The 115,343-nt window shown below is 47.9% G+C and carries 114 protein-coding genes (1 of these 114 running past the window's edge); 95 read left to right on the top strand and 19 right to left on the bottom strand.

Annotated features, from left to right (window positions below):
- From ACTRXI_RS10555 to argS, 7 genes are all read left to right on the top strand, one after another.
- A protein-coding gene (locus tag ACTRXI_RS10555) for a sensor histidine kinase (RefSeq protein ID WP_474262377.1) crosses the window boundary here: on the top strand, positions 1-793 show its 3' portion. Its footprint begins 656 nt before the window's first position; the window shows 793 of its 1,449 coding nt (coding positions 657-1,449); its start codon lies off the left edge, out of view; the stop codon is at positions 791-793.
- Complete coding sequence (locus tag ACTRXI_RS10550) at positions 790-2,166, top strand: response regulator transcription factor (RefSeq protein WP_474262376.1); 1,377 nt, start codon at positions 790-792, stop codon at positions 2,164-2,166. The genes ACTRXI_RS10555 and ACTRXI_RS10550 overlap by 4 nt, the downstream gene beginning before the upstream one ends.
- 143 nt (positions 2,167-2,309) lie before the next feature.
- Positions 2,310-3,626 (top strand): ABC transporter substrate-binding protein, encoded by a 1,317-nt coding sequence (locus ACTRXI_RS10545; protein ID WP_474262375.1) that lies wholly within the window; start codon positions 2,310-2,312, stop codon positions 3,624-3,626.
- A gap of 90 nt (positions 3,627-3,716) precedes the next feature.
- Positions 3,717-4,661 carry a carbohydrate ABC transporter permease gene (locus tag ACTRXI_RS10540; RefSeq protein WP_474262428.1) on the top strand — a complete coding sequence of 315 codons (945 nt, stop codon included), beginning with the start codon at positions 3,717-3,719 and terminating at the stop codon, positions 4,659-4,661.
- The gene (locus ACTRXI_RS10535) at positions 4,661-5,479 is read left to right on the top strand and encodes a carbohydrate ABC transporter permease (RefSeq protein ID WP_474262374.1); all 819 of its coding nucleotides are present in this window, start codon (positions 4,661-4,663) and stop codon (positions 5,477-5,479) included. Before ACTRXI_RS10540 ends, ACTRXI_RS10535 begins: the two co-directional genes overlap by 1 nt.
- A 159-nt stretch (positions 5,480-5,638) precedes the next feature.
- Complete coding sequence (locus tag ACTRXI_RS10530) at positions 5,639-6,076, top strand: YwiB family protein (protein ID WP_474262373.1); 438 nt, start codon at positions 5,639-5,641, stop codon at positions 6,074-6,076.
- 4 nt (positions 6,077-6,080) lie between these two features.
- Positions 6,081-7,751 (top strand): arginine--tRNA ligase, encoded by a 1,671-nt coding sequence (argS, locus tag ACTRXI_RS10525; RefSeq protein ID WP_474262372.1) that lies wholly within the window; start codon positions 6,081-6,083, stop codon positions 7,749-7,751.
- A 41-nt stretch (positions 7,752-7,792) separates the two neighbouring features.
- Here argS and ACTRXI_RS10520 read toward each other — a convergent pair whose 3' ends face one another.
- Positions 7,793-9,253 (bottom strand): carbon starvation CstA family protein, encoded by a 1,461-nt coding sequence (locus ACTRXI_RS10520; protein ID WP_474262371.1) that lies wholly within the window; start codon positions 9,251-9,253, stop codon positions 7,793-7,795.
- A 182-nt stretch (positions 9,254-9,435) separates the two neighbouring features.
- Between ACTRXI_RS10520 and ACTRXI_RS10515 the strand changes: the two genes are divergently transcribed.
- Together ACTRXI_RS10515 and ACTRXI_RS10510 are read left to right on the top strand one after the other, a co-directional pair.
- Positions 9,436-9,921: an N-acetyltransferase family protein gene (locus tag ACTRXI_RS10515; RefSeq protein WP_474262370.1), complete on the top strand. Its 486-nt coding sequence runs from the start codon at positions 9,436-9,438 to the stop codon at positions 9,919-9,921.
- 133 nt (positions 9,922-10,054) lie between these two features.
- Positions 10,055-10,219, top strand: a complete 165-nt coding sequence (locus ACTRXI_RS10510; protein WP_474262369.1) for a hypothetical protein — start codon at positions 10,055-10,057, stop codon at positions 10,217-10,219.
- Between the two features lie 131 nt (positions 10,220-10,350).
- Here the strand turns inward: ACTRXI_RS10510 and ACTRXI_RS10505 are convergent, their stop codons facing one another.
- The gene (locus tag ACTRXI_RS10505; protein WP_022794603.1) at positions 10,351-10,542 is read right to left on the bottom strand and encodes a hypothetical protein; all 192 of its coding nucleotides are present in this window, start codon (positions 10,540-10,542) and stop codon (positions 10,351-10,353) included.
- Positions 10,543-10,735: 193 nt separating this feature from the next.
- On the opposite strand from ACTRXI_RS10505, the gene ACTRXI_RS10500 reads away from it, so the two are divergent.
- From ACTRXI_RS10500 to ACTRXI_RS10485, 4 genes are all read left to right on the top strand, one after another.
- The gene (locus ACTRXI_RS10500) at positions 10,736-11,011 is read left to right on the top strand and encodes a YhdT family protein (protein WP_474262368.1); all 276 of its coding nucleotides are present in this window, start codon (positions 10,736-10,738) and stop codon (positions 11,009-11,011) included.
- Positions 11,008-12,459 carry a sodium/pantothenate symporter gene (gene panF, locus ACTRXI_RS10495; RefSeq protein WP_474262367.1) on the top strand — a complete coding sequence of 484 codons (1,452 nt, stop codon included), beginning with the start codon at positions 11,008-11,010 and terminating at the stop codon, positions 12,457-12,459. The genes ACTRXI_RS10500 and panF overlap by 4 nt, the downstream gene beginning before the upstream one ends.
- A 161-nt stretch (positions 12,460-12,620) precedes the next feature.
- Positions 12,621-13,157, top strand: a complete 537-nt coding sequence (gene rpoE / locus ACTRXI_RS10490; RefSeq protein ID WP_474262366.1) for a DNA-directed RNA polymerase subunit delta — start codon at positions 12,621-12,623, stop codon at positions 13,155-13,157.
- Between the two features lie 251 nt (positions 13,158-13,408).
- Positions 13,409-15,010 (top strand): CTP synthase, encoded by a 1,602-nt coding sequence (locus ACTRXI_RS10485; protein WP_474262365.1) that lies wholly within the window; start codon positions 13,409-13,411, stop codon positions 15,008-15,010.
- Positions 15,011-15,073: 63 nt separating this feature from the next.
- On the opposite strand, the gene ACTRXI_RS10480 is transcribed toward ACTRXI_RS10485, so the two are convergent.
- On the bottom strand, positions 15,074-15,595 hold the full coding sequence (locus ACTRXI_RS10480; RefSeq protein WP_474262364.1) for a DUF2529 family protein: 522 nt from the start codon (positions 15,593-15,595) through the stop codon (positions 15,074-15,076).
- 114 nt (positions 15,596-15,709) lie between these two features.
- Here ACTRXI_RS10480 and ACTRXI_RS10475 point away from each other — a divergent pair, with 114 nt between their 5' ends.
- The 8 genes from ACTRXI_RS10475 to ACTRXI_RS10440 all read left to right on the top strand — a co-directional run bounded on the left by ACTRXI_RS10475 (position 15,710) and on the right by ACTRXI_RS10440 (position 23,127).
- A complete protein-coding gene (locus ACTRXI_RS10475) occupies positions 15,710-16,078 on the top strand; it encodes a response regulator (RefSeq protein ID WP_474262363.1) in 369 nt (122 codons plus the stop codon).
- A 248-nt stretch (positions 16,079-16,326) separates the two neighbouring features.
- The gene (fba, locus tag ACTRXI_RS10470; RefSeq protein ID WP_319632668.1) at positions 16,327-17,190 is read left to right on the top strand and encodes a class II fructose-1,6-bisphosphate aldolase; all 864 of its coding nucleotides are present in this window, start codon (positions 16,327-16,329) and stop codon (positions 17,188-17,190) included.
- Between the two features lie 142 nt (positions 17,191-17,332).
- Complete coding sequence (gene fsa / locus ACTRXI_RS10465; RefSeq protein WP_091613202.1) at positions 17,333-17,977, top strand: fructose-6-phosphate aldolase; 645 nt, start codon at positions 17,333-17,335, stop codon at positions 17,975-17,977.
- 250 nt (positions 17,978-18,227) lie between these two features.
- Positions 18,228-19,514 (top strand): UDP-N-acetylglucosamine 1-carboxyvinyltransferase, encoded by a 1,287-nt coding sequence (locus ACTRXI_RS10460; RefSeq protein ID WP_474262427.1) that lies wholly within the window; start codon positions 18,228-18,230, stop codon positions 19,512-19,514.
- 18 nt (positions 19,515-19,532) lie between these two features.
- Positions 19,533-20,504 carry a class II fructose-bisphosphatase gene (gene glpX / locus ACTRXI_RS10455; protein ID WP_322525559.1) on the top strand — a complete coding sequence of 324 codons (972 nt, stop codon included), beginning with the start codon at positions 19,533-19,535 and terminating at the stop codon, positions 20,502-20,504.
- Positions 20,505-20,849: 345 nt separating this feature from the next.
- Positions 20,850-22,127: a transcription termination factor Rho gene (gene rho, locus ACTRXI_RS10450; RefSeq protein ID WP_322525560.1), complete on the top strand. Its 1,278-nt coding sequence runs from the start codon at positions 20,850-20,852 to the stop codon at positions 22,125-22,127.
- A gap of 88 nt (positions 22,128-22,215) precedes the next feature.
- Entirely contained in the window at positions 22,216-22,458 is a 243-nt protein-coding gene (locus tag ACTRXI_RS10445) for a type B 50S ribosomal protein L31 (protein ID WP_022794589.1), read from the top strand.
- 90 nt (positions 22,459-22,548) lie between these two features.
- Positions 22,549-23,127, top strand: a complete 579-nt coding sequence (locus ACTRXI_RS10440; protein WP_474262362.1) for a thymidine kinase — start codon at positions 22,549-22,551, stop codon at positions 23,125-23,127.
- A 58-nt stretch (positions 23,128-23,185) separates the two neighbouring features.
- On the opposite strand, the gene ACTRXI_RS10435 is transcribed toward ACTRXI_RS10440, so the two are convergent.
- Positions 23,186-24,514, bottom strand: a complete 1,329-nt coding sequence (locus tag ACTRXI_RS10435; protein ID WP_474262361.1) for an FAD-dependent oxidoreductase — start codon at positions 24,512-24,514, stop codon at positions 23,186-23,188.
- A gap of 212 nt (positions 24,515-24,726) precedes the next feature.
- Between ACTRXI_RS10435 and prfA the strand changes: the two genes are divergently transcribed.
- The 24 genes from prfA (at position 24,727) to fabZ (ending at position 44,526) form a co-directional block, all read left to right on the top strand.
- Positions 24,727-25,800: a peptide chain release factor 1 gene (prfA, locus tag ACTRXI_RS10430; protein WP_322525642.1), complete on the top strand. Its 1,074-nt coding sequence runs from the start codon at positions 24,727-24,729 to the stop codon at positions 25,798-25,800.
- Positions 25,800-26,666, top strand: coding sequence for a peptide chain release factor N(5)-glutamine methyltransferase (prmC, locus tag ACTRXI_RS10425; RefSeq protein ID WP_474262360.1), 867 nt, complete (start codon positions 25,800-25,802; stop codon positions 26,664-26,666). The genes prfA and prmC overlap by 1 nt, the downstream gene beginning before the upstream one ends.
- 223 nt (positions 26,667-26,889) lie before the next feature.
- A complete protein-coding gene (locus tag ACTRXI_RS10420; protein WP_474262359.1) occupies positions 26,890-27,942 on the top strand; it encodes an L-threonylcarbamoyladenylate synthase in 1,053 nt (350 codons plus the stop codon).
- Positions 27,943-27,967: 25 nt separating this feature from the next.
- Positions 27,968-28,423 (top strand): low molecular weight protein arginine phosphatase, encoded by a 456-nt coding sequence (locus ACTRXI_RS10415; protein ID WP_474262358.1) that lies wholly within the window; start codon positions 27,968-27,970, stop codon positions 28,421-28,423.
- Between the two features lie 72 nt (positions 28,424-28,495).
- Positions 28,496-28,933: a ribose 5-phosphate isomerase B gene (rpiB, locus tag ACTRXI_RS10410; RefSeq protein ID WP_474262356.1), complete on the top strand. Its 438-nt coding sequence runs from the start codon at positions 28,496-28,498 to the stop codon at positions 28,931-28,933.
- Between the two features lie 24 nt (positions 28,934-28,957).
- Entirely contained in the window at positions 28,958-29,503 is a 546-nt protein-coding gene (locus ACTRXI_RS10405) for a TIGR01440 family protein (protein WP_474262355.1), read from the top strand.
- Between the two features lie 214 nt (positions 29,504-29,717).
- Complete coding sequence (gene glyA, locus ACTRXI_RS10400) at positions 29,718-30,977, top strand: serine hydroxymethyltransferase (protein WP_474262354.1); 1,260 nt, start codon at positions 29,718-29,720, stop codon at positions 30,975-30,977.
- A 158-nt stretch (positions 30,978-31,135) separates the two neighbouring features.
- On the top strand, positions 31,136-31,630 hold the full coding sequence (locus ACTRXI_RS10395; RefSeq protein ID WP_474262353.1) for a peroxiredoxin family protein: 495 nt from the start codon (positions 31,136-31,138) through the stop codon (positions 31,628-31,630).
- Positions 31,631-31,822: 192 nt separating this feature from the next.
- Positions 31,823-32,452, top strand: a complete 630-nt coding sequence (upp, locus tag ACTRXI_RS10390; RefSeq protein WP_474262352.1) for a uracil phosphoribosyltransferase — start codon at positions 31,823-31,825, stop codon at positions 32,450-32,452.
- 445 nt (positions 32,453-32,897) lie between these two features.
- Positions 32,898-33,266 (top strand): ATP synthase subunit I, encoded by a 369-nt coding sequence (locus tag ACTRXI_RS10385; protein WP_474262351.1) that lies wholly within the window; start codon positions 32,898-32,900, stop codon positions 33,264-33,266.
- Between the two features lie 58 nt (positions 33,267-33,324).
- A complete protein-coding gene (gene atpB, locus ACTRXI_RS10380) occupies positions 33,325-34,053 on the top strand; it encodes a F0F1 ATP synthase subunit A (protein ID WP_474262426.1) in 729 nt (242 codons plus the stop codon).
- Positions 34,054-34,122: 69 nt separating this feature from the next.
- Positions 34,123-34,335 (top strand): F0F1 ATP synthase subunit C, encoded by a 213-nt coding sequence (gene atpE / locus ACTRXI_RS10375; RefSeq protein WP_022794575.1) that lies wholly within the window; start codon positions 34,123-34,125, stop codon positions 34,333-34,335.
- Positions 34,336-34,425: 90 nt separating this feature from the next.
- Positions 34,426-34,917: a F0F1 ATP synthase subunit B gene (gene atpF, locus ACTRXI_RS10370; protein WP_474262350.1), complete on the top strand. Its 492-nt coding sequence runs from the start codon at positions 34,426-34,428 to the stop codon at positions 34,915-34,917.
- Entirely contained in the window at positions 34,914-35,462 is a 549-nt protein-coding gene (locus tag ACTRXI_RS10365) for a F0F1 ATP synthase subunit delta (protein ID WP_474262349.1), read from the top strand. The genes atpF and ACTRXI_RS10365 overlap by 4 nt, the downstream gene beginning before the upstream one ends.
- A 15-nt stretch (positions 35,463-35,477) precedes the next feature.
- On the top strand, positions 35,478-36,986 hold the full coding sequence (atpA, locus tag ACTRXI_RS10360; protein ID WP_474262348.1) for a F0F1 ATP synthase subunit alpha: 1,509 nt from the start codon (positions 35,478-35,480) through the stop codon (positions 36,984-36,986).
- A 40-nt stretch (positions 36,987-37,026) separates the two neighbouring features.
- On the top strand, positions 37,027-37,893 hold the full coding sequence (atpG, locus tag ACTRXI_RS10355; RefSeq protein WP_022794571.1) for an ATP synthase F1 subunit gamma: 867 nt from the start codon (positions 37,027-37,029) through the stop codon (positions 37,891-37,893).
- A 51-nt stretch (positions 37,894-37,944) separates the two neighbouring features.
- Positions 37,945-39,360: a F0F1 ATP synthase subunit beta gene (atpD, locus tag ACTRXI_RS10350; RefSeq protein WP_474262347.1), complete on the top strand. Its 1,416-nt coding sequence runs from the start codon at positions 37,945-37,947 to the stop codon at positions 39,358-39,360.
- 27 nt (positions 39,361-39,387) lie between these two features.
- Positions 39,388-39,792, top strand: a complete 405-nt coding sequence (locus ACTRXI_RS10345) for a F0F1 ATP synthase subunit epsilon (protein WP_462867445.1) — start codon at positions 39,388-39,390, stop codon at positions 39,790-39,792.
- A 297-nt stretch (positions 39,793-40,089) separates the two neighbouring features.
- Positions 40,090-40,377: a DUF1146 family protein gene (locus tag ACTRXI_RS10340; RefSeq protein WP_462867443.1), complete on the top strand. Its 288-nt coding sequence runs from the start codon at positions 40,090-40,092 to the stop codon at positions 40,375-40,377.
- Positions 40,378-40,599: 222 nt separating this feature from the next.
- Positions 40,600-41,901: a UDP-N-acetylglucosamine 1-carboxyvinyltransferase gene (murA, locus tag ACTRXI_RS10335; protein ID WP_474262346.1), complete on the top strand. Its 1,302-nt coding sequence runs from the start codon at positions 40,600-40,602 to the stop codon at positions 41,899-41,901.
- 235 nt (positions 41,902-42,136) lie between these two features.
- A complete protein-coding gene (locus ACTRXI_RS10330; protein ID WP_474262345.1) occupies positions 42,137-42,925 on the top strand; it encodes a flagellar hook-basal body protein in 789 nt (262 codons plus the stop codon).
- A gap of 43 nt (positions 42,926-42,968) precedes the next feature.
- Complete coding sequence (locus ACTRXI_RS10325) at positions 42,969-43,793, top strand: flagellar hook-basal body protein (RefSeq protein WP_474262344.1); 825 nt, start codon at positions 42,969-42,971, stop codon at positions 43,791-43,793.
- Positions 43,794-43,826: 33 nt separating this feature from the next.
- Complete coding sequence (locus ACTRXI_RS10320; protein WP_474262343.1) at positions 43,827-44,081, top strand: DNA-directed RNA polymerase subunit beta; 255 nt, start codon at positions 43,827-43,829, stop codon at positions 44,079-44,081.
- 22 nt (positions 44,082-44,103) lie between these two features.
- On the top strand, positions 44,104-44,526 hold the full coding sequence (fabZ, locus tag ACTRXI_RS10315; protein ID WP_027847263.1) for a 3-hydroxyacyl-ACP dehydratase FabZ: 423 nt from the start codon (positions 44,104-44,106) through the stop codon (positions 44,524-44,526).
- Between the two features lie 51 nt (positions 44,527-44,577).
- Here fabZ and ACTRXI_RS10310 read toward each other — a convergent pair whose 3' ends face one another.
- Positions 44,578-46,584 carry an acyltransferase family protein gene (locus tag ACTRXI_RS10310; RefSeq protein WP_474262342.1) on the bottom strand — a complete coding sequence of 669 codons (2,007 nt, stop codon included), beginning with the start codon at positions 46,582-46,584 and terminating at the stop codon, positions 44,578-44,580.
- A 450-nt stretch (positions 46,585-47,034) separates the two neighbouring features.
- On the opposite strand from ACTRXI_RS10310, the gene ACTRXI_RS10305 reads away from it, so the two are divergent.
- From ACTRXI_RS10305 to ACTRXI_RS10285, 5 genes are all read left to right on the top strand, one after another.
- Positions 47,035-49,029 (top strand): N-acetylmuramoyl-L-alanine amidase, encoded by a 1,995-nt coding sequence (locus tag ACTRXI_RS10305; RefSeq protein WP_474262341.1) that lies wholly within the window; start codon positions 47,035-47,037, stop codon positions 49,027-49,029.
- Positions 49,030-49,051: 22 nt separating this feature from the next.
- Positions 49,052-51,229, top strand: coding sequence for a S8 family serine peptidase (locus tag ACTRXI_RS10300; RefSeq protein ID WP_474262340.1), 2,178 nt, complete (start codon positions 49,052-49,054; stop codon positions 51,227-51,229).
- 19 nt (positions 51,230-51,248) lie between these two features.
- A complete protein-coding gene (locus ACTRXI_RS10295) occupies positions 51,249-53,504 on the top strand; it encodes a cell wall-binding repeat-containing protein (RefSeq protein WP_474262339.1) in 2,256 nt (751 codons plus the stop codon).
- 114 nt (positions 53,505-53,618) lie between these two features.
- The gene (locus ACTRXI_RS10290; protein ID WP_474262338.1) at positions 53,619-54,728 is read left to right on the top strand and encodes a glycosyltransferase family 4 protein; all 1,110 of its coding nucleotides are present in this window, start codon (positions 53,619-53,621) and stop codon (positions 54,726-54,728) included.
- 114 nt (positions 54,729-54,842) lie between these two features.
- Entirely contained in the window at positions 54,843-55,895 is a 1,053-nt protein-coding gene (locus ACTRXI_RS10285) for a glycosyltransferase family 4 protein (RefSeq protein WP_474262425.1), read from the top strand.
- A gap of 63 nt (positions 55,896-55,958) precedes the next feature.
- Here the strand turns inward: ACTRXI_RS10285 and ACTRXI_RS10280 are convergent, their stop codons facing one another.
- Entirely contained in the window at positions 55,959-57,062 is a 1,104-nt protein-coding gene (locus ACTRXI_RS10280; RefSeq protein WP_474262337.1) for an acyltransferase, read from the bottom strand.
- 80 nt (positions 57,063-57,142) lie between these two features.
- Here ACTRXI_RS10280 and murJ point away from each other — a divergent pair, with 80 nt between their 5' ends.
- From murJ to ACTRXI_RS10245, 7 genes are all read left to right on the top strand, one after another.
- The gene (gene murJ, locus ACTRXI_RS10275) at positions 57,143-58,729 is read left to right on the top strand and encodes a murein biosynthesis integral membrane protein MurJ (protein ID WP_474262336.1); all 1,587 of its coding nucleotides are present in this window, start codon (positions 57,143-57,145) and stop codon (positions 58,727-58,729) included.
- A 99-nt stretch (positions 58,730-58,828) separates the two neighbouring features.
- Entirely contained in the window at positions 58,829-59,662 is an 834-nt protein-coding gene (locus ACTRXI_RS10270) for a PIG-L deacetylase family protein (protein WP_474262335.1), read from the top strand.
- A 133-nt stretch (positions 59,663-59,795) separates the two neighbouring features.
- The gene (locus ACTRXI_RS10265; RefSeq protein WP_474262334.1) at positions 59,796-61,214 is read left to right on the top strand and encodes an O-antigen ligase family protein; all 1,419 of its coding nucleotides are present in this window, start codon (positions 59,796-59,798) and stop codon (positions 61,212-61,214) included.
- A gap of 2 nt (positions 61,215-61,216) precedes the next feature.
- Positions 61,217-61,681: a PssD/Cps14F family polysaccharide biosynthesis glycosyltransferase gene (gene pssD, locus ACTRXI_RS10260; RefSeq protein ID WP_474262333.1), complete on the top strand. Its 465-nt coding sequence runs from the start codon at positions 61,217-61,219 to the stop codon at positions 61,679-61,681.
- A gap of 5 nt (positions 61,682-61,686) precedes the next feature.
- Positions 61,687-62,172: a PssE/Cps14G family polysaccharide biosynthesis glycosyltransferase gene (gene pssE, locus ACTRXI_RS10255; protein ID WP_474262424.1), complete on the top strand. Its 486-nt coding sequence runs from the start codon at positions 61,687-61,689 to the stop codon at positions 62,170-62,172.
- Positions 62,162-63,148 (top strand): GNAT family N-acetyltransferase, encoded by a 987-nt coding sequence (locus ACTRXI_RS10250; protein ID WP_474262332.1) that lies wholly within the window; start codon positions 62,162-62,164, stop codon positions 63,146-63,148. Before pssE ends, ACTRXI_RS10250 begins: the two co-directional genes overlap by 11 nt.
- A 97-nt stretch (positions 63,149-63,245) precedes the next feature.
- The gene (locus ACTRXI_RS10245; protein ID WP_022793506.1) at positions 63,246-63,491 is read left to right on the top strand and encodes a GlsB/YeaQ/YmgE family stress response membrane protein; all 246 of its coding nucleotides are present in this window, start codon (positions 63,246-63,248) and stop codon (positions 63,489-63,491) included.
- 39 nt (positions 63,492-63,530) lie between these two features.
- Here ACTRXI_RS10245 and ACTRXI_RS10240 read toward each other — a convergent pair whose 3' ends face one another.
- The 3 genes from ACTRXI_RS10240 to ACTRXI_RS10230 form a co-directional block, all read right to left on the bottom strand.
- On the bottom strand, positions 63,531-64,388 hold the full coding sequence (locus ACTRXI_RS10240; protein ID WP_474262331.1) for an alpha/beta fold hydrolase: 858 nt from the start codon (positions 64,386-64,388) through the stop codon (positions 63,531-63,533).
- 140 nt (positions 64,389-64,528) lie between these two features.
- Positions 64,529-65,605 (bottom strand): branched-chain amino acid aminotransferase, encoded by a 1,077-nt coding sequence (locus ACTRXI_RS10235; protein ID WP_474262423.1) that lies wholly within the window; start codon positions 65,603-65,605, stop codon positions 64,529-64,531.
- 272 nt (positions 65,606-65,877) lie between these two features.
- Complete coding sequence (locus ACTRXI_RS10230; protein ID WP_474262330.1) at positions 65,878-66,375, bottom strand: sigma-70 family RNA polymerase sigma factor; 498 nt, start codon at positions 66,373-66,375, stop codon at positions 65,878-65,880.
- A gap of 258 nt (positions 66,376-66,633) precedes the next feature.
- Here ACTRXI_RS10230 and ACTRXI_RS10225 point away from each other — a divergent pair, with 258 nt between their 5' ends.
- The 12 genes from ACTRXI_RS10225 (at position 66,634) to ACTRXI_RS10170 (ending at position 77,408) form a co-directional block, all read left to right on the top strand.
- Positions 66,634-66,984, top strand: a complete 351-nt coding sequence (locus tag ACTRXI_RS10225; protein ID WP_474262328.1) for an ArsR/SmtB family transcription factor — start codon at positions 66,634-66,636, stop codon at positions 66,982-66,984.
- Positions 66,985-67,245: 261 nt separating this feature from the next.
- Positions 67,246-68,163 carry a thiamine pyrophosphate-dependent dehydrogenase E1 component subunit alpha gene (locus ACTRXI_RS10220; protein WP_474262422.1) on the top strand — a complete coding sequence of 306 codons (918 nt, stop codon included), beginning with the start codon at positions 67,246-67,248 and terminating at the stop codon, positions 68,161-68,163.
- Between the two features lie 21 nt (positions 68,164-68,184).
- Positions 68,185-69,210: an alpha-ketoacid dehydrogenase subunit beta gene (locus tag ACTRXI_RS10215; protein WP_474262327.1), complete on the top strand. Its 1,026-nt coding sequence runs from the start codon at positions 68,185-68,187 to the stop codon at positions 69,208-69,210.
- Positions 69,211-69,225: 15 nt separating this feature from the next.
- A complete protein-coding gene (locus ACTRXI_RS10210) occupies positions 69,226-70,527 on the top strand; it encodes a dihydrolipoamide acetyltransferase family protein (protein ID WP_474262326.1) in 1,302 nt (433 codons plus the stop codon).
- Between the two features lie 14 nt (positions 70,528-70,541).
- Positions 70,542-71,927 (top strand): dihydrolipoyl dehydrogenase, encoded by a 1,386-nt coding sequence (gene lpdA / locus ACTRXI_RS10205; protein WP_474262325.1) that lies wholly within the window; start codon positions 70,542-70,544, stop codon positions 71,925-71,927.
- Positions 71,928-72,009: 82 nt separating this feature from the next.
- Positions 72,010-72,951, top strand: coding sequence for a sugar-binding transcriptional regulator (locus ACTRXI_RS10200; protein ID WP_474262324.1), 942 nt, complete (start codon positions 72,010-72,012; stop codon positions 72,949-72,951).
- 223 nt (positions 72,952-73,174) lie between these two features.
- On the top strand, positions 73,175-73,597 hold the full coding sequence (locus tag ACTRXI_RS10195; RefSeq protein WP_474262323.1) for a transcriptional regulator GutM: 423 nt from the start codon (positions 73,175-73,177) through the stop codon (positions 73,595-73,597).
- Entirely contained in the window at positions 73,585-74,145 is a 561-nt protein-coding gene (gene srlA / locus ACTRXI_RS10190) for a PTS glucitol/sorbitol transporter subunit IIC (protein ID WP_474262322.1), read from the top strand. The genes ACTRXI_RS10195 and srlA overlap by 13 nt, the downstream gene beginning before the upstream one ends.
- 34 nt (positions 74,146-74,179) lie before the next feature.
- The gene (gene srlE / locus ACTRXI_RS10185) at positions 74,180-75,214 is read left to right on the top strand and encodes a PTS glucitol/sorbitol transporter subunit IIB (RefSeq protein WP_474262321.1); all 1,035 of its coding nucleotides are present in this window, start codon (positions 74,180-74,182) and stop codon (positions 75,212-75,214) included.
- A 63-nt stretch (positions 75,215-75,277) separates the two neighbouring features.
- The gene (locus ACTRXI_RS10180) at positions 75,278-75,646 is read left to right on the top strand and encodes a PTS glucitol/sorbitol transporter subunit IIA (RefSeq protein ID WP_474262421.1); all 369 of its coding nucleotides are present in this window, start codon (positions 75,278-75,280) and stop codon (positions 75,644-75,646) included.
- Positions 75,647-75,668: 22 nt separating this feature from the next.
- The gene (locus tag ACTRXI_RS10175; protein WP_474262320.1) at positions 75,669-76,961 is read left to right on the top strand and encodes an NAD(P)H-dependent oxidoreductase; all 1,293 of its coding nucleotides are present in this window, start codon (positions 75,669-75,671) and stop codon (positions 76,959-76,961) included.
- A gap of 99 nt (positions 76,962-77,060) precedes the next feature.
- The gene (locus ACTRXI_RS10170) at positions 77,061-77,408 is read left to right on the top strand and encodes a bh protein (protein WP_474262319.1); all 348 of its coding nucleotides are present in this window, start codon (positions 77,061-77,063) and stop codon (positions 77,406-77,408) included.
- A gap of 43 nt (positions 77,409-77,451) precedes the next feature.
- Here ACTRXI_RS10170 and ACTRXI_RS10165 read toward each other — a convergent pair whose 3' ends face one another.
- Positions 77,452-77,667 (bottom strand): hypothetical protein, encoded by a 216-nt coding sequence (locus ACTRXI_RS10165; protein ID WP_474262318.1) that lies wholly within the window; start codon positions 77,665-77,667, stop codon positions 77,452-77,454.
- Between the two features lie 301 nt (positions 77,668-77,968).
- Between ACTRXI_RS10165 and ACTRXI_RS10160 the strand changes: the two genes are divergently transcribed.
- Complete coding sequence (locus ACTRXI_RS10160) at positions 77,969-78,151, top strand: hypothetical protein (RefSeq protein WP_474262317.1); 183 nt, start codon at positions 77,969-77,971, stop codon at positions 78,149-78,151.
- Between the two features lie 46 nt (positions 78,152-78,197).
- Here the strand turns inward: ACTRXI_RS10160 and ACTRXI_RS10155 are convergent, their stop codons facing one another.
- Complete coding sequence (locus ACTRXI_RS10155; protein WP_474262316.1) at positions 78,198-78,560, bottom strand: VOC family protein; 363 nt, start codon at positions 78,558-78,560, stop codon at positions 78,198-78,200.
- 7 nt (positions 78,561-78,567) lie between these two features.
- Positions 78,568-79,752, bottom strand: coding sequence for an L-2-hydroxyglutarate oxidase (gene lhgO / locus ACTRXI_RS10150; protein ID WP_474262315.1), 1,185 nt, complete (start codon positions 79,750-79,752; stop codon positions 78,568-78,570).
- Positions 79,753-79,983: 231 nt separating this feature from the next.
- Here lhgO and ytvA point away from each other — a divergent pair, with 231 nt between their 5' ends.
- Positions 79,984-80,763 (top strand): YtvA family blue-light photoreceptor, encoded by a 780-nt coding sequence (ytvA, locus tag ACTRXI_RS10145; RefSeq protein ID WP_474262314.1) that lies wholly within the window; start codon positions 79,984-79,986, stop codon positions 80,761-80,763.
- A 40-nt stretch (positions 80,764-80,803) separates the two neighbouring features.
- On the opposite strand, the gene ACTRXI_RS10140 is transcribed toward ytvA, so the two are convergent.
- Positions 80,804-80,992, bottom strand: a complete 189-nt coding sequence (locus tag ACTRXI_RS10140; RefSeq protein WP_474262313.1) for a CsbD family protein — start codon at positions 80,990-80,992, stop codon at positions 80,804-80,806.
- Between the two features lie 105 nt (positions 80,993-81,097).
- On the opposite strand from ACTRXI_RS10140, the gene ACTRXI_RS10135 reads away from it, so the two are divergent.
- From ACTRXI_RS10135 to ACTRXI_RS10080, 12 genes are all read left to right on the top strand, one after another.
- The gene (locus tag ACTRXI_RS10135) at positions 81,098-82,075 is read left to right on the top strand and encodes a 2-hydroxyacid dehydrogenase (RefSeq protein ID WP_474262311.1); all 978 of its coding nucleotides are present in this window, start codon (positions 81,098-81,100) and stop codon (positions 82,073-82,075) included.
- A 548-nt stretch (positions 82,076-82,623) separates the two neighbouring features.
- On the top strand, positions 82,624-83,583 hold the full coding sequence (locus tag ACTRXI_RS10130; RefSeq protein WP_474262310.1) for a 2-hydroxyacid dehydrogenase: 960 nt from the start codon (positions 82,624-82,626) through the stop codon (positions 83,581-83,583).
- Between the two features lie 90 nt (positions 83,584-83,673).
- Entirely contained in the window at positions 83,674-84,879 is a 1,206-nt protein-coding gene (gene nagA / locus ACTRXI_RS10125; protein WP_474262309.1) for an N-acetylglucosamine-6-phosphate deacetylase, read from the top strand.
- Complete coding sequence (gene nagB, locus ACTRXI_RS10120; RefSeq protein WP_474262308.1) at positions 84,876-85,631, top strand: glucosamine-6-phosphate deaminase; 756 nt, start codon at positions 84,876-84,878, stop codon at positions 85,629-85,631. Before nagA ends, nagB begins: the two co-directional genes overlap by 4 nt.
- Positions 85,632-85,658: 27 nt before the next feature.
- The gene (locus ACTRXI_RS10115) at positions 85,659-86,381 is read left to right on the top strand and encodes a GntR family transcriptional regulator (protein ID WP_474262307.1); all 723 of its coding nucleotides are present in this window, start codon (positions 85,659-85,661) and stop codon (positions 86,379-86,381) included.
- 94 nt (positions 86,382-86,475) lie between these two features.
- A complete protein-coding gene (locus ACTRXI_RS10110) occupies positions 86,476-86,934 on the top strand; it encodes a flavin reductase family protein (protein ID WP_474262306.1) in 459 nt (152 codons plus the stop codon).
- A 109-nt stretch (positions 86,935-87,043) separates the two neighbouring features.
- Positions 87,044-88,825: a sigma-54-dependent Fis family transcriptional regulator gene (locus tag ACTRXI_RS10105; RefSeq protein WP_474262305.1), complete on the top strand. Its 1,782-nt coding sequence runs from the start codon at positions 87,044-87,046 to the stop codon at positions 88,823-88,825.
- A gap of 194 nt (positions 88,826-89,019) precedes the next feature.
- Positions 89,020-90,033 carry a thiamine pyrophosphate-dependent dehydrogenase E1 component subunit alpha gene (locus ACTRXI_RS10100; RefSeq protein ID WP_474262304.1) on the top strand — a complete coding sequence of 338 codons (1,014 nt, stop codon included), beginning with the start codon at positions 89,020-89,022 and terminating at the stop codon, positions 90,031-90,033.
- The gene (locus tag ACTRXI_RS10095; protein WP_474262303.1) at positions 90,033-91,067 is read left to right on the top strand and encodes an alpha-ketoacid dehydrogenase subunit beta; all 1,035 of its coding nucleotides are present in this window, start codon (positions 90,033-90,035) and stop codon (positions 91,065-91,067) included. Before ACTRXI_RS10100 ends, ACTRXI_RS10095 begins: the two co-directional genes overlap by 1 nt.
- Positions 91,068-91,084: 17 nt before the next feature.
- Positions 91,085-92,335, top strand: coding sequence for a dihydrolipoamide acetyltransferase family protein (locus ACTRXI_RS10090; RefSeq protein WP_474262302.1), 1,251 nt, complete (start codon positions 91,085-91,087; stop codon positions 92,333-92,335).
- 70 nt (positions 92,336-92,405) lie between these two features.
- Entirely contained in the window at positions 92,406-92,894 is a 489-nt protein-coding gene (locus tag ACTRXI_RS10085) for a VOC family protein (RefSeq protein ID WP_474262301.1), read from the top strand.
- 91 nt (positions 92,895-92,985) lie between these two features.
- Positions 92,986-94,350: an MATE family efflux transporter gene (locus tag ACTRXI_RS10080; RefSeq protein WP_474262300.1), complete on the top strand. Its 1,365-nt coding sequence runs from the start codon at positions 92,986-92,988 to the stop codon at positions 94,348-94,350.
- A gap of 12 nt (positions 94,351-94,362) precedes the next feature.
- On the opposite strand, the gene ACTRXI_RS10075 is transcribed toward ACTRXI_RS10080, so the two are convergent.
- Together ACTRXI_RS10075 and nagE are read right to left on the bottom strand one after the other, a co-directional pair.
- Positions 94,363-95,091 (bottom strand): SIS domain-containing protein, encoded by a 729-nt coding sequence (locus ACTRXI_RS10075; protein ID WP_474262299.1) that lies wholly within the window; start codon positions 95,089-95,091, stop codon positions 94,363-94,365.
- Between the two features lie 85 nt (positions 95,092-95,176).
- A complete protein-coding gene (nagE, locus tag ACTRXI_RS10070; protein WP_474262420.1) occupies positions 95,177-96,559 on the bottom strand; it encodes an N-acetylglucosamine-specific PTS transporter subunit IIBC in 1,383 nt (460 codons plus the stop codon).
- A gap of 250 nt (positions 96,560-96,809) precedes the next feature.
- Between nagE and ACTRXI_RS10065 the strand changes: the two genes are divergently transcribed.
- The 4 genes from ACTRXI_RS10065 to ACTRXI_RS10050 all read left to right on the top strand — a co-directional run bounded on the left by ACTRXI_RS10065 (position 96,810) and on the right by ACTRXI_RS10050 (position 100,951).
- The gene (locus ACTRXI_RS10065; RefSeq protein ID WP_474262419.1) at positions 96,810-97,616 is read left to right on the top strand and encodes a histidinol-phosphatase; all 807 of its coding nucleotides are present in this window, start codon (positions 96,810-96,812) and stop codon (positions 97,614-97,616) included.
- 348 nt (positions 97,617-97,964) lie between these two features.
- On the top strand, positions 97,965-98,606 hold the full coding sequence (locus ACTRXI_RS10060) for a hypothetical protein (protein WP_474262298.1): 642 nt from the start codon (positions 97,965-97,967) through the stop codon (positions 98,604-98,606).
- Positions 98,607-99,000: 394 nt separating this feature from the next.
- A complete protein-coding gene (locus tag ACTRXI_RS10055) occupies positions 99,001-99,969 on the top strand; it encodes a C40 family peptidase (protein ID WP_474262297.1) in 969 nt (322 codons plus the stop codon).
- 199 nt (positions 99,970-100,168) lie between these two features.
- The gene (locus tag ACTRXI_RS10050; protein WP_474262296.1) at positions 100,169-100,951 is read left to right on the top strand and encodes a CpsB/CapC family capsule biosynthesis tyrosine phosphatase; all 783 of its coding nucleotides are present in this window, start codon (positions 100,169-100,171) and stop codon (positions 100,949-100,951) included.
- Between the two features lie 34 nt (positions 100,952-100,985).
- Here ACTRXI_RS10050 and ACTRXI_RS10045 read toward each other — a convergent pair whose 3' ends face one another.
- From ACTRXI_RS10045 to ACTRXI_RS10030, 4 genes are all read right to left on the bottom strand, one after another.
- On the bottom strand, positions 100,986-101,918 hold the full coding sequence (locus tag ACTRXI_RS10045; RefSeq protein ID WP_474262295.1) for an LCP family glycopolymer transferase: 933 nt from the start codon (positions 101,916-101,918) through the stop codon (positions 100,986-100,988).
- Positions 101,919-102,091: 173 nt separating this feature from the next.
- Positions 102,092-102,457, bottom strand: a complete 366-nt coding sequence (locus ACTRXI_RS10040) for a hypothetical protein (RefSeq protein WP_474262294.1) — start codon at positions 102,455-102,457, stop codon at positions 102,092-102,094.
- Entirely contained in the window at positions 102,441-102,992 is a 552-nt protein-coding gene (locus ACTRXI_RS10035) for an acyl-CoA thioesterase (RefSeq protein WP_474262293.1), read from the bottom strand. Before ACTRXI_RS10035 ends, ACTRXI_RS10040 begins: the two co-directional genes overlap by 17 nt.
- A gap of 99 nt (positions 102,993-103,091) precedes the next feature.
- Entirely contained in the window at positions 103,092-103,988 is an 897-nt protein-coding gene (locus ACTRXI_RS10030) for a LysR family transcriptional regulator (protein WP_474262292.1), read from the bottom strand.
- A 134-nt stretch (positions 103,989-104,122) separates the two neighbouring features.
- Between ACTRXI_RS10030 and ACTRXI_RS10025 the strand changes: the two genes are divergently transcribed.
- From ACTRXI_RS10025 to ACTRXI_RS09990, 8 genes are all read left to right on the top strand, one after another.
- A complete protein-coding gene (locus ACTRXI_RS10025; RefSeq protein ID WP_474262291.1) occupies positions 104,123-105,292 on the top strand; it encodes an ROK family transcriptional regulator in 1,170 nt (389 codons plus the stop codon).
- Positions 105,293-105,380: 88 nt separating this feature from the next.
- Positions 105,381-106,685 (top strand): extracellular solute-binding protein, encoded by a 1,305-nt coding sequence (locus ACTRXI_RS10020; protein WP_474262290.1) that lies wholly within the window; start codon positions 105,381-105,383, stop codon positions 106,683-106,685.
- Entirely contained in the window at positions 106,682-107,617 is a 936-nt protein-coding gene (locus ACTRXI_RS10015; RefSeq protein ID WP_474262289.1) for a carbohydrate ABC transporter permease, read from the top strand. The genes ACTRXI_RS10020 and ACTRXI_RS10015 overlap by 4 nt, the downstream gene beginning before the upstream one ends.
- Positions 107,618-108,463: a carbohydrate ABC transporter permease gene (locus ACTRXI_RS10010; protein ID WP_474262288.1), complete on the top strand. Its 846-nt coding sequence runs from the start codon at positions 107,618-107,620 to the stop codon at positions 108,461-108,463.
- Positions 108,464-108,493: 30 nt separating this feature from the next.
- On the top strand, positions 108,494-111,601 hold the full coding sequence (locus tag ACTRXI_RS10005) for an alpha-mannosidase (protein ID WP_474262287.1): 3,108 nt from the start codon (positions 108,494-108,496) through the stop codon (positions 111,599-111,601).
- A gap of 146 nt (positions 111,602-111,747) precedes the next feature.
- Positions 111,748-112,515, top strand: a complete 768-nt coding sequence (locus ACTRXI_RS10000) for a tyrosine-protein phosphatase (RefSeq protein ID WP_474262286.1) — start codon at positions 111,748-111,750, stop codon at positions 112,513-112,515.
- Positions 112,516-112,583: 68 nt separating this feature from the next.
- The gene (gene cysQ / locus ACTRXI_RS09995) at positions 112,584-113,390 is read left to right on the top strand and encodes a 3'(2'),5'-bisphosphate nucleotidase CysQ (protein WP_474262285.1); all 807 of its coding nucleotides are present in this window, start codon (positions 112,584-112,586) and stop codon (positions 113,388-113,390) included.
- Positions 113,391-113,489: 99 nt separating this feature from the next.
- Positions 113,490-115,271, top strand: coding sequence for an SLC13 family permease (locus ACTRXI_RS09990; protein ID WP_474262284.1), 1,782 nt, complete (start codon positions 113,490-113,492; stop codon positions 115,269-115,271).
- The last annotated feature ends 72 nt before the right edge of the window (positions 115,272-115,343 follow it).

Here is a 115,343-nt window from a genome sequence, read left to right as displayed (position 1 = left end):
CTTTCAGGGGGAGCCTCTTCGTATCCGCTCCGGAGACGAACTGGAGCTTCTCGGCCGTACGTTCAACCGTATGCGGACAGACATTCATACGTATGTCGGTGAAATGGAAAAAAAGGCAGAAATGGATCAGCTCATGAAGCAGCTGGAGCTGAAGCATCTGCAGAACCAAATTAATCCGCACTTTTTATTCAATACCCTGAACACGATTTCAAAAATGGCTTATTTGGAAGATGCGGAGGAAACGTCGGAATTGATAGAGTCTGTTTCTTCCCTGCTGCGCTACAGCCTTGGAAATATCGAAAAAGAAGTAACACTCCGGGATGAGCTGGAAGTGATCCGGAGCTACTTTCATATACAGGAAACGAGGTTCCGGAACCGCTTGTCTACACATATTGAAATTGAAACAGATGAGCTTGATGTCCCGATACCGAGATTGACGCTGCAGCCGGTAATCGAGAATGCCTTTATTCACGGAGTGGAAGGAATGGAGGAAAATGCTGAAGTACGTGTGCAGGTGCGTCTGGAGAACAGTCAGATCGTCGTCCGGGTGATGGATAACGGTAAAGGAATGAACGAGCGGCAGCGCCAGCAGCTTCTTGGTGCGGGGGAAGAGCAGGAAGCGCACGTTGGTCATTCCACCGGCCTGGGGATGCAGAACGTACGCAGGCGACTGGAATTATTCTTTCAGGCCGAGCAGCTTGTGGATGTGGAATCCGTGCCGGCACGAGGCACCACGGTAAAGGTTTGTATGCCGGTCAAAGAATGGCAGAAAGCAGGGGGGCAGGCAGGATGATACGACTTTTGATGGCAGAGGATGAATGGCTTGAACGTAAAGCGATGAAAAAGCTGATAGCGGCGCATTTACCGGAAATCACAGTAATCGGGGAGGCAGAGAACGGGCTCGACGCAGTGGAGCAGGCTATCGAAAGTAAGCCGGACATTGTGCTGATGGATATTAAAATGCCGGGATGTAACGGCCTCGAAGCCATACAGCACATTCAGAAGGCGGCAGCCGGTATCCATTTTATTATGGTTACTGCCTATGATTCCTTCGACTATGCCCGGGAGGCGCTCGGTCTGGGCGTAAAGGAGTATTTGCTAAAGCCGGGCAAAAAGGAAGAGACTATTCAAACACTCATACGTGTGCAGGCGGCAGTGAACCGAAGCAGGCTAGAGCAGAAGCAATACAGAAGCAGAATGCAAAAGCTCCTTTTCCAAAGCGTCTGTCACGGAGAAGCGTACGAAAACCATGCCGATCTTCTTACAGAAGCAGTGCCGGGCTGCTCATACGGTTTTGCAGCAGTCATGCGGGAGGAGGAAATGCCGGAGGATATAGAAGAAAGAATAGCCCAGTGGACCAATGATTCTTTTCTTACAGACCGTCAGCCGGGCGGCTGGTTTCGGACTTTTTTCTTCCATGCGGGCAAAAACAGGGGATCTGAAGAGATCGAACGCCTGCGCCGCCGCATACATTTTGAACTCGGGGAAAAAGCAGCGATAGGGGTTTCTGAAAAGGAATACGACATGAAACAGCTTTTTCAGGCTTATGTGGAAGCACTGTCCAGTCTTGAAAAAGATCAGTACGCGCTTCCGGAACAGAGCAGCGAGTGGGTCTCCTCCATTGTGAATGCACTGCGGACCGGGGAAGAAAAAGCTGCCGTCTATTATTGGAGCGAATGGTGGAACACCCAGCCCCAAAAATCATCCAGGAGACATTTGTGGCTTCAGCTTGAAGAACTGGCTAAGGAAATGGGCGGTACGCTCGAGGAGAACATGCCGTCGGATGCTGCGGAATGGAAGCGTCTCCTTCATATTGTGGGAGCATACCGGGGGCTCCATTTTCGGGAGCATCACCAGATTGAAAAAGTAAAAGCCTACGTTAAAAATCACTATGCCAAGCCGCTCCAGCTTGAAGATATGGCAGGATATGTGCAGTGGAGCCCTGCATATTTTTCCCACCAGTTTAAAGAAGTAACCGGAGTGTCATTTGTTGATTACGTCACGCGTGTAAGGATGCAGGAAGCAAAACGGATGCTTCAGGACCGCGAACGGCCGTTAAAGGAAATCAGCATCAGTATCGGGTACAAAGACCCTAACTATTTCAGCCGTGTCTTTAAAAAGCAGGTGGGGTGCTCTCCAAAACAATATCAGCAAGGCAAAAAGTAATAGGATAAAGTAACCTAAAAATAATGCAGACAATCAAAAGATTGTATAGAAAATACTTCCATACAATCGCAGGAACCTAACTTATAATCAAAATTGTAAGCGTTATCATAAAATCATATTTATTCCTGCGAGGGGGAGGGTTCATGTTGAAAAAGAGTGTTGGTCTGGTAGGAAGTTCATTGCTGCTGTTCGGTTTGGCAGCCTGTGGGGGAGGCGGTTCGGATTCCGGCTCCGGTTCGGAAAATGAGGGCAGCTCCGGAGGCTCGGGGGAAGGTGGAAGCGACGCCGAAGTAGAAATCTTCAGCTGGTGGACAGGCGCTGGCGAGGAAGACGGCCTGATGGCTTTAATCGATATGTTTGAAGAGGAAAATCCTGATATTTCGGTGGAAAACGCCGCTGTAGCCGGCGGTGCCGGTACAAATGCTAAAGCAGTGCTCGCCACAAGAATGCAGGGTGACGATCCGCCATCCACGTTCCAGGTGCACGGCGGAGCTGAGCTGAATGACAGCTGGGTGGCAGCAGACAAAATGGAGCCGCTCAATGATTTTTACGAAGAGGAAGAGCTGAATGACAAGTTTCCGGAAGAGCTAGTGGATATGGTCAGCTCGGATGGCGATATCTACTCCGTACCGGTCAATATTCACCGCGGCAACGTCATGTTTTACAACATGGAAGTGTTTGAAGAAAACGAAATCGAACCGCCAAGTGATATCGACGAATTTTTTGAAGTCGCAGAAGAGCTTGAAGCTGCAGGAGTGACGCCGCTTGCAATGGGTGATAAAGAATCCTGGCCGGCTACACAAATTTACGAAAACCTGCTGCTTGCCAACCTCGGTCCGGAAGACTACGAAGCTCTTTGGGAAGGGGAAGTCGGCTTTGATGATGAGCGCGTAGCAACAGCCACTGAACAGTTTGGGAAAATGCTTGAATATGTAAACGAAGATCACGCTTCGAGAAACTGGCAGGACTCAGCGCAGATGGTTGCAGACGGGGAAGCTGCCATGATTAACATGGGTGACTGGGCGAAAGGCTATTTTGTAAACGACCTTGGCCTGGAAGTGAATGAAGGCTTCGGCTACACGCCGTTCCCTGGAACATCGGAAGAATTCATGGTCATCACTGATACTTTCGGTCTGCCAAAAGGGGTGGAAAATCCGGAACAGGTTAAAGAATTCCTGAGCGTCCTCGGTTCGAAGGAAGGACAGGACGCCTTCAACCCGTTAAAAGGATCGATCCCGGCACGTGTGGACGCGGATGAGTCCAAATACGACGAATATGGCCAGGATACGATGGAAGACTTCCAGGAGACATCGCTCACGCCAAGTCTTGCGCACGGTTCAGCTGCCTCTGAAGGCTTCGTGACGAAAGCGAACCAGGCCGTAAATATCTTTGTTACTCAGGGCGATGAAGAGAAATTGATGGAATCGATGCAGACAGCACTTGATGAAGAACAACAATAGAATGAATTAACAGAAAGAAGCCCCGTGCCGGTGAAAGCGGTGCCGGGCTTCTTTTGTTCAAAGGAGGGATGGAAGATGGCCGACGAAGTAATGGACAAAACAGCAGCAAAAGACCGGGTGAAACGTAAAAAAGCAGTCAGGGACCGCTGGTGGGCCGTGGCGTTTATCGCTCCCTCGTTTTTACTGGTCGCTGTATTTGTATACGGATTTATCGGGTGGACAGGGTACGTCTCGCTCAGCAACTGGAACAGCCTGACACCGGACTTTTCTTTTGCCGGGTTCGCAAACTATATATACCTGTTCCAGGACTTCCGTTTTCAGGCGGATTTAAGGAACACTCTGTTTTTTACACTTTTATTTATCGGGTTTGTGATTGTAAGCGGCCTCGGCCTGGCGGTGCTTATCGACCAGAAGTTAAAAGCCGAAACGCTTTTTCGCAATATTTTTCTTTTTCCAATGGCGCTTTCCTTTGTCGTGACGGGGGTCGTCTGGCAGTGGCTTTTGAACCCGTCCACCGGCTACAATACATTTTTGGCATTCTTTGGTATCGAACCGCTCTGGTATACCGACACGAATATTCTGGGCGGCTTTCAGTGGGGGAGTATTGAATTCGGTCTTCCTGTTGCTATTATCGCGCTTGTCATAGCGGCCGTCTGGCAGATGACCGGCTTTTCCCTGGCGATGTACCTGGCCGGTCTGCGGGGCATTCCGGAAGAGCTCCGGGAAGCTGCCCGGGTCGACGGGGCGTCAGAGTGGAAGGTATACATGAAGGTAGTCATTCCGCTGCTTCTGCCAATTACAGTAAGTGTTGTTATTATCATGGCGCACATTTCGCTGAAAATATTTGACCTTGTTTACGCGATGACCGGCTCGGGGGCGAATTTCGTAACTGACGTTCCGGGCGTATATATGTTTGAAACCACATTCCGTGCCAATTACTATGCAAACGGGGCAGCCATCGCCATGGTAATGCTCATTCTGGTCGCTGTATTCATCGTACCGTACTTACTCGCCAATCGAAGGAGGGAAGGCTGATGGCCATTCGATTAACGCCGGTGTTCAAATACGCACTCGCCATTTTTATGTCGCTTTTGTTTTTATCACCGATCTACGTCATCGTAGTAACCAGCCTGAAGCCGCTCGATGAAGTGAGTCTCGCTACGATGTGGGCGTTTCCGACAGCGATCGACTTTTCAAGCTACGCGGAAGCCTTCGCTGCCCTGGCTCCGAACCTGGCGAACAGCTTTTATCTGGTTATTCCGGCAACGATTTTATCCGCGCTGCTCGGGGCGATGAACGGATATGTGCTGTCCAAATGGAAATTCAAAGGCTCGGAAATTCTTTTTACCGTGCTGCTGTTCGGGATGTTTATTCCGTATCAGAGCATCCTCATTCCGCTCATCCAATTTCTCAGGAGTATTGAATTGTACAACTCGATTCCGGGGCTGATTCTCACCCACGTCGTGTACGGTCTGCCGATTACGACCCTGATGTTTAGAAACTTTTATGCCAACATCCCCGATACAATGATTGAAGCAGCGAAAATTGACGGCGCGGGTTTTCTGCAGATATTCCGGCGCGTCATTATTCCGCTATCCATTACGGGATTTGTCGTCGTAGCCATCTGGCAGTTTACGAACATCTGGAATGAATTTTTGTTTGCGGTAACGATCACAAACGCAGACAGCCAGCCGGTTATGGTGGCGCTGCAGAATTTATCCGGCAGCCAGATCGTGCAGTGGAACGTGCAGATGGCCGGTGCCATGCTTGCCGCCCTGCCGACGCTTATAGTCTATATTGTGCTTGGAAGATACTTTGTCCGCGGTCTGCTTGCCGGCTCGGTTAAAGGGTGATCAAAGCTTCTCTGCTCCGGCAGGGAAGCTTTTTTGTCTGCAGGCTTTTCAAATGATCAATTTTCCCTTCTCAATGCGTGAAGTCGTGTTAAAATAAGACAGTGATTAACCGGAACGTTAAAAGCGAGTATGTGCAGGCATAGAGAAAGGTGGCTCATCGTGGCAGACACAGCAAAGACCCCGGTAAAAGTCGCTATGACAACCAATATGCAGCAGGAAGATGAACGTGAAACCATCCAGCTGAACGCAGATGGCGAAATGTACGAAAAGCAGGAATGGACATATGTCCGGTTCAAAGAAGAGCTCGAGGGCATAGGAAAGGTACAGACCACGCTGAAAATCGGAAATGCAGAGGTGATGGTACTCCGAAGCGGGGCCGTGGCCATGCGTCAGGTATACGCGTACGGCGAGCGTACCGAAGGCACCTACGACATGGGCTACGGCCGGCTTCATACAGAAGCGGTAACAGACCATCTGGCTGTGACAAAGGCCAACCTCGGCTGGGTGATGCATATTGATTTTCATTACCGGCTGGTACTGCAGGGGACGCCGGTAGGGCGTTACGAAATTTCGATCGTTATTGAGGAGGACGCATAAGCATATGAATATAATGGATCAGGTGAAAGAGCAGTTAAAAACAGAAATTGCGGCGGCAATTGAAGCGGCTGGACTTGCCCGGGGGGAGGAAGTCCCGGAGATTGTGCTTGAAACCCCGAAGGAAAAAAGCCACGGCGACTTTGCCTCGAACGCGGCGATGAAGCTCGCAAGCGTGGCAAAAAAAGCACCTCGGGCGATCGCCGAAGACATCGTGAACCACTTAAACACAAACAAAGCCTCCGTCAAAGAGATTGAAATTGCGGGGCCCGGCTTTATTAACTTTTTTATGGATAACCGTTATTTGATTGATGTGATTCCGGAAGTGCTTGATCAGGGGGCAGAGTATGGCCGCTCTGATGTTGGAAAGCAGAAAAAGGTTCAGGTGGAGTTTGTATCGGCGAATCCGACCGGCAATCTGCATCTCGGTCATGCCCGCGGCGCGGCCGTTGGGGACTCGCTCTGCAACATTCTGGACTTTGCCGGCTACGACGTGACGCGTGAATATTACATTAACGATGCCGGCAATCAGATCGTAAACCTGGCAAGATCGGTCGAAAGCCGGTACTTTGAAGCCCTCGGCATGGAGATGGAAATGCCTGAAGGAGGCTATCAGGGAGCAGACGTGCGCCAGTTCGGCGAAGAGCTTGCAAGCGAACAGGGAGACCGGTTCGTCCACGTCGAGGAAGAGGAAAGGCTCGAGTTTTTCCGCGAGTACGGCCTGAAGCGTGAAATCGAAAAGCTGAAGCAGGATCTTGAGCAGTTCAGAGTCCGTTTTGATGTGTGGTATTCGGAAACCTCTCTTTATACAAACGGCAATGTTGAAGAAACGCTGCAATACCTGCACGACCAGGGAGAAACATACGAAGAAGAAGGGGCGGTATGGTTCCGTTCGAGCCGTTACGGGGACGATAAAGACCGTGTACTTGTGAAAAACGATGGTACCTACACCTATCTGCTGCCGGATATTTCGTATCACCGGGACAAATTCGGCCGCGGCTTTGAAAAAGTTATCAATATCTGGGGAGCAGACCACCACGGCTATATTCCGCGTATGGAAGCAGCGGTACAGGCGCTCGGCCATGATAAAGAACAGCTCGAAACGCAGATCATTCAGATGGTGAACCTGTTTGAAAACGGCGAGCGTGTAAAAATGAGCAAACGGACCGGGAAGGCAGTAACCCTCCGGGATCTAATGGACGAAGTCGGCATTGACGCCACACGGTATTTCTTTGCGATGCGGAGTCCGGACACTCACATGGACTTTGACCTGAGCCTGGCTAAATCAGAGTCCAATGAAAATCCGGTATACTACGTGCAGTACGCTCATGCACGACTTTGCAGCATTTTCCGTCAGGCGGAGGAGCGCGGCATTACTTTTGATCCGAAAGCCGATTTGACGCCGATCCACAGTGAAAAAGAAATGGACGTGCTGAAAAAAATCGGGGAATTCCCGGAAGAAGTGGCGATTGCAGCGGACAAATATGCTCCGCATCGCATGACCACCTATCTTCATGAACTGGCCTCTGCGTTTCATAGCTTTTACAACGCAGACCGCGTGATGGACGCGGAGGATGAGCCGAAAACCCAGGCAAGGCTCGTACTGGCGAAGGCAGTCCAGACGACAGTTCAGAACGGTCTCGACCTTATCGGCGTGAACGCGCCGGAAACGATGTAATAACGACGAAGGCACCGCCCGAAATGGGAGGTGCCTTTTTGTTATGCTTTCGCGGGAGCTTTTTCATATGCGGATTCGATCTGTTCGTCGACTGGAAACCTGGTTCCCACGTAAGCTCGGGCCCGTTTAACAAACAGGGCGATAACAATCAGTGTTCCGACAGCTGCAATAATATAACTCAATTCCATCGGAAGTCCGAAGCCGATCGGCGCGTTCAAAATGTAGGTGAACGTTGCCATGGTCATGAACGTGGCTGGAATCGAAGCGACCCAGTGGTTTTTCCCGGCAAGCACGAGATACATGGCACCGACCCACAGGGCGATCATGGCGGTGGACTGATTGGCCCAGGAAAAGTAACGCCATAAAATGGTGAAGTCCATGTTCGTTAAAGCAAACGAAGCGACAAACAATGGAACGGCAATCCAAAGCCGGTTCGGCATTTTCTTTTGATTTATCCGGAAGTAGTCCGCAATGATCATCCGGGCGCTTCTAAACGAAGTATCCCCGGACGTGATTGGAAGAACAATAACCCCAATGACTGCGAGCGTACCGCCGACAGCACCAAGCATCGTCATGGAAACTTCACTAACCACAGCTCCGGGACCGCCGGCAGCGATGATTTCATTTAGGGAAACGCCGTTAAAAATGCTCATGGCAGCAGCGGCCCAGATCATGGCGATAATGCCTTCAGCGATCATCATGCCGTAGAAAATTTTTCTTCCGCTGCCTTCGCTCTGGGTGGTGCGGGAGATAATTGGTGTCTGGGTGGCATGAAAGCCGGAGATAGCCCCGCAGGAAATAGTTAAAAACAACAGCGGGAAAATAGGCGCCTGATCCGGGTGCATGTTTTGGAAAGAAAGCTCCGGAATCGGCTGTCCCTGAACGATAAGTCCTCCCCCGATACCGACAGCGCTGAGCAGAAGGAGCGCTCCGAGAATCGGATAAATCTTGCCGATGATCTTATCGACCGGAAGAAGCGTTGCGAGAGTATAATAGGCGAAAATAACGGTAATAATAGCGGCAAGGCCGATTCCTGCTGGAAGAATACCGCTCAGCAGCTCCGCAGGAGCAGTGACGAAAACGGTTCCAACTAATAATAAAAGAAGCACTGAAAACCCGTTTACAATATGTTTCATCGACTTGCCGAGAAATTTGCCGGCAAGCTGAGGAAGGTGGGCGCCACCGTTCCGGATGGAAATCATTCCGGTTAAGTAATCGTGCACCGCTCCGGCAAATATAGCGCCGAACACGATCCATAAAAAAGCAACTGGGCCGTAAAGAGCGCCCATAATCGGACCGAAGATCGGGCCGACGCCTGCAATGTTCAGCAGCTGAATCATAGAATTCCGCTTTGTCCCCATAGGAAGGTAGTCCACGTTATCCTGTTTAGTGAAGGCAGGAGTCGCCCGTTTTTCATTTGTAGTGAATAATTTTTCAATAAAAGCGCCGTATGTAAAATAACCGATAACCAGTAATGCTACTGCGATGATAAAAGTAATCATGATGTCGTCCTCCTGGTAAATTTGAATACGCTTACAGATTAGTTATACAATTGGAAATCATAAACGTCAAGCAGAAAATGAAGCAGGTCCGCGCGGTTTTTATTGCAGATAGGAAGGGTAAATAATGGTAGATCGAGAAGAATAACAGGAAGACATGCTACCATGCAGAAGGAGGAAACGATATGGCCGTAGTTATCCGTTCGATGGAGTATAAAGACTTGGACCGAATCCGTGAAGTAGCAAGAGACTGCTGGTATGACGCCTATGAGGGCATTATTCCGCTGCCGGCCCAGGAGATGTATTTAAGTCAGGCCTACAACGATGAGATGTTAATGCGCCGAATATCCAAGCATACCTCCAAAGTAGCTGAAGTGGACGGGAAAGTCGTGGGATTTTCTGATTTAGGACCGATCGACGATAAGCGAAGCTGTAAAATGTCTGCTATGTACCTGCTTCCTGAATATCAAAGCCAGGGGATTGGAAAACAGCTGTTTGACGAAACGCTGATGGAAGAGCCGAATGCTAAAAAGATCCGCGTCTATATAGAGGAAAAAAATACACGCGGTCAGAAATTTTATGAAAAACAGGGATTCGAGAAAAAGGAAAAGCTTCAGGGGGAATTCGGCGGCTATCAGATTCCGATGCTGATTATGGAGAAAGATATGTAAAAGAAAAGCGGAGGAAGCCTGACCAGCGATGCGTACCCTGGAAGAGCTTTGGAAAATTGGCTTTTTCACTTTGACAAAGGTCTGAAGGGATGCGACATCGTTGGCTTCCGGAGCTGGACAGAGAAAAACGCGATTGGCGAATAGAGGAAACAGTAACACCCGGGTTAAAGGAAGTTCGACTAAGAGCGCTACGTCCTGTAGCAACGTCGAACTGACCCGAAAAGCGGAGGGCGTTGGTCACCAGACCGAACGGCTCGTCGGTTTCAGTCGGCTTGAAACGAAGTCGCAAACGATCTGAAATCACGAATGGATTGGGCTGGTAACGCATGGAGCTAGACATGGCCTGTCTCCCGGGTCTGCGCTTTTATAAAATAAAAAAGCTGCTCCTCTTTTGTGAGGAAGCAGCTTTGCACTTGATAGATGATTATTTTAATGGGTTACTTCATTTTTTAATAGAACGATGCGGTGGTAAGGAAATTCTTCTTCTTTTCCCACAATTGGATAATCACTGAATTCTACAATAACCGTGCGTTCAAATTCAGAAATAACTTTCATTTCATATCCTTCATAATGAACGACTTCTCCAGGTTCGAATTGGTCAAATTGTTTTTCGCCAGCCATTTACATCAACACCTTTTGACTTTATTAAATTACATTACCCTTTTTTATAATGATTAAACATCACTTGAAAGTACAGGCATAATACGTATATTCTCGTGAAACAGGAACGATTTGTCAATATAGTTGCAGCAGACTTGTAAATCAGCTAAACTAATTGAAGTTTTTGAAGGAACGAAATAAATGGAGGATGATCATGAGCCTGGAAGAAAAAGAGAGAAAGCTGCAGCAGCTCACAGCCAGGGAAGCGCTTCTTGGTGTTGCTATTGCTGTGGGCCATTTTATTTGGTGGTTTGGTTTTGCATATGGGCTTGGGGGCAGAGACCCTCAGGATTATCAATACATACTGGGTATGCCTGACTGGCTTTTTTACAGCTGCGTACTCGGACCGGTGCTTTTACTCGTTACTCTTTGGTTTGTCGTAAAGTTCGTCCTCCGCGATATTCCTCTTGATCAGGAGGAAGACCGATGAATATAGAAGTGATTGTACCATTAGTCGTTTTTTTACTTTTTACGTTTGCGATCGGTATCTGGTCGGCTAAAAAAAGGTCGGGTGCCGCTTCTTTTCTTCATGACTACTATTTAGGAAGCCGTGAGCTTGGAGGACTGGTGCTGGCCATGACAATGGTTGCGACGTACGGCAGTGCGAGCAGCTTCGTTGGAGGCCCCGGCATTGCATACGACCGCGGGCTTGGCTGGGTGCTGTTATCCATGTCGCAGGTGGTTACCGGCTATTTCACGCTGATGATCCTCGGGAAGCGGTTTGCCGTCATGGCCCGCCGGTACCGGGCTGTCACACTGGTGGATTTTCTCCGTTCCCGCTACAATAACGGGCTGGTTGTCATTCTGGGAGCATTCAGCATTGTAATCTTTTTATTTTCCGCTATGGCCGCCCAGTGGGTAGGTGGAGCGAGACTGATCGAATCGGTCACCGGCATGAGCTATCAGGCGTCCCTGTTTCTGTTTGCAGCAGCGGTGCTGTTTTATGTAATCATCGGAGGCTTCCGGGCAGTGGTGGTGACAGATGCGGTACAGGGCATTATTATGGTCGTCGGTACGCTGATCATTTTTACCGCTACACTGATAGCCGGAGGCGGCATGAACAATATCATGACCTCCCTGTATCAGGAAAACCCAAACCTCGTTACACCGTTTGGCGCAGATGGGGATTTAACCGCCCTCTATGTATCGTCATTCTGGATTTTAGTCGGTGTGGGAGTGGTCGGACTGCCCCAGGTGGCAGTACGGGCGATGTCATATAAAAGCTCGGCTGCTATGCACCGTGCGCTTCTTATCGGAACGGCAGTGGTTGCTTTTATGATGTTTGGGATGCATATGGCCGGTGTGATGGGCCGCGTCGTCGTCCCGGGCATTGAAGTTGCCGATACCGTTATGCCGGAGCTGACGATGAGCGTTCTCCCCGGATGGCTGGCCGGTATCGTGCTGGCAGCACCCATGGCGGCTATCATGAGCACCGTGGATTCTCTGCTTCTGATGATCAGCTCCTCAGTAGTCAAAGACGTATACATTAACTATATCAGGCCGGACGCTTCGGAAAACAGAATACGCCTGCTGAGTCTGATTGTTACAGCAGCAGTCGGCATTATCGTGGTAGCTATTTCGTGGAGCCCGCCGGAGTTTTTAATCTGGCTGAATCTGTTTGCCTTTGGAGGGCTGGAAGCCGCGTTTATCTGGCCAATCGTTTTAGGGCTGTATTGGAAAAAGGCAAATGGATGGGGAGCGCTTGCAGCGATGATTACCGGTATCGCGTCGTACATGATTATTTCGATCTGGCTCCCGGGGTGGCTCGGTATGCACGAAGTAGCCATGCCTGTTCTATTTTCACTTGCCGCGTTTGTACTCGTGTCTCTTGTTACAAGCCGGCAGCAGAACGAATGGAGGCCCCTGGAAAACAATTAGACAGGTGGCCGGTAAATTCTATCAGTAAGAATTGAATAATAATTATGGAATTTTCCTTCGAAATATGTTTATAATTTTAGGTATGAATTTTCGTAGCGATGAAGCGATTAATATAAAGCAATCAGCATAAGGGCATGTTCGTGAAAAGGAGCGATGAAGCTGTGAAAATAAACGAGTTGAGCGAAGAAAAGGTAAGGGAAATGTCTTCGATGGAGCTGGCGTATATGATCCTCGAAGAAGAGGGCGGAGCATCAGGCTATACGAGAGTTATGGACCGTCTGACGGAATTAAAAGGGTACACAGAAGAGGAAAGAAAAAGCCGGATGATCAAATTGTTTACATCCATGAATCTGGATGGACGGTTTGTGCATCTGGGCGAAAACCACTGGGGTCTTCGCGGATGGTATCCTCTCGATCAGTCAGATGAAGAACTGAGCCATACAGTACAGGGTTCCGATGAGCTTGCTGAAGAGATTGATCCGGAGGAAGAAACGTATGACGACGACCTTGTGGATATCTCTGATGACCTGGACGCCATCTCTAAAAAAGACGATGCCGATGAAGACACGTTTGATGATAACGATCTTGAAGGCTTTGAGCCGGGTAACTCGGGACCAGGCTTCGACGAAGATGAAGAAGATGAGGAAGAAGACAGTGGAAGCGACAATACAGAGGAAAGTGAAGAGGAGAACCGGTAATTTTATCTTGGTGAAATCTTGACTTTCGAAACTCGTATAGGTACAATCATTTTTGGGCTGTGACGTAAAGGTGAAAATGATACCTATATAAGCATGAACGACAAACAAAAGTGTGCCCCCTCCATATGGTGGCAGGGCGCCACTTTTGTTTTTTTTATGAACAAAGAAAAGCGAAGGAAGCCTGTTCAGCGGTATGGGCCCTGGAAGAACTATTTTAAAGAACATTTATATAAAGAGAGGCAGATAGGTATATGGCGAGTAAATATATTTTCGTTACTGGCGGCGTTGTATCTTCGTTAGGTAAAGGCATTACAGCAGCTTCCCTCGGAAGACTGCTTAAAAACAGAGGACTTAGTGTTACTATCCAAAAGTTTGACCCATATATCAACGTGGACCCGGGAACGATGAGCCCGTATCAGCACGGGGAAGTTTTCGTTACAGACGACGGAGCGGAAACAGACCTGGATCTCGGACACTATGAACGCTTTATCGATATCAACCTCAGCAAAAACAGCAATGTTACGACCGGAAAAGTATACTCCTCCGTTATTCGCAAAGAACGGCGCGGCGACTATCTCGGCGGCACCGTACAGGTTATTCCGCACGTCACAAATGAAATCAAGGAACGGGTGTACCGTGCAGGAAGAGAAACAGGAGCCGATGTAGTAATTACAGAAATCGGCGGTACGGTCGGCGATATTGAAAGCCTGCCGTTTCTTGAAGCCATTCGTCAGATCAAAAGCGATGTCGGACGCGACAACGTAATGTACGTACACTGTACGTTAATTCCATACTTATCTGCAGCAGGAGAAATGAAATCCAAACCGACGCAGCACAGCGTCAAAGAGCTGCGCGGCATCGGAATACAGCCGAACGTCATTGTACTCCGGACAGAAAAGCCGGTACCAGAAAACATGAAGGAAAAAATTGCTTCGTTCTGCGACGTTCCTTCGGAGTCGGTCATTGAAGCAGGGGATGCAGAAGTGTTGTACCAGATCCCGCTTGAACTGCAGCGCCAGCATATGGATCAAATCGTCTGCGATCACCTGAAGCTGACAGCGCCACCGGCAGAAATGACGGAATGGACAGCGCTCGTCGACCGGGTGAAAAACTTAAGCAAAACGGTACGTATTGCCCTGGTGGGAAAATATGTAGCGCTTCCGGATGCGTATCTTTCAGTAGCAGAGTCGCTGAAGCACGCCGGCTATCACTTTGATGCAGACATCGAAATCGACTGGGTGCAGTCGGAGGATCTGGATAAAAATAATGTAGCGGAGCGTCTGAAGAATGCCGATGGCATTCTCGTGCCTGGAGGATTCGGCGACCGGGGTATCCAGGGTAAGATTGAAGCGATCACCTATGCACGTGAACAGAAAATTCCGTTTCTCGGAATTTGTCTTGGCATGCAGCTTGCAAGCGTGGAATTTGCAAGAAACGTGGCGGGCATAGAAGATGCGGGCTCGGCAGAATTTCATCCCGACGCCAAAAACGCAGTAATCGATCTGCTTCCGGAGCAGAAGGATGTAGAAGATCTTGGCGGAACGCTCCGGCTCGGTCTTTACCCTTGTAAGCTAAAAGAAGGCTCCCGGGCAAAGGAAGCTTACGATGAGGCAGAGATCGTCTATGAACGTCACCGCCACCGCTATGAATTCAGCAATGCGTACAGAGAGCAGCTCGAAAACCACGGATTTATTTTCAGCGGCACGAGCCCGGACGGACGTCTGGCAGAAATTATTGAAGTAGCAGACCATCCTTACTTTGTTGCTTCGCAGTTTCACCCGGAATTTGTTTCCCGTCCGACCCGCCCGCAGCCTTTATTCCGCGAATTTATCCGTTACTCCGCAGGGGAATAAATAAAAGTAAGCCTGGATGGTGTCTACGCCATCCAGGCTTCTTTTGTGCAGAATACTTCTGCTTTATTCGAGTTCATCCGATAATTCTTTAATATATAAATATAAAAGCTGACCGGCGAAGAAAGCCGATAAAGCAAATGGGTCCCCGTAGCGCTCTCCCTTTTCATCCGGAATGACCGGTTCGGCCGAGGGGGCTGTAATATGGCAGTTTAACGGCCCAAGCAGTTCATTTATCCGGGCGTCGTCCTGCGTGTAAATAATTAAAGGTGTTTCGCTGTTTTGGCATGTCTGGATAAACGAAAGCATCTCCTCGTGTTCGTCGGGGTGAATGATTAAAAGCAAACGGTCGACCTCGGACAGGGCTTCGGTCTCGGGAGAAGGTATAATGGCCGTTGTTCCTTCCGGGGCGTCCGGTTGAGCAGCAAGCGCCAGGGCAATGGAATGAGCGGACGGAGATCCCGCGACCCATAGCCTGCCCAGTCCCCTGACAGCCTGGACAGCCAGACGCGCTGCGTCTTCAAACTCTTCCTCCTGGTCCATGATGCTTTGAAATTTACCCTGAAGCTGGGTGGAAAAAATTTTCATGAAAATCCTCTTTTCTGCTGTGAAATTAATGGATGGCTGAAACATACGTGGTCATAAATCTCATAGTAATATATACTGCAGGGAGAAGAAAGTAGAGAAGGAGGAATTCATGCAATGGAACGGGTGTTAATTGTAGATGATCAAATGGGAATCCGGCTTCTCTTAAAAGAGGTACTCGAAGAAGAGGGGTACACCGTCAAAGAAGCACATAACGGCGAGCTTGCTTTACATATGGTGGAAGAATGGACGCCGGAAATTTTTATCATCGATATGAAACTCCCGGGGATCGACGGGCTTACCCTGCTTAAAGAGCTTCAAAGCGCCTCCCGCCTCGAAGACGCCTATGTGATTATAATGACTGCCTTTGGTGAAAAGGAACAGGTGGAAGCGGCCAGACAGAACGGAGCGGATTACTATATCGCCAAGCCGTTTGACATTGAAAACTTAAAGAGCGTCATCGGCAAACTTTCGCAAGAAGGGTGACAACTGGCCTCGATATGCTATAATGAAAAAAGAATTTGAGTAAGATCTACATAGCATAGTCGGTCTGTTTTCAAGCGGAAGTATCTGACAGTGAAGACGCCCTGATCATATTATTATTACGCTTTAATACACACTACCCGATGCAGCCTGAATAAAAGCTGCAGATGCTTTCGTGCGCTTAAATATATTTACTATGTATGGAAGCTGCTCAAACATTTTGCTTGAAACGAAGAGGGAGGATATTTTTTATGCCATTGGTATCAATGACGGAAATGCTGAAAACAGCACAAAAAAATCAGTATGCCGTAGGACAATTCAACTTGAACAACATGGAATTCACCCAGGCCATTCTTCAGGCGGCTGAAGAAGAAAAATCTCCAGTAATCTGCGGTGTTTCTGAAGGCGCAGCCCGTTACATGGGTGGCTTCGAAACAGTCGTTACTCTGGTAAAAGCGTTGATGAAAGAATACAACGTAACAGTACCTGTAGCCATTCATCTCGACCACGGTTCGAGCTTTGAAAACTGCATGAAGGCAATGAAAGCAGGGTTTACTTCTGTAATGATCGACGGATCCCACCATCCGCTTGAATACAACATTGAAATGACTAAGCGCGTTGTAGACGCTGCACACGCGATCGGCGTATCTGTAGAAGCTGAGCTCGGCCGTGTAGGCGGACAGGAAGACGACCTGGTCGTTTCTGAAGCGGAAGAAGCTTACGCTATTCCTGCAGAATGTAAAGAGCTTGTAGAGCAGACTGGTGTTGACTGCTTTGCAGCAGCGCTTGGTTCTGTGCACGGTCCATACAAAGGCGAGCCGAACCTCAGCTTTACCCGTATGGAAGAAATCCAGCAGCTCGTGGACGTTCCGTTCGTTCTGCACGGCGGTACAGGCATTCCAACAGAAGACGTGAAAAAAGCGATCCGTTACGGTCACGCAAAAGTGAACGTAAACACGGAAAGCCAGATGTCTTCTGCGGCGAAAGTACGAGAAGTGCTGGCAGAGCAGCCGAACCAGTATGATCCTCGTAAATACCTCGGCCCGGCACGCGATGCCGTCAAAGAAACAGTGAAGTTCAAAATGCAGGAATTTGGTTCTTCCAACCAGGCGTAATTAATGAGTATGAAGCGAAGAAAAGGGGGCCGTTACCGGGCCGCCTCTTTCTCCGCCTTACTTTCTTCTTCTCATAGTAAAATGATTTGCAAGCGTTTGCTTGAACTGGATAAAGAGTACTAAATAATAGGAGGGAACATGCATGAAGTTTTTTGTAGATACAGCGAATGTTGATGAAATCAGAGAGGCGAATGACCTCGGGATTCTCGCCGGCGTCACCACGAATCCAAGTCTCGTCGCCAAAGAAGGCGTCGACTTTCATGAACGGTTAAAAGAGATTACGGCTATCGTCGACGGTTCTGTCAGTGCCGAAGTCATTTCGACTGAAGCAGAAGGCATGATCACGGAAGGCCGGGAGCTCGCAAAAATCGCTCCGAATATTACGGTTAAAGTTCCAATGACACTCGAAGGCATGAAAGCCGTAAAGGTCTTTACAGAAGAAAACATTCAGACAAATGTTACGCTCGTCTTTTCTTCCGTACAGGCGTTAATCGCGGCAAGGGCAGGAGCAACATACGTCTCCCCATTCCTTGGACGTCTGGACGATATCGGCCACAACGGCCTGGACCTGATCAGTGAAATTTCCGAGATTTTTAACGTTCACGGCATTGAAACGAAAATCATTGCTGCATCCGTGCGCCACTCTACTCACGTGGCAGAAGCAGCGGCCCGCGGTGCCCATATTGCGACCATTCCATTTAAGGTCGTTCCCGGCCTTCTGAAGCATCCGCTTACAGATCAGGGAATCGAAAAATTCCTGAGCGACTGGGAAAACCGCAAGCAGTAAAATAAAACAGCACAGGCTTCTGCAGGGTTTCTGCAGAAGCTTTTTTTGTATGAAAATTCAGCCAAATTCTCTTGCTAATAAGTGGAAAAACATCTATGCTGAAAAAAGAAAACACTTTTAACGATTAGTAGGACACAAATAGTATAAAAAGAAGAGTTCCTGCCCGGATCCGGACCCGGGCTTCAGCTTTTACATGCCGTCCATACAGACTGGCTGAGGATGCTGGATAATGACTATAGAGGATGATTGCATGCAGAAAATGATTATTGAAGGCGGCAGGCCGCTTGAAGGACAGGTATCGGTCAGCGGAGCGAAAAACAGTGCAGTGGCGCTTGTTCCGGCAGCGTTGATGGCAAATGGCCATGTGACTCTTGAAAACCTTCCCGACATTCACGACATCGACACGCTGGCTGAAATTTTGCAGGACGCTGGAGCGAATGTGAAAACAGAAAATCACCGAATGAAAATCAATGCAAAGAATGTTCGTCCGATACCGATGCCAAACGGCAAAGTAAAGAAGCTGCGTGCTTCCTACTATCTGATGGGGGCGATGCTCGGCCGGTTTAAAAAAGCGGTTATCGGCATGCCGGGCGGCTGCTATCTTGGCCCGCGGCCGATTGATCAGCATATCAAAGGCTTCGAAGCTCTCGGTGCCACGGTCGAAAATGAACACGGCTCGCTCCATATTCACGCTAAAGAGCTGACAGGCGCCCGCATTTACCTGGACGTGGTGAGCGTCGGGGCGACGATTAACATTATGATGGCGGCAGTCATGGCTAAAGGCCGGACAGTCATCGAAAACGCCGCGAAGGAACCGGAAATTATCGACGTAGCCACGCTTTTGACAAATATGGGAGCAAATATTAAAGGCGCGGGAACAAACGTTATCCGGATTGACGGTGTAGAAGAGCTGAACGGATGCACTCATTCGATTATCCCTGACCGGATCGAGGCGGGCACCTATATGATTGCCAGTGCGGCTATGGGCAGTGAAGTAGTGATAGACAACGTCATTCCGGATCACCTCGAAGCGTTAACGGCCAAGCTCCGGGAAACAGGAACAGGCGTTGAATGGTATGACAATTCGGTCCGGATCACCGGGGCGGACCGGCTGCAGGCCGTGCAGTTAAAAACCCTCGTTTATCCCGGATTCCCTACTGATCTGCAGCAGCCGTTCACAGCGCTTATGACAAGAGCAGAAGGAAAAACGATTGTTCACGACACCATCTATCCGTCCCGGTTCAAGCATGTGGATGAACTATCGCGCATGGGAGCGGACGTGACTACTGGTGAAGGCACTGCGATTGTGCGGGGGCCGGCGCAGCTTCAGGGAGCACAGGTGGCAGCAAGCGACCTGAGAGCCGGAGCTGCCCTGATTGTAGCCGGGCTGATGGCTGAAGGCCGTACCGTTATTACCGGGTTTGAGCATGTGGCCCGGGGCTATGAAAAAATTGAGCACAAATTGCGTTATTTGGGCGCTGACATTCGTTTAGAGACTATCAGCGAACAGGAAATGCAGGAAATTCAAAATTCTTAAGCTTGGGGGAGTATAACAATGGAAAGAAGTCTATCGATGGAGTTAGTACGAGTGACCGAAGCAGCGGCGTTATCGTCTGCACGCTGGATGGGCCGTGGAAAAAAGGATGAGGCCGACGATGCTGCTACAAGCGCAATGCGCGATGTGTTTGACACGATCCCGATGAAAGGGACTGTGGTCATTGGCGAAGGGGAAATGGATGAAGCTCCGATGCTCTACATTGGGGAAAAGCTCGGGACCGGTTTCGGCCCGAGAGTCGATGTGGCGGTAGATCCGCTTGAAGGTACAGAAATCGTCGCCAGCGGCTCCTGGAACGCTCTCGCGGTGCTTGCCATTGCTGACCATGGAAGGCTTCTCCATGCTCCGGATATGTATATGGATAAAATTGCGGTAGGACCTGAAGCGATCGGGACAATTGATATCGATGCGCCGGTCGCAGACAACCTGCACGCCGTAGCAAAGGCGAAAGGCAAGGATATCGAAGACGTTGTTGTCACTATTTTAGACAGAGAGCGCCATGCTAAACTGATTCAGGACGTCCGCGACACCGGTGCCCGCATCAAGCTGATTCCTGCCGGGGATGTGGCCGGTGCGATTAATACCGCCTTTGATGAAACAGGCGTGGATATACTGCTCGGCTCCGGAGGAGCTCCGGAGGGCGTTATCGCCGCTGTCGGACTTAAATGTCTGGGCGGGGAAATGCAGGGCAAGCTCCTTCCGCAGAACGACGATGAACTGGCCCGGTGCACAGAAATGGGTATTGACGACGTCAACCGCCCGCTTCTTATGTCGGATCTGGTCGGCGGGGAGGACTGCATCTTTGCCGCTACCGGTGTGACAGAGGGTGAGCTGCTGAAGGGCGTGAATTTTAAAAGCTCCAAAGCCACGACCCAGTCTCTTGTCATGAGGGCGAAATCAGGCACGGTCCGCTTTGTTGACGGCAAGCACAACGTGCAGAAAAAGCCGGATTTTGTTATCAGAGACGAATAGAACGGGCAGAGGGCAGGGATACCTGTCCTTTTCTCATTTTATACCGGAAGCGTTCTGTGCTGATAATTTCACTTGCAGACAGAGGCGTTCAAAGTTAAAATAATGAAGTACTATCCGTATTCGTAAAACGTTTACTGCCATTCAACAGTTCTCCTCTCCTTTATGCAGAGCATCCGTTCCTTTTCTTATCTTCCAATTATCCCAACACTTTTTGCCGGAAAGCCATAACGGAAATAAAAAAGGCAGCTTACATTCACAAAGTGTAAGTGTTTCTTCACGTTGACGGAACTAATATACATGATTATTTTTTTACATTCATAATAGAAAAAGAAAGTGGTGACCGCATTGGCAGTCAACATCGCAGAGCTCGAAACAATGACGCTGAAAGAATTGTACCGGCTCGCCAAAGAATACAAGGTATCGTATTACAGCAAATTAAACAAACGGGAACTTGTCTTTGCGATCTTAAAAGGACAGGCGGAAAAAGATGGCCTGATGTTTATGGAGGGCGTGCTTGAAATTATTCAGACAGAAGGCTACGGTTTTCTGCGCCCGATTAACTATCTGCCGAGCACGGAGGACATTTATATCTCTGCCTCGCAGATCCGCCGTTTTGACCTGAGAAATGGGGATAAGGTTTCCGGAAAGGTACGTCCGCCAAAGGATTCGGAGCGGTACCACGGCCTGCTGCAGGTGGAAGCAGTCAACGGGGAGGACCCGGACTCTTCGAAGGAGCGCCCGCATTTTCCGGCCCTGACACCGCTGTATCCAGACGAGCGCATGCAGATGGAAACTCATCCCAATCGCGCCTCTTCACGGATTATCGACCTGATTACCCCGGTAGGCTTCGGCCAGCGCGGACTCATTGTGGCTCCGCCAAAAGCCGGAAAGACGTCGCTGTTGAAGGAAGTCGCCAACAGCATTACTGAAAACCATCCGGAAACCGAGCTGATCGTGCTGCTTGTGGACGAACGTCCGGAAGAGGTTACAGACATCGAGCGTTCTGTAGACGGAGACGTAGCCAGCTCTACATTCGATGAGGTGCCTGAAAACCACATTAAAGTTTCTGAGCTTGTTCTTGAACGGGCGATGCGGCTTGTGGAGCACAAAAAGGATGTCGTCATTCTGCTCGACAGCATCACCCGTCTTGCACGGGCGTACAACCTGGTGCTGCCGCCAAGCGGCCGGACGCTTTCCGGTGGTATTGACCCGGCAGCCCTTCACCGTCCGAAGCGCTTCTTCGGGGCGGCCCGTAATATTGAAGAAGGCGGAAGCCTGACCATCCTGGCAACGGCCCTTGTAGAAACCGGGTCGCGGATGGACGATGTGATTTATGAGGAATTTAAAGGGACAGGAAACATGGAGCTCCACCTCGACCGCCGTCTGGCCGAGCGCCGTATTTTCCCATCGATCGATATCCGCCGCTCGAGTACCCGGAAAGAAGAACTGCTCGTTTCTAAAGAGCATCTGGATAATTTATGGGCGATCCGCAAGACGATGAACGATTCCCCGGATTTCGTAGATCACTTTATCCGGCGCATTAAGCAGACCAAAACGAACGAAGAATTTTTTGAGGAGCTTCAAAAAGACAAGCAGGGAAAAGTAACGACCGGAAAGAAATAAACGAAATGAACGATTGATAAATTTCGGGGAAGTTGTTATAATCTCGTTATGTGTGAAAAAGAGAAGAATCGAAAGGAAGTGACCAGCTATGAAACAACAAGTGCATCCGGAATATCATAAAGTTGTATTTATGGATACAAGTACGGGATTCAAGTTTTTGAGCGGTTCGACAGAAAGCTCGTCTGAAACTATCGAATGGGAAGACGGAAACACGTACCCAGTAATCAAAATTGAGGTAAGCTCCGACTCCCACCCGTTCTACACCGGCAAGCAGAAGCAGAACACTGCCGGCGGCCGTGTGGACAAGTTCAAAAGAAAATACAACCGCTAAGCACAATGGTTGGGTAAAGGCGGAAGCTGCGGCTTCCGCCTTTTTTATATCACGAGCACGAACCGAAACCGATAAGCAGGGGAGAAAAATATGGCGCAGTTATTTTTTAAATACGGAACAATGAACAGCGGCAAGTCCATCGAAATTTTAAAGGTGGCCCATAACTATGAAGAGCAGAACAAGCCAGTGCTCATCTTCACCTCCGGTCTGGATGACCGGCGCGGAGTCGGATTTGTAGCAAGCAGAATCGGAGTGGAGCGCGAGGCTGTGCCTGTGTTTGAAGAGACAAACATTTACGATATCGTTCGTCAGGAAGAAGAGCGCCCGTTCTGCATCCTCGTGGATGAGGCACAGTTTCTGTCCCAGGAGCATATCATTCAGCTCGCGGAAATTGTTGATAATCTTAATATTCCGGTGATGAGCTTCGGCCTGAAAAACGATTTTCAAAATGAACTGTTTGAAGGCAGCAAACACCTGCTGCTCTACGCGGATAAAATCGAGGAAATGAAGACCATCTGCTGGTTCTGTCATAAAAAAGCAGTCATGAATTTAAGACTCGACGGTAAGGGCCGGCCGATTTATACGGGCGATCAGATCCATATTGGCGGCAATGATTCCTACTATCCGGTATGCCGGAGATGCCATGCCAATCCGCCCATCGCCCTTTAAACAAAAAATAAGCCAGCCGGAGCAGTGCCGGCTGGCTTTATCTATTGCAGGGGCACAGTCACTTCGCCCGCCGGATCACCTGCTGGAGTGGATCCCACACTTTGTTGTACGGCGGAGCGTAGCTCAGGTCCAGATCCTCAAAATCAGTTACGGTCATACGATGGAAGAGGGCGGTCGCCAGAACATCGAGTCGTTTATCTGTGCCGTCACCGCCGATCAGCTGGCCGCCGAGGATGATGCCTGTGTCCGGGCAGTACGTGACTTTAATATGAAGCTTACTATTTCCCGGGAAATAGCCGGCATGGCTCGAGGTAGTAAGCATCTCACTGCGGTAAGGAAAGCGCATGTCAGCAGCCTCCGCTTCGGAGATGCCGGTTTTCCCAAGCGTCAGGCTGAAAAAGCGGAGAATGGAGGTGCCGGTTACTCCTTTAAAGGACTTTACGCTTCCGGCCATGTTTAGGCCGGCGACCCGGCCCTGCTTGTTGGCATGCGTGCCGAGCGGAAGATAATCGTCGATCTCTTTGATCCTATGGAACTGGGTGGCACAGTCGCCGGCAGCATAAATGCCGGGAATGTTCGTTTCCATGTAGCGGTTCACCTGAAGGGCCCCGTTCGCTTGCCGGAACAGGCCGCATTTGGACACCATTTCTGTATTCGGGCGCAGTCCGACGCCGGCAATCACCGCATCGGTATCGATCACCCGGCGATCGGTATGAACGGCTTCCACCCGGGTTCTCCCCGAAAGATGCTGAATGTTTTCCTCAAACAGCAACTCAATGCCGTTCGCTTCCGCTTCCTCAGCGATATAGGCTGCCATATCCGGATCGAATATGCCGGCAAGCTGATCGCCGCGCTGCAAAAGCGTCACTTTCTTTTCGGCGTGAATACAGTTCTCTGCCACTTCAAGGCCGATATAGCCTCCGCCCACGACAGTGACGTGGTTGACGTGCGCAAGATCTGCTTTGATCGTTTCGGCATCCGGAATCGTTTTTAGCGTATGAACACCTTCAAGCTCCCGTCCCGGCCAGTCCGGCAGAAGCGGGCGCCCGCCGGAAGCAATCAGAAGCTTATCGTACGTAACCTGAAACGGCTTGCCGGTGCCGGTATGTATACCGGTCACTTCTCTTTTATCCGCATCGACGCCAGTCACCTCATGGTTCACCCGGGCATCGATGCCGTACTTTTCCCGGAATGTATCGACGTCGCGGGCGATTAAATTCGCGCTGTCATCGACTTCACCTCCGAGTATGTAAGGGAGACCGCACTGGGCGTAGGAATAAATCTCTCCTGCTTCGAGCGTAATAATTTCTGCATTTTCGTCCTGCCGGTAGATCTGCATAGCTGCACTCATGCCGGCAGCATCTCCGCCAATAATAACGTATTTCATCGTTTTTCCCCCTTCTGCTGAAACAATAGGCATTTACAGGGCGGTTTCCCCGCTCCTGCGCTGATCAAACGAAATTTCTGGATGCGGTGGTATTTTGACGCCCCTATGCCCCTGTATTATAATTAGTATACTGTAAAGGAGAATGAGAAGCGTGTAAAACGTAACGAAATACATTCCAGCCGGATAAAATTTAAAAAATAGAGGTGAACGGTGTGTTAGAGCGACTACAGACGGTAGAAGACCGTTATGAATATTTAAACGAACAGCTGAGCGATCCGGAAATCGCAAACGATCCGAATAAAATTAAGGAGCTGTCCAAGGAGCAGGCACAGATGCAGCGTACAGTGGAGGTTTACCGGGAGTATAAAGAAGCCCGGCAGCAGCTTGATGAAGCGAAATCGATGCTTGAAGACGAGCTCGATGCAGAAATGAAAGACATGGTAAAATCGGAAGTCGAAGAGTTGAGCGAGCGTATTGAAAACCAGGAGGAAGAGCTCCGGAGACTTCTTCTTCCAAAGGATCCAAACGATGATAAAAACGTTATTATTGAAATACGCGGAGCCGCGGGCGGGGAAGAAGCGGCGCTGTTTGCCGCTGATTTATACAAAATGTACTCCCGTTATGCAGAGAAGCAGGGATGGAAAGCAGAAGTTGTGGAATCGAACGCGAGTGAGCTCGGCGGCTACCGGGAAATCATTTTTATGATTAACGGCGATTCGGCATATTCGAAAATGAAATATGAAAACGGGGCCCACCGGGTTCAGCGGGTGCCAAGCACGGAATCAGGCGGACGCGTGCATACATCCACAGCTACCGTAGCTGTCCTTCCGGAAGCCGAGGAAGTGGAGGTGGACATTCACGATAAGGATATCCGCGTTGACACGTTTGCAGCGAGCGGGCCCGGCGGCCAGAGTGTAAACACGACTATGTCGGCGGTGCGGCTGACCCACGTGCCGACAGGCATTGTCGCTTCCTGTCAGGACGGAAAATCCCAGATTAAAAACAAAGAAAAAGCAATGACGATTCTTCGTGCCCGGGTGTATGACAAATTCCAGCAGGAAGCCCAGGCGGAGTACGATGAAAACCGGAAATCAGCGGTAGGAACCGGGGACCGTTCCGAGCGGATCCGAACGTACAATTTTCCACAGACGCGCGTAACCGACCACCGTATCGGCCTGACGCTGCAAAAGCTGGACCAGATTCTCCAGGGAGAGCTTGACCAGATTATCGAGCCGCTAGTAATGGAAGAACAGGCCGAGCTGATGGAAAAAGCAGGCGAAGCGTAATGAAAGAAGAACTACTTGTATTTGAAGCCCGGAGATGGGCTTCTTCTTTTTTGGGTGAGCACGGAAGAGAAGAGACGGCAGCCGACTGGCTTCTGGAGCATCATCTGAAGCTTTCCCGGACCCAGCTGCTGACCGCTGCGAGAGAGCCGGTGCCGTTACAGGCATGGGAGCATTTTCAGCAGGACGTGCGTCTTCACGCAGCCGGGACGCCGGTGCAGCATTTAACCGGCAGCAGCTTTTTTTACGAGCGCGAGTTTCACGTCAATCCGGATGTGCTGATTCCCCGGATGGAAACCGAGGAGCTCGTCTGGCACGTGATCGACTGGGTGCAAAAAAACAAAGAGCTGAATGCTCCGAGGATTGTCGACGTTGGCACAGGCAGCGGCATCATCGCAGTTACGCTCGCGCTGGAGCTTTCGGCGGCACAGGTGCAGGCCGTTGACATTGACACCCGGGCGCTTGAAACGGCTAAACGAAACGCAGACCGGCTGCAGGCGCCGGTCGCCTTTCATCAGGAATCGTTTCTTGAAGGCATGGCCGCCCGGAAAGAACAGGCGGACGTTATTGTATCCAATCCTCCCTACATTCCAAAGGAGGAATGGGAGCAGCTCGACCCGCTTGTCCGGGACCAGGAGCCTGCGGTTGCTTTAATTGGTAAAGGAAAAGAAGGAATCCACAGCTATGAAGAAATTATCAAATATGCTGCTGAAGTTTTGGCTCCGGGCGGGCTGCTTGCCTTTGAAATCGGCTGGCAGCAGGGGAAAGCAGTGATGGAGGCAGCTGAAAAAGTGTTTCCGGGAAAAAGGGTCCAGGTAATTAAAGACTTGAATGGGAACGACCGAATCGTTACAGTTGTGAATAAGTGAGAAAGTTATCCACGATTTGTGGATAACAAAAGACAAATACCTCCATATATGTGGAAAACATTAAATTTTCGTAAATAATGTAAATTAAAAGACTGAATTAACAGCATAAATCAAAGTTATCCACAGAAAATAAGCTCCTGTTAACAATGTGAAAAACCTAAATTAATGTAAAATAAACCCTGTTGTTAAGGCATTTTAAATTTTTGGAAGGAACGAAAGCTGAATGAGTTATAAACAGACGGTTATAAAAAATGTGGATAAAATAAATGAAGCCTCGGCGGAGAACTCTGTACTAAAGGAAATGGGGCTGTGGATAACGCAGGGCAAAACAGTGGCTCTCCCGACGGAAACGGTTTACGGTCTAGGGGCAAGCGCGTTGTCTACGGATGCTGTCCGGGCAATTTTTGAAGCTAAAAACCGTCCGCCTGACAATCCGCTGATTGCCCATATTGCTGACCGTGCCCAGCTCCCTGCGCTCGGGGTTACATGGACAGAGAGCATGGAAAAGCTGATGGACGCATTCTGGCCCGGTCCGTTGACGCTCATATTCCCATTGACGGAAGAAACCCCTCTGTCGCCTCTTGTAACGGCTGGGTTATCCACAGTAGCTGTACGGATTCCGGAGCACGAGGTGGCAAAGGCAGTACTGGCACACGCAGGTGTGCCGGTCGCAGCGCCGAGTGCCAACCGGTCCGGGTCCCCGAGCCCGACCACGGCGGAGCACGTCTACAGTGACCTGGACGGGAAAATTGATGCGGTAATCGATGGCGGCCCGTGTGGATACGGAGTGGAGTCCACCGTCGTGGATTGTACGTCAGAAGTATGCTGGATTCTGCGTCCGGGAGGAGTTACTAAAGAGCAGATCGAGCAGGTGCTCGGCCCGGACACAGTCCGCTATTCGCAAAGTGCTCCTTCAGAGGAAGCACCTGCAGCACCGGGGATGAAATACCGTCACTATTCGCCGGCGACATCCCTCTATTTAATGAAAGGGCCGGAGGAAGCATGGCAGAAAAAGCTCCGGGCCTGCCAGGAGGAAGGAAAGAAGGTAGCGGTGCTTGCCGTGGAAGAGAAAAAATCAGCGTGGATGCAGGCGGATGCTTTTCTTAGTTTAGGCTCGCGCCGGGTGCCCGAAGAAACGGCAGCAAAATTGTACGCTGTTCTTCGTGAATTAGATACAATGGAGGTGGACGCTGCTTTCTGTGAAGTTTTTTCAAAAGAAGGGATTGGCACCGCACTCATGAACCGTCTGGAAAAAGCAGCATCTTCAGAACAATGAAAACTTCTGCAAGGAGTCGATGACGATGAGTTATCACGTATTGTTTATTTGTACAGGGAACACGTGCCGGAGTCCGATGGCTGCTGCGCTGATGAAGCACCATTATCCGGAGGTGGAGGTGGCTTCAGCCGGTGTAATGGCTACAAATGGAGAGCCGGCAGCAACAGAAGCCGTCCGGGCGATGGATGAAAGACAGGTGGAGATGGATCATGAATCCCAGCCGCTCACAAAGGAATTAATCGACTGGGCGGACGTTATCTTTGCAATGACCCAGGGGCATAAAGATATTATGCAGCGGATGTTTCCGGGTACGGAAACGAAAACGGTGCTCTTAAAGGAATATGCCCAAAGCGATGGGGATAAGGATATTGGAGACCCTATCGGCGGAGGCCGGAAGGTATATCACGAAACGGCAGAGGAAATGGAAGAAGCGCTTCAGGCAGCATGGGAGCGGTACAGGAAAGAAAAGTCGCTGGACTGAGCCTGGAGATTTACAGGCGGATGGATACGTGAGAGACTGAAAACAGTACAATCAAACGGAGGAGAGGTTGACATGAAAGTAGCATTGGGTGCCGATCACGGCGGATATGAATTAAAAGAGGAAATTAAAGCTGTACTGGATGAAGCAGGGGTGGAATACGAAGACCTGGGCTGTGACTGCAGTGATTCTGTGGACTACCCGGACTATGCGGTTCCGGTGGCTGAAAAAGTAACGGCCGGCGAAGTGGACCGTGGGATTCTTGTCTGCGGTACGGGCATCGGCATGTCGATTGCTGCTAATAAAGTTAACGGTATCCGCTGCGCGCTGGTCCATGACGTATTCAGTGCAAAGATGACCCGGGCTCATAACGACAGTAATGTACTGGCGATGGGCGCTAGAGTTATTGGATCCGGCCTTGCCGGCGAAATTGTCAAAGCCTGGATCAGCACGGAGCACGTTGGGGGCCGTCACGCCGACCGCATTCAAAAAGTATCGGCTATTGAAGAATAAGGAACGAAGAAAGGATGAGTTGTCATGGTGAACAAAGCAGAATGGCAGCAGCCTTTACGGGAATTGTTAGCTTCATTAAAGGAACAGGCATCACTCCGCAGCGGCCAGGTGCTTGTGATTGGCACGAGCACCAGTGAAGTGCTCGGCGAGCATATCGGTAAGGCAGGATCTGAGGAAGTCGCCGAAGCGCTGTTTGATGTCTTTCAGGAGTTCCGGGAAGAAACCGGCGTATATCTTGCGTTTCAGGGATGTGAGCATATTAATCGTGCGCTTACGGTGGAAAGGGAGACGGCAGAGGCTTACGGTCTCGAAGCTGTAAGCGTGGTGCCCCACCCGAGAGCAGGCGGTTCGATGAGCTCGTATGCGTATAAACACATGAGCGATCCGGTTGTCATCGAAGCAGTAAAAGCAGATGCAGGCATTGATATCGGATCCACCCTGATCGGTATGCATTTGAAGCCGGTGGCGGTTCCGGTACGCGGCCCGCAGAAGCAAATTGGTTCTGCCTATGTAACGATGGCAAAAACACGGCCGAAGCTGATCGGCGGTGAGCGTGCCCGCTACGAATAGTCTCCGGAAAAAGAATCGCATGCTGCGGTTCTTTTTTCTTCAGATGCAGAAAGGAAATAAAGAAATTCGAAAAAATTTCGTAAGGTACGGAATTTCCTAAAAAATACGTGTTACAATGAAAAACATAGTAACATGGAGAGAAAAATAACGAATGAAATATTCGCGGAAAAGATAATCGTTCGTTATTGTACCGAAAGGGAAGGGAGATTTACAGATGGAAGCAAAGGTAAATGCAGAAAGTGTACAAACGCAGGATCCGGCCATATTTGAGGCAATGCAGAAGGAGCTGGGGCGCCAGCGCGACAAGATCGAGCTGATCGCTTCGGAGAACTTCACGAGCCGTGCAGTAATGGAAGCGCAGGGGTCTGTGCTTACCAACAAATATGCGGAAGGCTACCCGAATCGCCGCTACTACGGCGGTTGTGAGCATGTGGACACGGTCGAACAGCTCGCCATTGACCGGGCGAAGGAACTATTCTCGGCAGAATATGCGAACGTGCAGCCTCACTCCGGCGCCCAGGCAAATATGGCGGTTTACTATACGATTTTAAATCACGGTGACACGGTGCTTGGCATGAACCTTTCCCACGGCGGCCATTTAACCCACGGAAGCCCCGTCAACTTCAGTGGTGTTCAGTACAATTTCGTGGAATACGGTGTGACTAAAGAAGATCAGGTGATTGATTACGATGAAGTGCTTCGCGTGGCAAAAGAAACGCAGCCGAAATTAATCGTCGCCGGTGCAAGTGCGTATCCGCGTGAAATTGACTTTAAAAAATTCCGTGAAATCGCCGATGAGGTGGATGCGTACTTGATGGTTGATATGGCACACATTGCCGGACTGGTAGCAGCAGGAGTGCACCAAAACCCGGTTCCTCATTCGCACTTTGTTACGACAACAACACACAAAACGCTGCGCGGACCGCGTGGAGGGCTCGTGCTTTGTAAGGAAGAGTTCGGCAAAAAGATTGATAAAGCAGTATTCCCGGGTCTGCAGGGCGGACCGCTTATGCACGTGATTGCGGCGAAAGCTGTTGCCTTCGGCGAAGCACTGCAGAAGGATTTCGTCACGTATTCCGAAAACGTCGTGAAAAACGCGCGAAGCTTAAGCGACTCGTTGCAGAATGAAGGAATTAACGTCGTTTCGGGCGGCACCGACAACCACCTCGTGCTGATGGATACCCGCAGCCTGGAGCTGACAGGGAAAATAGCGGAAAAAGCGCTGGACGAAGTCGGCCTCACAGCGAACAAAAATGCCATTCCGTATGATCCGGAAAAGCCATTCGTTACAAGCGGTATCCGTCTAGGTTCTGCAGCTGTTACGTCCCGAGGCTTTGGGGAAGAAGAAATGAAGGAAATAGGCGCCATCATTGCCTATACGCTGAAAAACCATGAAGACGCGGAAGCATTAAAAGAAGCGGCTGAGCGCGTGAAAACTTTAACGGGCCGTTTCCCAATTTACGAATATCTGTAAAATGGCGGACCCCGGTCAAAAAAGGGGCATGAATACAGCTGTTCTCCTATTTAAAGGAGGCAGCTGTTTTTTTATTCCTTTTGGCGGACGCCTTTGTTTTTCAGGGGTGAATGCAAGTGTGTTAGGGTATATGTAGATTGGGAAAAGGAGGAGTTCAAATGGTTTTTGCACTAAATGAAAAAGCGCCGATGTTCACGCTTGCTGATGTGAACGGCGAAGAATTTAAACTCGAAGAAAAAATAGGTAAGGGATGGCAGCTGCTCGTGTTTTTCCGGGGTTCATGGTGTCCGGTATGTAAGGAAGAGCTGCAGGCCTGGGAAGAGCACCGCGGTTTTTTTGAAAATAATAATGTAAATATCACAGCCATCTCCACCGATAATCCTGAGGACCTGCGTACGATGACCGAAGAATACGGACTCACGTTCCCGGTGCTTGTCGACGAAGCACTTAAGGTACTCGACGATTACGGCGTCTTTTATCACAGCTCGGAAGCGCCATATGAAGATCACGGAGCCCACGGGGAGCCTGCATATTTTCTGATCGACGAAGAAGGCAGATTTTTATACCAGCACCGCCAGACAAATCCATTCGGCCGGCCGGGTCCGAAAGAGCTGCGCAAAACGGTAAAATACATTGAAGACAATTTAAAATAAACGTTCGCAGCAGTGCATCCGGGCGCTGCTGTTATTTCCAGCAGCACGCAGAAGTTGCGGCATATTTCTGTCATTTTATATAACCTTGAATCCATCACGCTTTTTAGGTAGAATTTCTAAAGAATATGTTCGATAGGGACATGGGTTAATAAGCACCGGCTGATGCCGGGGAAAAAGGAGCCGACTATACTTATGGGAAATGTACATGTACTGGATCATCCGCTCATTCAACATAAACTTACATTCATCCGGGACGTCTCAACAGGAACGAAGGAATTCCGGGAGCTTGTCGATGAAGTCTCTACCCTGATGGCGTTTGAGATTACAAGAAACCTTCAGCTTCAGGAAGTAACGGTGGAAACTCCGGTGGGACCGGCCAAATCCTATACGCTTGCAGGCAAAAAGCTGGGAGTGGTGCCGATTTTGCGCGCAGGACTCGGCATGACCGACGGTATCATCAAATTGATCCCGGCAGCAAAAGTAGGGCACGTCGGGCTGTACCGGGATCCGGAAACGCTGCAGCCGGTAGAATATTATGTGAAGCTTCCGAGTGATGTCGAAGAGCGGGAATTTATCGTGATTGATCCGATGCTTGCGACAGGCGGTTCTGCTATTGAGGCATTGAACAGCCTGAAAAAACGCGGAGCCCAGAATATCAAGCTCATGTGTTTAATCGCAGCGCCTGAAGGAGTGGCACTCGTTCAGGACGCACATCCGGACGTGGACATTTACCTGGCTTCGATGGATGAGAAGTTAAACGACAAAGGCTACATTGTTCCGGGCCTCGGGGACGCAGGAGACCGTTTATTCGGCACGAAATAATAGATGAGAGAGCTTTTCCGCACGTACGGGAAAAGCTCTTTGATTTATAAAAGGATATTCTGTTAATGAGGCGGGGCAGTGGGAGAACACGTTCATGCTTTCTGCCCAGCTTTTACCTGGCTTGAAGATATGAAAATGTCACTTAATAGACACAAAATAGAAAATGCCTGAAACACGCGACAATACAGGGTTTTCGTTAATTTCGTCCATTGACATCATGTGGCGGCTATTGTACGATGATGAAGAACGTATGATAAGGTTTACATATGGGAGAAATTTGTATTTCCTTCATGAACGGCAGGATCCACGCAATTGTTTCTTTTTTTTGCCAAAAACATGCAGGGGACAACCACGTTACATAAAGTTGTGTAAAAATTCTCTCAATGGATTTCGTAGTGTATTAACGGACTAATGAGTCTGTTTCGGAGGAAAAGGTGGCCCGCGCATGAATGATACAAGCTTGTATCTCCGCTCGTTATTTATAGGATTGGCTGGCATGCTTGTATTGTTTGGTGCTCCGGCGCTGATTCCAGCGTTCCGGCAGGAAGCAGTGAGCTTATTTGCAGGAGCGTGCGGAGGAGCTTTTAATATCTGGCACGCCCACCGGGAGACAAAACGAATCCAGAAGGCGGTACTCGCGGAAAAAAAGATTTTTCCGTTTGGCATGGCCACAAGGCTCGCAGTAGGAGTAGTCATTGCCATGCTCTATGTCCGGTTTCCGGAACAATTCCGTCTGCTTTACCTTGTGATTGGATTGTTCAGTCCTTATCTGCTGCTTTATGCTTTATCCGTTCACTTCAGCAAAGAAAAGTAGTTTTTCAGCTGCAGCGCACAATCGACTAACATAGTAAAGGGGTGACTGAGACTTGAATATAGAGCACGAATCGCCGTATATCTATGATTTGTTTGGTATACCCGGCTTCCACATCAATCTTTCCAATGTCATGATGCTGACTATTGCAGCAGCCATTGTGTTCATCATTGGATTGGTGAGTGCGCGGACTCTCTCTATGAGACCGACTGGCATGCAGAATGTGTTTGAAATGGTAATTGAATTCGTCCGCAATATGATTGGAAGCACCATGGACTGGAAAACCGGAGAACGTTTCTTCGGACTTGGAATTACGATTTTCCTGTTCATACTGGTAGCGAATCTGCTCGGGATTCCGTTCATGCTGATTAATGATGAAACTCACGTGCTTTGGTGGAAATCACCGACGGCTGATCCGGTTGTGACGATGACACTGGCCGTTATGGTAATTGTGCTTTCACACTTCTACGGCATCAAGCTTCGCGGAGCGAAGGAGTACGGAAAGAACTACTTCCGTCCAAAGAAATTTCTCTTCCCGATTAACATTCTTGAAGAGTTCACCAACACATTGACACTCGGGGCACGGCTTTTCGGCAACCTTTATGCCAAAGAGATACTGCTGACGCTTCTGGCGACGGTGGGTACAACCTTTCCAATCGGTACCGCTCTTGGTATTATCCCAATGGTTGCCTGGCAGGGATACAGCCTGTTTATCGGTTTTATCCAGGCGTTTATCTTCCTGGTACTAACGATGGTCTACATTTCACACAAAGTGGAAACGGATCATTAATCACAGCAGCATCTGCGGAAACAACGAAACAACAATATATTTTTAAACTAATTTAAGGAGGATTTGCACATGGGTCTTTTAGCAGCTGCAATCGCAGCAGGTTTAGCAGCAATTGGTGCAGGTATTGGTAACGCAATCGTAATCAAAGGGGCAATCGACGGTACTTCCCGTCAGCCGGAGCTTGGCGGCAGATTGCAGACACTTATGTTCATTGGTATCGGTCTTGTTGAGGCAGTGCCGATCATCGCAGTCGTTGTTGGTTTTATCACGCTTTTCCAATAAACATACGTTTTGGAAAGGGAAGCAAAATGGCGGAGTGGGGGAACTGGCTTCGCCATTCCTTTTGTATATCTAAGAAAGGAGTGAAATCTTTTGCCATCTACATTTGCGTTCGGAGATGTGCTTTTCTCACTTTTTACGTTTGTCATTTTACTGCTTTTGCTTCGCCGGTTCGCCTGGGGTCCAATTGTGGAGCAGATGAAAAAACGTGAAAATCACATTTCCAATGAAATAGAGACAGCGGAAAATCACCGTCAGGAAGCGGAAAAATATTTAGAAGAGCAGCGGGTGGAAATGGAGAAAGCGCGCGAAGAAGCGCAGTCCATCATTGAAACGTCCCGTAAAACAGCTCAGGAGCAGTCCAAGGAAATTATCCGGGAATCCCACGAAGAAGCTAACCGTGTGAAAGATAATGCCCTCGCTGATATTACGAGAGAGCGGGAGCAGGCAGTTGAAGCGCTTCGTGCCCAGGTTGGCCAGCTTTCTGTGTTAATTGCGACGAAAATTATTGAAAAAGAATTAGATGAAGAAGAACAGGAAAAACTGATTCAGGAATACGTACAGGAAAGCGGCGGTCGCTTATGAGTAATCCAACCCTGGCGAAACGCTATGCCCGTGCACTGTTAAAGAGTGCGGAAGAACACGGGGCTCTTGAAGAGACCAAGCAGGAATGGGAAGCGATGCTCGAAGTGTTCCACACGCATCCGGAGATTGCTCAGGTTTTCAGATACCCGTCGATCAGCCGTGAAAGAAAGCAGTCTTTCATTGCGAGTACATTTGGTTCCTGGAGTGAGCGCAGCCGTTCAATGCTGAATGTGCTGCTTGACCGGAAACGGCTTCACCTGATTGATGAAGTGGCAGTGGAAGTAATTGCGCTGATTAACGACCGTCTCGGCATTGCCAACGCGGTCGTTTATACCGTGAAGCCATTAACGGATGAAGAGAAGCAGGCAGTCTCCCGCAAGTTTGCCCAGCGGGTCGGAAAGCGTGAGCTTTATATTGAAAACAGAGTGGATCCTTCGCTCATTGGCGGCATGAAGGTGCACATTGGACATACAATTTTTGACGGAAGCATTCAAGGTCAGCTAGACCGCTTGCAGCGTAATATAACGCAAACGAATTTATCATGAATGGGGTGAATCCTGGTGAGTATCAAACCCGATGAAATTAGTTCTTTAATTAAACAGCAGATTGAACAGTTTGAAGCGGAAACAGAGTCCAAAGAAGTCGGCATCGTCATTCAGGTAGGGGACGGTATCGCCCGCGCCTACGGCCTGGACAACGCGATGGCCGGTGAACTTCTGGAATTTGAAAACGGCGTCATGGGTATGGCGCAGAACCTTGAAGAAGGCAACGTGGGTATTATTATTCTCGGCGCCTATGAAGAAATTCGTGAAGGCGACCAGGTCAAACGGACCGGCCGCATCATGGAAGTGCCGGTCGGCGAAGAGCTGCTCGGACGTGTAGTTAACGCACTTGGCCAGCCTGTAGACGGACTCGGCTCCACCAACACGACCAAATCCCGTCCAATTGAAAGCGGAGCACCGGGAATTATGGACCGTCAATCGGTATCCGAACCGCTCCAGACCGGTATTAAAGCCGTGGACACAATGATTCCTATCGGACGCGGCCAGCGTGAGCTCATTATCGGCGACCGCCAGACCGGTAAAACGGCAGTTGCGATCGATACGATTTTGAACCAAAAGGAGGAAGACGTTATCTGCATTTATGTGGCTATCGGACAGAAGGACTCCACCGTGGCAGAAGTCGTGGATACGTTCCGTCAGAAAGGCGCGCTTGATTACACGATTGTTGTAAACGCCGGAGCTTCCGAGCCTGCACCAATGCTTTACCTGGCTCCGTATGCCGGAGCTTCCATGGGCGAAGAGTTTATGTACAACGGCAAGCACGTGCTTATTGTGTATGATGACTTAACAAAACAGGCGAACGCCTATCGTGAACTTTCCCTTCTCCTTCGCCGCCCGCCGGGCCGTGAAGCCTTCCCAGGGGACGTCTTTTACCTTCACTCCCGCCTGCTCGAACGTGCAGCAAAACTGAGTGATGAGAGAGGCGCTGGTTCAATGACCGCTCTTCCAATCATTGAAACCCAGGCAGGGGACGTAGGTGCCTACATTCCAACAAACGTGATTTCCATTACCGACGGCCAGATCTTCCTGCAGGCGAACCTTTTCAACTCCGGCGTCCGTCCAGCCATCAACCCGGGTATTTCCGTATCCCGTGTCGGCGGCTCGGCTCAGACGAAGGCAATGAAAAAGGTATCCGGTACGCTCCGTCTGGACCTGGCATCGTTCCGTGAACTTGAAGCCTTCTCCCAGTTCGGTTCCGACCTGGACAAATCGACACAGGACAAACTGGCCCGCGGGGGAAGAACAGTAGAAGTACTCAAACAGGGACTGCACCAGCCGCTTCGGATGGAGCTGCAGGTCGCAATTGTGTTTGCCCTGACAAGAGGATTCCTGGACAACATCCCAACAGACGACATCCGCCGTTACGAAAAAGAACTGCTTGCGTATCTTGAATCAAGTCATTCAGAGCTTTTGGCAGGTATTCGTGACACTGGAAAACTTCCGGACGAAGAAGAGTTCAAACAGGCGATTCAATCGTTTGAGAAGTCATTTAACCCTTCAAAATAAAGAGTGCCGAACGTAAAAAGGTTCAAAAGGTGGTGAACAGATGGCTTCCTTAAAAGAAATTAAAGGCCGTATCCAGTCGACGAAAAAAACGAAGCAGATTACAAGTGCCATGGAAATGGTCTCTGCGTCGAAGCTGAATAAGGCCCAGCAAAATGCTCAGCGATATGAGCCGTATACGAAAAAAATTAAAGACGTTGTTTCCGGCATCGCTGCCGGCAGCAGCGGTATCTCCCACCCCATGCTTGAAGAACGTCCTGTAAAGAAGACCGGCTACATTGCCATATTTACAGATCAGGGGCTTGCAGGGGCATATAACTCGAACATTCTTCGGGACTTAATGCAAAAGCTGCGGGAGCGTCACCAGTCAAAGGACGAATACAGTGTGATTGTAATCGGCCGGACGGGACGGGACCTGTTAAAACGTTACGGCATTCCAATGTTCGATGAAATTACGGGTCTGCCGGACCAGCCGTCCTTTAACGATATTAAAAACGTTACGCGTCTTGCCGTTGATTTGTATGCAAATGAAGACGTAGACGAATTGTATATCTGGTACAACCACTTCATTAACCCGATCCAGCAGAAGGTAACAGAAAAGAAACTGCTGCCGTTGACGGAGGAAGTAAGTGAAGAGGACAGCAAAGGCACAGCCCAGTATGAATACGAGCCTTCGCCGGAAGCGATTTTAAAGCAGCTTCTTCCGCAGTATGCGGAAAGCTTAATCTACGGCGCCCTGCTTGATGCCAAAGCCAGTGAGTTCGGGGCCCGGATGACAGCGATGAGTGCAGCAACCGATAACGCCAACAACATGGTCGATGATTTAACCCTTTCCTATAACCGTGCCCGCCAGGCGGCCGTGACGCAGGAAATTACCGAAATCGTCGGCGGTGCAGCTGCGCTTGAATAGAAGAATCATTTCGTCCGGCCGAGCCGGACAGTAAGGAGGGGAACAATTACAATGAGTGAAAAAAACGGTCGAATTACTCAGATTTTGGGACCGGTTATTGATGTTCAGTTCCCAAGCGGTCAGCTTCCGGAACTAAACAACGCGCTCCGCGTATCACAGCCGGCCACGGAAAATAAGGATGCAATTGAAGTTACTCTCGAAGTTGCGCAGCATTTGGGCGACAACTCCGTGCGGACGATCGCGATGTCTTCGACAGACGGTTTAATCCGCGGAACAGAAGTGACCAACACAGGAGGGTCTATTTCGGTCCCGGTTGGAAATGACACGCTGAGCCGCGTATTTAACGTTCTTGGTGAACCTATTGATATGAAAGAGCAGGTGGAGGACAGCGTCGAGCGCAAGCCAATCCACCGTAAGCCGCCACAATTTGACGAGCTCGCTGTGGAAACGCAGGTGCTTGAGACAGGCATTAAAGTTGTAGACCTGCTTGCCCCTTACGTAAAAGGCGGAAAAATCGGCCTGTTCGGTGGTGCCGGCGTAGGGAAAACGGTACTTATCCAGGAGCTTATTAACAACATTGCCCAGGAGCACGGCGGTATCTCCGTGTTTGCAGGGGTAGGGGAGCGTACCCGTGAAGGGAACGACCTTTACTTTGAAATGAGCGATTCTGGCGTTATTAACAAAGCAGCCATGGTGTTCGGCCAGATGAACGAGCCGCCAGGTGCCCGGATGCGCGTAGCTCTGACCGGCCTGACAATGGCAGAGCATTTCCGTGATGAAGAAGGGGCAGACGTGCTTCTCTTTATCGACAACATTTACCGTTTCACGCAGGCAGGCTCGGAAGTATCCGCCCTCCTCGGCCGGATGCCGTCCGCCGTTGGGTATCAGCCAACGCTTGCGACCGAAATGGGTCAGCTGCAGGAACGTATCACTTCCACGAAAAAAGGATCGGTTACGTCGATTCAGGCAGTGTATGTGCCGGCCGATGACTATACGGACCCGGCACCGGCAACAACGTTTGCCCATCTTGATGCGACAACTAACCTGGAGCGCCGGTTAACAGAAATGGGCATTTATCCTGCCGTGGATCCACTCGCTTCCACCTCACGTGCGCTTGCACCGGAGGTTGTCGGTGAGGAGCATTACGATGTCGCCCAGCAGGTAAAACAAACGATCCAGAAATACAATGAGCTGCAGGATATTATCGCAATTCTCGGGATGGAAGAGCTTTCCGAAGAAGACAAGCTCACGGTAAACCGTGCCCGCCGCATTCAGTTCTTCCTTTCGCAGAATTTCCACGTGGCAGAGCAGTTTACCGGCCAGAAGGGTACGTACGTATCCGTGCAGGATACAGTGCGTGGATTTAAGGAAATTCTTGACGGGCAGCACGATGACGTACCGGAAGACGCCTTCCGCCTTGTCGGCCCGATTGAAGATGTAGTGGAAAAAGCAAAATCTATGTCCTAAGGACGACACGGGGGAGGGAGAACACAGATGGCAACGATGCATCTCAGCGTAGTGACTCCGGACGGGTCCGTCTTTGATGGAGAAGTAGAGATGGTCAGTGTTCGTGCGGAAAGTGGCGAAATGGGGATTCTCCCCGGCCACGTTCCAACCGTGGCTCCTCTAAAGATTGATGCAGTCCGCATTAAGTATGACAACAAAGTAAAATTACTGGCTGTGAGTGAAGGATTCGTAGAAGTCCGCTCTGACGCCGTTAATATCTTAGCGGAATCTGCAGAAACTCCAGGAGAGATCGATCCGGAACGAGCCCGCATCGCCAAAGAGCGGGCGGAGGAACGACTGGACCGAATAAATGAAGAGGAAATTGACATCATGCGGGCACGCCTTGCGTTAAAACGGGCCAATACCCGACTGAAGGTTTCCGAAGGCTCATAAAGTTACATCTGAAGAATCGTTTTTCCAAAAGGAGAAACGGTTCTTTTGTTTTATATGAGTATGGCCCCGGCAGTGAATAGTGAAATTAAATAGTAGCAGCACCTGCGTTTCTAAAGAAGATAGAACTATAGATGTTTGATTATGAATCCTTTATAATAAAATATGCTTATAGTTATACAAACTTTTATAAAAATAGTACAAGATCTCGTGAATCCAATGACCGCCGCACATAGTAGCAGAACCTTCGTCTCTTGTTTTCCCTTATGCATTTGGTTATTCTGAAACGTGGCTTAAAATTTGCAAAGAACGTTGTACAGCAACAAAGAAAGGCATGATGGCATGAATCCGGACGGCCAGGAAGCACTAATACATATCCTGCTTCATCTCTCTTTTTTTATCCTGACCTGGTGGTGTCTGCAGGCGTTTCGGTTTGACGTTTTTATCCGGAGGCCGGAAAGCCTGAAGGGAAGACTTTTGATTATATTGTTCGCTATTGCAATCAGCTACTCTGTAAGCAGCTTCTTTATCGATTATTTTGATTTTTCTTTGTATCTTCGTTACCTGTTTTTCACACTTTTGGCATAAAAGATTATGAAAATGCGGGAGCGGGTAAAGGATTCTGTATGAAACTCATCGATGCTGTTGAAATGGACACGGAAAAAACTGTCTCTTTACCTCTGTAACGTTTTGAGACGGGAAGCGACTAATGAAAAGGTTAGACAAATGGACGAAAAAAAGCACAACTCTTTCAGGTAAAGTACGCAGCACAAAAAGATAATATGCATAAGTATAGCGGAGGGAATTAAATTGGATAAAATTATTGTACAGGGAGGCAGACGCCTAAAGGGGTCCGTCAAAGCAGAAGGAGCAAAAAATGCGGTTCTGCCTGTTATTGCAGCTACTCTTTTGGCAGAAGAAGGGCAAAGCACACTTTATGATGTGCCGCCTCTCGCAGATGTAGACACGATCTCCAATGTTCTGCGCCATGTCGGAACAGAAGTTAATTACGAGGACCACCGCTGGACAGCTGACGCCACGGGAGACCTCTCCACGGAAGCTCCGTTTGAATATGTCAGCAAAATGCGGGCTTCATTTCTCGTTATGGGTCCGCTTCTGGCAAGAAAAGGGATTGCCCACATCGCACTTCCGGGGGGATGTGCGATTGGCTCCCGCCCGATCGACCAGCACCTGAAAGGATTTGAAGCAATGGGTGCGCACGTGGAAATCGGTAATGGCTATATCGAAGCGAAGGTAGAAAAACGCCTGCAGGGAGCACGCATTTATCTTGATTTTCCAAGTGTTGGTGCTACAGAAAATATCATGATGGCCGCTGCTCTTGCAGAAGGTACGACAACGCTTGAAAACGTCGCAGAAGAGCCGGAAATCACGGACCTTGCCAACTTTATTAATGCCATGGGAGGCAAAGTCCGCGGCGCCGGAACCGGCACGATCCGCATTGAAGGTGTAGATAAATTAACCGGAGCGGAGCATACGATTATTCCGGACCGGATTGAGGCAGGAACCTTTATGATTGCTGCTGCGATCACCGGAGGAGAAGTATTCGTCGAAGGAGCAATGCACGAACATTTACGCCCGCTTGTAGCAAAAATGCGGGAAATGGGTGTGAAAATTGAAGAAAGCGACGGAGGCATGCTTGTCACCGGCCCGGATATTTTAAAGCCGGTCGATATTAAGACGATGCCGCATCCTGGCTTCCCAACAGACATGCAGGCGCAGTTTATGGCGCTTCTAACCCAGGCAAAGGGCACCGGTCTTATTACAGAAACGGTTTTTGAAAACCGCTTTATGCACGTAGAAGAATTCCAGCGTATGAACGCAAGCATCAAAATTGAAGGGCGCACGGCTATTATCAGCGGTCCGAAAAAACTGCAGGGTGCTGAAGTGTCAGCTACCGACCTCCGTGCAGGCGCCGCTTTGATCGTTGCTGGTCTCGTAGCAGAGGGAGAAACAACGGTAACAGAGCTCCGTCACCTTGACCGTGGATATGTAGACTTTCATAAAAAGCTGCAGGGTCTCGGCGCAAATGTAAAACGCGTAAATGCAGACGAGGAAGCAGATACTTCCATGAAAACAGCCCAACGCTCTTAATTAAGTTTTCAATAAAGCAGGCCATCACTATTCAGTGGTGGTCTTTTTATGCTTTAAGAGTAGGTATATAGTATCCGGTAAAATAGGATATACTTCACTAAATGCAGGCGTATATTCCTCGGATTAGACGTTTGTGGTAAAATAGAACTAATTATAAATGTGGACGATTTAAAGATAGAAGCATGCCCAGCCAGGCTTACGTTCGGCCTACATTACGGAAACGGGGAATACAATTATGCTGAGGGGTTTTTATAACGCTGCGTCGGGGATGACAGCCCAGCAGAGAAAAACGGATATGCTGAACAATAATATTGCCAACGCCAACACACCGGGCTACAAATCCGATCAAAGTGCGATCCGGACGTTTCCGCAGCAGCTGCTGCATGCGGAAAATGCAGGAAAAGGGCCGCATACGATCGGCTCACTTGGCACAGGCGTCTACATGCAGGACCAGACTCCTTCGTTTACTCCGGGAGAGCTGCAGGAAACTAACGCGCCAGCCGATGTTGCTCTGCTCGAAGCAGAGGTGCCGGATGAAAACGGTACAGTGCTGTTCACGGTCCAGGGAGAAGACGGAACGGCCTACACCCGGAACGGAAACTGGACAGTGGATGCAGAAGGATTTTTAACGACCTCGGAGGGGCAATACATACTAAATAACGAAGGCGCCCCTGTGGAAACGGGAAATGAAAATTTTCAAATTACTGAAGACGGCACGGTGCTGCTTGAAAACGGTGGGGAAGCCGGTCAGCTGGGTGTGGCTTATGCACCGGACACCAACGATTTAGTCAAAACCGAAGCGGGTCTTTTTGAAGCGGAGGAGGAGCTTGGCGCTGCAGCGGATAATGAAGACGTCCGCTATCAGATGAAACAGGGGTTTCTCGAACAGTCCAACACCGACTCCACCCAGGCGATGACGGAGCTGATGGAAGCGTACCGGATGTTCGAATCCAATCAGAAAGTGATGCAGACGTATGACCGCAGCATGGAAAAGGCTGTGAATGAAGTCGGACGGCTCGGTTAACTATAGGGTGAACCTATAAAATAGAATTCAGGAGGAAGAGAGCATGTATTCGGGATTACGCATACCATTTCAATCCATGGGCTCTGTCCAGCAGCAGATGGATACCATCAGCAATAACCTCTCCAACGCGGAGACAGCTGGATTTAAATCACGACAGGCGACATTCAGTGAAATGATGTACCAGCAGCAGGACAACATGCCAATGCCGGAAAACGGCACCGGCCGGCTTACTCCTCCGGGGATACGAACAGGCGGCGGAGCATCAGTCGGCCAGACAGCGCTTCGCATGGAGCAGGGATCGCTGAAAGAGAGTGAACGGGAGCTCGATTTTGCTCTTGAGGACACGGATGCTTTTTTCCAGATAGAAGCAGAAGACGGGGTGGTTGAATATACAAAAGACGGGCAGCTGTATCTGTCAGAAAACCCTGAGACGCCTGGAAGCTATACACTCGTTGATCAGAACGGCGGATTTGTATTAAACGAAGCCGGAGGAAGATTTGATATTCCTGCAGGAGCTTCAGAGTTTTCAATGCAGGAAAACGGGGAACTGACAGCTGTAACGGCAGCCGGTGACACAGTGAACCTTGGTTCATTTGGCGTGGTACAGGTAGAGCGCCCACAGGCGTTAACGTCTGTCGGGGGCAATCGGTATCGTTTTGAGGATTTAGATGGACTCGGGGCAGCGGAAGATGATATGGTTATAGAAGCTGACCCGTCCAGCGTAAAGCAGGGAATGGTCGAGCAGTCTAATGTGGATTTATCGAATGAATTAGTAAATATGATGAATGCCCAAAGACAATACTCGTTTAATTCCCGCGCGTTGACGCAGGGAGACCAGATGCTTGGATTAATTAACAGTATTCGATAAGTCTTTGCGGTTAAGGGAGCATAGATAGTACATATGAACAATCAGGACAACCATACAAGGACTTCCAGGCCGAATAGAAAAGCGCAGCTGAAAAGAGGCGCGCAGAAGGTACATGCACGTCTTCAGCATCTGCTCTGGTGGCATTGGCTGATTATTATTTTAGTTCTGGCTTTTATCTGCTCGATTATCGGCTTGATGATCGGCTATGCGGTCGGGGGAGGCAACCCTTTTCAGGCTTTAAACCCATCGACCTGGCTGGAGATTTACCGGTTAATCCGAGGAAATTAGCATAAAAAGTGAGGAAAAAATGATGCTTTCAATAGAACAAATTAAAGAGATTATTCCCCACCGCTACCCGTTTCTGCTTGTCGATAAAATTATCGAGGTAGAACCCGGGGAGCGGGCGGTAGGCATTAAAAATGTCAGCGCCAATGAAGAGTTTTTCAACGGGCACTTCCCTGACTATCCGGTGATGCCGGGAGTGCTTATTATTGAAGCGATCGCCCAGGCCGGCGGCGTCGCGCTGATGCAGCAGGAAGACATGAAAGGAAAGCTCGCCCTGTTTGCAGGCATTGATGAATGCCGATTCAAAGGGCAGGTGAAGCCGGGAGACCAGCTGCGCCTTGAAATGGAGGTCACCAAACAGCGACGCTCCATCGTTAAAGGAAAAGGCACAGCTTCCGTAGACGGCAAGGTCGTAGCAGAAGCGGACCTGATGTTTGCGATTCAATAGTAAAAAAGACTGCAGCCAGAGCCGGCTGCAGTCCTTTTTTATTGTCTGCTGCTATTCATCATTTTCCTCTAATGCATCTTCAATGTGTTCTTTAAGGGCTGGCCCCATCGTTCGGGAATAAAGGGTGGAAATATGGTGGTTGTCCCGAAAAGTAATGACGTTGCCGATCACAGGGTCACACGTGTCGTCATCACAAAAATAAGGCGACATATCAGCAAAGGTAACGTTGTCTGGAATCTCTTCTTCTTCTGTATTTTCCCACGGAGGGTTTTCAGATAATACTTCATCTCTTGGTACGGCGCAATCGGCCGGATCGTCGCTTTCTTCCAGGCAGGTAGGGATGTCCTCCTGCATTCTCGGGTTGTCCCGTATCGCGAATATTTCCGTATGGCCTTCGAATTCTTCCCAGATCCCAAGGTAGCCTTCTGGTATGGTGCCTCCAGCATTTACATTAGCGGTAGTAAAAAGTAAATCAGGATCGTTTTTCTTCAGCGGTTCAATGGAATCTTCATTCCACTGCATGCATGAGTCAGAAAGTGTACCGTCAAAATCATCTGTAGAAAAACGGCAGCCATCTTTATTAAACACATCGATCTGCAGGCTCAGCTCCTCAGACATTTTTTCAAGGGCTGGAAACCAGTGGCCGGAATGAGAACCGCCTACCAGGGCAATGGTATATTCGGGATCGGTCGTGTCCCCGTAAGAACACATGCTGATTTCCGTCTCCTCCAGATCGGAATAGCACTCGCTCTCAGAATAAAATTCCGGCATCTCGCTTTCAGCCTGCACCACATTATCGAGGGGGTCAATGTCAGGGTTCGGTTCAATATCCTCTGATATTGCCCGGGCCCCTGGGTAGTCCGTAACTGTATAATCTTCGCTGATAGTGGATTGACTTTTTTCGACGTAATTATCCCATACTCCAGCTGCCGTAAGGGCCGGAAGCAGAAATACAACCAGAGCCGTTACTACTTTTGTTTTTGATTGTTTGATATTAATTTTTCTTATGGGTGCTTCTATGACTTTGACAGAGAGCGCCGAAGCGACGAAGGCAAGAGCTATAATAGCAATGCCGCCCTTGAGCGATACCGTTGTGTTGTCGAAATAGGCAAAATAGAAGATAAGAATCGGCCAATGCCATAAATAAAATCCGTAGGAAATGCTGCCGAAGTATAGAAACGGCTTGGAGCCCAGCAGTTTGTCCACCCCGAAGCGGCTGCTGTTTTCAGCTGCTGTGATAATCAGCAGAGCCCCGGTGGTTGGAAGCAAAGCAGCAAAGCCTGGAAAAATGGTGGATACAGGGAGGACAAGCCCTGTTAAAGCGACAATTGCCAATCCCAGCCAGCCAAGAAAAAAACCAATTGATTTCCTCACTGACAGGTACGGAAGAAGCAAAGCGACAATGCCGCCAAGGCTGAACTCCCATACCCGGGCGAACGTATCAAAATAAGCCCAGGGCTGATTAATGGAAGTAATGTAGATAGAGTAACTAATAGATACAACAAAGACAATAGTCAACACGCTCAGCAGGGTTTTACGAACAGGCGTTTTAAATGCTTTTTTTGCAAGAAAATAAGCAGCCAGTATAAGTAGAGGCCAGGTGACATAAAACTGTCCCTGAATGGAAAGAGCCCAAAAATGCTGGAATGGGCTGGCATCGTTATTTTGCGCCAGATAGTCTACTGCGCTCGTAGCCAGTTCCCAGTTTTGAAAATACAGCGCCGAAGCAAACATTTCTGCAACAATCTGGTTCCACTGGGATTGAGGCAGGAGCAGAATAGAGCCGGCCATCGTAAATAAAATAACGATTACAGCAAGAGGCAGCAGCCGGCGGCCTAGTCCTAGTAGATATTCAGGCAGATTAATTGTTCCTTCACGTTCAAACCTCGATAAAAGTGATGTAGTAATTAAGTAACCGGAAACGACGAAAAATACGTCCACCCCGCCTGATACCGAACCCAGCCAGATGTGATAGACAGCCACTAAAAAAGCAGCTACAGCACGTACCCCTTCAATTTCGGGTCGAAACCTTTTCTCGGGTGTTCTTAAATCATTCATTATAAACATCTCCATGCATTAAGCTTTTCTAAGTATAAATATTACATTAATCCAGTCAATTATAATTTAAATTTATGTACTTAATATTTATTCTTTGTTTCATCTTTCAAAATGATCCCTGCCTTTTCCGATATTTATCATACATTATTTTATCACATGTAAACGAATCCACCCTGAACCCATTTCAATAATACACAATTTTAAATTAAGCAGTAAGAAAAATAACCTCACAGCGAATCGAAATGTGTAAAAAACATACAGTAATAATGGATTAATTTAATTGAGTAACATGTAACCAATGTATAAGTAATAATGAGTATAAACAAGAAAATAAGAGAAAACAAAAGATATATTTTAGTGCTTACATTTTTACCCTTTTTACAGTGTATTTTTTCTTAAGTTTTTCTAGTATTATTGGACTAGAATAAATTTAAGAAAGAGAGGGTAAGAATGAAAAACATTTTTCGTATGATAGTTTTCCCTGTTCTGATATTTGTTTTATTGTTTTCACTCGTGCCTTTAGATACAGAGGCAGCCAGTTCTAAACGAATCAAAGGGGATACCAGAATAGGCACTGCGGTTGAACTTTCTAAAGAAGGCTGGTCCTCAAGTAACTCAGTGATTCTAGCTAGATCTGACGAGCCGGCAGACGCTTTGGCCTCAGCAGGTCTTGTGGGAAGTACAGACGCCCCCGTATTGTTAACGAAAACAGGCAGTGTTGATACAGAGGTTTTGTCAGAAATTAAACGACTTAATGCAAAAAATGTCTACATATTAGGCGGTACGAAAGCAATAAGCAATAATGTTAAAAGTCAGTTAACAAATAACGGATTAAATGTAACGAGAGTTTCAGGAGACACTCGTTACAGCACTGCAGCAGCAGTAAATAAACAAGCTGGATTATCTAATGCAAGTACAGCAATCATTGCTAACGGACAGACGGTGGCAGATGCATTAAGTGCTTCAAGTATTGCCGCAAATAAGAACATTCCTATTTATTTATCCAGAAACTCCAGCCTGCCTTCCGATCTCCCAAGCAGTGTTAAAAAGGTTATTATTTTTGGGGGTTCAGCAGCGGTAAGTGATTCCTTAGAGTCTTCGTTAAAGAATAAAGGTATAGCTACTGAACGTATTAACGGAAGTACGAGATACGAAACCAGTGTGAATGCAGCGAAATGGGCGAATCTTTCCGGGGGAGTTAACTTATTGGCCAGAGGCACTTCCATCAGCTCAAGCAAAGAAGATTATCCAGATGCAGTAGCAGCGGTGGGTCTTGGAAACAAAATCCAGGCGCCAATTGTCCTTACACCACCAGATTCTTCTAACAGCACGGTGAAAAACTATATAGGCTCTAAGCCGGTATACGTTTTAGGTGGAAGTGCAGCAGTATCGGATAATGCTTTAAGTAATCTTGGAGTAAGTCTTTCAAGCGAAAATGATTCAAGCAGTGAAGAGCAGGAAAAGCCAAGTGACGGCAAAATAATCGAAACAGGTACTGTAGTAAACGTCACTAATTCTTTAAATGTCCGCAGTGGTCCGTCCGGAAGCAATAATTGGATAGGCTCCCTGGCAAAAGGTGAAAAAGTAGACATTTACGACATCACAAGTAATAACTGGGCAAAAATTAATTATAATGGCTCTTATGGTTATGTCAGCATGAACTACATTGATACAGGAAAAGCAGAAGAGAAAGTAATTGAAACAGGCACTGTGAATGTGAGTAATTCATTGAATGTTCGTTCAGGACCTTCAGGAAGCGATGAACGCATCGGTTATTTATTAAATGGCCAAACTGTAGAAATATATGAAATCAGCAACAACTGGGCCAAAATTAAATATGATGATGGATATGGTTACGTCAGTATGAGCTATATCAATACGAAAAGTACTGTATCCAGTGCTTTGGATGGCGAGCTTATAGCTATTGATCCAGGGCACGGTGGTAAAGATCCTGGTGCTGTAGCGAATGGAGCCCAGGAAAAAGACATCGTATTGAGTGTAGGTTTAAGGCTTAAAGACAAGCTGGAAGCAGCAGGGGCAGAAGTAATAATGACCCGTTCGAATGATACCTTTGTGGAGCTGAGGGAAAGAGCAAATATTGCTAACCGTGCTAAAGCAGATTCATTTTTGAGCATTCACGCTAATGCTGTTTACAGTACTTCTGTCACTGGCCAGGAAACGTTTTATTACCCTGGAAGTGAAGAAGGACAAGAGTTAGCTGCAGCTGTACAGGACGAATTACTTAAAGCTGTCGGTACTAAAGACAGGGGCGTAAAAAGCGCTAATTTTTCAGTGCTCCGGAATACAGCTATGCCAGCCAGCCTTGTAGAGCTTGGTTTCATTACTAATGCCGAAGAAGCTAAGTTAATGAAAAGCAGTGATTTTCAAAATAAAGCTGCTACAGCAATGTATAAAGGAATCGAAAAGTATCACGAAGAGAATTAAATAAGAAAGTGGAGCCTTTAAATTGGGGCTCCTTTTTTCTAAATATATTTATAATGTATGGAAGAAAGTAGTTGATGATGTGAAATTTATTTCTCTGGCTTTTTTAGGGGCTTTCGTATTTTTATTTGTTCCTCATGTGACGTATGCAGAAGAAACTAAAACAATCGTAGTGGAATTTAAAAATGATAAATCTAAGACATTCTCTGCTAATACTGATCAGGACATAAATACTATTGAAGTGCCAGTAGAAAAAGCAGAAGAAAAGATGAAAGAATTAAAAAAAAATCCAGAAGTTGAGTACGCAGAATTTGAAGTATTTTATGAATTATTTGAATTTCCAAATGATCCACTATACGAACAACAAGAAGGCTATTTTCAAAACATCAATCTACCGGGAGTGTGGGATAGCTACACATCTTCAGATAAGTCAGTAGTGGCGGTGCTGGATAGTGGGATCAATCAAGATCATGAAGATCTCTCGTCAGCCATTATCAAGCCATACAATGTGATAGAAAAAAGTAATGAAGTTACTGACAACGTTGGACACGGGACACATGTAGCTGGTATCGCAGGAGCAATAACTGATAACAATACAGGCGGGGCTTCGGTTGGTCGAAATGTAAACATCATCCCCGTTAAAGTCGGTGATTCCACTGGAATCAGCAGTGTAAATATTGCTAAAGGAATCAATTATGCTGCTGAAAATGGAGCAGATGTTATCAATTTAAGTCTTGGAGGAGACAATCCTTCTCTGGCTGTTGAAAATGCTGTGAAGGAAGCTGTAGAAAAAGACATAATCGTGGTTGCCGCTGCTGGAAATGACTCTTCAACGACAAAGCAATACCCAGCGGCTTTAAAAAACGTAATATCTGTAGGGGCAATAGAAGAATCGACTAAAACTTTGGCTTCTTTCTCTAATTACGGAGAATGGGTAGATGTTACAGCTCCTGGAGACAGTATACTGAGTACCTGTACAAAAGGAGACCGATGGCCGTTTAGTAGTTGCAAAAGTTCCTATCCATATGTGGAAGCTAACGGCACCAGCATGGCAGCACCTGTTGTATCTTCCTATGCTGCTTTATTGAAATCGTATAACCCCTCTTTAACTACTGAGCAGATCAGGTATCTTATTGAAGAACCTTCTAGCAGTAATAACTCTGTCAAATTTGGCACTATCGATACGTCTTCTTCACTTAGTAAATATCAGACGGAATCGCGTTTATCCGGAAAAACTTCTGTAGATACTTCGATTGAAATATCAATGAAAGGGTGGCCAGAGGGCGTTCCCACAACTGAGGTCAATAGCGAGGGGCTAACAAGTATTTCAGGTAAAACTGCAATTCTTGCAAATAATTCTAATTTTGCAGATGGTTTAACCGCCAATACTTTAGCAGGTCAAATAGACGCACCGATATTATTGACTTTTGCTAACCGGATAAGTGAAAAAACAATTGCAGAACTAGAACGCCTCCAAGTGAATAATGTCGTTATAGCTGGTGGCACCGCCGCAATCTCCATGGAAATAGAGAAAGTTTTAGCAGAAAATGATTTCAATACTATAAGGTTGTCAGGGCCTACCAGGTATTCTACGGCAGCCGAATTGAATTCTTACAGCGCAAAGACAAATGGAGAAGTCATTGTAGTTTCAGGGGAGAACTTCCCGGATGCTTTAGCAGTTTCTTCATATGCTAATCAAAAAGAGATTCCAATTGTCTTTGTTAAAAAAGATATGATTCCAGAGGCAACGCAAGAATTTTTAAACGAGTACAATTTTTCTAAAGCTTATGTAATAGGTGGCACAGGAGTTATCAGCGATACCGTTAAGAATAAGCTGCCAAATGCTGAAAGAATATTTGGAAATACGAGGTACGAAACAGCACTGGAGGTAACAAAGAGGTTCAACGAAGATGCAGATTCTTATCTTCTGGCAACCGGTGAAAATTTTTCTGATGCCTTGGCTGGCGGGGCCTTAGCTGGAAGAGAAAACCATGGTTTGCTTTTATCACGGAGTAATTCCATACCAGACTCAGTAAGAGCATTCGTAACTAATAAACAATATGAAGCCAACCCTCCAGAGGAATTTTACACTTTAGGAGGAAAAGCAGCGATTACCAGTCCAACACTATGGCAAATGGATTCGCTCATTTACTCAAATTATTACATGAATAGATTGCTAAACTCAGATCTTAAAAAAAGGTAATAAAGAAAGAGGCGTAAAAATGCTTACCCAATTAAAATCGTTATGCGTTTTATCGGTCGCAGGGTTACTATTTGCTTTGAATACTACTGTAGCACAGGCATCTGGATTAGAAATGAAGCAAGAGTCTGAAACATTAAATGAAAAAAATTCTGTTTCTTTAGAGGACGGCAGCAAGGTCGTGGTCAGTAATAATCAAGAAAGTACGAAGGTATCAGTTGAGGGAGAAACTATAATTAATAAAGAATTTCTGAAAACCTCTCAAGTGACTGAGCTTTCTGTAAACGAACAAACATTGCTTTTAACAGAATATCGTGTACCCGGGAGTGCTAATGAATTAATTTTCGAAATTTACAACATTTCTGAGGATAATAAAAAGCTTTATGAGTCCGACTCATTAAACCACGGATTGGTGGATGTAGTGAATGGAGAGATTATATACGGCGAGCCTGAATTCAGTGAGGAAGAAAATGAAGCGTCACCATCAATTGTTGATATGGTAGTATTGAACGGAAATGAAGAAGGTTTTGAAGAAAAAGAAGAAAAAGCAGTATCGAACGAGGCTTTCCAGGATAAAATTGGAAATGAAGAAGAAATAACCACATTTTCTTCGCAGAGCAATCCTTCCGCAGAAGAAATAAATAAATTATTGACTCAAAAAGCAGAAGAAAATAATATCCCTCCGGAAATATTAAAAGCTATCGCCTGGCAGGAAAGCTCCTGGCGCCAGTTTGAAGGAGGAGAGCCGTTAATTGGTTTTGACGGGATTGGAATTGGTATTATGCAGGTCTCTCCCGGATATACTGGTTTGCCAAACGAAAACGATCCGGCTTTTCAAGAAAAATTAAAGAATGATATCGAGTTTAACATTGAAGTAGGCATAGAAATTTTACTGAACAAATGGGATATGGGTCGTCTTCCTCAAGTAAATGACGGTTCGAAGGAAGTTATTGATAATTGGTATTTTGCTGTTATGGCTTATAACGGTATTTCAGACCGAAATGATCCTGCTAAAACAAATAGAGCCTATCAGGATATTATTTTCCAGCACATGAAAAGTTCCTTCGGGGAATTAAATGTGGAATCATTCCCTACAGATAAGCTTAAAATCACCTATCCTGATGAAAACAGACCTACATTAATGTCTTTCGACGAAAAGAAACAATATAACCTTGAGCATAAATTGACCCGTACAAAGCATAATTTTGAAAAAGAAGATATTATCTCCACAACAAGCGAAGCACCTGTATACGATGAAATTAACGGGGAAATTATAAGCGGCATAAGTAAAAGTGATGTAGCAGAAATTAAAAATACAATTCAGTATGATTCTGATCGCCTGCATCATTTTGGCTGGTACAATGTAGAGTTGCCAAGTGGAAAAAACGGATACGTGCGCTCAGGCGAAATTAACGATAATAGATTTGACGGTTCTACTCGTTATGAAACGGCTGTAGAAGTTTCTAGAGAAGGGTGGAATAGCGCAGACACGGTAGTTTTATCTACAGGAGTGGATTTTCCAGATGCTTTGGCAGGTACACCGCTAGCTCATCAGGAAGATGCCCCGATCCTATTAACTAAACAAGAGAGCTTACCTGAAGAAACTTTAAACGAAATTAAAAGGCTTTCCCCAAATGAAGTTATTATTTTAGGAGGAGAAGCAGCAGTATCAAGCAGCGTTGAAAACGAACTGAATAATCTTGGTGTACAATCGACAAGAATAGCAGGCAAGGATCGTTTCGAAACAGCACAAAAAATTTCACAAAAAATATCGAACCCAAGTAATGAATATGTAGTAGCTAATGGTTTTTCTTTTGCTGATGCTTTGGCAGCGGCACCGTATGCTGCTAATTCTGGAAAGCCCATTCTGCTCACGCGTGAGATAACTCTGCCACAGGCAACTAAAGATACGTTAAAAGGGGCAGATGAAACACTAGCCGTAGGTGGCACAGCAGTGATTTCTAAGCAGCTGTATTCAGAACTTCCTAACGCTGAACGTATAAGTGGTTCTACTCGTTATGGAACAGCATCTGAGATTGTAAAACAATTAGAATTTAATAAAGACAATGCTTATATGGTGAATGGAGAGAACTTTCCTGACGCGCTTACAGGCTCAGTACTAGCAGCAAAAAATCAAGCGCCTCTGCTCCTTACAAAATCGAATGGCCTGCCTTCAGAAACAATAGGTCTGAAATCCTCCTTTAAGACAAGTGGACTTTATGTAATAGGAGGAACAGCAGCAGTGGGATCCAACAGTGCATTAGAATTCAAAAAGTAAGCTTTAAAGTAACAGTCTTTGTTAATAATTATATTAGCAAAGACTGTTTTATTTTTGAGCTAACATGCCATAATGGAAGAACTATGAATCACAATCACAAAGTTGGAGGCGCTTATGAATATATTATTTATTACAAACATGTTTCCATCAAAAGACCATCCGCAGTTTGGAATATTTGTTGAAAATCAGGTGAAAGCATTAACAAAACAAGACCAGGAAATACTAGTCCTGGGGATTAATCAACCTTCTTCAAGCAGGGGGAAAGTAATAAAAAAATATTTTCAGTGGGGATATAGATGGGGCAAAACAGTATTAAACTCTTTGAAAACCAAAGTAGACATTGTGCATGCGCATTATACTTTTCCTTCCGGTATGCTGGCACTAATGTTTAAAAAATTAACTAAAACCCCTTACGTGGTTACGTGCCATGGAGGCGATATAAATAAAATGGCAGAAAAAAATGAGTACCTTAAACGTATTACCTTCATTATTTTGAAAAAAGCGGATCATGTGATTGTGGTGGGGCCAGAATTATTGGAAAAAGTTCAAAAAGAATATGAAGTGCCTTCCCATAAAATTAATCAAATTAGTATGGGTGTAAATAAAGCAATGTTTCATCCGGTTCCAAAAGTAGAAGCGCTACAGGCTACACAATTGAACTCAGAGGAAATAAATATTTTATTTGTTGGAAATTTAGTGGAAGAAAAAGGAATAGAAGATTTGCTGAAGGCCTGGAAAATTACAGTGGAAAAAGAAAAAAATATCAGACTGCATGTAGTGGGCAGCGCCAAGAATGAGGCTTACAAGGAGAAAATAACAGATTTAATCCAGAAAGAAAATATGGAAGCTACGGTCAGTTTTCACGGTGCTAAGCCTCAGTCTGAACTGAAAAATTGGTTTTCCTCTGTAGATATGCTTGTAGTGCCTTCAAGAAATGAAGGTTTTGGTTTAGTGGCTTTAGAGGCAATGGCCTGCGAGACACCTGTGGTAACTACGGATGCTGGAGGTCTTAAGTACATAGCTGCAAAAGGCAGAGGCTTAATGGCCAATGCTGGTGACCCCGAAAGCTTAAGTGAAAACATTTCTGCTATGTTAAATCTTAATGAAGAAGAAAAAGAGACAATGATCAAGAAAGCATTAATATTTGTTGAAGAAAATGAAGTGAATAATTTAAATAAAAATGTTTTAAATATATATGAAAAGGTCATAAATTATTATAATTAAATATAAGCATAAACTAACTATTTCTACTGCAGGTTTAATGGTATAATTTTATAGGTTAAGCTCAAAATCTTTATAAAGTTTCTTATGCAGGCAAATCGGGGAGGATTCCTAATGATTACAGCGATTGCTCTGGTTTCATGCTTTTTAACAGCGTTGATATTAACGCCCTTAGTTAAAAAGCTGGCTTTTATGATAGGAGCGACAGACAATCCTAACGACCGAAAAGTTCATACAGGTGAAATGGCACGCTTAGGCGGTTTGGCTATTTACGTTTCTTTTATATTAGGTCTTTTCATTTTGAAACCGGAAAATGAATATCTTCCTTTTATCTTTGCAGGCGGAACTTTAGTATTTTTAATAGGTGCTTTGGATGATATAAAAGAACAATCAGCTAAAATGAAATTAATTGCTCAGCTTGCAGCTGCCATTATAGTGATAGCTGGAGGAGTACAGTTAGAATTTATTAACCTGCCGTTCGGCGGAGTTTTAGAATTGGGATTTTTAAGCATCCCTATTACATTGCTTTGGATTATTGGTATTACCAATGCTATAAACTTAATTGATGGTCTGGATGGCTTATCAGCAGGGGTTTCAGCGATTGTCCTGGCCACTATTTCAGCTTTGAGCATTGTTCAGGGTGACATTTTCATCGTTGCTATGGCTATCGCTCTCTTGGGCGGAACTTTAGGGTTTTTGGTACACAACTTTCATCCGGCAAAGCTATTTATGGGGGATTCTGGAGCCCTGTTTCTTGGCTTCATGATTGCTGTAATTGCTTTGTTAGGTTTTAAAAACGTAACCGTTTTTTCGTTAATTGTTCCTCTACTCATCTTAGCCGTTCCTATTTCTGATACACTCTTTGCGATAATCAGACGGGCATTACAGAAGCAGTCTTTTTCAACGCCTGACAAATCGCACTTACATCATTGCCTGCTGCGCCTGGGATATACGCATAGACAGACAGTTCTAATTATATACTTGATCAGTGCTATCTGCAGTGTAGCTGCTGTTGTATTTACACTTTCAACGCTATGGGTTTCTATTGTAGCATTGTTAGTAATGATTATTGCTATTGAAATTTTAGCGGAAAGTGTCGGATTAGTCAGTAATTCTTACAGGCCGTTCCTAAGATTCTTAAAAAAAATTTCTGGAGGAACAAAAGAATAATATTAAAAACTACTGGTTCTTTAGTAATAAAGGCCAGTAGTTTTATGATTTTAATTGTGCTTATTATTTTGATTTGCTTTTGTAAGGAGAGAGAACAAACACAGCTTCAGGAGGCATTTTTCCAAATAGCAGGCTGGCTGCTTTTGGTGAGAGCTTATGAATAGTAAAGATGACTAAATAACAAAAAACAACTACAGTAATGTAGCGAAGCAGGATGTCTACATGAAAAAGATAATTGTTATGCATAGGGATAAATCTTGCTGCTTCTTTTAAAATGAATGGATGAATTAAATAAAAACCAAAGGAATACAGCGCTACCCTCTTTATGCATTCAGTGATTTTGGTAGAAGCAGTCTGAGCGGTTCGCTCTGCTAAACGAAAGAAAAATAAGCTGCCTATAAATAAGAAAACCATTGAAATTAGCTTGTAGGGGTCCCAGGAAAAATAGTAATTGTTCATCTCGTAGACCTGGTAATAGTAGACGGCAGCCAAACTCCCAAAGATTAACGTTATGGTGCCCCAAAACCAATTACTATTTGAATAAGCTTTCTTTCTTTGTTGTACATAATAAATGCCTAGCCATCCACCTAAGAGAAAAGTTGAAAGGCTATTGAAAAACAAACTGAATTCTACCAAGTCAAATTTTAAATTTAGAAAATAATATATGTATTCAATTATAAAACCAACGAGCCAAAGGTATTTGCGTAGCCATACGCTGGATTGGGCTGCATAAACAAATAAAGGAAGAAAAAGGTAAAACTGCACTATAAGAAATATAAAATGTAATTGATAATAGGAGGTGCCGGTAAGAATTCTTTGGGGAATTTCTGTTATAGCCAGGGCTCTATCGCCAGTAGCGACAGAATACATCTCGTAAAATAATGCCCAAATAAGATAAGGTATGATTATAAAAGTGACTCGTTTTTTATAATAATCCTTTAAAGTAGATTTATTTAATGTTTTGGGAAATAAATTATAGAAAAACACCAGCCCGGTAATCATAATAAAAATGCCTGCTTCAATGCGGGCAATACGGTTAATAAAATGGTATTTTTCATAGGCTCCACTTTCCAGGGGGAGAGTAGTAGAAAATGTGCCTGTCACGTGGACGAACACTACTAGAAGCATTGCTACAAACCGTAAATAATATATAGATTCGATCCTCATGTATAAGATACCTCATTTTTGTCATTGTCTGATCCTATTTAAGAATAGTATGAAAGGATTGTAAAGCGAATTGGAAGAAAATGCATCAAAACACATATGATAAAATAAATGATGACTTTGCTTTGGCAATACATCTAGATAGAGAGGGAGCGCTATTGACGAGAAAAATAGGTATTACAAGTCTCATTTTTATTACTGTAACACTTTTTTTGAAAATTTCCGGCTTGTTAAGGGACATGACCATAGCCTTCTATTTTGGTGATTCTTATTTAGCAGATGCATATTTAGCGGCTTTTATCATTCCTAACATGCTTTTTTTGTTTATGATTAATGGTATGAAAAACGCTTTGGTCCCGGGGTATATTGAGGCAAAGCATGTTAATCAGGGGAAAAATTACCTGAACCAGATTCTTAAAAGTATTGTATATATAGGCATTCTGTTTGGAGTTCTTGGAGCGTTATTATCGCCTGTTTTAATCAGGGTTTTATACCCCAGCTTTAATAATGAAGCTACGGATATCGCCGTCAATGTATCTATCATACTTTTTGCTGCTCTTATATTTGTAGGAATAAATTCTGTAATGGAAGCATACCTGGATGCTGAGAACTTGTTCTCTTTATCCGCTTTTTCACAAATGATTGTGATACTTTCCAGTATAGCAGGTGCCGTTTTGTTTGCTGGAGAGCTGAGTGTCTATTCGTTAGCACTTGGTTATCTTATTGGTTCTATTATCTCGCTTGTATTTAAAGTTCCTGTTTTATCCAGGCGGAATATGATAAATTTGGGCACTAAATTAAATCTCCCTGAGCTCTCTGCTTTCTACCGGATTTTTATCCCAGTTGCTATGACTGTGATGGTGGGTCAAATTAATTTGGCAGTAGACAATGTATTTGCCAGCTATTTCCAGGAGGGAGTAGTTACATATATTAATTATGCAAAAAATTTGGTTCACTTTCCTCAGCAAATCTTTGGTATTACGATTGCAACGATCATGTTCCCCATGCTGGCGAAAGCGATGGCTGCAAATGATGAACCCTCTTTTAAGCGGGGGATAGAAAACGGATTAAATGTAATGTACTTAGTGGTGATTCCTGCTATCGTTGGCATGTTTGTGTTAATGCCTAACATTATAAGTCTTGTTTATCAAAGAGGAGCCTTTAGTGAAGAAGCGGTTATAAACACTAGTGAGGTGGCCTATTATTATTTTGGCTCTGTCCTGTTTTTTAGTTTGAACAATGTATCTAACAAAGGACTTTATACTTTAAAAAAAGGTCACTACGTTTTAATTATCGGTTTAATTACTGTGGTTCTGAACGCTGTGTTTAATTATATATTTACCACCTGGATAGGTTATGTGGGGATTCCTTTAGCATCTTCTGCTGTTGGCTTGCTTTACGCACTTGCCTGTTATATCGTCTTTTCAAAAACGATTAATGGATTAGATCACAAGCACGTCCTGAAAGAATTCACCAAAATAACATTAAGCGTAGTAATAATGGGTGTCGCGACATTTTTACTCAAAACTCAAGTTCTTCACAATTTCAGCAATTTTTTTCTTATTATGATCATTGCGTTGGCAGGAGCGCTTATATATATAATATCCATCTGGCTTTTTAAAGTGAAGGCTCTTAAGGTTTTAATAACTAATTTTAGAAAGAAGGTATAAATATTGAAACAACAGCTGAAGTATCTTATAAAATACATGGAACCGGCGATTAATAATGTTACGCTGAAAGTATTAAACCACGAGTACCGGGCAAAACAGGTGCCTGTAAAACCTTTAAGCTCAAACAAAGTATTAGTGTTTGTCCCGCACGTTGATGACGAAACTATTGGTCTGGGGGGGACGATTAAAAAATATACTTCTCTCGGAGCAGAAGTAAAAGTAGTATTAGTGACAGATGGTTCAAAAAGCGTTTCTTCTCTTTCAGGAGAAGAATTATCGAGTCAGCGCAAGAGTGAAATGGAAAAAGTACAGTATATGCTGGGATTTGATTCGATAGAGTATTTAACTCTCCCCGACGGCAATGTAGAAATCAGTGAACGCAACATTCAAAACGTGCTTAACATCATTCAGGATTTTCAGCCGGATGTTATCTATACAAATGTATTAGTGGATGCCCATTTGGATCATGTAAATACTTCAATTTTGTTAGCCGAATCGTTAAAACATTTTAACGTGAAAGACTCGCTGAAAATATATATGTATGAGATAAATTGTCCGATTCCGGTCGCTTACATAAATACGTTAATCGACATTACAGAAGAATTGCCCTTAAAACAAGAAACAATCAATGTTTTCGCTTCCCAGGCTATCGATTTTGACGGCTTTATTAATTTAAATATAGTCAAAAGCAATTTAAGCGCAGAACGGTCAATGAAAGCAGGGGAAGTTTTTCTGGGCCAGGATGCAGGAGATTTTATAAACTTCGCTGAATATATAAAAAATAAACAGGAAAATTTCCCTGCTCTTTTTAAACAGGCAAACAAGACAGTGACTTTACTATGGGCTTATTTTCAAAACAAAAAAGCCAAAGAAAGAATTTATAAGGAAGGATTATCTTATGCCAGTATTCAAAGAAAATTAAGGGATAAGTAAAGTGCTTGAAAGAGAAAATGACTGCTTCCAAAGCCACTATTTTTCATGGGTGAGCTGTGCTAGGCTGTATAAGTTATAATAGAAGAATGAAACTTTTTAAAAAACCGACTAACGTTAATGTAGGGGGAGCTTTATGCTTATAAACAAGGAAAGACGTCCAATGGCAAATGTAATGCAATTAATATTATTAGCATATATATTAATACAGCCTATACTGGATTTACTGGTGTTTATAGGTTTGCCAATTTCGACTTTGGTGAGAGCTGCCGTCATTCCCGCAGGTATGCTTTATATATTGTTTTTCTTAAAGGGAAATCAAAAGAAGTATATCGTCGGTTATTTTGTGGTTTTACTACTCTATTTTGGAATGCATACAGGTTTAAACTATTATTTAAAAGATCCCTTTTCCATTACATTTGAGCTCCAGAATATTGTCAAAACAATTTATTTTCCTACAGTAATGTTTGTGTATTATACATTTTTCAAACAGTATTTTTCCAAAAAATCATTAAAGCAATGGCTCCCATTAGTATTCACAATTAATTTAACATTCATCAGCTTAATCGTTTTCCTGGCGGGTATCACAGATACTGGAAAACGAACATACGGATTTTTAGAAAAAGAAGGGCAGACAGGCTGGTTTTTTTCAGGAAATGAACTCAGTGCTATCATGACAATGATTCTTCCTTTTGTGGTCCTCTATTTATTAAGAAAAACTAATTTTGTCCAGCAGATTATAGTGTTTTTCATAGTAGTTTTATCAATGTGGGCGATGCTCACTGTCGGAACTAAAGTTACGTTAATTGGTGTAATAATATCGGCCGGATTAGGGTTTATTATTAGCATCGTGAGACTGCGTCATAAAGAATGGTTGAATTTTATATTAATGGCACTGCTTATTATAGGTTTAGTTGGATTTATTCCTTCTTCCCCCATCGGAAATAATTTAGGGCTGGCTATAGAAACAAATGAGCAGGAGAGCGCAGGTCAGGAAGAAGAGGAAGATAGTGGCGGCGGAGATAACGGTCAGATAGAATCAGAGGACGAGACTACCAAACAAAGATTTGAAGAGAGCTTAAGTAATATTCCTATGCACTCGGTTTTGTTTAGTGGTCGGGTAGATTTTATGGCGGAATCAATGCAGCAATATGTAAACGCTCCGACAGCCCAAAAAGCATTCGGTATGGGAAGAAGCGGCAATTATGTATCGGCAGACTCCGCAAAATCAATTGAAATGGACTTTTTTGACTGGTTTTTCAACTTTGGAATTCTAGGATTTGTTATTTTACTCCTGCCTTTTTTCTACATGATTTCTGCGTATGTTAAGAATATCGTAAAAGCAGGAAGAAGCGCCTTAAATGTTTATGCAGTTACTTCGCTTTTATGCGCTGGTATGGGTACTGGAGCAGCTTTTATAGCCGGCCATGTGCTGTCCTATCCTGGTTCTGGCTTGTATCTTGCGATAGTATACGCTGCGCTTGTTGGCTTTTCAAAAAAAGAAAACAGCGACTACTCCGATTTTAATTCAAAAAAAATTGACAGAAAGTGGTAATTATGAAAAAAATACTGCTTATTTCTTCTGTGGGAGGGCATCTGACGCAACTTCTGCAGCTTAAACCATTATTCGAAAAATATAACTACCATATTATTACTGAAAAAACAGAGGTTACGAAAAGCTTAAAAGCAAAATACCCAATTTCTTTTTTAACTTATGGAGCGAGGAACTACCCTTTAAGATATGTTTTTAAATTCTCCTACAATATATTAAAATCACTTTTGCTTTTTTTGAGGCACAGGCCAGATGTCGTAATTACTACGGGAACCCATACTGCGGTACCTATGTGTTATATAGCAAAATTGTTCCGAAAAAAGGTAGTCTATATCGAAAGCTTTGCCAAATCTCATTCTCCAAATATGGCTGGAAAAATGGTCTATCCAATCGCGGATTTGTTCATTGTCCAGTGGGAGTCTATGAAAGAATTTTATCCGAAGGCAGTCTATGGAGGTAGTATCTATTGATTTTCGTGACTCTTGGCACGCATGAACTACATTTTACAAGAGTGTTGAAAGAACTGGAAGCTTTGAAGAAAGAGGGAAAGATTCAGGAAGAGGTTATCGTGCAGAATGGAAACACGAGGTTTAGCAGCGATCATCTGCAATTGATTCCTTTTATGTCTATGGAAGAAATGGAAACTTATATTAAAAATAGCAGCTTTGTAATAAGTCACGCTGGAACCGGGTCGATAACAACGAGCTTAAAACTTGGAAAGAAAGTAATAATCGTGCCCCGGCTGCAAAAATTCAATGAACATAATGATGATCATCAGCTTGAATTATCGGAAACGTTTTCCCGAAACGGGTATGTGCTTCCCTGTTATGAAGAGGATAGACTTGAAAACGTCATTGAAGAATTGAAGAACTTTACTCCTCAAGTTTTTACGGCAGATAATACTAAGATGCTGAATATTTTGGAAAATTTTATTGAAGGAGAAAAACCGGATGCTGATTAGAAAATATGAAAAGGGTGATGAAGCAGGGATCATAACTCTCTTTCATAAGGTTTTTAATAAAGAACTGCCTTTGAAAGTATGGCAATGGAAGTATAACGATGAAATAAATGCACGGGAGTCGAAGGTTTTTGTAGCTGTAGAAAACGACACCATAGTGGGGCACGTGGCGGTGCTGATATTTCCCGCAAGATATAATAATAAAAACATAAAAGTAGGTCTTCGTGTAGATACGATGGTAGATCCTGAATACCGTGGGCAGGGATTATATCAAAAGCTTACAAACATATTGCTGACGGAATTAAAAGAACATAGAAGAGATATTTCATTTTTGTATGGTTTACCAGCGGAAAAGGCAAAAAATGTGCTGTTAAAGACCACAGAAGCTGTGCATCTCGGAGACCTTACGAGAAAGGTTAAAGTGAATTTAATCAAGAAGAATAAATTTTCTTATCGTTCTCCAAATCAAGACGAAGTAATGGAAGAAATACGTTGGTTTGACGATAGGTTTGATCAGTTTAAGCAGGAGAAAGAAGATCCGGAAGCTGTCACACTGATAAAAAATCATCACTTTCTCAACTGGCGTTATATTACTAATCCTTTAAATGAATATAAAATTTTTGCGATCAGCGAATTCGATCAAATAAAAGGATATGTAGTGTTAAAAATGGAAGTTAAAAAAATATTTAATAAAAGAGTGTCTGTGGGTTTTATTGTTGACTGGAGCGTATCAAAAAATGAAGATACCGCCACGTTTGAAAAACTTTTAAAAATTACAGATAGCTATTTAAAAAAAGCATTGTTTATTCAAATATGGGAACCTGTCAATCCTACAATAAACAATGCTTTGAAAAAACGTTTATATATAAATAAAAAGGAAAAAATAAACCCGCTGGTGGTTCACAGTAATAACGAAAACGCTGCTGAAATGAACTTTTCAGATTGGGGATTGAAAATGGGCGACGTTGATTCATTTTAAGTTTATAAAGCTTTGTGAAGACAAGAAATAATGATTAATTAAAGCTGTGAAGGGGAAAGGAGAGGTTGGACAAGATAACGAAAGGAGAGTCAATGTAATGGGATTTATACTATTTCTTATCGTCGGCGGCCTGATTGGCTGGCTTGCCGGTTTAATATTGGGTAAGGACATCCCGGGCGGCATTTTAGGTAACATTATCGCAGGTATTATCGGTGCCTGGATTGGCGGGGCCATCTTTGGTTCCTGGGGGCCGGTCATCGGCAGTATTGCGATTTTCCCGGCGTTAATCGGTGCGATTATTTTCGTCGTCATTCTAAGCTTTATTTTAAAAGCCATCCGCTAATAATAAACGAAGCCGTCCTTTTATCGGGGCGGCTTCGTTTTATGACAGGGCACGGTTTTTACTGATCTGCTGTAGAGCTGTATTAATGCCGAGAACCTCTGTCGCAATATGACCCATGCCGGGAAACGTTTCAAGGGTGGAACGCTCGATATGGTTGGCTAGATAGATCGCGTGCCGGAGGGGGATAATTTCGTCTTCCTCACCCGCCCAAATGTAAGCCGGGGTGTCGATGTTTTCCAAATGGTAGGCCCAGGGTGTCATCAGCGTCTGGAGATCGCGGAGGAAGCCTTCAGCAGAATGGGCGGATTCCTGGACCGCAAACCTCCATTTATCCAGAATAGACGGAGTCACGTACTGCCGTTCTTCCCTGGAAAGCTGTTCGGATTCCGTCTGGAAGATTTTATCCTCCATATTCGTCTGCTCCCATCGGCTGCGCAGAAGCTCCGGTGCTTCCTGGATCGTTTGCAGTGGCGCTTTTAAAGAGGTGTCGAGCAAGCGAAACAGTTCAGGATCCTCCGTGGGACCGAGCGAACCAACTAAATGGAGCTCGCTGACGCGCCCCTTCAGAAGACTGGTGCTGGTTGCTGCGTATGGACCTCCGCAGCCGACACCGATCAAGGAACAGCGCTGGATTTCAAAATGATTCATTACCTCGTCGATATCCTTGGAAAACTGCAGAAAAGTGCCATGAGGATCGGGAGTGGAGAGGCCGTAGCCCGGGCGGTCAACAGAAATAATACGAAGAGAGTTGGAAGCGGCAGCTTCTTCTCCAATTGCGGCTTCAAGCCGGGAGCTTCCGACTCCGTGTACATAAAGGACAGGTGTTCCGTCCGGGTCACCGAACATGGAAATACTAAGCATACGGCCATCGCGTAAAGAAAGCGCTAATTGTTTCAATCGTTCCCTCCTCCTCTTTCTGTGCGGGTATTCACTTGTAAAAGATGCGTAGGTATATTCTAGCATACAATATGAAAAACGGAAGAATTTCATTCAGAACAAAACGGCCCCCGTGATGGAGAGCCGTTTTTTTATCCATTTTATACCGTCCGGGTCCAGTGCAGCACATCTTCCTTGTCCCCGGTCTGAATGCCAGTGATCGTATCGTACAGCTGTTTGGCTAGAGGGCCTGTTTCTTCATTATTGATTTTATAGGTCTGGGCGTCCCAGCGCAGCTTGCCTACAGGAGAAATGACCGCTGCTGTGCCGGTGCCGAAAATTTCCTCAAGCGTGCCCGCTTCGTATGCCGTACGTATTTCTTCCATATCGATGCGGCGTTCCTCCACAGGAATCTCCCAGTAATGCAGCAGTTCAATGACAGAGTCACGGGTGATTCCTTCAAGAATACTTCCATTCAGCGCAGGAGTTACGACCTTTCCGCTGATTTTAAAGAAAATATTCATGCTGCCGACCTCTTCAATATAGCGCTGCTCTACGCCGTCCAGCCACAGCACCTGGTCGTACCCGGCGCTTCCGGCCTGCTCCTGGGCTTTTAGGCTGGCTGCATAGTTGCCGGCTGTCTTGGTGAATCCGACGCCGCCGCGGACACTGCGAACGAATTCGTTTTCCACGTAGATGCTGACCGGCTTCATGGCATCGCCGCCGCTTCCGTAGTAAGAGCCGACAGGCGTTAAAATAATCAGCAGCTTGTAGGAGGAGGATGGTTTTACACTGAGGCTTGCTTCTGTCGCAATCACAAACGGGCGGATATACAACGACTGGCCCTCTCCGCGTGGAATCCAGTCACGCTCAAGCGAAACAAGCTCCTTTAAAGAATCTATCAACAGCTGCTCGTCGATCTCCGGAATGCTCATCCGGCGGTTGGACTGGTTCAGCCGCTCGAAGTTTTTTTCCGGACGGAAAAGCATAATGTTGCCCCCGGAATAATACGCCTTCATCCCTTCAAAAACAGCCTGGCCGTAATGGAAGACAAGACTCGAAGGATCCATGGTAAGCGGCTGATAAGGTACGATTCTCGGATCAATCCATCCTTCTCCCTCAACGTAATCCACCACAAACATATGGTCGGTAAAGTTTTTTCCGAAAGCGAGCTGTGAAAAATCCGGCTTCGTTTTCGGAGATTTTGTACGTTCGATGGTCAATGACTCAGCCACAATAACATCACTCCTATGTATTTATCGTTCCATTTATTTCTCTACTGGTAACAGCATTTAAATTGTATCATACAAAGAAAAGTTCTATCCACTTGAAAGCCAACGACAAGCGCTGTCCGCCTTCCGGAAAATGGCTTTTTCATTTTGCAGGAAGGAGACAGCGACCCCGAGCCGGTGGTGGAGGAAGCTGGACAGCTAAAAAACTCGAGCCGGCAGTGGATAGAACTGGACAAGATAGAAAAGCTTTCTCCACCTGCACACCGGCGCAAGACGATTTAATCCAGCTGCTTTTCACCAGCGTATGCACGCAACTTGCGCAACGCAGATTTCCGCCATGATTTGACCGTAGAGGCCGCTACCCCGTGTTTTGCGGCGATATCACGTATAGGAAGGGAATATACGGAAAAATCAATGAGCCAGGTTCGTTCCCGTTCTGAAAGAAGAGGAAAGTATGCTTCAAGCTCAAAGCGGTCCTCCATTTCCGATGACTGCTCAAAGGGCCCGTGGTCATCAAACAGCTGATGCCGCTCGGAAAACCGGACTTCTTTCCGGAGCATCATCAGCATTTCCCCACGTACGAGGGTAAAAGCATACGCCGGGAAAGCACCCTTTTCCGGAGAAAAGGTAGAGTATGCCTTCCATAATCCTACGTATCCGGCCTGCATATATTCCTCCTGTTCCTGGTAAATACGGAGGCGTGTAATCATTCGTTTGACGAGCGGAGTATATTTTTCATATGCTTCTTCAAATGAAGCAGGAATCGTATCAGTCAATGGTCTCTCCTGCGAAGCCGCGCGCGGTTCTTATTTATTCCATGGTAGATTCAGCATATATAAAAGCTGGAAATATTGCCGGAGTGCTATGTATGGATACATCCTGCGCTATGCGTTGTATTATAGAAAAGAACAAAGCTGCCAGAGTATAGAAAACACACAGCCAGCATATGAAAAAATAAAGCAGATCGGTTGAAAGCATAGAAAGAAAGCGTACAATTGAAATAAGAATGATTACGATCAGGCAGGTGAACAGAAATGCCAAACGAAGATAATGTAGACTGGATCCAGCAGCAGATTCAGGAACGATCGCTTGATATTATGACAGACATGCTGAAGGGACTCGCTGACGGCAAGCGGATGCAGATCGCCCAGGCGCTTGCCCTGACACCGGAATTGAGTGTACATAGTATTGCCGAAGTCATCGACTCCTCCATTGCTACGGCGTCCCACCATCTCCGGTATATGCATAAGCTGGGACTGACGAAGTTCCGGAAGGAAGGAAGAACGGTGTATTATTCTCTTGATGACGAACATGTCAGGCAGGTGGTGGAGCTCGTTGTCAGCCATCAGGCAGAAATTAAAGAACGGCAGGGAAAAGAGACGTAACGGCGTCTCTTTTTTTATTTGCAGTAAACAAATGTTTCCCAATAATACAATTGCAAAAATCAGCTAAATTCATGAAAGCGGAAACAATATTTTGAAACCAACGATATTTTACAAACGTTTAGTTGACGAACGAATGAAATAAAGCTATTATGTTTACAAAGGTCATAATAAAGAACAAATGTAAAAGGAGGCGTTATTGTGACGCAGGCAGATTGGGTTTGGGAAGAGCCGAAGGAAAAGCTGGTCAATTGGCTCGAGCAGATGTGGACCGTTCGCTGGTTCGATGAAAAAGTAGATGAATTTTTCGCCAAAGGCATGATTCACGGTACGACCCACTTATGTGTAGGGCAGGAAGCTTCGGCTGTAGGTGTATGTGCGATGCTTGAAGATAAAGACAAAATCACGAGCACGCACCGGGGCCACGGGCACTGCATCGCCAAAGGAGCAGATCCGGACCGGATGATGGCAGAACTGTTTGGCCGGGAAACCGGCTATTGTAAAGGCAAAGGCGGGTCCATGCATATTGCGGATGTTGAAAAAGGCAACCTGGGTGCCAACGGTATCGTCGGAGGAGGCATACCTTTAGCTGTAGGATCAGCACTTACTTCAAAGATGCGCCAGGAAGGTTATATTACCGTCTGTTTCTTCGGGGATGGGGCGGCAAATGAAGGCAGCTTTCACGAAGCAGTGAACCTGGCTGCTATTTGGGATCTTCCAGTCATTTTTGTCTGCGAAAACAACCAGTACGGTATGTCCGGCCCGGTCAAGGATATGGTGAAAATCGAAAATATTGCCGATCGTGCTTCCAGCTACGGTATTCCGGGCCATGTCGTTGACGGCAACAACCTCCCTGAGGTTATGACGGTTATGAAAGAAGCCGTGGAGTATACAAGAAACGGAAGCGGCCCGGTTCTCATAGAAGCAAAAACATACCGGTGGAAGGGCCACTCCAAAAGCGATGCGAAGAAATACCGGACAAGAGAAGAAGAAAAAGAATGGAAGGATAAAGACCCGATCCGTTTTTTCCAGGAGGCCTTGATTGAGCGCGGTATCATCACCTCGGAGGAAGCCGAAACAGTGAAGAAAGAAACGAAAGCCCAAATTGAACGATCGGTGGAATTTGCGGAACAGAGTCCCGAACCTTCTGCGGATACACTGCTTGAGGATGTCTATGCTTAATATAGAAAGGAGTGCCTGACGATGCAGTCGAGCGCAGTAAATTCTTCAGATAACAAGGAAACCACACGGAGCATTACCTTTGCCGAAGCCGTACGTGAAGCACTGTCACAGGAAATGCGGGAGGACCAGGACGTTTTTATTCTCGGAGAGGATATCGGAGTATACGGCGGAGCCTTCGGTGTTACCCGCGGAATGATTGAAGAGTTCGGACCGGAGCGGATACGCAACACCCCTATTTCCGAGGCGGCTATTACCGGTGCTGCGATCGGATCGGCTCTTACTGGCATGAAGCCGGTCGTCGAGCTGCAGTTTTCGGATTTTATTACGATTGCGATGGACCAGCTGGCCAACCAGGCAGCGAAGCTCCGGTATATGTACGGCGGCAAGGGAAACGTGCCGATGGTGCTGAGGACGCCTTCAGGCTCCGGAACCGGGGCGGCGGCCCAGCATTCACAGAGCCTGGAAGCTTGGGTAGCTCATGTTCCTGGCCTAAAGGTAGTACAGCCCTCTACGGCGTCAGACGCCAAAGGGCTGTTAAAGGCCGCTATTGCCGACCCGAACCCAGTTATTTTTTACGAGCACAAACTGTTGTACAAAACCGAAGAGCACGTTCCGGAGGAAGCGTATACGATTCCTTTGGGAGAGGCAGACGTGAAGCGTGCGGGTAAGGACGTAACGATCGTTGCAACTGCTGTGATGGTGCATAAAGCGCTCGAGGCAGCGGAGAAGCTGGCTGAGGAAGGCATCGATGTGGAAGTGATTGACCCGCGGACCCTCGTACCGCTCGATGAGAAAACAATCGTGGACTCCGTTAAAAAAACTGGAAAAGTAATCGTTGTGCATGAAGCCGTTAAAAGAGGCGGCTACGGCGGCGAAATAGCGAGCATGATTGCAGAAAGCGAAGCTTTTGATTATTTGGATGCTCCGGTCCGCCGGCTCGGGGCGCTGCCAATCCCTGTGCCGTATAATCCGGCGCTTGAAAAAGCAATGGTCCCGCAGGTGGACGATATTATGCAGGCGGCGCGTGACAGCGTCCACCGCCGGTAAAGGAGGGCAGTATTCATGGCAAAGGAAGTATTTATGCCCAAATTAAGCAGTACAATGGAAACCGGAACGCTTCTGCAGTGGTTTAAACAGGAGGGAGACCCAGTGGAGGTCGGCGAGCCGCTGCTCGAGGTAATGACCGATAAAATAAATATTGAAGTGGAAGCATACGAAGAAGGTATCCTGCTGAAGCGCTACTACGACGAAGACGAAGAGGTGCCGGTGAACGGTATTGTTGGCTACATCGGTGAAGAGGGCGAGCAGGTGCCCGAGGAAAAACCGGGATCTGAAAGCAAATCAGAACCTGAAAGCGTCCCGGAGGTGCCGGCTGCCGAAGCGGCAGAGCAATCAGTGGAAGCTGAACAAACAGAAGGCGTGCGTGCTACTCCGGCAGCACGGAGGCTGTCGCGTGAACAGGGAGTAGAGCTTTCCTTAATACAGGGAAGCGGAGCGAGAGGACGCATTCACGCTTCGGATGTTCACGCTGCTGCAGAGGGCGAGCACGTGCGCAGTACGCCTCTTGCTAAAAAAGAAGCAGAGGCAAATAACGTGGATCTGTCTGCCGTAAAAGGAAGCGGCAGCTACGGCAAAATCACACGGGCTGATATCGCCGCGCCACCGGTGGAAGAGGATCTTCACTCTGAGCCGCTTCAGGGCATCCGGAAAGTGGTTGCAGAGCGTATGCAGCAAAGTGCAAGCGAAGTGCCGCACGTAACGCTTAACACTGAAATTGATATGGAAGCTGCTATAGAGCTGAGGGAGCAGCTGCTCCCAGTTATAGAAAAACAGACCGGCCAACGGCTGTCCGTGACGGAGCTGTTGATATTTGTGGGCAGCCGGGCGCTCCAAAAGCATCCGGATGTGCATGCCTCTATGACAGACAACCGGATCACAAAGCAGTCGTCTGTGCATATGGGAGTCGCTGTAGCCACAGACCGGGGGCTGCTGGTCCCGGTGATCCGCCATACAGAAACAAAAGGACTCGCGGAATTAGTCGCTGAAACCAAACAGACAGCTGCCGCGGCCCGGAACGGAACCCTTCCCGGCAAAGAGCTTTCGGGCAGTACGTTCACGATCAGTAATTTAGGAATGTATGCAGTTGACCATTTTACCCCGATCATTAACCAGCCGGAAGCGGCTATTCTTGGGGTTGGTCGTATACAGGAGAAGCCGGTAGTAATAAACGGAGAAATCACGGTGCGCCGGATGATGGCCGTAAGTCTATCCTTTGATCACCGTATTATTGATGGGGCTCCGGCTGCTGCATTTTTAACAGACTTCAAACAAATGCTCGAACAGCCGTACCAGCTGTTTGTCTAGAAGGAGGTGGACCGATGGAAACGTTTGACCAGGTAATTGTCGGCGGCGGGCCGGCGGGCTATGTAGCTGCGCTTAGGGCTTCCGGCCTTGGGCAGTCCACGGCGCTTGTCGAAGATCGCGAGCTCGGGGGGACGTGCCTGAACCGCGGGTGCATACCGTCTAAAACGCTTCTCCAGAACGCAGAAGCAGTGAACTACGTACGCAATGCTTCTAAATACGGCATCCAGGTGGAAGGCTTTCATCTGCGCTACGAAGAAATGCTTGAGCGGAAGGACCAGGTGATCCAGCAGCTCCGCCAGGGCGTCCAGTCGCTAATGAAAAAAGGACGTATCCAGATTTTTTCTGGGCGGGGAAAAGTTCATGCAAACAAACAGGTTACTATCACCGGTAAAGACGGCCAGGAAACAGTAGTAGCCGGCAGAGCCGTCATCATTGCTTCAGGCTCCGTACCGGCAGTACCTCCTATTCCCGGTCTTGAAGATACTGAATATTATACGAGTGACACGATTTACGACCGCCAATCGCTTCCTTCGTCAATGGCCATCGTCGGCGGGGGATTCATCGGTACTGAATACGCCTGTTTGTATCAGTCACTCGGGGTGCAGGTGACAGTTATTGAAGCGGCTGAACGGCTGATACCACAGGAGGACGAAGATGCTGCGAAAATGCTGGCCGGGGCACTTGAAGAGTCGGGAGTGACTATTCTGACAGGCACCTCGGTTACTTCTGCCAGACAACATGGAAATCAGGCAGTCGTCAACGTGCAGGATGCCTCCGGAAACGACCGCGAGCTCACAACAGACATGCTGCTTATTTCCACAGGGCGCTCGCCTGTCATCGCGGCAGCTGAAGACCTTGAATTACGCATGGACAGTCGCTTTGTAGCGGTGGACGATGCGATGCAGACATCGGTACCGGGTATTTATGCTGCAGGAGATATTGTCGGCGGATGGCAGCTTGCCCATGCGGCAAGTGCCGAGGGCATTATTGCCGCAGAGCATGCTGCGGGCGCTGCGCCTTCCATGGATCTCTCGCTCGTGCCGAGGTGCATTTATACCCTTCCGGAAATAGCGTCAGTGGGCCTGTCTGAGCAGGAAGCAAAGCAGAGGTACAGCGATATTAAAGTAAAGACCGTGCCGCTGCAGGGAAACGCGAAAGCGATGACAATGGGCGAGACCCGGGGTTTTGTCAAAATCATTTCCCGGGAAATGTTCGGCGAGATTCTCGGCGTTGTGATGGCTGGACCCCACGTTACCGAAATGATCGGAGAGCCGGCCGCCTATATTCATCTTGAAGGCACCACCGAAGAATGGAGCAGTCAGGTGCATGCGCATCCTTCGCTGTCGGAGGCGTTGTTTGAAGGCGCGTCTGCGCTCGCGGGGCGTCCGGTTCATCAATAAAAAGCCATGTAAGCGTATATAGTTTTTTGGCAGGGAGTGATATACTGGGAACAGATGAATCTACGGAATAGAGGGAAGAATTATGCTCAACTGGGAAGAAAAAAGAGAAACCGTAAAAGTAGCGAAGCTGTATCATTTCGATGGCTGGACCCAGGCCCAGATCGCCAAAAAGCAGGGTGTTTCCCGTCCGGTTATTTCCAAAATGCTGCAGCGGGCCCGGGATGAAGGCATCGTTGAAATATATATTAAAGATGAAAGTGTGCATACCGTTGATCTTGAGCAGAAGCTTGAAAAGAAATACGGCCTGAAAGAAGCAGTAGTCGTTTCAACGACAGGCTTCACACCTGACCTCGGCAAGCGTTTGATCGGAAAAGCAGCCGCTTCCTATGTAGCGAAGAGATCCGAGCAGGTAAAGCGAATCGGTATTTCATGGGGATCAACTCTGCGTTCACTTATTGAAGAGTATCCGTACGTCGAACATAGAGACATTCATATTACGCCGCTGATCGGGGGAATGGGGAACAAATACGTGCATCTGCACTCCAATCAGCTGGCATTTCACTTTGCCCAGAAAATGAACGCCTCCTGTTCGTATTTGTACGCTCCGGCGATGGTTGAAACTGACGATTTGAAAGAGCGTCTCGTGCAGTCCAAAGACATTGCCCAGGTGCTGGAGGAAGGGCGGAACGTGGAGCTTGCCCTCGTGGGTCTAGGCAACCCGCTTCAGGACTCCACTATGGAAACGATGGGATACCTGCAGGAAGAAGACATCGTCACGCTCCGAAAGGCCGGGGCAGTCGGCGATATCAGCTCGAAGTTTTTCGACGCTCTCGGCCACGGCGTGGATCACCCGATCAACAACCGGGTCATCGGCCTGACTCTTGAGGAGATCAAAAACATTCCCGAGGTCGTTGGTGTGGCGCAGGGCTCCCATAAAGTCCTCGGCATCGAAGCAGCGCTGAAGGGTGGTTATCTGGACGTGTTGATCGTAGATAACCAGATTGCAGAAGCGTTAACCGAATAACGTATGACGGCTCCTTGAAAGGGGCCGTATTTTTTTAACATATATGAACATATGTGCTATTTAAAACATATGTAAAATAAAAGAAATATTTTACAATCAACACGCCAATGCCGTAAAAAATTAATTTTTAAAATATCTGAAAAAAATATTGACGGTTATATGAAAACGCTTTAATATGGTTACAAAGGTTACAAGTTGTTACAAATGTAAAGGAGGGGTGAGGATGTGGGGTTATTTTATCGCCGCGTTCGTGGTGATATGGCTGATTCAATTTTATCTAACATTCCGCCAGATGAAATACTACAACGGAATGATTGCTTCAATGGGCAGACGTCCTTCGGGGTACCTTGGGACAGGCATTGATAAACGCCTGCTTGGAATCGGCACGGTGATTCTGCTCGTAACCAACGAAGCAGGCACGGTGATCGACGCTAAGATTATGAGAGGGGTAACGGTGTTCGCCAGGTTTGCCGAAGCGCCGGAGCTGATGGATCAAAACATCCATGAATTAAAGAAGCAGTGGGAAGCAGAAGGCGCTGCCGGAAAGAAGAAGCACCCGAAACGGGCTCATCTGATGGCTGCCCAGCAGATTTTGGCAGAACAGAAGCGCAAACACAAAAAGGGGGATAACAAATGGATTTCTTAGTAACGCTCGCAGAAGGCTTTATTGGAATGTTCGAGGCAGGCGGGGAAACATTTGTCGGACTTGTTACAGGTATTATTCCGACACTCATATGTTTAATTCTTGCCGTAAACGCTTTAATCAAGTTTGTCGGGGAAGAACGGATCTATTCGCTGGCTCAGAAGAGCACAAAGTATTTCTTTCTCCGCTATACGCTGTTTCCGGTACTGGCCGTGTTTTTCTTAACCAACCCAATGTGCTACACGTTCGGGCGCTTTCTGCCGGAACGGCAGAAGCCGGCCTTTTATGATTCCGCTGTTTCATTTGTGCACCCGATTACCGGCTTGTTTCCTCACGCGAACCCGGCTGAACTGTTTGTTTACACCGGGATCTCGGCTGGTATTACGACGCTTGGCCTCTCTGCCGGGCCGCTTGCCATCCGTTTCTTTATCGTCGGTCTGATCGTTATTTTAATCCGCGGTGTAGTAACGGAATGGATCACCGCCATCATGCTCAGACGCCAGGCAGCTAGTGCAGAAGGCGATTCGTCGGAAAAAAGCGCCAGCGCATAAATGAAAATTTAAAAGAAAAAGCGAGGGAAGAATAATGGCTGAATATAAACCGGTAGAGGTAACAAAGGGAAGAGGTGGCTGGGGCGGCCCGCTCGTCATCCATCCGAATGATCAGAAAAGATATATTATGTCGGTAACCGGCGGAGGTATTCATCCGGTCGCCGAGCGCCTGGCGGAACTGACAGGCGGCGAAGCGGTGGACGGATTCAAAGCCTCCTATGATAAAGAAAATATTGCCGCAGCTGTTATTGACTGCGGCGGAACCGCACGCTGCGGAGTTTATCCAAAAATGGGTGTGCTGACGGTCAACATTCACGGTACATCCCCGGCCGGCCCGCTTGCGCAGTATATTAACGAAGAAAATTTTGTTTCCGGCGTGGGCGAAAGAGATATGAAGGCCATCAGCGCGGATGAAGTGCCGGCGGCCGAAGCGGAAGCAGAGGACAAAGCTTCCCCGTACAACTCCCTGATGGACCGCGACGTAGCCAAACAGGTGAAAGACGATGCGAAAATGAAAGCAAAAGGCTCCGGACCGAAAAAAGGAAATATTATTGAACGTATCGGCCGTGCCGTCGGCAACGTGGTAAGCGTATTCTTCCAGGCCGGTCGGGAAACCATTGATACGGTCGTACGAAACATTCTGCCGTTTATGGCTTTTGTCAGTACGATTATCGGGATTATCACATTCACCGGCATCGGGGATCTGATCGCGAACTTTGTCTCTCCGCTCGCAAGTAATATTTTCGGGCTGCTGCTTTTATCCTTTATATGTGCAATTCCAATTTTGTCCCCGCTGCTCGGCCCGGGCGCTGTTATTGCCCAGGTGGTTGGGGTGCTTATCGGAACCCAGATCGGTATGGGAAACATCCCTCCGGCAATGGCGCTTCCAGCACTTTTCGCTATTAACCCGCAGGTAGGGGCGGACTTCGTGCCGGTTGGCCTGACGCTTGGGGAAGCAGAGCCGGAGACCATTTCCGTCGGCGTGCCGGCCGTTCTGTTTTCAAGGGTTATTACCGGCCCGCTTGCCGTTGTGATCGCTTATCTTTTCAGCTTTGGCCTGTATTCATAAAAATAAATCGGCGGGTAGACGCGCTTGCCCGCCCTGTATTTCCTAGGAGGAGTGACCGTGCAGATGAAAACAGAAGTATTTACAGCCACCGTGGTCGGCATTGGAGAGGATGCCCAGATGCTTATGGACGATGGCATGATGATTTTATTCAACGAAACAGCACCGAAGGATTTGTATGATATCAGCTTTGTTCATAACGCCGAAGGGTTAAGCGAAGACCTGGAAGCCGGGGATGAGCTGATCATAGACGGAGAAGCGTTTTCCCTGACGTTTGTTGGCGGTAAAGCGAATGAAACGCTGCGGGATCTCGGGCATGCAACCTTCCAATTTAACGGAGAGACACATTCAGATCTGCCGGGAACGGTCTGTATAGAAGCCAAACCGCTGCCTGCGATACAGGTGGGAAGCACCATCGTATTCCGTAAAAAATAAAGCTGGATAGGAGTGGAGAGCAATGATAGGAATTAACCGAAAGCTGCAGGCACTCGAAAGAGAGGGCCGCTACATTAAAGTAGGTCTTGTCGGCGCCGGGCAGATGGGTCGCGGCATGATCGCGCAAATTGAAAACATGAAGGGCATGCGGGTCGTCATTACGGCGGATATAAATGAAGATAACGTCATTAACGCATACGGGCATGCCGGTATTGAGCGGGGAAATATTGTTTCTACTAACAATAAAGAAGAAGCCTCGCAGGCCATCCAGCTGAACAAAGTGGTGGCGTCCACCAAAGCGCTGCTCGTATGCGCGCTTGATGAAGTGGATGTGGTCGTCGATGCGACCGGGGCGCCAAATATTGGAGCAGAAATTGCCTGGAATGCCATTTTGAGCCGGAAGCACATCGTCATGCTGAACGTCGAGGCGGACGTTACCGTCGGGCCGCTGCTGAAGCGGATGGCAGATGCGAGCGGCGTTGTGTACACTGGCTCTGCAGGGGATGAGCCGGGAGCGATCATGGAGCTGTATGATTTTGCTGATGCGATTGGCTTTGAGGTGGTGGCACTTGGCAAAGGCAAAAACAACCCGTTAAATGTGGAAGCCAATCCGGACACGGCAGCAGCTGAAGCCGAGGAAAAGGGCTCAAGCCCGAAAATGCTTGCCTCCTTCCAGGATGGCACGAAAACGATGGTGGAGATGAATGCTGTGGCGAACGCGACCGGCTTTGTACCGGAAAAGCCGGGCATGAATGGATTTGAAGCCGGGGTCGCAGATCTTCCGGAGCTCTTCCAGCTGCGGGAGCAGGGAGGGAAGGTCGAAAAGCAGCAAGTAGTGGAATACATCAACGGGATCGCCCCGGGAGTGTTTGCCATCGTTGCTTCTGATATGGAAGAAGTGAACGCGGAAATGAAATATTTGAAAATGGGGGACGGGCCAAACTACGTGCTGTACCGGCCTTACCACCTGACAAGCCTGGAAACACCGCTTTCCGTGGCGCGGGCGTATCTGGACGGTCAGGCGACGATTGCTCCGGACGCCGGCCATATTGCTGAAACAGTGGCCGTAGCGAAGCGCGATCTGGAAGTGGACGAGCATCTGGATTCCATTGGCGGCTTTACCATTTACGGCACTGTAATGGAAGCCCTGGAAGCCAAAGAAAAGGGAGCACTGCCAATCGGTCTCGCAGACAAAAATGTAAAAATGACCCGGGCTGTAAAAAAAGGGGAAATCATTACGTATCAGGACGTGGAGCAGACAGTGGAATCCACCATCTGGCGTCTTAGGAAAATGCAGGATCACGAGTGGAAATAAAATGAGAAGGAAGCGCTGCCGAAATTAGCGGCCGCTTCTTTTTCCGTCTTCAAATCGTGGTATAATAAAAGAGTAATAAGTAAAGGAGGGGCTGAAGCGATGAAAAAACGTAAGGAGCTCATTTACTTACAGTGCGCTCATTGTAGGGAAGAGACGCCCCACAACGTGGAATACATTAATGGGGACGTGTACAGCATGGAATGCCGCACGTGCGGCCGGGAGCTGACATTAAACCGCGATATCATGAAGGAATGGTATAGCGAAGTGTATGACCGCGTGACTACCAAGCCAACCCGTTTAACAGAGGAATATAAAGAAAGCGGAACGCCGTTTGTCGTACGGATGCCGTTCCGGCTGGCAAGCAAGCCCTACCGGCTGATGCGGGATTTAAATGATACCCAGAAAACATTGCGCTACTATAAGAATAAACAAAAGAAATCTTCCTGACCACGCGCGAGCGGGGAGGAAGATTTTTTATGGATAGATATATTTATCCGCTGGCTAACAGCCGGCGGGGCGCAGGAGTCTTTTCATACGCGCGGTTGAACTCCAGCAGAGGGCATGCAGCGCAGGCCTCTGACACTCCGGTGCATGTAGCAACAGAGTCAAACACGCCATCTTTATAAACGTAGGATAATTCGTGAAGCACCTTCTGTTGTGTAATCGTGCAGTAAATAATCTGACGCGACATGGAGTAGTCCATCATATTTCACTCCTTCGGCGTATAATAAATGGTGTGAATAAAAGCGGTATATAATAATTTACTTAAAGACTATGTACCCGGAACAGCTTAAAAGAAAACCAGAGGTTGTAAGCAGATAGTATTAAGCGGGGGAAGTTTACGCCGGGCGGTATCCGGGAAAATAATATTTCTGACAGCCCATTTAACCTTAAACAAACTACCAGTAATTTAAACCAGCAGAAATGTGACAGTCATGGCATATCTGAGCAGATAGCACACCCAACGGCTGAAAAAAGAAAGGGAAGAGAGAAAAGGGGGAGCATCCATGGAACAAAAGTATATGCTGATCGCAGTAGACCAGGACGGCCGTGAAATTTCATTAAAAAACTATAAGGGCCGTGAGGCGAAAGAGGAATTAATTTTAGAGGGAAAAGACTGCGCAACGACGATGTATGAGCAGTTAAAGGAAGAGCTGCACCCGAACTCGGTGAAAATGCTCAGTCTGTAAAAACTAATATCAGCAAGTCCCCGGCATTTACGCCGGGGGTTTTTTATTATCTTTCAATCAGTTCGAGGCGGTTGCCAAACGGGTCCTCGGTATAAAAGCGGGGAGAGCCGTTCAGCGGCTGTTCGGGTTTTACAGGCCAGTTAAACTCCTGCAGGCGCTCCCTGGCAAGCTCGAGATTGTGCACGCGGAGCGCCGGGTGTGCCTTGCGGGCCGGAGAAAACGGCTCTTCAACGCCAATGTGGATTTCAAGGCCGCCACAGTCAAACCATACGCCGCCGCGTTTGGCCAAATCTTCGGGCTTTGGTATTTCGGGCATGCCGAGGATGGTGTGAAAAAAATGACGGGCTTTTTCTTCGCTATCCGGCGGTGCAGCAAGCTGTACGTGATCAATTCCAGTAAATAATGTCATAAGAGGGTCATCCTTTCACTTTTTGGACAATCGTTTTTCCAATTTCAAGCGAAGCTGTTGCTGCGGGCGACGGGGCGTTTAATACGTGGAGACTGCGGGAGCCCTCAATGAAAAAGAAATCGTCCATCAGCGTCCCGTCTTCCTGAAGAGCCTGGGCTCGTATCCCCGATTCGCCGGGTACAAGCTCATCGGCTGAAAGAGAAGGAATCAGCTGCTGCAGCTCTGCGGTAAATGCCTGTTTGGAAAAGGAACGCACGTATTCCTGCGCTCCTGCCTTCCAGTAACGGGAAGCAAGCTTCCTTAACCCGGGGGAACGGAGGTGCTCCCAGGCATCTGCCGGGCTAACGGCCATTTTGCCGTACCCTTCCCGCTCAAAGCTTAATACGGCGTTCGGGCCTGCTTCTACACCTCCCCGGCTCATACGGGTGAAATGAACGCCGAGAAATGGAAAAACCGGGTCCGGCACTGGATAGATGAGCCAGGAAACTTTATGTGCAGCCTCCGGGGCGAGCGTATAGTATTCCCCGCGGAACGGAACAATACGGACATCGGTATGGTAGCCGGCCATGCGGGCGATCTTATCACTGTGCAGGCCGCCGCAGTTGATGAGCTTCCGGCCGGTAAACGTCTGGTCCGGGGTAGTGACGCTCACGCTTTGTTCAGTCTCCTGAATTTGTTCGGCCCGCTGCCCGATCAGAATATCACCGCCCCGTTGGCGGATTTCCCCGGCAAGTGCCTGGGCGACTTCACCGTAATCGACGATGCCGGTTTCGGGCACAAGCAGCGCGTGCTGGGCGCTTACATACGGCTCTCGTTCTGCAAGCTCCTCAAGCGACAGGTAGCGCGGCTGCAGTCCGTTTTGTCTGCCGCGTTCGTAGAGCTTCCGCAGCTGCAGTAATTCGTCTTCATTTTTTGCGGCAATGATTTTCCCGCAGATCGTATAGTCGACCCCGTGCTGGTCGCAGAAAGCAGCGAGCGATTTCCGTCCCTTTTCTGTAAGAACAGCCTTCAGGCTGCCGGGGCGGTAATAGATGCCCGAATGAATAACACCGCTGTTTCTGCCTGTCTGATGCGAGGCCAGATGGGATTCTTTTTCTAAAACGACTACTCCGGCGCCGGGTTCTTCTTCAAGCAGCGCATAAGCTGCAGCAAGTCCGACGATTCCGCCGCCGATAATGATATAATCGTACATATCGAAGCTCCTTTAAACGACAATTTTTTAAGAGAGACTGCCTACGCACAAGCATACCCGTTTTTTTAAAACTTACAACGGGAGCATTTTTTAAAAATCGTGTTTCTATTATAATGATTAAGTAGTGTAGCCTGGAAAGAAAAATTGGAAGTTTACCGCGCTGCAGAAAAAAGGAATAGCAGATATGAGGTACATAATAAACACTCGGATTGGGAAAGGATTGCACGCGTCATGGATGAGTTTAACGATGATATTTTAACAGACTCGTTAATTTTAAAAGCGATCGATCATTCGAAGGTCGGACTGGTTATCACAGACCCGAATAAAGAGGATAACCCCATCGTTTATGTGAACCGGGGCTTTACCGATGTTACCGGTTATACGTACGAAGAAAGCGTAGGATATAACTGCCGTTTTCTTCAGGGGGAGAACCGAAACGAGCAGGCAATAGAAAATATGAAACGTGCGGTGGCAGCCCGGGAGGAATACGTCCTCGAGCTCGAAAATTTTAAGAAGGACGGCACGCCGTTTTGGAATGAGATTTATATTGAGCCCATTTATATGGAGAACCGTCTGTATTTTCTCGGTGTCCAGCGCGACATTACCCGGCAGAAAAAATACGAAGACGATCTGGACAAAAGCGAGCGTCAGGTGGACCGGCTCTCAACGCCAATCGTGCCGATCACAGAAAAAATATCTGTGCTCCCGGTGGTCGGGGATTTGTCCTATGAACGGTTTGAAATGATCTTTCATAAAATTTCCGAAGCGTATGGAAATATCCATTATGAAAAGCTGATTCTTGATCTTTCCGGCATGGATGAGTACGACGAGCAGGTGGCCGACGGCATTATGAATCTGCATCATCTGCTCCGACTTCTCGGATCAGAGCTGATTGTAACCGGGATCAGGCCGGAGCTTTCAATGGATTTCACATCGCAGAACATTTCGCTTTCCTATCTGCGGACCGCAGCTACGGTGAAAGAAATGCTGCAGGAGCTCGGCATAACGTAAAAAGCCGGAATCTTTAGCATTCCGGCTTTACCAATGCTGCTTATTTTTCCTCGTCCTCTCTTTTGGCGTCCCCGGCTTTGTTCTGTACTTCGCCTTTTACTTTATCTTTCTTGGCGTCACGCTGCATTTTCGGGTCGTCCTTGGCATTGCCTGCCTGATCCTTAGCTTCACCCTTTACTTTATTAACAGCGCCCTTTACTTTATCGCTGAAGCCTTTTTTATCTGCCATAAATAAATACCTCCTGTATTAGGTTCGTACTGGGAATATTCCCGGTGACGCCTGGGATAAAACAAATGATTCCACAAAAATACGTATGCAAAGGAGCACACCTGTATGTCTGTCATTATTGCCTATACGAATCCGCCGGAGCATGTCCGGGAGTACCTCGAAGCAAGGGCGGAGCTTCATGTGATCCGTCCGAACAAAGAACGGGAAAAATTTATGGAGGTGCTGCCGAACGCGGAGGCGCTTATCGGAGCAGGACTGCCTGTCGATCAGGAGCTGTTGGATAAAGCGCCGGAGCTTCGGGTAGTAAGCAACGCTTCAGCCGGGGTGGATAACCTTGACGTCGGTCTGCTGACAGACCGGGGCATTGTAGTTACAAACACTCCCTCGGCAGTTATCGATACGATGGCGGACACGATGTTTGGGCTGATGATCGGCGCTTCGAGGCGTTTGATGGAAATGCATGAGCTTGTTAAAAACGGAGAATGGGACCGGAACGCGCCGAAGGAATGGTTCGGCTTGAACGTTCATCATAAAAAGCTCGGCATCATTGGCATGGGAGGCATAGGAAAAGAAGTCGCCCGCCGGGCAAAGGAAGGCTTCCGGATGGAGGTCAGCTACTATAACCGTTCACGGCATGAACAGGCGGAAAAAGAAACTGGAGCCGTCTATGAGCAGCTCGATGATCTGCTCGCTTCGTCGGATGTGGTGATGGTACTGCTGCCGCTAACCAGTGAAACCAGGCACATGCTGGGTACAGATGCTTTCCGGAAAATGAAATCAACAGCGGTATTTCTGAACGGCGGGCGCGGATCTGTAGTGGATGAACAGGCGTTGATCACGGCACTCCGGGAAAAAGAGATTTTCGCGGCAGGGCTCGATGTGTTTGAAGAGGAACCGCTGCCATCGGATCACCCGTTTTTCACGATGCCCGAAGTGACGCTGCTTCCTCATATCGGCACCGGTACGACAGAAACCCGGGAAGCGATGTACATGGAGGCAGCTGAGCAGTGCGTAAAAGCCTTAAAGGGTGAAAAGCCGGAAGCCCTCGTCAATGAACAGGCATGGGGTAAAGGCAGAAAGTAGGCGCCCCGGTGGCAGACAGGAGGCGGTTTTAGACATAAGAATAACCGCCCTCTGTGTGCGAGAACGGCTGTCTTTTTCAGCGTTTATATGAGCGCTTTATGATTTCAGCGCTTTTGTTTGCGGTTTTTCCACCATTTTCGTACATACGGATAAACAAAAGGTCCAACTTTGACAGCCATTTTAATTAGTTTTCTCATAGTAGATAACGTCCTCCATCTTCAAATTCTTACTTAACGGATACCCTGTTGAAGGACGTTGTAATCATGAAGTTTGGTTTCAGCTGCTTTTCCGTTTACGGAATTTGCGCTTCGCAGCCTGTTTTGGTTGTTTGACCTGCTGTTCCCCGTTTTTGATAAGGTCTTCCTGCATGCGTTTGCGGGCTTCAATAAATAACATGAAAATGCCCCTTTCTTTTGAAGATTGTACAGGGACTATTCCCAGGATAAAACGATGATAAAACATCGTTTTTAAAGAAAATGAGCTTATAAAGGAGCTATCAGTGAACAAACAGTGAAAATCACTGAAAATGGGAGGAAAGGAGATTATGTATGGAAAAACCATTAGTCGCTGCATACAACCGGGTCAGCAGAGAGGCCCGTGAAAAACTGGCAGAAGTGTGTGAAGTCCGGTATTTTGAACAAAGCGAAACGCTCGAAGATCCGGAGTTCCGCGAAACGATGGCTGAGGCTGCAGCCATTATCGGTATCGAATATGAAATCGATGAAGATTTTCTGGAACAGGCTCCAAATCTCCGTATTGCCGCCAACGTTTCTGTTGGCTACGATAATCTGGATCTGGAAGCTTTAAAAGCCAGGGGCATATATGCTTCCAATACGCCGGAAGTGTTAAACGATACGACGGCAGACGCTATTTTCGGTCTGCTGCTGGCGGCGGCCAGACGCATTCCGGAAACCGACCGCTACGTTAAAGACGGGAGGTGGCAGAATACACTCCCGGATGATTATTTCGGTGTGGACGTGCACCACCGGACGCTCGGTATAATCGGCATGGGGCGCATCGGGGAAGCAATTGCTAAACGGGCCCGTTTTGGCTTTGATATGAACGTTTTATATTACAACCGTTCGCGAAAGCGCGAAGCGGAGGAAAAATACGGCGCCTCGTGGACAGAACTTGAGCCGCTGCTTGAACAATCGGATTTTGTCTGTACGATGACGCCGCTTACCAAAGAAACGTATCATTTAATGAACGAAGCAGCTTTTCAACGGATGAAATCGTCAGCTGTATTTATTAATGGGTCGCGGGGAGGCGTCGTAGATGAACCGGCGCTTGTCAAAGCGCTTCAAAATCGGTGGATACGGAGTGCCGGTCTGGATGTATTTTCGGAGGAACCGGTTCCGTCCGACCATCCACTGCTCTCGTTTCCACATGTAGTGACGCTTCCGCATATTGGCTCCTTCACCGAAGAAAATGAAAACAATATGTCGCTGCGGGCGGCGGAAAATGTGCTGCAGGTATTGAACGGCCAGGAGCCTCAGGATCAGCTGTGAAGCAGGAGAGAGGCTCCTGTTTTTTTGGCATAATTGGTATAGACAACTATATTTTATACTGGTACGATATAGAAAAGGAGGGGACTCGCAGTGGAAGATACTATTATATGTTCAGCGACTATTGTAAACGCAGACCGTACCTCAAACGATCAGTTCATCTGGATCCGCGGGCAGGCAATCCACCGGACAGGAAGCATGGAAAGCCTGCGGGAAGTGCCAGAGGAAATACGTCGGAGGGCAGCGATGGTGGACGGCTCCCGGGGCTTCTTTATACCGGGAATGATTGATATGCATATTCACGGCGTCCAGGGAGCAGACGCGATGGATGGTACTGCGGAGGCACTGGAAACAATGGCCAGGGTGCTGCCGGCTGAAGGTACAACAGCTTTTCTTCCAACTACGATTACCCAGAAGAGCGAGGAGATTACAAAAGCCCTGGAAGCAGTGGCTGAACACCGGAAAGCCATGACGGGAGAAGGCCAGGCGGAGATTGCAGGTGCACACGTTGAAGGCCCGTTTTTTGAACCTTCCAAAGCCGGTGCCCAGCCGGCTGAATTCATGGTCCCGGCTTCGGTGGATTTGTTTGAAACGTGGCGCCGTGCTTCCGGAAACGCAATTCGGATTGTTTCACTGGCTCCGGAGCATGATCCGGACTTTACGCTGACCGCTCACCTGCAAAGCATCGGGGTCGTCGCTTCCGCAGCGCATTCGAACGCCTCTAAAGCGCTTGTGGACGAGGCAGTAGAGAATGGTCTTTCGCACATTACCCATTTGTACAACGGCATGAGCGGGCTGCATCACCGGGAGCCCGGCGTTGCTGCCGCAGCGCTTTTAAATCCGGAGCTTACCGTTGAAATTATAGCAGACGGCGTCCACAGCCATCCGGACATGGTCAAGCTTGCCTATCAGGCAGCCGGTCCCGGGCGAATCTGTGTTATTACTGATTCCCTGAGGGCTAAAAATCTGCCGGACGGTTCGTACGATCTCGGCGGCCAGCAGGTAACGGTGGCCGGAGACAAGCCGTATCTGGCAGACGGCACGATCGCCGGCAGCATGCTTGCGATGGATCAAGGCTTCCGCAATATTCAGGCGTTTACAGGCTGCAGCCGTGAGGAAGCGGTGCGCATGACCTCCTGGAACGCCGCGCATGAAATAGGACTCGCGGAGCGGAAAGGCAGCATTCAGGCTGGAAAGGATGCCGATATTGTCTGGATGGACGACAGTATGCATATACAGAAGGTCTGGTGCCGCGGACGCGTCGCTGCGCCTGAACAGAAAGGAGAAGTGAAGCCGTGAAGCTTATCCGTGTGACTGACAGAGAAGCATTGAGCGTGCATGCGGCAGAAATGATCGCCGGAAAAGTGCAGGAGAAACCGGACTGTGTGCTGGGGCTGGCTACCGGCGGTACGCCTGAGGGTACGTATCAGCAGCTGAAGAAAATCTATGACCGCGGGGGCCTGGATCTCTCCCGTGTTACGACATTTAACCTTGATGAGTATGCCGGTATGCCGGAAGACCATCCGCAAAGCTATCATGCATACATGCAGCACAAAGTCTTTCAGCCGCTGCAGCTGCAGCCGGAACAGACGCACCTTCCGAACGGAACAGCCGATGACCTGGAGCAGGAATGCAGGCGCTATGAAAAACAAATTGCTGCAGCCGGGGGCATTGATATGCAGCTTCTCGGCATTGGTGAAAACGGCCACATTGGATTTAATGAGCCCGGCACCTCCTTTTCAAGCCGGACGCATGTGATACAATTGAAGCCGTCAACGAGAGAGGCCAACGCCAGATTTTTTTTGAGTATTAAGGACGTTCCAACACAGGCGGTAACTATGGGAATTGAAACCATTATGGACAGCCGTGAGATTCTTTTGCTCGTGTTTGGCAGACGTAAAAAAGAAGCCCTTCTTCGTCTGTTAGAAGGAGAGGTGCAGGAAGACTTCCCGGCTTCCGTACTGAAAAAGCACTCCAGTGTAACGGTGATTGCTGACGAAGAAGCGCTGGCGGATGTCCCCGCAGAAGTGTTGCGGCGCTTTACCGGGTGAAAACGTGAAAACGGGAGGATGCCGTATATGAAAATTAACAAAAAATCCCCGCTGCCGATTTATTATCAAATACAGGAAATGATCCGTGGAAAGCTTGAGAGTGGCGAATGGCCTCCAGGCTATATGCTTCCGTCCGAGCGTATTTTTGCTGAAGAATTTGATGTGAGCCGTATGACGGTCCGCCAGGCGGTGACGGAGCTTGTAAGCGAGCAGCTGCTGACAAGGGAAAAGGGCAAAGGAACGTTTGTGGCTGAACCTAAGATTGAACAGATGCTTCAGGGTCTCACGAGCTTTACCGAGGATATGAAGGCGCGCGGCATGAAGGCAAGCAGCGAGCTGCAGCTGTTTCAAATGGAAGAAGCGGACGCGGCAACAGCGAGACTGCTTCAGCTGAAAGGCGGTTCGGTCTACAGGATGGAGCGGCTTAGACTCGCGGATAATAAGCCGATGGCGCTAGAGAATTCCTATCTGAATGCAGAGATGTTTCCCGGCCTTGGCGAAGAATCGGCATCAGGCTCTATTTATAACCGGCTTGAGCAGGATTACGGCATCATAATTGGGTCCGCCGATCAGTCCCTTGAGGCATCCCTTGCGTCGGAGCGCGAAGCAGAGCTTCTCGGCATTGTACCGGGAGCCCCGGTTCTTTTAATCTCCCGGACTACGTATACTGCGGATGGGGAACCGTTTGAACACGTTATTTCTTCCTACCGGGGGGATCGGTACAAGTTCCGTATTCATATGCCGCGGTAAGGGTGGCCGAAGCGGCTTTCCTGGTTTTCTGGGCTGATTTACGTTAAAATGCTCGCAGGATAACGATTAGCTGATAATGAGGGAGGCCGCACAAATGGATGATCGATTGTTTAAAGCAGCCATGGGCAAATTTACGACCGGTGTTACGGTGCTTACGACGGAGCTTGAAGGAACAGTTCATGGCATGACGGCAAACGCGTTCATGTCTGTTTCACTTGAACCAAAGCTGATTCTCATTTCCGTGGCGAAAACGGCATCGATGCACGAATATATGCAGGAAGCAGATCAGTTTGCCATCAGTGTTCTTGGCAACGGCCAGGAGGCAGTATCGCGCTACTTTGCCCGCCAGACAGAAGAAGACGCAGAGGTGAGCTTTGAGCGGTTTGAAGACCGTCCGGTCATTGAAGGAGCCATCACGCAGCTTGCCTGCACGAAATATAACGAAGTCGATGCAGGGGATCACACACTGTTTATCGGTTCCGTGGAAAATGTGACGGTCCAGGATGAAGCACCGCTCGTTTATTTTGAAGGCAAATACCGCTATATGGAATAAATCATCCGGCTTTCGGCCGGGTGTTTTTTTATATTCCGGCTCTTTTTTCTCCAGGAAGGGCGTGCTACATTATATGTAAGAAAACGCTTTCAAAAGAGAGGTGCGAATCGTGAATAAAGCGGAATGGAACCGGTGGTCGGAGACGGGAATACTGGACCGTACACGGATGGAAAAGCGGATCGCAGAGTCATGGCATATATGCGCAAGGGAAGGAGTCGATCCAGCTGGAGGCATCGGCCAGCTGCCGGAACGAAAGGAGTGGCTGGCCTACAAAAAAGAACGGGAAATGTACCTGGAAGCGGCAGATCCAATGCTTCGGCAGCTGCAGGAATTTTGTGAGAGCATGAAGCTTTTGCTTCTGCTTACGGATGAACAAGGCAAAGTGCTGTACATCAACGGGCATCGGCAGGCTCTTGCTCATGCCTCAAGCATTCATTTTGGAGAGGGCGTTACCTGGACCGACCGGGCGGTAGGGACGAATGCCATCGGGACCAGTCTTTCTACAGGGGAACCGATTGCGGTCTTCAAAGAAGAGCACTACTCTAAAGCCTCCAAAAGCTGGGAATGCGCAGCGGTACCAGTATACGACGGCAAAGGGGGCATCCTTGGCGTGCTTGATATGTCGAGTCCCTTTGGTTTTACGCAGAAAGAACAAATTATGGGCACGGTCGTTTCAGCAGCATTTGCGATTGAGCGCTCCTGGCAGGAAAAGCTCCGTCAGCAGGAAATCGAGCTGCTTCAATACGCCCTCGCAGGCGACCATACGTTCACACCGTATTTGCTGACGAATGCTTATGGCACCGAGGTGTACCGTCATCCGGAATGGAAGGAAGACGAGCAGGGAAATGATCCGGCCATCAGCCGACTGGCAGTCCCAATCTATTCTGCAGCCACCCGCCGGCTGCTCGGTTATCGGTATCAGCCTGTGCGTACGAAGGTGGAAAAAAAGAAGGTCCCGGCAGCCCGGCCTTTCTCCCGGGGGGAAGCCGTAGGGGTAAGCCCGGCCTTTGAACAAACGATCGCGGAGGTGAAAAAGGCTGCCAAACAATCGGTCTCCGTTCATCTTTTCGGTGAGACCGGGACGGGCAAGGAAGTTATGGCAAGACTCTTGCATGACAATAGTGAATACCGAAATGGTCCGTTTATCGCAGTCAACTGCGGCGCTATTCCGGAAAACCTGCTCGAAAGCGAACTGTTCGGCTACGATAGCGGCGCATTTACCGGGGCGAAGAGAGGAGGCTCCGAGGGGAAAATCCGGGAAGCGAAAAACGGCACCCTCTTTTTAGACGAAATCTCTGAAATTTCCCCGGCAGCCCAGGTGGCACTTTTACGTGTGCTACAGGAGAAAAGGGTCACGCCGGTTGGGAGCAGAGACTCCATCCCGGTTAACTTCCGGCTTGTTACTGCAAGCAACAAGCATATTACTGAGCTGGTTCAGGAAGGAAATTTCCGGGAAGATTTGTATTACCGCATTTATGTGTATCCGCTCACGCTGCCGCCGCTCAGAGAGCGGATGGAGGATCTGCCGGAGCTGATCCGCTACATTTCAGAGAAGCAGGGATGGAGCATTACCTGGCCGAAACAGCTGCTGGCCCAGATGGCCGGCTACGAATGGCCGGGCAACATCCGTGAACTCTTTAATGTACTGGAGCGTATGTATACGTATTATGAAGGAATTGTGCCGATGGACGTGCTCCTTGATCCTTTTCTTTCTGCCCCGGAAGCCCGGCAGCTCACGACGAGCCGGTTTACCTACCGGGAGCAGATGGAGTGCGAGCGGATCGAACAGGCGCTTGAGGCCTGCAGCGGCCGTGTAGCGGCTTCGGCAAAGCTGCTTGGGATGGCGAGAAGCACGCTTTACCGGAAGCTGAAAAAATATGGGCTGGAATAATTGCGACAAAATGAGACAATCCGGAGCATCATGCTCCGGATTGTCTCATTTTTTTGTGGAGCAAAAGCCTGAAACTGAAGCGACTGCCTGAAAATAACGTAGATATTGTTGGCACAAAACTTGCAAGTGTTTAGAGCGAGAACGCCCGCAGGCTTCTTTTGCCTGCAATAAATGAATATTAAAGGAGGATCAGTATGGAAGCGTCCAACACAAGAACACAGACGATGGATTCCCATCAGGCCATGTGGATGTATCAAAAAATGTCTGAAATTCGGTATTTTGAAGATACTGTCCATGAAACGTTCAGCAAAGGAGTGCTGCCGGGATTTGTTCATTTGTATGCAGGAGAGGAAGCGGTGGCAGTCGGCGTATGCGCGCACCTGAATGACAAAGACAGCATCACAAGCACTCACCGCGGGCACGGTCACTGCATCGCGAAGGGGTGTGATCTGAACGGTATGATGGCCGAGATTTATGGTAAAGAAACCGGGCTTTGCAACGGTAAAGGCGGCTCAATGCATATTGCTGATGTTAGTAAAGGCATGCTCGGGGCCAATGGCATCGTTGGCGGCGGTTTTCCGCTCGCTACTGGCGCCGGCCTGACAGCGAAGCTGCAGAACACGGGAGGCGTGGCGGTCTGCTTTTTTGGAGACGGGGCCAATAACCACGGCACATTCCATGAGGGGATTAATATGGCGGCTATCTGGAATCTGCCGGTCATCTTTGTTGCCGAAAACAACGGCTACGCTGAAGCGACTCCATTTTCCTACGCCTCGAGCTGTGAAAATATCGCCGACCGGGCAGCTTCTTACGGCATCCCGGGAGAAATTGTTGATGGCAAAGACGCAATGGCTGTATACGAAGCGGCAGCAAGGGCGGTCGAAAGAGCAAGAAACGGTGAAGGCCCTTCCTTGATTGAATGTAAAACGTACCGGAACTACGGTCACTTTGAAGGCGATGCCCAGAAATATAAAGGCTCGGAGGAGCGCGAAGAGCATCTGAAGGATAAAGACGCGATTTTACAGTTCCGCCAGTATATGCTCCAGCACAACCTTTCTAATGAGGAGGGCCTGAACAAGCTGGATGAACAGGTGAAAGCCTCCATCCAGGCCGCGGTCGAATTTGCAGAAAGCAGTGATTACCCGGATGCCGGCAGCTTAATAACTGACGTGTATGTGGATTACACGAATACAGGGAGGGAGTCGTAATGGGACGGACCATCAGCTTTTCTGATGCAATTAATGAAGCACTTGCCGAAACGATGCGAAGAGATAAAAACGTTATTTTAATGGGTGAAGATGTAGCCGGCGGCGCGGCCGTCGATCATTTGCAGGACGAGGAAGCCTGGGGTGGGGTCATGGGTGTCACGCAGGGGCTGGTGCAGGAATTCGGGAGGGACCGCATTCTCGATACCCCGATTGCAGAAGCAGGCTATGTCGGCGCGGCCGTCAGTGCAGCAGCAACCGGCATGCGCCCGGTGGCGGAGCTGATGTTTAACGACTTTATTGGCAGCTGCCTCGATGAGGTAATGAACCAGGGGGCGAAGCTGCGTTATATGTTCGGTGGTAAAGCGAAGGTGCCGCTGACCATCCGGACGATGCATGGAGCGGGCTTTCGGGCTGCGGCCCAGCATTCGCAGAGCCTGTATGGGATGTTTACCGCAATACCGGGGCTTAAAACAGTCGTTCCTTCCACGCCGGCAGAAGCGAAGGGACTCTTGATCGCAGCCATTGAAGATGATGACCTGGTGGTCTTTTTTGAAGATAAAACGCTCTACAATATGAAAGGCGAAGTGCCGGAAGGCTATTACAAGACCGATCTCGGTAAAGCGGACATTAAGCGCGAGGGCAGTGATGTCACGATCGTTGCTATCGGCAAGCAGGTGCATACCGCGCTTGAAGCGGCAGAGCAGCTGTCGGCCAAAGGCATTCAGGCAGAAATTGTAGATCCGCGAAGTCTTTCGCCTTTGGATGAAGAGACGATTTTAGCTTCAGTGGATAAAACCAATCATTTAATTGTCGTGGACGAAGCGACCCCGCGCTGTAACGTAGCGACCGATATTGCAGCGATGGTCGCAGATAAGGGATTCGATTCCCTCGATGCACCGATCAAACGGATTACCGCTCCGCATTCTCCGGTGCCGTTTTCGCCGGTCCTCGAGGATCTGTATCTGCCGTCGGCGGACACCATCGTCCGAACCGTCATGGAGCTTACTGGTGAAGATACTGCGATGACTATGTAAACGGAAGGAGGGACAGTATGGCCACTGAGATCGTAATGCCGAAGTTTGGAATGAGTATGAACGAAGGCACCATTGCCGAATGGCTGAAAAAAGAAGGAGACGATATTAAAAAAGGGGAGCCGATTGTAACGGTCAGCTCGGATAAAATCACAAATGAAGTGGAGGCTCCTGCAGACGGTCAGATGCTCAAAATCACCGCCGCAGAAGACGAGACGCTGGCGGTTGGTCAGGTGATTGCCTACATGGGAGAGCCCGGTGAACAAATAGCAGAAAGCACGTCAGCCAAAGAAGAGCCGGCGTCGGCGGCCCCGGAACCGGCAGAAACGGTAGCAGAAGAACCGGTTATTTCCCGGGAAATAAATCATGCGCCTCAGGCTGAATCGCGCGTACGGGTATCTCCGGCCGCTAAAAAGCTGGCATCGGCGCACGGTATTCCGGTAGAAAACATTGAAGGCACTGGACCGAAAGGACGAATTACCAAGAAGGATGTGGAAGCACTAGTAGAATCCGGTGGCGAGGAAGAAAGCACTGCTCTGCCGCAAAACGAACCGGCATCAGCCAATCCATCGCTCGACACGACTCAGGTGACGGCTGTTAAAGGAATGCGTAAAGTCATTGCCGACCGTATGCAGCAGAGCCTGCAGGAAAGTGCCCAGCTTACGCTGATGAGAAAGGCAGATGTTACCGGGCTGCTGCAGATGCAGAAGCAGGCCAATGCCGAGCTTGAACAGAACGGGGAAGCGAAAACGATGACACTGACTGCGTTCATTGCCAAAGCAGCAGTACTGGCTCTCCGAAAGCATCCGGCAGCGAACGCTTCGTTTCAGGAAGGCACGCTTTACCGCTATGATCATGTGCACCTGGGAATAGCGGCCGCATTGACAGAAGGCCTCATGGTGCCGGTCATTTTTCATGCCGAAGCCAAATCAGTGCGGGAGATTGGTGAGAGCATCCGCTTGCTCGGGCACGGGGCAAGGGAAAACCAGCTAGCTTCTGAAGATATGCAGGGCTCCACGTTTACGATTACGAATGTTGGTTCGACCGGTGTCGAATACTTTACGCCGATTTTAAATACACCGGAAGCGGCTATACTGGGTGTCGGAGCCGTCCAGGACGGGGTACAGTTTCACGAAGGCATTCCAATGGAGCGAAAGCTGCTGCCGCTCAGCCTGACATTTGATCACCGCGCCCTCGACGGCGAACCGGCCGGGCGGTTTCTCGCAGAGCTTACCGGTATTTTAGAGAATCCGCACCGGTTGTTTTACTAATACGTCCCCCATACAGGGTTAAGCCGTTTCCATAATGGGAACGGCTTTTGTATGACAAAGGAGGGAGTTTATGACTGGAATTACCCACATCGGTTTAACCGTGCCGGATATTGACGCAGCTGTCGAATGGTACACGCGGGTGCTGGATTTTGAGCTTCTGGCCGGGCCATTCACGGCGAAAGCTGAGGAGACGGACGATGCTTCCACGAATATGACAATGGATCTTCTCGGCGAAGAGGTGAAAGAAATGCGCAATGCTCATCTGACGACGGGCAACCAGGTGGGACTCGAGCTGTTTGAATTTGTTGACCCGAAGCCTGATCTGAAACAGAGCCCGCCGTGGCAGCAGCGATTTTTTCACCTGTGCCTTCTTGTTTCTGATGTAGAAGAAACGGCTGTACAAATTGAATCGGAGGGAGGAAAACGGCGGAGCAGGACATGGCACCCGAGAGAGGGAAAGCCGTACCGGCTTGTTTATATGGAGGACCCGTTCGGCAATATCGTCGAGCTTTATTCCCACAGCACCGAAGTCACCTATGGAAACATGGACAGCCCATAAGCCGCCTGCGTGAGGTGCCCTTTCCGGCTGATCAATGTTATTCTATACAGATGAGTAGAACGGACGGGATATGTCAGCAGGAGGCAAAGTTATGTATCACGCAGAAACGATAAAAGAGAAGCTGCGGCTGTTTATGGTTATTTTAGTTCCCATTTTGATTACACAGCTGAGCTATTTTGGCATGAATTTAATAGACACAATCATGTCCGGACGGGCTGGAACGGACGATCTGGCGGGTGTGGCGATTGGGGCTAATCTGTGGATGCCGGTATTTACAGCGGTGAATGGCATTCTGCTCGCCATCACACCGATCGTCTCCCAGCAGCTGGGGGCCGGGGAAGGGAGAAAGATTGCCGGAACGATTACACAGGGACTGTACCTTGGCGTACTTTTCGGAGTGCTTGTTATTACGCTCGGAGCGGCGGCGTTAAGCCCGGCTCTTTCGTTTATGTCGCTCGAACCAGGTGTTGAACGGATTGCGGCCCATTATTTGATTGGTCTCGCCTTTGGAATTATTCCGTTCTTTTTATCGATCGTGCTCCGGAACTTTTTTGATGCCCAGGGTCATACGCGGATTACGATGGTGATCATGCTCGGTACGCTTCCGTTTAATGCGTTCTTTAATTACGTGTTAATTTTTGGCAAATTTGGCTTTCCGGAGCTCGGCGGTATCGGAGCAGGCTACGCGACGGCAATTTCCTATTGGATCATTTTTGCGTTCAGCATCATAATGACGTTCCGGATTCCGGCGATGAGGAAGTTCCGCATTTTTCTGGATTGGTACAGGCCGTCCTGGCAGTCGTGGAAGGAGCAGCTGCGGATCGGCGTGCCGATGGGGATGTCGCTGTTTTTTGAATCGAGTATTTTTTCGGCAGTGAGTCTTTTAATGGCTTCGCTGTTCAGCACAGTTACAGTCGCTGCCCACCAGGTGGCGCTCAGCTTCACGTCTCTGATCTTTATGGTGCCTTTAAGTATTTCCATCGCTTTGACGATTGTGGTGGCGTATGAGGTGGGCGGCGGCTATCTTGAGGGTGCGAAGGCTTATACACGCCTCGGGGTGGCGGCAGCCATGGGTATCCTTGGTGTAGCCTCTATTGGTATATTTCTGCTGCGCGAGCCGATCGCCTATATTTATACGACCAATGAAGAAGTTGTGCAGCTTGCTGCCCAGTTTTTCCTGTTCGCGATCGTCTATCAGATTTCAGATGCCGCCCAGGCCTCGCTTCAGGGGGTGCTCCGGGGCTATAAAGATGTGACCGTTCCATTTTTCACGGCGCTCGTCTCCTACTGGGCGCTCGGGCTGCCGGCCGGGTACCTGCTTGCTGTCACGACGCCGCTCGGTCCGTTTGGCCTCTGGCTTGGCATCACTGTCGGGCTGACCAGTGCCGCAATCGGATTTTTCATCCGGCTGAAAGTAGTGGTAAAAAGACACGAAGGAGGCTTTGGTTTCTCTTAGTCCCCGCTTTCTTTAAAACCCAAGCCGGTGACGGTATTTCTGCAGCCATTGTTCGTTTTGGTCATCCCCGCCGTCAGCATTGCCGCTCGTAAAAATAGGCGGCGTTTTCCCCCGGTCCGCCGTTATTTCAATCGCACGGGCAATAGCTGCCTGCAGCATGGCGGTTCCTATCGCTGTAGAGCTTGAGGCAAATGGAGTCGGGAGATCCGGGTGCGTCAGCAGTGCATCTCCGGGCGGCGCATGGTTATCGAGGACAATATCGACGACATCCATCAGCCTGAATCCGTCTTTATGACGGGAGGACTGGCCCGAAGAATAAGCAACCGAGGTCAGGCCGGCGACTGCAGCGCCGGCTTTTTTGGCGTGGAGGGCGACATCGATCGGTACAGGGTTTCTCCCGGAGGTGGAAATAACGATCACAGTGTCCTCCGGCTGAATATTTTCGTTCGCTAAAAACGTAGAGGCGTAATCGTTTGTACGCTCAAGCTCGGAGGAGCGCAGAGCCCCTTCGTGAAGCATGACCGGTTCATGAAGAATGGGGTGGATCGGAACGAGGCCGCCGGCCCGGTAGTAGACTTCGAGCGAAAGAAGATGTGAATGTCCGCATCCGAATAGGTGAATGACCCCATCGTGTTCCAGTGTATTGGCGATCGCTCCGGCGCATGCTTCCATCTGGCTATGTTCCTGTTTTTCCACAGCGCTCAGCTGCTGGCGGATACTGGAAAAATATTTTTCTATCATAATACGTATCATCCTTTCTTCACGATAAAAGTATACCTGTTTTCAGGCAGAGAAAAAGCCCCCGCCTTTGAAACGGGGGCAATGATTATTCTGTCTTGGAATCAGGATGCTGGGCGCGCATAGCGTCTGCGACAAATTCCACCTCAGTGCCAATAATAACCTGCAGGTTGGTTTTATCTACTTTTACTACACCACGTGCCCCGTTTTGCTTCAGCTTGTCTTCATCGACTTCGTCTATGTCATTCATCTGAAGCCGCAGCCTTGTAACGCAGTTATCGATCGATTGAATATTGGAATACCCTCCGAGGGCAGCTACGTAATTTTTGGCGAGCGATTCATATTTGTCATCGCCACTGTTTGCATTCGCTGTCGTGACCGTTTCCTCATCTTCGCGGCCCGGGGTTTTAATATTCAGCAGACGGATAAGCGCCGAGAAGACGATGAAGTAAAGAATACCGAATATCAGCCCTATCCCGAGCAGCAGCACAGGCTTGGTCGCGATGCCGAAGTTAATCAAATAGTCAATGAACCCGGCAGAGAACCCGAAGCCGTTTAATATGCCAAGCTCGAACGTAATCATCATCGCAAGTCCGGTCATCAGTGCGTGTACTACATAAAGCAGCGGAGAAAGGAACATAAATGTAAATTCAATTGGTTCCGTAATACCGGTCAAAAATGAAGTGAGTGCCAGGCTGCCGAGCATACCGGCTACTTCTTTGCGGCGCTCCGGCTTTGCTGCCAGAATCATTGCCAGGCAGGCACCTGGAAGACCGAACATCATAATTGGGAAGAATCCGGCTGTGTATGCACCAGCGTTCGGATCCCCGTTGAAGAAGCGGGTCAATTCACCGTTGTAGCCCTGAAAAGAGCCAAAATCAAACCATATATATACGTTAATAATATGGTGCAGCCCGGTTGGAATCAGGAGCCGGTTCAAAAATCCGTACAGTCCGGCGCCGGCGGAACCAGTATCCGTAATTACGCCGGTGACCTGGTCAATGCCGCTTTGAACCGGCGGCCATACATAGCCAAAGATAAACGCAAATAAAAGCATCGTAACGGCGGTGATAATAGGTACGAACCGCCTGCCTCCAAAGAAGCCGAGGAACTGTGGCAGCTGTATGTTATAAAAGCGGTTATATAAAAGTCCGGCCGTAATCCCTGCGATAATGCCGCCAAGCACCCCCATATCGATATTTTCGTCAATGCCTGTAAGGCCACCGTCCAGAATCAGATAGCCAACCACGCCTGCAAGTGCGGCAGCGCCGCTTCCGTCCCTGGAAAAACCAATTGCCAGGCCGACTGCAAACAGTAGTGCCAGGTTGTCGAAAATGAACTGGCCGGCGCTTGCGACAAAGGCTATGCCGAGCAGGTCATCCTGGCCAAAACGAAGAATAAGAGCTGCAGCCGGAAGAGCTGCGATCGGAAGCATCAGCGAGCGCCCGAGCTTCTGGAACTTGCCCATGATTTGAATGTTTCCAAGCATAAGTAGATCCCCCTTTAATATAATGTATGATGAAAATGTACCTTATTTTAGTTATAGATGTCTATACCAATTTTCTTAAAAATTTAAAAACTCTGTTAAAGAATCTGACGACATCTATAAGGTAACGCTTACAAACATAGTAACACATTATATATAGATGTCTATACCATTTTCTCAATAGATTTTTAAAGCAGGCATGATACGATAAAAAGAAAAAGAAAAGGTGATAAAAGTGAAATTTGACCTTCATAACCATCACGACCGCTGCGGGCATGCAGAAGGCACAATCGAGGATTACATTCAGGCAGCGATTCGGAAAAAGCTCGACGTAATCGGTATTTCCGACCATTCCCCATTTTTTGCTAGTACAGAGGAGCAGCCGTATCCACGCATTACGATGGCCAGAGGAGAATTCCCTGCGTATATTGAGGAAATCCGGCAGCTGAAGGAAAAATACATAAACGACATTGAAGTGCTTATCGGCGTGGAATCGGACTATTTCCCGGATAAGGAAGCACCTTATCGGAAGCAGTATGAAAGGTATCCAATGGATTATGTGATCGGATCGGTCCATTTTGTAAACGGCGTGAATATTTTCGATACCTCAAGATGGGAAGGTATGGACGATGCGGATATCCGTCAGGTAAAGGAAGAATATTACCGTCAGATTGCGCTGTCTGCCAAAAGCGGCATGTTTGATATTCTGGGCCATATCGATGCCTTAAAGGGTTATTTCCCCTATGCGGAAGAGATCGATACTCCGGAAGTGGAGAAAACGCTCCGGATAATCGGGGAGAAAGGCACAGCCATTGAAATTAACACCTCCGGCAAAACTAAATACTGCGGAGGCTGGTATCCATCGGATGAAATGCTCGAACGCGCCCTGTATTACAACGTTCCGGTTACGTTCGGCTCCGATGCGCACGTGCCGGAGAGAATCGGGGACGACCTGGAAGAAGTACAGCAGCGCCTGAAACAGATCGGCTATCGTTCCTGGAGGTTTTTTCGGAAGCGCCGCCCGATGGACGTGAATCTGTAAGCTATATAAATTTATATATGTAAGCTGGAGAAGAGTGAATGTACGCTTTTTTCCGGCTTTTTTACGTTAATGTAGCGATATTAATAAAGACCGCTGTAAATATCGAGAATGAAGACCGATGAAAGTAGTAGAAGAATAACGTACGATAGAAGAGGTTTCGTGTGTAATTTATAATTATACAGTAGGAAAGTATAGACGCCGGGACGCCAATATGAAAAAATGTATTAAGTATAATTCAAATGTTTAGTTATTTTTGCACCTGTACAGCTAAATGAATCAATTTCTATACAGAGGCAAAAACGATTAATATTACGGAGCCCGTCACTGAAGAAAGGAGATTTACCCTTAATGCCAGCAAAGTATGAAGAACAGTTACAGGAAATTCTGTACGAGGCGATCCAGGAGCATAACTACGATCGCGCCGAGCAGGCCGTAAACCATATGCGCAACCTCGAGCGGATGGAGGCATTTATCGCAGGAGAGGACGTCACTTATCCGGAACGAAGCAGCGCAGAGGCTGCAGCTTCCGGGGAAAACGGATTGGTCGACTTGTCCGCTCCCACAGTCTCCTTTAGAGAGCAGCCCCGGATGAACGGAAACAATATTTCTGCAGGACGGGGCCGGGAGACGCTCCTTTTATACTATATTGAAGAAGAAGGGCTGCTGAAATTCAAAAAAGCACCGCAGACGTATGCCGTAAGCGTTGATTTTTTCCGGACATTTTTGCAGAACCTGGTCTCCTGGGAAAATAAATCTCCTTTTTCCTCCAAGGATTACTTTGAAGCCTTCGGGGATTCACTGAAAGAAAAGTCCACCTATCAGGCCTCCACGCTGCGCCAGTTCATAACACTTCTTTTCCGCTATTGCGTAAAGCTTGATATTCTTGAAAAACCGGAAGTGCATCAGCGCAGCAGATACATTCTGGCAGACGATATCAGCGTTGAAGAGATCATCGACTATATTAAAGAACATAGAATACTACAAATGTAATATAAAGTTAAAGAAAAGCTTCCTCCGCTGGATTTCAGGCGGAAGAAGCTTTTTTATTTTACTAAGTCTATTATAACGGGCATAAAGTTTTACGTAGGTCTAAAATCATCAATAAAGTTACGGATTTGTGTGCAAAATTACAGTTGTGTAACAAAAGTGATCGTTCTATTGAATTAGTTAAACCCCCAACATATAATACGAATAGCTTATAAAACGGAAAAAACATATTAAATAATTTAAAAATAAAATAACAGGAGGTGTGATCGTCTTAAACTCTTAATAATAAAAAATATCCCTTTTATTACATATATTTCTATCAGATATTTCATTCTGAAACTTTAGAACCACAACATACACACTCCGGATATTAAGAGACTTTACAGGCGAAAACATAATGAAAAAATTCTTATTCAGCGCTGCTCTGGCAGCAGGACTTCTTGCAACACCGACTGTCGCGGATGCGGCGCTTGGAGACCAGACGTTAAAAGTAGGCCACCGGAATTCAGATGTAAAAGAACTGCAGGAGTACCTTAAAAGCGAAGGCTTCCACACCGGAGCAATTGACGGGGTGTTCGGACCAGTAACAGCAGGCTCGCTAAAATCATTCCAGCGTTCCAAGAGCATTGGCGTGGACGGCGTGGCCGGGCCAATTACGTTCAGTAAAATGAACCTTGGCGGCAGCAGCTCTTCCTCCAAAGTATCTTCGAATTCTTCGGGTTCCACCAGCTCAAGCGTTTCTTCAAGACTCCGTCAGGGCGACCGCGGCAGTGAAGTAAGAAGCCTGCAAAGCACGCTCAAAAGCAAAGGGTTTTATAACAGCTCTGTGGACGGGGTATTCGGTCCAGTGACGGCAGCTGCCGTTAAAGACTTCCAGCGCACAGCGGGTATTGGCGTGGATGGAGTTGTCGGACCAGTTACACAGAAGGCATTAAAAAGTAATGTAACAGCTTCTTCCGGCAGTTCGAGTTCTTCCTCCAGTTCAAGCAGTACGGTAGCCGGAGTATCAACAGGATCTTCCTCCGCAGTAGTGGAAACAGGCAAACAGTATATTGGCACCCCGTACGTGTGGGGCGGCACCTCTACGAGCGGCTTTGACTGCAGCGGTTTCGTGCAGTACGTCATGAAGCAGCACGGCGTCACAACGAAACGGACAGTCGCACAGATGTGGACGCAGGTATCGAGGGTGTCGAATCCAAGCGTAGGTGATGCAGTATTTTACGAAACAAGAACCGGTCCGTCGCACATGGGCTTCTACGTTGGAAACGGCAAGTTTCTCCATGCCGGTGCTTCGACCGGCGTTACTATTTCCGATATGAACAGCTCCTACTGGAAATCCCGTTATATTGGAGCGGGCCGCTTTTAAACAACATAAATAACCGTGAGGCTGAAAAGCAGAGTAATTGCTTTCAGCCTCTTTTTTGTGATAAAAGTAGCAGTTGGCGCAGGGTGTAAGACTAAGATATTTTTACTTTGTTTGAGAGGTTGTGTGCTATACTTAGATAACTTAGTCGTTTTCCATGCCGAAGAAATAATACGGGTAACAAACCAAAGGAGTGGAAGAATTGATTGACATTAACAGCTACATCTTAAATGATGAAGACGAAACGGCGGAGAAAGAACATAATGTCAGGCAATTACTCGAAGAGTACAACCAGGCAGGAATGAAAGATATTATTGTTGCTCCGAAACAATGGCATGGTAACGAAAAACGCCCGGGAGACACGATTCCATTTTTAATTGAACAGTTTCAAAAGCAGTGGCGCGGTGAGTTGGGAGTTCTCCGTATTCATCCAGGTCAGTGCGTACGACTGACTAATACACTGGTAAATGAATTAAAAACGGAAGAAGCATTAACGCTAAACGGCAGCCGGTACGTGCTTGTAGACTGGAGCGAAGAACTTTCCTACCACGAAATGCACGCGCATTTACATGAATTGCGTATGGAAGGTTACATGCCGATCCTGGCAGAACCGGAAAAAGAACCGGGATTCCAGGAGCACCCCGAAGAGCTGTACCGATTGATTAAAAATGGATCACTTGCACAGGTGAACGCGGAGAGCTTCAGCAAATCGGCGCCGAAGCCGGAGAGACAGCTGGCAGAGAAAATGATCCAGTACCGGTGGATAAATATTGTGGCGAATGTAACCATCGATTCCTTTGATGGAGGCCTCTCCATGGAAGCCGCTTTCGACAGTATTGAAAAGCTCGCTGGAAGGGATTACGCTGAAATGATCAAAGACAACGGGACCTGCGTGCTGGATAACCGTTATGTCAGTACGGAAGAGCCGTTTTCCTTAAAAGAAAAGCGGAGATGGTTCATGCCAAACCGCTCCAAAGCCAAATAAAAAACGGTGTCCTCTGTGGAGGGCACCGTTCTCGTTATTCTGCGGGCGCTTCTTCGCCGTCTTCAAGCTCGAGATGATCCCGCAGCATGTTCGAGATTTCCTGTACTTCGGCCGGGTCCTGTTCCATGTAGTAAATACCGTCAATGGTCCGGTCCTGTCCATTTTCAAAATTGATATTTTCAATATCGTTCCGTGCGCTGAAGTAATTCGAGCGCAGATCCTTCATATCATCGAAGGTCATGTTCGTGCGCACATTTTCTTCCACGACATCAAGATAGTCGCCGATACGTGTAATGGACGTAACACTCTGCCCCTTGTTCGCAATAGCTTCAATCACCTGGCGCTGGCGTTCGTTGCGCCCGAGGTCACCGCGTGGATCTTCTTTTCTCATGCGCACGTAAGTGAGTGCCTTTTCCCCGTCCATTTCGATTTCACCTTCGGGGAAGTCGTATCCATCGTCGCTGAATTCAAAATCGTTTTCTACCGTAACGCCGCCGACCGCATCCACCATATCCTCAAATCCTTCGAAATTGATGGTCGCATAGTAGTCAATCGGCACATTCAAAAAGTTTTCTACTGTATTCATGGCCATATCGGCACCGCCAAACGCGTACGCATGCGTAATTTTATCTTTTGTGCCGCGCCCAACCATTTCCGTGTACGTGTCACGAGGTATGCTGACCATTTTAGTCGATTCAGTTTCAGGATTCACGGTCGCCACAATCATTGTATCCGTACGTCCGGAAGTACTTCCGTTTCGGGCGTCGACGCCCATGAGCAGAATGGAAATCGGCTCGCTCGTATCCATATCCACATCCGCGTCGCGAAGGTCACTTTGGCGGTCATCGCCTTCGTTAATATTTTCTGCGGTATCTGCCACGGAATCGTAGAGATACCAGGCGTAAATGCCAACTGCGATAAGGAGCGCGAGAAACAGCCCGCCAATAATAAGTAATGCTTTTTTCATATGTGTTCATTTCTCCTGTCTGCCTGGTTATGTAGTATTGCTTTATTTTATAGTTAATTCAGCAATAGTTCAATAGGCTGTAATTATATGATATTTGCCACAAATAATAGTCGCCTTAAATGCCAGGAAGTTACAAAAAAATCCAGACAATATAATTGCCTGGATTCGTTTCGTTATTTGTTCAATCCCTTAATGGATTCCGGCGTAGCCCCGGCGGTCAGCGCACAGAAGGCTTCCTGCTCTTCAAAGGAAAGCGTCTGGATAAACTGCTGCAGCTGTTCATCGTTCGCCTGTCTGCGAATTTTCTGCACTTCTTCTATATAAAGACTGCGCACAGAATTCGGCAGCGCCTGGACGTCTGGCGGCAGTTCTTCTGCCGGCTGAAGCAGCGCACAGAGACTTTGATAGCGGAGCTGAAGCTTCCGGGTCAGCTGAACCGCATGGGTCCACAGCGTATACAGCTCTTCGTTGCTTTGCTTCAATGCGCAGCGTTCTTCATCGACGCTCCGGAGCGTCTGGATACTAGTTAACGTGATCATACTGCATGCCCTCCTCGTGTTCATCCCATGGTTTTTCCAGGGTAATGAACTTCGCGAGTTCCTTGCTTTTCTGCCGGTGTTGCTTCCGGTCAATCTCGCGATCCTGGCCGGTTTCAAACAGCGTTTTTTCTTCCTCAGTTTCCGGAATAATATCCGGGACCGGCACTGGTTTGCCGTGGTCGCCAAGAGCGACAAAGGTTAAAAAGGCAGTAGCTGCAATCCGGCGTTCCCCGCTCATCATGTCTTCAGCGATAACCTTGCAGAAGATTTCCATTGAGCTTGTGCCGGTATAGGAAACGAATGATTCAATGCAAACCGAATCCGTCTGGAAAATCGAGCAAAGAAAATCGATGGAATCGGTCGAAGCGGTAACGCATTCCTTCGCGCGGGAATGCCGGCGGGCCGACAGCGTGGCGCAGCTGTCGAGTTTTTTCATCAGAACACCGCCAAAAAGGGAATTGTAGTTATTTAAATCGTTCAGCAGTACCTGGTCCGTGTTGACGATACGGCTTTCACGCATTTTCCGTGACTGCATAGTGAAGTCTCCTTTCATTTATAAGGATACTCCACACATGACCATAATAAAAATGAATGATTAATATGATTATCATAACTTTCATCTATGGTGTATGCATTAATCCTCCTGCTTCATTTTGGAAAGCACCGGAATGGAAAAATCGAGCCACTCCTTAGCGATAAACGAAAGGTAATGCTCGCGGTGCCAGATGAGGCCGAGCTTCCAGCGGAGCGCCTCCCCGGCAAGCGGCCGGATAACAACCTCGCCGCCAAGCTCCCGGCAGATACTTTCAGGCAGGAGAGTGATGCCGAGGCCGCTCACGACCATTTTCTCGATAAAATCCCACTGCGAGCTTTCCGAAAGAATATTAGGCATAAATCCAATGTCCCGGCAGGCAGTAATAATCTGCTGGCGCAAAGAGAAATCCTGGTTAAACAGCAAAAAACGCTCTCTGCTAAGCTCGGCAAGTCCGACAGATGCCTGAGCCGCAAGCGCGTGACGGGCAGGAAGCACGACCTGGAGCGGTTCGTCGACGAACGGGTGCGTATGAAAAAGCGATTCCTCGGTAGGCAGGACTACGGCGCCGACATCGAGATCGCCGTGCAACAGAGCCTCTTCAATTTTTTTTGAGCCGTTTTCTTCAAGATGCAGGGTGATCTCCGGATACTTTTCGTGAAATGGAGCGATCACCCGGGTGAAAAAGGAGGAGCTTAAGATCGGCGGCAGGCCGATACGGAGCTGCCCGCGCTTCAAGCCGCGGAGGGCATCGAGCTCGTGCTCAAGACCGTGATAGGCGTGACGTATTTTTTTGGCCTGCTCGAGCATGACAGCGCCGGCATCGGTAAGAGTCAGTTTTTTACGCGAACGGTCAAACAGCGTTACTCCCCATTCCTCCTCGAGCTGCCGCAGCATCTTGCTGATTGTCGGTTGGGTGACGTACAGGTGTTCAGCGGCGCGCGTTATGCTTTCGAGCCGGGCAGATTCCATAAAATAAACGAGCTGGCGGTAGTCCATGCGATCACTCCAATGATTCAGATGATTTTATTGTAATAGAGTCATGTCAAAAAAGAAAATGTTGACTTTCCAAAATGAAAGCGTTAACATTTAATTACTTATTAAAACAATTTTAAAAAGTATAGGTGGCTATCATGACAGTAACAAACGCAAATATGTTAAAAACAGCAAATCGCAGGCGTATATTTGAATTGCTTCATCGCAGTGAAATGCCGATGACACAGCAGGAAATGGCCAAAACGACAGGCTTAACCGTAGCTTCCGTCGGTAATATTTTAGTTGATTTGGAAAAAGCACGACTGCTGCAGGAAGCGGGGCAGGCGCTGTCCAACGGCGGAAGAAAACCGACATTATATACCCTGGATGCTGAATGGCACTATCTGGTTGGTGTAAGCATTTCCGTGGAAGAGGTCACGCTTGTGATTACTACATTAAAGGGGGAGATAGTTTACCGGAAAACAAATTCTTTTTCGTTAGAGGAAGACCCTGAAGCCGTACTCGGGAGAGTGATAAATGAGCTGAAAAAAATTACAGCTGCCCCGGAATTTCAATTGAAGGAAATGGCGGGCATAGGAATCAGTTCGCCAGGGCCGATCAACGCGTCAGAAGGAATTATCTTATCGCCGCCTCATTTGCCTTTATGGAGAAACGTCCAGATTGTTTCTTTATTTGAAACAGCGTTTGAAACAGATGTCATCCTGGAAAAAGATGCAAACTGTATGCTGCTCGGCGAATGGCATTACGGCCGGGCGCGGGAAGCAGAAAATGTTCTTTATTTTATGATCGATTTTGGGATAGGAAGCAGCTATATTATAAACGGCCAGCTCTTTCGAGGAGCTAGCCACCTGGCAGGAGAGGTAGGCTTTGACAGCAGCCGGCTTCGTCCGAAAAATAACGCGACTGGCAAATCTTTATACTCTATTCTTCCTATTATGAAAGAAGCCAGAGAGCGAATACATCAAGGCGAATCAACATCGCTGCCCAATAATTTAAATTCCATAGACCAATTCATTGACTGCTACGCAAAAGAAGACCCGCTGGCCCGGGAAATTATCCAGGAAAGCATGGAGGACGTCGGCTGTGCCATTGCAGACAAAGTCAATTTTCTGAACCCGGAGCTGGTTGTGATTGGCGGCAGGTTGATCACGGCTGTACCGGACTTTGCCAAAGAAGCGGAAAAGGTAGTGAAGGAATGCGTTTACCCTGAAACGGCAAATGCGATGAAATTCATATCCTCAACATTTGGCTGGGAAGCGGAAGCTATGGGCGCCGCTTCGCTGATCTTAAAGCAAATGCTGCATTAGTGTTGCAGCCTTTAGCTTTTACTTACTTATTAAAATCATTTTAAAAAGTGCAGGGTTATAAAATATTGCAGATCGGAGGCGGTGCCTCATGAAAAAATCAATATCTATTGGAATATCTATGCTGGTAATAGCAGGGCTGGCAGGATGCAGTGGAGAAAACCCGAGCGCCGAAGAAAAAAAGACGCTCACCTGGTACACGACAGCAGGTTATTCACCTGAAGCCCCATCAGCCGCCACTTCAGATTATATTTCAGGAAACGTACAGTCGTTTGAAAAAGAGCATCCGGATATGGATATACAAATAAGTCTTCAATCGAGCAATATTGATGAAGCGATGGCAAGACTCCTTGAACAGGCAAACACCGGCCGGGCCCCGGACATGGCTGCGATTGACGGTTATATGCTGGACCGTTATAAGGAGTATCTGCAGCCTTTGGATGAACTAATGGAGGAGCGCGGCATCGATCCGGATGATTACCTTCCATTTGCGGAAAAGGTGTTACGGGGCGATGACGGGAAGATTTATGGCTTGTATATGAGCACGGATACGAGAATGCTTTACTATAACAAAGAAGTAATTGAGGAGCCGCCGTCGACATGGGATGAAGTAATTGAAGTCTCCAATGAAGTACAAAAAGAAGGCTATGAAGGGCTTGTTCTTCCGCTGGGAATCGGGGAAGGCACGTCGGTGACGTCATTATGGCCGTTATTCTGGTCGCAGGGCGGCGAGCTGGTGGACGAGGAAGGGAACCCGACGTTTGGCGAAGGTAAGAACCGAGAAGCAATGATCCGTACGTTTGAGACGCTCGACCGTGCCCAGGAAGAAGGAGCGGTTTCCAAACGCATGGCAAGCTCGGGACAGGAAAATGATGCAAACGGCGAGGTTGCTGCCGGCGATACGGCCATGTTCCTTGGCGGAAGCTGGCAGGCGGCTACGATAGAAGAGATACTTGGTGACGACTTTGAAAACTGGGAAGTAGCTTCACTCCCGACAATTGAAGAAGATGATCCGACCGTGTCAAGCGCCGGCGGCTGGGCGTGGGGGATCTTTACAGAAGACCCCGAAAAGAAGGAAGCCGCCTTTGATTTTCTTATGGATTCCTTTATCAGTGAAGAAGGAATGGGCGAATTCACCTCGATTCAAGGGTCGCTTCCGGCCCGGCAGTCGGTCTATGAAGCCGATTCCTACAATCCTGGCGCTTTCAATGACGAGTTTCTGACATCTCTGGAAACAGAAGCTGAAGCCCGTCCAGGATCTTCAAAATACAATGAAATTTCGGTACAGCTGCAAACGGCTATTTCCCAGGTAATATCCGGAAGTAAGGAGCCGGAGCAGGCGGTCGATGATGCATGGGAGATTGTTACCTTTGGAGAAGGCGGTGAGAGTGAATGAGCACATACGACAAAGCGATTCCCCCTCAAAACACGGAAAAAAAGCGGAGGCCGAGAAGGACCATGTGGGATACACCGTACCCTTGGCTACTCCCTCTCTTGTTAGTGCTGGCTGCAGTGTTTCTTTATCCGATTCTCCAAATAGTGCGGCTGAGCTTCACTGATGCAAATATGATTCAGGTGGGGTACGACTATACGCTGGAATCATACCTTCGAATGTTCACGCTCCCAGGTTTTCTGCCAATGATCGGCACGACGGCGTTCTTTGTATTTTTCAGTGTGGTTTTTCAACTATTTGCCGGATTTATCGTCGCGCTTCTCATTGTCCAGGGGGAGAAAATGAATTTGAGAGGGACGGTGGTCGTGCGTACGTCCGTGCTGGTAGCCTGGGCAATTCCAGGTGTCGTCATCGGGGTTATCTGGGGTATGCTGTATAACGAAACAGACGCAGGCATTATCAATTATGCTCTGAGTACCGTTGGCCTCGGACCCGTTTCCTTTCTTTCCGACCCCACCATGGCACTTTTGTCCGTGACGCTTGCGAATATATGGCGGGGGACAGCGTTCAGCATGATCTTAATGTATGCAGGTTTGAAAACGGTTTCGAAGGATGTGCTCGAAGCGGCGGTCATCGACGGGGCAAATGCCCTGCAGCGGATGAAAAGTGTTATTCTCCCTGCGATCGCTCCTATTATTCTGGTCAACCTCATCATTATTTCGATCGATACCTTCAATACGTTTGATATGGTGATGGCGCTTACAGGCGGCGGGCCGGGTAATAGTACAGAGGTTATCGCTTTAAGTATTTACACCGCTATTTTCAGGGAGTTTAACCTTGGAGAAGGTGCTGCGACCGCAGTAGTGCTGTTGGTTGTGAACGTAGTGATGACGCTTGTGTACTTAAAGGTACTCGGCCGAAGGGGGGAAGAATAAATGATGGTAGGTGCGAAAAAACAGCGTTGGATAAGGATTGGGCTGTATACAAGCTATGTGCTTGTCGTACTCAGCTTTTTATTTCCGCTTCTCTGGGTGTTCTCCCTGTCCCTGCAGACGAGGTTTGAGGTGCTTCAGGTGCCTCCAAGCATTATCCCGACAAGCTTTGCGATCGGGAATTACCGGGAGGTGCTTGATACAGCTCCGGTGCTTCAGTATTTGTGGAATTCATTCCGGATTGTCGCTTCCACAGTCATATTAACACTACTCATCGCAGTGCCGGCGGCGTTTGCCTTATCAAGATACCGGATGAAATTTAAAAACCATCTTATGATAGCCATTTTAATGACACAAATGATCTCTGCGGTCGTGATCACAATACCTATTTACCGGCTGTTTGCAAGCTGGGGGCTGCTGAACCAGCTGTGGCTGGTCGTTCTCGTGTACGTTGCTGTGGTGCTTCCATTTACCACCTGGTTTTTGAAAAATTATATCGATACCGTGCCGGTTGATATGGATGAAGCAGCCATTATCGATGGATGCAATAAATGGCAGATGCTTAGCCGGGTTCTGTTTCCGGTCAGCATGCCAGGGATTGTGTCGGTGGTTATTATTGTCGCTGTGCAGAGCTGGTCGCAGTTTGTCATTCCATTCATTTTGATCGATGATGCGTCGCTGTACCCGGTCTCGGTCGGCGTCGTAAATCTTCAGTCCACCCAGACACAGATTACGACCCACCTGCTTGCTGCAGGCAGCATCATGTCCATTATTCCAGTAGTCATTTTATTCGTCCTGCTGCAGCGCTACATTGTCGGAGCACTGACAAGCGGAGCTGTTAAAGGATAGCAGGGATTTATTTCAGAGAGGATGAGAATCATGTTTTGGACAGAAGAAAAATTGGCACAGCGGATAAGTGAATTAAAGCAATACCGGTATACAGGAAAGCAGCCCATCGAACGCTTCGAAACGGTGGAGGAGGAAACGGGAGAAGAAATTATTCACTCCATGCCTAATCAGGAGCCAAAAGAAATGACTATTGGCGACCGCTGGGAAGGAAGAGACCGCTACCTGTGGCTGAAAACAGAAGTGGAGATTCCGGAAGAGTGGAGCCAGGAAAAAATTGTCGGTGTGTTCGACTTTGGCAAAACAGGCGGTGGTCATAATTCCGGGTTTGAATCCCTGCTGTATGTTAACGGGGAACCGATGCAGGCAGTGGACGGAAATCACAAGGAGGTATTTTTCCCTAACCGGATTGCCGGACAAAAAATCACGCTGGAATTCCGGCTCTGGTCAGGCCTTGAAGGAATTAAAGGAAACCAGGAAATCCAGGAGCACCGTCTGCAGACTGCCTTTATTTCCTGCCTGAATGAACCGGCGGATGATCTGTATTACACAGCGGAAGCGGCTCTGGAAACGACGGCTGTGCTCGACGGACGGGATGCTAAACGGGCGCTGCTGCTGCAGGCGCTTGACCGGTCGTTTAAGCAGATCGACTGGCGTACCCCGGGAAGCAGTGAGTTTTATTCCTCCGTGAGACGAGCAAACGAACAGATGCACGAGGAGATGGGTTCCCTGCAGGAGGAACACCCGCTGACGGTAAGGGCCGTCGGCCATACACATATTGATGTTGCCTGGCTCTGGCGTCTGAAGCACACAAGGGAAAAAGCGGGACGCTCCTTTTCCACCGTGCTGAAATTAATGGACCAGTATCCGGAATACCAGTTTCTGCAGACCCAGCCCCAGCTGTATGAGTATATAAAAAACGATTATCCGGACATTTACGAACAAATTAAGCAGCGGATAGCCGAGGGCCGCTGGGAAGCCGGAGGGGCAATGTGGCTCGAAGCCGACTGTAATATTCCCTCCGGTGAATCCCTGAGCCGGCAGCTGCTGTACGGCCAGCGTTTTCTCGAACAGGAGCTGGGAGTGAAGCGGTGCCGGTATTTGTGGCTTCCGGACGTGTTCGGCTATTCATGGGCGCTGCCGCAGATATTGAAGCAGGCAGGCATTGATACATTTATTACAACCAAAATCAGCTGGAACCAGTACAACCGGATGCCGCATGACACCTTCACCTGGCGCGGGATCGACGGGACAGAGATTGCTGCGCATTTCATTACGACGCCGGACGGGTCGAATAAATATACCTACAACGGTGAAATTGAAGCCGAAAGCATTCAGGGCATCTGGGATCAGTACCGGGACCGCTCCTTTAATAATGAACTGCTTCTCTCCTACGGATACGGGGATGGAGGCGGAGGGGTGAACCGGGACATGCTGGAAAAAATCCGCCGGTTTGATGAAATGCCCGGGCTTCCGAATGTAAAAACAGGCAGGGTGGATGAGTATCTTGAGGGGCTTCATGAACGGATGGAACAAACCGATCAGTACGTCCACATATGGGACGGGGAGCTGTATCTGGAGTACCACCGGGGTACGTACACAAGCCAGGCGTACAATAAAAAAATGAACCGTATCGCCGAACAGCGTTACCGCCGGGCAGAATGGCTCGATACGCTTGCCTATCTTCAGAACGGCTCATGGAGCAACGGGCATCAGGATAGACTTCACGAAGGGTGGAAAATCATTCTGCGCAACCAGTTCCATGATATTATCCCCGGCTCCTCTATTAGAGAAGTGTACGAGGACAGTACGAAAGAATACGCGGAAGCGCTGGAGCTGGCGGCCAAAAATGAACAGGAAACAAAGGCGAAGCTTCTGAAAATTGACCCCGCCGGCGAGAAATTAACGGTATTTAATCCAGCCTCCCACTCACGCGGGGCAGTAATTCAGGTGCCGGACGCAGAGCACAGCTGGACCGACCATACAGGAAACCAGCTGCAGGTGCAGACAGAAGAATCCGGAGAGATGCTCGTCCATGTACCGAACCTGCCAGCACTGGGATATAAGGTCATCTATGCCAATGGAACTGCCCAGCAGAAGCAGGATACGCCGTTCCAATACGACAACCACCGGCTGGAGACCCCTTTTTATACGATTGATTTTAATGAACACGGGCAGTTGGTGAGTGTGTATGACAGGGAAGCCGGAAGGGAAACGCTTGCCGGGCCGGCGAATGTACTTGAAGTGTTTGAGGACAAGCCGCTCGCATTTGATGCCTGGGATATTGATATCTTTTATAAGGAAAAACAGTACACCGTTTCTGAGCTGAAAAAAGCCGAGCTGGTAGAAAACGGTCCGCTTCGTGCAGTAATAGCCCTGGAATGGAGCTACCAGTCTTCTGCGGTATATCAGAAGGTCATCGTGTACAGCCATTCGCGGAGAATTGACTTTGAAACGACGGTCGACTGGCACGAGCATCAGCAGCTGCTTAAAGCAGCGTTTCCGGTCCAGATCCGTGCCACCGAAGCGACCTACGACATTCAGTACGGCAATGTGAAGCGTCCGAACCATTGGAATACAAGCTGGGACATGGCGATGTTTGAGACGGTGGGACATCAATGGGCGGACCTTTCGGAGCGGGATTACGGTGTAAGCCTCCTCAATGACTGCAAGTACGGCTACGATATTAAAGATAACGTTATGAAGCTGACGCTGTTAAAATCAGCGATAGAACCGGATCCGACCCAGGACCAGGGCGAGCACATGTTTACGTACAGCCTGTTTCCGCACCGAGGAGACTGGTTTGAAGGAGGCACTGTTCAGGAAGCCACGGAGCTGAATGTACCGGCAGACACTGCTCCCGGGAGCATGGAACTGGAGGAATACAGTTTTCTGCAGCCGGATTCGGCCAATATTACTGTGGATGCCGTCAAGCAGGCGGAGGATGATGACGGAATTATCGTTCGTCTGCATGAGCATGGAGGTATGCGAGGGGAAGTGACGTTTACAAGCGCCCATGATTTTTCCTCCTGCACGGAATGCAGTCTGCTCGAAGAACCGGAAAAAAAGCTCGCCGCCGGTTCCAGCCTGACGCTCGATTTTAAACCATATGAAATCAAAACGATTAAGCTTACTGTTTGATCAGCAAAAAATCACAGCCAGGAAGACTTCGGTTAACGACGTCTTCCTGGCTTTTTTTGTGTCTGATCGCCCGCAGGTCTTCTGCATAAAATTACAAAAATATGATAAGCTGTTGATATGGAATAAACGTAAAGGAGCAAATGATTATGATTGATTTGCATTCACATATACTCCCTGGTATTGACGACGGGGCTGGAACGATTCAGGACAGCATCGAAATGGCAAGAGCCGCGCAGTTAAACGGCATACATACTGTTGTTGCTACACCGCACCATAAAAACGGGGCCTGGGACAACAGCGGCCAGGACATTCCGCACCTGGTGGATTACGTAAACGAATCACTAAAAAGCGCCCGTATTGAAGTGAAGGTTCTGCCGGGTCAGGAGAACCGGATTAACGGTGAACTGGTCGATGATTTGAAAAAAGGGATCTCAATCGGTTTAAATCACAGCCGCTATGTGTTTGTCGAGTTCTCGAGCGCCCAGGTGCCAAGGTACGCCAAGCAGCTGATGTTTGAGCTGCAGGTAGAGGGCTATGTGCCGGTCATCGTACACCCTGAGCGGACGAAGGCATTCCGCGAGCAGCCGGACCTTTTGCATGAATTTGTGAAAAACGGCGCTCTTACACAGGTTACTGCCCACTGCTTTACCGGGAAGATGGATAAAAGCATTAAGCAGTTTGCTGAAAATATAATAACCCACAACCTCACGCACGTGGTGTCGACAGACGCCCACAACATTGATATGCGCCCGTTTGACCTGCGTGAGGCTTATGATTACATTGATCAACATCTGGGTGGGGAATACGTGGATACCTTTTTGGAAAACGCCGAGCGTATTATTGAAAATAAAGACCCGCTGCTCGACGAACCGTTAAAGATCAGAAATAAGAAAAAATTTCTCGGACTATTTTAAATGAACTAAGAGAATACTAAAAAAAGCCGGGCTGTTTGTGTAGGAACTCGAATTAAAAGGGGAAGACAATGCCGACTATAATTACAAGCGCAATTATTTCAATTGCAGTAGAAGCAGGACAGGAAATTATGGATGTGTATAAGCGGGATTTTACCGTCGAACATAAAGAAGACGATTCCCCGCTGACAGAAGCAGACAAGCGTGCACATAACGTAATTGCTAAAGGACTTCACGAAGCAGACCCGGAAACTCCGGTCATCAGTGAAGAAGGAAACACCGTGGATTATGAAAAGCGTAAAGACTGGGAAGCGTTTTGGCTCGTGGACCCGCTGGACGGCACCAAGGAATTTGTGAAAAAGAATAATGAATTCACGGTTAATATCGCAAAAATAGAAAACAAATATCCAGTCATGGGTGTCATTTACGTTCCTGCGCAGGACGTACTTTATATCGGCGGAAGATCATTTGGAGCCTACAAGATTAACGATGTTACCTCCAAACTGCCCCTCAGCGAAGAGCTGCTCCAGCAGCATGGCGAGAAGCTTTCATCTTCCAAACCTGAAGGAGAGGTGAACGTTGTAGCGAGCCGCTCGCACATGTCAGCAGAGACAGAAGCGTTCATTAATGAATTGAAAGAGACTTACAGCAATGTGGATGTAGTGTCCGCTGGCAGTTCATTGAAGTTCTGTCTGATCGCAGAAGGGAAGGCTGATTTTTATCCGCGCTACGCTCCAACGATGGAGTGGGATACCGGCGCCGGCCAGGCAATCGTTGAAGCGGCCGGGGGGACGGTAGTAAGATACGAAGACAATGAAAGATTCTATTATAATAGAAAAGATCAGACCAACGGCTGGTTTATCGTAAAATCGTTTTAATCATAATAAACTATGAACTAATGAAAAGAGACTCCCGCAGCGGGTCTCTTTTGCTGTATAATCATTCCTATAAGAATGGTAGGAAATAGAGGGGTACATATGACCATCGAAATGGGTGTTGTATTAATATTAATCGTGGGGATGCTATTAGCGCTGTTTTTTGAAATCGCACGGCCGGATATGATCGTTTTTACCGTTTTGGTCATTCTTTTGATCAGCGGTATTCTCACGACAGAACAGGCCCTGGTCGGTTTTTCCAACGAAGGAATGCTAACGGTCGCGCTTTTATTTATCGTCGCCGGAGCAGTGCAAAAGAGCGGGCTTGTGGAGCGGTTTATGACCAGCTGGCTGCAAAAGAGCCGTGGTCCGGTTTCATCGATGGTACGCACCTTTGTTCCAATATCCGGAATGTCAGCGTTTTTAAATAACACCCCGATTGTGGTGGCCTTCACCCCGATTATAAAAAAATGGTGCGAAGACCGCGGTTATGCGCCTTCCAAATTTTTAATCCCGCTGTCGTACGCCACGATTATGGGTGGAACAATTACGCTGATTGGCACGTCGACCAATCTGGTGGTCCACGGTATGCTTCTGGATTACGATATGGCGGGATTTGGCATGTTTCAGCTGGCACTCGTTGGTCTGCCGCTGACGATTGTTGGTCTGATTTATCTGTTTACGGTCGGCTATCGGCTACTGCCGGCCTATGAAGGAACGCAGAAACGGATGGAGGATGAGGCGAAGGAATATTTGTGTGAAATGAAGGTTGAGCCGACGTTTCCATACGTACGGAAAACCGTTCAGGAAGCAGGGCTCCGGGACCTGCAGGGAATGTTTTTGATCGAAATTATCCGCCGGGATGAGCGCATATCGCCGGTAAGCTCCAATACAATTGTGCAGGCGGGGGATCGTCTGATTTTCACCGGGGTACTTGAGAAAATGGCCGACCTGCAACGGACAGCGGGGCTTACGCTGAAAACGGGAACTGAGTTGACGCTGGATGACCTGCAGAATGGTTCGAACCAGCTGGTGGAGGCCGTCGTCTCCCATCAATCCTCGCTTCAGGCCAAAACAATTAAACAGGCGCAGTTTCGTTCGTCCTACGATGCAGGTGTAGTCGCAGTGCATCGTAACAACGAACGAATACAGAGTAAAATCGGAGATATTCGCCTTCGACCCGGGGATTCGCTTTTGCTGCTAGCCGGATCGGATTTTCTGCAGAAATACAAGCGCTCGAACGATTTTTATGTCGTTTCTGCCCTGGAGACCCCGGGCTCGATCAGGGAGAAGCCAGCGAAGGGCTGGTTCTCGCTCGGGGTACTGCTATCGATGATTGCGATTGTGACGATCGGATGGCTCAGCATGTTTCAGGCAATGGCGCTTGCGGTACTCATTTTCTTGGTGGCGCGTATTATTACACCCGAGGAAGCAAAGCGCTATGTGCAGTTTCAGGTGCTTCTGTTGATTGCAAGTGCCTTTGGGGTGGGGCAGGCAATGACTGAAACAGGACTCGCGGCCTGGATAGCAAAGGGGCTGCTTGCCTTCGGGGAGCCGCTTGGCATCATTGTCATTCTGTTTTTCATTTATGCCCTGACCAACCTGTTCACTGAGCTGATCACAAACAGTGCGGCGGCTGTGCTGATGATTCCGATCGGGATCAGTATTGCCGAAAGCCTGAATGCCAATCCGATGGGATTTGCCGTAACAATTGCGATCGCCGCTTCGGCGAGCTTTGTAACTCCGATCGGGTACCAGACGAACCTTATTGTGTACGGGCCTGGTGGCTACAAATTCTCCGACTATATTAAAGTTGGTCTTCCGCTCACGATTATTGCGATGGTGATGACTGTCGGCATTGTGAACACATTTTATTTTTCTTAGATTGTCAATTTAAGCGCAACACTTCTTCGTGAAACACTTCTTCCGTGGTTTTCCCATGCAAACAATTTCTGG

Source organism: Marinococcus sp. LNHM4E3-1 (assembly GCF_056034405.1).
This window is presented reverse-complemented; position numbering and strand designations above follow the sequence as displayed.

Excerpts from the sequence above, each read along its gene's own strand:
- ACTRXI_RS10085 (WP_474262301.1), top strand. The coding sequence starts at position 92,406 with ATGACTGGAATTACCCACATCGGTTTAACCGTGCCGGATATTGACGCA.
- panF (WP_474262367.1), top strand. The coding sequence starts at position 11,008 with ATGAATATAGAAGTGATTGTACCATTAGTCGTTTTTTTACTTTTTACG.
- fabZ (WP_027847263.1), top strand. The coding sequence starts at position 44,104 with ATGCTTTCAATAGAACAAATTAAAGAGATTATTCCCCACCGCTACCCG.
- ACTRXI_RS10305 (WP_474262341.1), top strand. The coding sequence starts at position 47,035 with ATGAAAAACATTTTTCGTATGATAGTTTTCCCTGTTCTGATATTTGTT.
- ACTRXI_RS10180 (WP_474262421.1), top strand. The coding sequence starts at position 75,278 with ATGAAAACAGAAGTATTTACAGCCACCGTGGTCGGCATTGGAGAGGAT.
- ACTRXI_RS10515 (WP_474262370.1), top strand. The coding sequence starts at position 9,436 with ATGGCCGTAGTTATCCGTTCGATGGAGTATAAAGACTTGGACCGAATC.
- ACTRXI_RS10500 (WP_474262368.1), top strand. The coding sequence starts at position 10,736 with ATGAGCCTGGAAGAAAAAGAGAGAAAGCTGCAGCAGCTCACAGCCAGG.
- argS (WP_474262372.1), top strand. The coding sequence starts at position 6,081 with ATGAATATAATGGATCAGGTGAAAGAGCAGTTAAAAACAGAAATTGCG.
- murJ (WP_474262336.1), top strand. The coding sequence starts at position 57,143 with ATGCATCAAAACACATATGATAAAATAAATGATGACTTTGCTTTGGCA.
- ACTRXI_RS10420 (WP_474262359.1), top strand. The coding sequence starts at position 26,890 with ATGAGTTATAAACAGACGGTTATAAAAAATGTGGATAAAATAAATGAA.
- ACTRXI_RS10245 (WP_022793506.1), top strand. The coding sequence starts at position 63,246 with ATGGGATTTATACTATTTCTTATCGTCGGCGGCCTGATTGGCTGGCTT.
- ACTRXI_RS10395 (WP_474262353.1), top strand. The coding sequence starts at position 31,136 with ATGGTTTTTGCACTAAATGAAAAAGCGCCGATGTTCACGCTTGCTGAT.
- ACTRXI_RS10290 (WP_474262338.1), top strand. The coding sequence starts at position 53,619 with ATGAATATATTATTTATTACAAACATGTTTCCATCAAAAGACCATCCG.
- ACTRXI_RS10485 (WP_474262365.1), top strand. The coding sequence starts at position 13,409 with ATGGCGAGTAAATATATTTTCGTTACTGGCGGCGTTGTATCTTCGTTA.
- ACTRXI_RS10010 (WP_474262288.1), top strand. The coding sequence starts at position 107,618 with ATGATGGTAGGTGCGAAAAAACAGCGTTGGATAAGGATTGGGCTGTAT.
- ACTRXI_RS10095 (WP_474262303.1), top strand. The coding sequence starts at position 90,033 with ATGGGACGGACCATCAGCTTTTCTGATGCAATTAATGAAGCACTTGCC.
- ACTRXI_RS10045 (WP_474262295.1), bottom strand. The coding sequence starts at position 101,918 with ATGAAAAAAGCATTACTTATTATTGGCGGGCTGTTTCTCGCGCTCCTT.
- upp (WP_474262352.1), top strand. The coding sequence starts at position 31,823 with ATGGGAAATGTACATGTACTGGATCATCCGCTCATTCAACATAAACTT.
- ACTRXI_RS10025 (WP_474262291.1), top strand. The coding sequence starts at position 104,123 with ATGACAGTAACAAACGCAAATATGTTAAAAACAGCAAATCGCAGGCGT.
- ACTRXI_RS10540 (WP_474262428.1), top strand. The coding sequence starts at position 3,717 with ATGGACAAAACAGCAGCAAAAGACCGGGTGAAACGTAAAAAAGCAGTC.
- ACTRXI_RS10040 (WP_474262294.1), bottom strand. The coding sequence starts at position 102,457 with ATGATCACGTTAACTAGTATCCAGACGCTCCGGAGCGTCGATGAAGAA.
- atpE (WP_022794575.1), top strand. The coding sequence starts at position 34,123 with ATGGGTCTTTTAGCAGCTGCAATCGCAGCAGGTTTAGCAGCAATTGGT.
- ACTRXI_RS10175 (WP_474262320.1), top strand. The coding sequence starts at position 75,669 with ATGATAGGAATTAACCGAAAGCTGCAGGCACTCGAAAGAGAGGGCCGC.
- pssD (WP_474262333.1), top strand. The coding sequence starts at position 61,217 with ATGAAAAAAATACTGCTTATTTCTTCTGTGGGAGGGCATCTGACGCAA.
- ACTRXI_RS10250 (WP_474262332.1), top strand. The coding sequence starts at position 62,162 with ATGCTGATTAGAAAATATGAAAAGGGTGATGAAGCAGGGATCATAACT.
- fba (WP_319632668.1), top strand. The coding sequence starts at position 16,327 with ATGCCATTGGTATCAATGACGGAAATGCTGAAAACAGCACAAAAAAAT.
- ACTRXI_RS10005 (WP_474262287.1), top strand. The coding sequence starts at position 108,494 with ATGTTTTGGACAGAAGAAAAATTGGCACAGCGGATAAGTGAATTAAAG.
- ACTRXI_RS10055 (WP_474262297.1), top strand. The coding sequence starts at position 99,001 with ATGAAAAAATTCTTATTCAGCGCTGCTCTGGCAGCAGGACTTCTTGCA.
- lhgO (WP_474262315.1), bottom strand. The coding sequence starts at position 79,752 with ATGTACGATTATATCATTATCGGCGGCGGAATCGTCGGACTTGCTGCA.
- ACTRXI_RS10130 (WP_474262310.1), top strand. The coding sequence starts at position 82,624 with ATGGAAAAACCATTAGTCGCTGCATACAACCGGGTCAGCAGAGAGGCC.
- ACTRXI_RS10080 (WP_474262300.1), top strand. The coding sequence starts at position 92,986 with ATGTATCACGCAGAAACGATAAAAGAGAAGCTGCGGCTGTTTATGGTT.
- ACTRXI_RS10035 (WP_474262293.1), bottom strand. The coding sequence starts at position 102,992 with ATGCAGTCACGGAAAATGCGTGAAAGCCGTATCGTCAACACGGACCAG.
- ACTRXI_RS10110 (WP_474262306.1), top strand. The coding sequence starts at position 86,476 with ATGGATGATCGATTGTTTAAAGCAGCCATGGGCAAATTTACGACCGGT.
- ACTRXI_RS10325 (WP_474262344.1), top strand. The coding sequence starts at position 42,969 with ATGTATTCGGGATTACGCATACCATTTCAATCCATGGGCTCTGTCCAG.
- srlA (WP_474262322.1), top strand. The coding sequence starts at position 73,585 with ATGGATTTCTTAGTAACGCTCGCAGAAGGCTTTATTGGAATGTTCGAG.
- ACTRXI_RS10505 (WP_022794603.1), bottom strand. The coding sequence starts at position 10,542 with ATGGCTGGCGAAAAACAATTTGACCAATTCGAACCTGGAGAAGTCGTT.
- ACTRXI_RS10220 (WP_474262422.1), top strand. The coding sequence starts at position 67,246 with ATGTGGACCGTTCGCTGGTTCGATGAAAAAGTAGATGAATTTTTCGCC.
- cysQ (WP_474262285.1), top strand. The coding sequence starts at position 112,584 with ATGCCGACTATAATTACAAGCGCAATTATTTCAATTGCAGTAGAAGCA.
- ytvA (WP_474262314.1), top strand. The coding sequence starts at position 79,984 with ATGGATGAGTTTAACGATGATATTTTAACAGACTCGTTAATTTTAAAA.
- atpD (WP_474262347.1), top strand. The coding sequence starts at position 37,945 with ATGAGTGAAAAAAACGGTCGAATTACTCAGATTTTGGGACCGGTTATT.
- ACTRXI_RS10445 (WP_022794589.1), top strand. The coding sequence starts at position 22,216 with ATGAAACAACAAGTGCATCCGGAATATCATAAAGTTGTATTTATGGAT.
- ACTRXI_RS10365 (WP_474262349.1), top strand. The coding sequence starts at position 34,914 with ATGAGTAATCCAACCCTGGCGAAACGCTATGCCCGTGCACTGTTAAAG.
- ACTRXI_RS10480 (WP_474262364.1), bottom strand. The coding sequence starts at position 15,595 with ATGAAAATTTTTTCCACCCAGCTTCAGGGTAAATTTCAAAGCATCATG.
- ACTRXI_RS10215 (WP_474262327.1), top strand. The coding sequence starts at position 68,185 with ATGCAGTCGAGCGCAGTAAATTCTTCAGATAACAAGGAAACCACACGG.
- atpG (WP_022794571.1), top strand. The coding sequence starts at position 37,027 with ATGGCTTCCTTAAAAGAAATTAAAGGCCGTATCCAGTCGACGAAAAAA.
- ACTRXI_RS10225 (WP_474262328.1), top strand. The coding sequence starts at position 66,634 with ATGCCAAACGAAGATAATGTAGACTGGATCCAGCAGCAGATTCAGGAA.
- srlE (WP_474262321.1), top strand. The coding sequence starts at position 74,180 with ATGGCTGAATATAAACCGGTAGAGGTAACAAAGGGAAGAGGTGGCTGG.
- ACTRXI_RS10385 (WP_474262351.1), top strand. The coding sequence starts at position 32,898 with ATGAATGATACAAGCTTGTATCTCCGCTCGTTATTTATAGGATTGGCT.
- ACTRXI_RS10100 (WP_474262304.1), top strand. The coding sequence starts at position 89,020 with ATGGAAGCGTCCAACACAAGAACACAGACGATGGATTCCCATCAGGCC.
- ACTRXI_RS10200 (WP_474262324.1), top strand. The coding sequence starts at position 72,010 with ATGCTCAACTGGGAAGAAAAAAGAGAAACCGTAAAAGTAGCGAAGCTG.
- ACTRXI_RS10020 (WP_474262290.1), top strand. The coding sequence starts at position 105,381 with ATGAAAAAATCAATATCTATTGGAATATCTATGCTGGTAATAGCAGGG.
- ACTRXI_RS10195 (WP_474262323.1), top strand. The coding sequence starts at position 73,175 with ATGTGGGGTTATTTTATCGCCGCGTTCGTGGTGATATGGCTGATTCAA.
- ACTRXI_RS10545 (WP_474262375.1), top strand. The coding sequence starts at position 2,310 with ATGTTGAAAAAGAGTGTTGGTCTGGTAGGAAGTTCATTGCTGCTGTTC.
- ACTRXI_RS10520 (WP_474262371.1), bottom strand. The coding sequence starts at position 9,253 with ATGATTACTTTTATCATCGCAGTAGCATTACTGGTTATCGGTTATTTT.
- ACTRXI_RS10310 (WP_474262342.1), bottom strand. The coding sequence starts at position 46,584 with ATGAATGATTTAAGAACACCCGAGAAAAGGTTTCGACCCGAAATTGAA.
- ACTRXI_RS10265 (WP_474262334.1), top strand. The coding sequence starts at position 59,796 with ATGCTTATAAACAAGGAAAGACGTCCAATGGCAAATGTAATGCAATTA.
- ACTRXI_RS10000 (WP_474262286.1), top strand. The coding sequence starts at position 111,748 with ATGATTGATTTGCATTCACATATACTCCCTGGTATTGACGACGGGGCT.
- lpdA (WP_474262325.1), top strand. The coding sequence starts at position 70,542 with ATGGAAACGTTTGACCAGGTAATTGTCGGCGGCGGGCCGGCGGGCTAT.
- ACTRXI_RS10165 (WP_474262318.1), bottom strand. The coding sequence starts at position 77,667 with ATGATGGACTACTCCATGTCGCGTCAGATTATTTACTGCACGATTACA.
- prmC (WP_474262360.1), top strand. The coding sequence starts at position 25,800 with ATGAAAGAAGAACTACTTGTATTTGAAGCCCGGAGATGGGCTTCTTCT.
- ACTRXI_RS10170 (WP_474262319.1), top strand. The coding sequence starts at position 77,061 with ATGAAAAAACGTAAGGAGCTCATTTACTTACAGTGCGCTCATTGTAGG.
- ACTRXI_RS10090 (WP_474262302.1), top strand. The coding sequence starts at position 91,085 with ATGGCCACTGAGATCGTAATGCCGAAGTTTGGAATGAGTATGAACGAA.
- ACTRXI_RS10030 (WP_474262292.1), bottom strand. The coding sequence starts at position 103,988 with ATGGACTACCGCCAGCTCGTTTATTTTATGGAATCTGCCCGGCTCGAA.
- ACTRXI_RS10280 (WP_474262337.1), bottom strand. The coding sequence starts at position 57,062 with ATGAGGATCGAATCTATATATTATTTACGGTTTGTAGCAATGCTTCTA.
- fsa (WP_091613202.1), top strand. The coding sequence starts at position 17,333 with ATGAAGTTTTTTGTAGATACAGCGAATGTTGATGAAATCAGAGAGGCG.
- ACTRXI_RS10435 (WP_474262361.1), bottom strand. The coding sequence starts at position 24,514 with ATGAAATACGTTATTATTGGCGGAGATGCTGCCGGCATGAGTGCAGCT.
- glyA (WP_474262354.1), top strand. The coding sequence starts at position 29,718 with ATGGAAGCAAAGGTAAATGCAGAAAGTGTACAAACGCAGGATCCGGCC.
- ACTRXI_RS10460 (WP_474262427.1), top strand. The coding sequence starts at position 18,228 with ATGCAGAAAATGATTATTGAAGGCGGCAGGCCGCTTGAAGGACAGGTA.
- ACTRXI_RS10415 (WP_474262358.1), top strand. The coding sequence starts at position 27,968 with ATGAGTTATCACGTATTGTTTATTTGTACAGGGAACACGTGCCGGAGT.
- rpiB (WP_474262356.1), top strand. The coding sequence starts at position 28,496 with ATGAAAGTAGCATTGGGTGCCGATCACGGCGGATATGAATTAAAAGAG.
- ACTRXI_RS10535 (WP_474262374.1), top strand. The coding sequence starts at position 4,661 with ATGGCCATTCGATTAACGCCGGTGTTCAAATACGCACTCGCCATTTTT.
- ACTRXI_RS10060 (WP_474262298.1), top strand. The coding sequence starts at position 97,965 with ATGCCAGCAAAGTATGAAGAACAGTTACAGGAAATTCTGTACGAGGCG.
- ACTRXI_RS10550 (WP_474262376.1), top strand. The coding sequence starts at position 790 with ATGATACGACTTTTGATGGCAGAGGATGAATGGCTTGAACGTAAAGCG.
- ACTRXI_RS10015 (WP_474262289.1), top strand. The coding sequence starts at position 106,682 with ATGAGCACATACGACAAAGCGATTCCCCCTCAAAACACGGAAAAAAAG.
- ACTRXI_RS10135 (WP_474262311.1), top strand. The coding sequence starts at position 81,098 with ATGTCTGTCATTATTGCCTATACGAATCCGCCGGAGCATGTCCGGGAG.
- ACTRXI_RS10295 (WP_474262339.1), top strand. The coding sequence starts at position 51,249 with ATGCTTACCCAATTAAAATCGTTATGCGTTTTATCGGTCGCAGGGTTA.
- ACTRXI_RS10320 (WP_474262343.1), top strand. The coding sequence starts at position 43,827 with ATGAACAATCAGGACAACCATACAAGGACTTCCAGGCCGAATAGAAAA.
- ACTRXI_RS10140 (WP_474262313.1), bottom strand. The coding sequence starts at position 80,992 with ATGGCAGATAAAAAAGGCTTCAGCGATAAAGTAAAGGGCGCTGTTAAT.
- ACTRXI_RS10115 (WP_474262307.1), top strand. The coding sequence starts at position 85,659 with ATGAAAATTAACAAAAAATCCCCGCTGCCGATTTATTATCAAATACAG.
- ACTRXI_RS10155 (WP_474262316.1), bottom strand. The coding sequence starts at position 78,560 with ATGACATTATTTACTGGAATTGATCACGTACAGCTTGCTGCACCGCCG.
- glpX (WP_322525559.1), top strand. The coding sequence starts at position 19,533 with ATGGAAAGAAGTCTATCGATGGAGTTAGTACGAGTGACCGAAGCAGCG.
- ACTRXI_RS10405 (WP_474262355.1), top strand. The coding sequence starts at position 28,958 with ATGGTGAACAAAGCAGAATGGCAGCAGCCTTTACGGGAATTGTTAGCT.
- ACTRXI_RS10345 (WP_462867445.1), top strand. The coding sequence starts at position 39,388 with ATGGCAACGATGCATCTCAGCGTAGTGACTCCGGACGGGTCCGTCTTT.
- ACTRXI_RS10210 (WP_474262326.1), top strand. The coding sequence starts at position 69,226 with ATGGCAAAGGAAGTATTTATGCCCAAATTAAGCAGTACAATGGAAACC.
- ACTRXI_RS10075 (WP_474262299.1), bottom strand. The coding sequence starts at position 95,091 with ATGATAGAAAAATATTTTTCCAGTATCCGCCAGCAGCTGAGCGCTGTG.
- ACTRXI_RS10160 (WP_474262317.1), top strand. The coding sequence starts at position 77,969 with ATGGAACAAAAGTATATGCTGATCGCAGTAGACCAGGACGGCCGTGAA.
- ACTRXI_RS10330 (WP_474262345.1), top strand. The coding sequence starts at position 42,137 with ATGCTGAGGGGTTTTTATAACGCTGCGTCGGGGATGACAGCCCAGCAG.
- ACTRXI_RS09990 (WP_474262284.1), top strand. The coding sequence starts at position 113,490 with ATGACCATCGAAATGGGTGTTGTATTAATATTAATCGTGGGGATGCTA.
- ACTRXI_RS10440 (WP_474262362.1), top strand. The coding sequence starts at position 22,549 with ATGGCGCAGTTATTTTTTAAATACGGAACAATGAACAGCGGCAAGTCC.
- ACTRXI_RS10475 (WP_474262363.1), top strand. The coding sequence starts at position 15,710 with ATGGAACGGGTGTTAATTGTAGATGATCAAATGGGAATCCGGCTTCTC.